Genomic DNA, 115343 nt, shown 5'->3' with positions numbered 1-115343 from the left:
ACCCGAGCGAACTGAGCGCTGAAACCAGATCGATATTGGTATGTTGAGCCGCAGATGTTTGCACTGCCGCAGAAGCAGCAGCGGTTGACTGGGCACTCGAATCCGGCGTTGTGACAGAAGTGGCGGTCTGTTCCTGTTTAGCGGAACAGCCGAACGCAAAAATACTAAAAACGAGACATAAATATAATATTTTCATGCACACAAAATAGTATATTTACGGTAATAAGTCAAATATTAGGAATGATTTTTAATTAAATAATTCAATAGCAGGGCAAATGCATCAGGTAGAGTAGAGCAAAAGCGCAAAATAATTGGGGCTACTAGAAACAGTCTGATGCGTTTGCACGATAGGTTCCTTAAAATTCAACAGTCGAACAAAATATCAATTTTTGAGACCGTTGAATTCGTGCGCGATAGCGCACACGTCAATAAGCGATGTTTGCGTAAGCAAACTCGCAGCGTTTTTCAGCCGCGCTATTTCAGCGGCTGAAAATAAACCTTGACTTTTTTTCACTCCTATTGTATACATATACCATATTTGCAGTGTTCACTGCGAGTTCAGGAGATCGTAGCTCATTTGGATAGAGCAACTGCCTTCTAAGCAGTAGGTGGCGGGTTCGAATCCCGCCGGTCTCATCTTATCCCCCATCAATCTCCAATAGCAAAGATACTTCATAATTATCCCTTTTATCTTTCATCTGTGCAAATCATCAACTTAAAATTTTCTTTTGCGCAAAATTTTCTTTAATGATAGCGATAGCCGTGAAATACCGTGTTGTATATTCACTGTGGCTCTTGTATAATATTAGAAGCATTTATAAACCTTTAGTTTTTAAGTGTCCCAACTACTGATGAGTTGAATGGAGTACAAAGAGCGATGAAAAAATCCGGTATTGTTTTAATGATCATAACTATGACGGTTCTTATCGCCGGCTGCGGCAAAGGTTCAAGTTCGGGCGATGCGAATCAAAAAGCGTATATCGCAAAGCTGCAAGAACAGACGCAGCGCAAGTACAATGATCCGAATATTTCGGATTTTGAAAAGCAGTTTTTACCGCAGTATGCAATAGAAACGCCCGAACCCGTACAGAATGCAAAGATACCGGCGTTTAAAGCGCCCGCTCCGCAATCATCGGCAAAAGATGTCTCGGTCATTCCCGGGATACGGGCGCTTACGGCATACAAAACCTCCTACACGCCTCAATTGACGGCAGAGACCGGAGAGCAAACCAAAGGCGAAGCGGAAACCATCGACCTTCCGCAGAGCGGAGCGCTTACGGTTGCCGATTGGGGACCGAAAGGCAAGATTCCCGCGGCGGTAACCTCGCCGTCCTTTTATGTCGTGTTCTCGCTGCCGGTTAAGGCAATCGGCGCCCTCGGCAAACCGGAAACGGAGTCTCCATACCTATCGATTAGTCCTGCCGTAAAAGGCATATTCCGCTGGTACGGCTCGCGGTACCTTGCTTTTGAACCTGAAGAAAGCCTTAAACCCGGTCAGCAATACACGATAACCGTTAAAGACAGCGTACGGGCGCTCAACGGAAAACAAATAGAAGGAAAAAAGCAGTTCACCGTTACCAGCGAAGTGCTCCGAATCACCTATTCTCAGCCCGGCTATATGCTGCGGAAAAACTCCGACCGGTGGATACCCATCAACACCGCCAACCTGATTCCGGAAGCGGCAAACGATGTACAGCTCCGCTTCAATTATCCGGTACAGCCTGCCGAACTGCAATCGATTCTTTCCGTATCGGTACAGGAAGCAGGGAAACAAGCGGTTCCATACCGTGCTACCGTTAGCCGCCTCGAAGGGGAAAACGACTTTAACGTATTGGTGAATATCAACGGCAAAATCCCCTTTAATGCAACGGTTACCGTAGCGGCAAAACGTCCGGACGGCTCCCTTACCACGGCGCAATACCATACGCTCAAGCCGTTTACCTGTAAGAACGCATCGGTTTATCATAACGACTACGGCTATAAAAACCCGATAGAGCTCCGGTTCTCCCATCCGGTGGATAAAAAGACCATACTCAACAATATTTCCATAAAACCGGCGCTTACATTCGGTGAAAAAAACATCGAAGTGCACAATGCAGAATCATACTATTCAACCGTACTTATTCACGGCTTGCCGGTCGCACCCCAAGAAACATACACCGTTACCGTACAAAACGGCATAAAGGACACCTACGGCAGAGCTCTTGTCTCCGCTGCATCCTATACGGTTACCGTTCCCGATGCACCGAGTTTTGTGCAATATACCGATACGGGACATCTGATGCTGGAAGCGGCGTATCCGCATAAATATCTGCTTGAATATCAAAATATTCTTTCCCCGTCGAGCTATGCAATCGCAAAAACCGGCAATCCGCTTGATCTAAGCTCCTGGGGAGAGGCTTATGACCGTTCAAAGGCAAAGACCTTAGATGCTTCCGTACGGAATAAACGGCTATTTGAACTCGCCGACCTTGACCCCTACCTTGAAAACGGCAAGGGCTTTGTCTGCATCGATTCGGAAGTAACACTCCCGCCCTATTCTCAGCGGGATAAAAATCCCCGCGTCAACCGCCGAACCTCGACCGTGCAGGTAACGGATCTCGGCATTACCGTCCGTTCCGCACTCAATAAAACCGTCGTACTGGTTTCTAAGCTCTCGACAGGAGAACCCGTTGAAGGCGCTTCGGTATACCTGTACGATGCGAAAACCGATAAGAATGAAACGGTAAGCCCCGAAGAAGGTGCGCAAGATCCCTTTGCCTCCGGCACCACCGATAAAGAAGGACTTGCCGTCCTTCCCTACGGAAGCAAAAGTATCCGCTTTTTCCGCAATGCGAAAAATTATGCTGCCGTATTTGTAGAAAAAGACGGGGATAAAGCTGTTTTTTATCCGCATACCCACAGCCCGTGGCGCTTCGATGTTCCTGCAGCGTACTATCCGCCGGAAGTTGCTGAAACACATCAGCGGACGTTCCTCTTTTCGGACAGAGGGCTGTATAAACCCGGAGAAACGGTTTCGTTCAGAGGTATCGACCGCACACAAACATTCAATACTTTCACACCGTACGAGGGGCAGTACATCATCACGTTATCGGGTTATTCATCGGAAGGAGATGAGGTCGAAGTTGCAGAACAAGAAGGCGCCTGTACCGATTCGGGGAGCTTTTGGGGAGCATTCGACTTACCGGAAGATTTAGCACCCGGCTCCTACAGTCTGACCTACCGGCGGACTGACGACGATAACAACCGCCAAGCGCAGGAATGCCCCATCACCGTTGCGTATTTTGAAAAGCTGAAATTTCAGGCGGAAGTAACTATGCCGCAACAGCCGGTCATTATGGGAGATACCATCAAAGCGGCAGTATCCGCCTCGTACCTTTCGGGCGGGGGGCTTGGCAAGGCTGCATATAGCGGAAGCTGGATGCGGCAGGGTGCCTCTTTCAGCCCTAACCATGCGGCATTAAAGGACTATCGGTTCGGAGTATCGGGCTATGGTATCGATCATGTTGCATCGTTTTCCGGAAAACTGTCGAACACGGGTACGGCGGAACTTTCCTGCCAAGCGGCGGCTTCGGAAGGCATTATCGGCCTCCCCTATCGCTACAGCGCCGAGGTTTCGATAACCGACATCAGCAATCAGCAAATTTCCGCACGGAATACCGTTATGGTGCATCCGGCAGCGCTCTACATCGGGCTTGCACGGCCTGAAAACCTTACCGGCTTTGCGCAAAAGGGACAAAAGCTCACCTTCCCGTTCATCCTCGCCTCCCCCGACGGCAATCCGCTTGACGACACCAAACCGGCCGCGGGAGATTTTACCGTTGAGCTGATCAGGGAAAACTGGAAACTCGTGCAGGAGCGCGGTTCGGGCGGCAGCATTTACTCAAACTACGAAAAAGAAAACATCACCGAGCATACGGCAACCGTGAAACCCGCTGCAAAGGGAACGGTGCAGGTAACGCCGAAAAATGCCGGTTCATATATTCTGAGTATGAGCGGAACCGATACCGCAGGGCGCACATTCAAAACCGATTACCGCTTCTATGTTACCGGATCGGGCGCGAGCTTTTGGGATCGCGATTATGAAGATGCCGTGCGCCTAACGCCCGACCAATCGCTGTACAACCCCGGCGACACCGCCCGCATTTTGATGCAAAGCCCGCTCCCTGCGGGAAGATACCTCATCACGGTAGAGCGCGAAGGTATTTTTACGGAAGAAATCCGCGAACTCGACGGAAATACTCAAGTTTTGGAAATTCCCGTCGCAAGCAACTATATTCCCGTAGTGTATGTCGCGGTGTCGTCGTATTCGGTACGGACAAAGGAGCCGCAGCACAAGCACGGTGAACTTGACCTTGATAAGCCGAAAGGCATTTTCGGTATGACGCCGGTCTTTGTAAATACCCGCGTCAAAGCATTCTCCGTCGAACTCGCCGCGGATAAGTCTGTGTACAAGCCCGGAGAGGAAGCAACCGTTACACTGACGGCGACAAGAGGCGGTAAGCCCTTGGCCAATGCGGAACTCACCCTGCTTGCCGTAGACCGCGGTGTCCTCGATTTACTAGATTATCACGTGCCCAATCCGCTCGACTTCTTCTATGATCCCGACAATTTCCAGCTCGGTGTCATCGGCGGAGATTCCCGCGCGTGGCTGATGGATCCCGTTATGGAAGAAGCGAAAACCCTTGCAGGCGGCGATTCGGACGGCGGGAAAGGGGATGATGAAGCGGAACGCAGCGACTTTAACCCGACTGCGGTGTTTATTCCTATCTTAAAGACGGATTCAAACGGTAAGGTAACGGCAACCTTTAAGCTGCCGGATACGCTGACCAGCTACCGGCTTACCGCCGTCGGAGCACATACCGACCTTTTTGCCCTGCACGAAGAAGAGATTACCGTGCAGAACACCGTCAACATCCTGCCGGTTATGCCCCGCCGCCTCCGCGAACGGGATACGGCAGAATGCGGCGTCCTCATTTCCAATGTGGACACCCGCGCCCATAGCATTACGATACGCGCCTCAGTCCGCGAACCCGGCTCGCAGGATGATTCCGCCGCCGATGCACAGGGCGGTCAGCAAGGCAGCGCGGGAAATGCCGCCGGTCAAAAAAATGGACAGGGACAGGATACCTCGACGGTCGGCATACCGCACCGCGGAGCCGCCTTTATCGACGGGGAGACAACGCATACGGTTACCGTTGCAGGCGGACAGCAGGCTGCGGTCTACTTTGACATTGCAGCGGTAAAGGCGGGCACGGTAGAGGCGGTGTTTACCGTTTCTTCCGATGCGCTCAAAGAAAAACTGATTCAGCCGCTCGTTATCGAACGCCCCTTTGTCTTTGAAACCGTAACTTCAACCGGCGCTATCGCAAAAGATGAAAACGAAGCAGCCGAGGGGCTGATCATTCCGTCTATGGCAGATGAAAATACCGGCTCGCTCAGTCTGACGCTGGATTCAAGCGGACTCGGCGCGCTGTCATCGGCTATTGATTACGTATTCGACTATCCGTTCCTCTGCATGGAACAGCAGTCCGCCCGCATTCTACCGCTCGTCCTGTTTGAAAACTACATCGACGTATTCTCGCTTAAAAGTAAGGTACCGAATGTCCGGCATACGGTCAAAAAAACGATGGCGGCATGGGCGCGGGAACAAACGTCCGAAGGCGGCTTCCCCTACTGGCCGGGCGGCTGGTACGCGGACTTTTATGTCAGTTTACGGATTGCGCATATCTGCGCCGCCGCACAGCAGCGCGGATACAGCCAAGATGATATTGCCGTCAATACAAAAAAACTGACCGACTATATTCGCTCGCAGCTGCTTGCAAATAGGAAAACACTATCGCCGTACTTACAAGCCTACGCCTGCTTTGTACTGGCAATGAACAACGCCGGTTTTGATGAGAGCATTTTGACGGCAGTTCAGGCGCGTGTAATTCCTCAGCTGGAAGACTACACCGCGCAGCCGAATGATCTTGCAGCCCTTGCATTGCTAAGCTTAACCTACACACAGCGGAACCGCGCCGGAGATACAGCGAAGGCGGCGAAGTGTACGGAACGGATTATAAACTCCTGCCGCTTTACCACCCGCAGCGTATCGCTCGCGGTACCGCCGTTACAAGGCTACCGCTTCTGGTTCGGAAGCGACCTTTCCCTCGACTTAGCGCTTATTCTGCAGAGCTTGGTAAAAGCGGCGCCCGACCATAGCCGCGAGGATGCGGTACGGGCAGTGCTGTACACACTGCTCCAGCGTCAAAAAGGCGGCTATTGGCAAAATACGGCGACTACCGCTCACGTGCTGGAAGCAGTGTACGAATATATTCAGTATGCACAGCTTGATGCTACCGACCTTACCGCTGCGGCATCGCTGCCCGGCGGAGACCTGCTCACCGCGGCGTTCAAAGGAGCGGCAGCAAAACCGGCTTTCCAAATGTTCTCCTTTAAAGAACAGCCTGTGTCGGGAGCAAAGCGGGATACCCTGCTGCCGCTCCGCTTTACCAAAACCGGTACGGGACAGCTCTACTACACAGCCTCGCTTGCGTATGCACTACCGCAGGAACGCCAGCAGCCGCGCGACGAGGGGCTCGGTGTTTCCTGTACTATCCGCGACATCGCAGCAGATACAATCGTAACGCCGGAGTCGGAGAACAGCTCGATGATCACCCTCGAAAGCGGCAAAACCTACGAAATGGCAATCCGCCTCTCGTCGGGAAAGGACTATACGTTTGTCGCACTGCGGGCGCCCATTCCGTCAGGCGCGGAAATTTTAGACGCAGCCTTCGTTACCACCGCATCAAACGATTACGAGGAAGAAAATACGGAAGAGTCGTGGACTGATTGGCGGGATCTCAGTAAGCAGCAGATATACGACAACGAAGTTCAGTATTTCTGGAACAGTTGGGACAAAGGCGGCACCACGGTACGCTTTAAATTCCGTGCAGCCCGCCGCGGTGTATTCCCCTGCCCGCCCGCAACCGCCGAGTGTATGTACGAAAACGAAATCTTCGGACGAAGCGGCGGAGTGCTGTATGTGATTAAGTGATGGTGATGGGAGGATGGGTAAACGTATCAGACTGAGTAAATTGCAGAACGGCAATCTCCATGCTATAATACCGGTATGAACTTTTCACGAAAACTGCCGGTCGGCATACAGAGTTTTGAAAAACTACGCAGGGATGGCTACCTTTATGTTGATAAAACCGCATTTGTCCGACAGCTTATCCAGTCGTCTAATCCGTATTTCTTAAGCCGTCCGCGCCGGTTCGGAAAAAGCCTGTTTCTTTCAACACTTGAGGCGTATTTTCTCGGGCAAAAAGAACTGTTTAAAGGTCTGTATCTTGAAAAAGCCGAGGAAGAACAAGCGGAGTTCGAACAACGGGCAGCATGGGAAGCATATCCGGTATTGTATCTGGATTTTAATACGGGCAACTATATAGAATCTGATGAGCTCGGTATGAATCTGAATGGTCATCTCTGCAAATGGGAAAAACTATATGGGGTTGAACCATCCGAACAAAATTTTGCACTCCGTTTTGCCGGTGTTATTACACGAGCCTGCCAACAAACCGGTAAGCAAGTAGTCATCCTTGTAGACGAGTACGATAAACCCTTACTGCAAACCATGGGGGTAAATGAAACATTAAATGAGCAATACCGCAATACCCTTAAAGCATTTTACTCCGTAATCAAAACCTGCGATCAATATATCCGCTTTGCCTTCCTCACCGGCGTTACCAAGTTCAGCAAGATCAGTATTTTCAGTGATTTGAATAACCTTCGGGATATATCGATGGAAGAAGATTATGCCGGCATCTGCGGCATCACCCAAGAAGAGCTGGAAGCAAATTTTCAGCCTGAGATACAAATACTTGCGACACGGCAAGACTTAACTTATCAGCAAGCGCTTGCTGAGCTCAAGCAATGGTACGACGGTTATCTGTTCCATCCGGCAGGGGAAGGCATGTATAATCCCTACAGCGTCTTGAGTGCTTTAGCAAAAAGAGAAATCAAAAGCTATTGGTTCAGTACGGGAACACCGACTTTTTTAGTCAATTACTTAAAAGAAGCGCATTATTTTGTTCCGGATTTGGACGGTAATGTCGAACTCAATGAATCGGGGTTGGAAACGTATCGTGCTGTGACAGAAAATGCCTTACCCATTCTGTTTCAATCAGGGTACTTGACGATTATAGGGTATATCAAAGAAGCGCGGCTGTATAAGCTCGGCTTTCCGAATGATGAAGTACGATACGGCTTTTTAGAAAATCTACTGCCTGCATATTCAAGTTTACCGCTCGGTGATACAGGCAAGTCGGTATGGCAGTTTGTACAAGACATCCGTGAGGGGAAAGTTGACTCTTTTATGGAACGGATGAGGTCAATCATAGCAGGTATACCGTATGATAACTTCACCGAAGAAAACATGAAGCTGCGGGAACAAAACTATCAAACGGCAGTGTATTTGGTCTTTGCGCTGATGGGACAGTTTGTGCAGACTGAGGTGCATTGTAGTACCGGACGAGCTGACTGCGTGGTTACTACTGCAGATAGTATCTACCTCTTTGAGTTTAAACTTTCCGGTAACGGTACTGCGGAAGATGCACTCAATCAGATAAAAGAGCAGAATTATTCAGGTCAGTATAAGATGGACGGAAAAAAGATTGTGCTTATTGGTGCGAGATTTGATGAAAAAAAGCGCACAATCAAAGAGTGGGCTGTAGCTAATGGGTAATGATCGGTAGTGGGTTACAAATGAATGATCGAATTAAAAACACGGATGAACTTGAATTTGTGATATTCTGCATAGAGAACCTTGCACTCCGCTTAAAAACGGATGCCGAGCATATCTATACGGCGCTCGCAGAATCAAGCAGCTTTCTCTACGACTATATTGTTGCGCATTATGATGTACTGCATACTCAAGATAAGGAATACATCATCAATGATATACTTGAGGCGATGGATCAATGCGGGATAAAAGTATAATCGTGTATCACGGCTCTGATCGGATTATTGCTCAGCCTGACACCGAGCACTCGCGGCTTAGAGTGGATTTCGGCAAGGGATTTTATACCACACCGTTTTATGAACAAGCAAAAAAGTGGTGCGAAAAATATACAACGCGGCGGAAAAACGGGATCATCTCATACTACGAACTTGATGTGTCTGTTTATAAAGAATGCGTTGTTCTCTCTTTTGAAGCCTATACCGAAGCATGGCTTGATTTTATTTTGAAATGCAGAGCCGGTACTATGCCAAGTGATTATAATCGATATGATATAATTGAAGGCGGAATTGCAAATGATAAGGTATTTAATACGGTGGAACTTTTTTTTGACGGATTGATTGATAAAGCAGAAGCACTGAAACGGCTGCAATACGAAAAACCGAATTGGCAGATATGCTTTAAAACGCAGTCCATTATTGATAAGTACTTACAGTACAAAGGATTTAAGAGTATATGTTAGCGCATCCGGTTTTGCTGCAAAAAAAATATGCACGGGTTATCGCTCTGTATGCCGAAAAAGAGCATATCGGTTTAGATGCAGCCTTACAAAAATTCTATCATTCGGTAACATATAAATTAATGAAAGACGGCATTTCCGATATGCATTGTATGAGCGATGACTATCTTACGGAGGAATTGAAGGCAGAAGATATACACAAGAAGTAGTGAGCCGGTTACCTTGCCGGAATATTCTGTAAAATCGATCTCGGAACCCCGATAAAAAACAGTATTCCAAATATCAGAAATTCAAACCATGAAATAATCCATAGTAAAGAATTCATACAATTATCATAAAAATTTATCTTGAACAGATGTGAATCCCTACAATAAAGCGCTGTCAAGCAAATTTTTATATGCGTCGTAACAAAGAGTATTCAAGCCGGCTGCAACAGCCTCATTAAAGTTGATCAAGGATAGCAATTATCTTAAGTTTGCGTTACACTGATTCAGGTCTGTAATTTCTTTTGTGGTATTGTTTTTTTTTCTTTCTAATCTAACCATACCACGAATTACAGACTTTTAACACTCCTTACTTTATCTTGGATAGATATGATGAAAACTGAAAAAAGTCTTATTGGAACAAAACGGTTTTGGTTTTTAATGTGGGGCTTAGGTCTTGCGGGGCAGTTATGCTGGAATATCGAAAATCAATGGTTTAATACCTTTGTGTATGCAAAGATTGCAAAAGATTCCTCTATCGTAACGCTCATGGTTATTACCAGCGCTTTGGTCACAACATTCTCAACCTTCATATTCGGGACACTGTCGGATAGAATCGGTTCGAGAAGAAGATTTATCTCTATAGGCTACATCGTATGGGGATTGACGACGATTCTGTTCGGTCTTACCGAATTTGTGGGACACGGACAGGTCGGAACCGGAGCAAAGGCTTCAATCTGGGCAGCGGTCCTTGTTATTTTAGCCGATGATGTTATGAGCTTTTTCGGCTCTATGGGAAACGATTCGGGATACAATGCATGGAGCAATGACATGACTACCGATAAAAACCGTGGTCAAGTCGGAGCCGTACTCGCAATTCAACCGATAATCGGCACCATCGTCGGCACCGTATTGGGCGGTTTGCTCATCGGCAGCGAAAATAACTATCAGCGGTTGTTTTGGTCTATGGGTATCTTTGTCATCCTTGCAGGACTTCTCTCGCTTCTTCTATTAGAAGATTCTCCCGACTTAAAACCTTGCAAAACCGGTTCATTTTGGGAGCAATTGAGCTCAATCTTTAAAGCGGAAGGATTTTTTTCTCAAAAAGAATTGATGCTTGCGTGTATTACAACGGCACTGTTCTTTGTTTCGTTCAATGTTTATTTTGTCCACATGGGAAACTGGATGATTTACCGCATGGGCTTTAACGCTGGGAGCATGGGCATTATTCAAGGATTAAGTTTAGTCGCCGCGTCCCTGCCGGTGATCCCTGCAATCGGGATTATCAATAAGAGGCGTACTCCGCAGCTTGCCTGTTTTGCAATTATTCTGAATATCGTCGGCTTATGCATTTTATCGCTCTTTGCAAAGCCCTCAGCTTTTAACACGGAAACGGTATTCTGCATGCAAAACATTCCGCTGTTCCTTTCCGTTTTCCTTGCAGGTGCAGGACAAATTCTCGTTACGCAATCGATGACCATCTGGGTTAAAGAACTCTATCCCGAAACCGCACGAGGGCAGTTTGAAGGTATCCGTATTCTCTTTTTCGTCCTCACCCCGATGATTATCGGAACCGTGATAGGCAACATCATTGTTAAAAACGGAGCAGGCTCCATCGCGAATGAATTCGGAATCATCGAAAATATTCCCGCAGAATCCATCTATCTGTGGGGAGCGATTCTAGCGGTAACGGCGCTTTTCCCGCTCTTTTTCGCATCGAAAATGTATAACCGGCGCAGAAACGATCGCCTTACCATCGAGACAATAACATGAGAAAAAACAAACCGATAAAACCTTTACTCACACCGTGGGGTGAAGCGCTCGACAAACAAAAGCCCTTAAACGATTACCCACGCCCTCAGTTGGCGCGAAAAGAATGGCAGTGCTTAAACGGAGCATGGGACTACGCGATAACCGCCGATAAACAGATGCCTAAAATATGGGACGGAGAAATAATCGTACCGTTCTCTCCGGAAACAATCCTGTCAAATGTACAGCGGCAGTTGCTTCCGGGGGAGACGCTGTGGTACCGCAGAACATTCAACTTTGAACACTGTAAACCGAATGAGCGGCTCCTGTTACATTTCGGAGCGGTAGATCAACACTGTACCGTCTATGTCAACGGTAAAGAAGCAGGTTCCCATTCGGGGGGATACTGGCCGTTCTCTTTTGACATCAGCGATTTTTTAAACGGTGATACAACGGAAATCATCATTGCAGTTACCGACGATACCGATACCGGTGATGAGGCCTACGGTAAGCAAACCTTAAACCGAGGAGAGATTTGGTACACGGGGCAGAGCGGTATTTGGCAAACCGTATGGTGCGAAAAAGTTCCCGACACTCATATCGAAAAGATCAATATAGCTCCTCATTATCAAACAGGTGAAGTTGAAATTTCGGTTTTTATTACCGGAGCCGATACCGGCGGAAACAATGTAAACTCTTCGCATCGACTTGATGATATATATGTTAAACTTGATGATGATATACGCATTAAAATCTTTGACTCCGGTTCTGTAATTGCGGAAGAAATACTCACAACCAATCCGCTGCGGATAAAAATGCCTGCCGATTTTAAGAGTTGGAGTCCCGAACATCCTTTCCTCTATGATGTGGAAATCCGTGCAGGAGAGGATACGGTAACTTCATACTTCGGTATGCGGGAATTCGGAATCATCAACGGCAAACACGGTCCCGTTCTCAGTCTAAACGGAGCGCCGATCTTTCATCACGGGCTCTTGGATCAGGGATATTGGAGCGACGGAATGTATACGCCGCCTTCCGACGAGGCGATGATTTGGGAAATTAAAAAACTGAAAGATATGGGTTTTAATATGCTGAGGAAGCACATTAAAATAGAACCGCTCCGCTGGTACTATCATTGCGATAGGCTCGGAATGCTTGTCTGGCAGGATTTTGTCAGCGGCGGCGGCCCGTATAAACCGTTTGTCGTTCAATATGCACCGTGGCTCGGCTTCAATTTTAACGATACGAAAAACCGCTATGCCCTCCACGGACGCAAAAGCGAAAAGGGGCGAAACATATTTTTACGCGATGCCGAACGTACCATCGATTTACTGTACAATACGGTAAGCCTTTCGGTATGGGTTCCTTTTAATGAAGGATGGGGACAATTCGAAGCAGCCTCAATGGCGGAATACGTCCATAAAAAAGATCCCACGAGGCTCATCGATCATGCAAGCGGCTATTTTGATCAAGGGGCAGGAGATTTCCACAGCTATCACATTTATTTTAAGTCCTTCCGCCCGAAACCCGATCCGTTGAATCGGATTTTAGCCTTAACCGAATTCGGAGGGTTCAGCTTAGCCGTGGACGGTCATACATCCTCCGATATTTTATACGGTTATAAAATCTTCAAAGATAGACAATCTTTAAACGACGGTATCCGGAACCTCTATGAAACCGATGTATATCCGGCGATGGAAAAGGGATTGAGCGCTTCAATTTACACTCAAGTGAGCGATGTTGAAGATGAGGTGAACGGTATTTTTACTTACGACAGGAAAGAAACAAAATTGGATGGAGATTTGAGCTTAAAAATTGCCGAAACGTTACATGAACTTTTCAAAAAAAACTACTCCGATAAGTAAATGATGAGCAATATCTTCGGTAAATATAGCAGTATGGGTATGACATCAATATCGTTCATACAACCGATTGTGCCGATTATAAACGGTTATGAAAATACGGCAGAGTAATACACTCAGATTATCTAAAAAACGGCTGCTGTACGGCGTAGGAGCACTGCTTGCACTCTGTATCGGCGGCTGGCTTTCGCTCTTTTTGCCGTTCCCGGAACTGGACGCTTTTATGCAGCGGGATTGGAGTACCCGCGTCTATGATCGGGGCGGAAACCTCATTCAAATCCTCGCACTGGAGGACGGCATACGGCGTGAGTTTACGGCGTATGAATCGATGCCGCCCGACGCCGTCCGCATCTTTCTCGCTGCGGAGGACAAGGATTTTTTCTCCCACCGCGGCATCGATGTTGCCGCTATTGCACGGGCGGCTTATCAAAATATCAGCAGCGGGAAGCGGGTTAGCGGTGCGTCTACCGTTACGATGCAGCTCGCCCGCCTCGTCGTTCCGGCAAAAAAGCGCACACTTTTTGCAAAGCTCCGCGAAGCTCGAAACGCGCTCCGGATTGAGCGGCGCCTTTCAAAACAGGCTATTCTAGAACTCTATCTTAACAGCCTTCCGTTTGGCTTCCAAACCGAAGGTCTTACCTCGGCAGCAAGGAATTTTTTTGCCCTGCCGCTTTCGGAACTGACTGCGGAACAGCTCTGCTGCCTCGCAGTCATCCCCCGCCGTCCCGCCGGTTACAACCCGCTTGAGCATCCCGAAGCCTGTGCCGAAAAAGCGGCCGCGCTCTACCGCGCCGTCTTTATGCAAGAAAGCGAAGGGCAGGACGGACAGCAAGACACCCTGCTTACAGATCGGCTGCTGCAGGCTGCCCGTACTGCACGCCGCTTTGAATACCCCTTCGGGATGCCTCATTACATCGAATACCTTGTGCGGCGGTACAAAGCAGGTGATTTTCATCGACAACCGGAAGCTCCGCAAGGTGCGCAAGGTGGTACTCAACCGCACCCGGAAGGCAGCCCTGAAATTGCGCAGGGCAGCAGTCCCCCACAGAAAAACAGTCAAACACAGATGAGCCGACAGTCCGTATCGGCATCTCCCAAAGCAGCACCTCAAGCATTGCCTCCCGACTGGTATTTAACCGCAGACAGTGCCTTGTCCGCTCAGGCTGAACTGCTCCTCCGCGCTCAGTTGAAAAACAATCCTCAAGCGCGCGTACACAACGGCGCCATTCTCGTTATCGAAAACGCAACCGGAAATATCCTTGCGTGGATAGGATCGAACTCATATTTTGACGATGAAAACAATGGAAAAATCGATGGCGTTACCGCGTTAAATCAGAGCGGAAGCAGTTCCAAACCGTTTTTATATGCGCTCGCATTGGAACAAGGATGGAAGCCGTCGGATGTCTTACCGGATATTCCGATACGGTTCGGAAAAGAAGAAGCGTATATCCCGCGCAACTTTAATAACCGGTTTAACGGTCCCGTCCGCTTACGGGTTGCGCTTGCCTCCAGCCTCAACATCCCCGCCGTCTATCTCCTCAACGAACTCGGCATCGAAACCTATTTGCACACGTTAGAGGAACTCGGCTTTCAGTCTATTGGAACAGACGGCGCAGAGGCAAAACTGTCGCTTGCACTCGGCAGCGTACCAGTGCCCCTCTACCAACTGGTACGCGCGTTCAGCGTTTTTCCACGCGACGGAGTAATCCTTCCGCTGCGCTCATTTACGGACGGGAGCACTGCCGACGGCTTTTCCGCACCGAGACAGGTTTTCAGCGCAGACACCGCGCGGCTCATCTGTTCAATCCTTTCAGATTCCGCAGCGAGGGCAAAGGGGTTCGGTTTCTCTTCACCCCTGAACACCCCCTTTCCTTCCATCTTTAAAACAGGCACGGCAAATCAATTTCAGAGCCTTATCGCCCTCGCATCATCATCAGCCTTTACCGTCGGCATCTGGATGGGGAATTTTGCAGGCAATACCGTCATCGGAAAAACAGGAAGCTCCGCTCCCGCTTCGATTGCACGGAACTTACTCATCCGGCTGCACAGCCAGCCCTTCGCGGACGGTCTTACGGTACCGGCAAAAAACTTTGCAGAACCGGAGCATTGGCACCGCGAACCCGTTTGCGCCCTTTCGGGAATGCCCGCCGGTCCGGCATGCCACAATACAGTGCAGGAATATCTGCCGTCCGCATTCACCGCTTTGAGCGAGCACAACAGGTACAATGGACAGAGTGGATACAACAGCTTCGGCACATCCAACCGGCTCAACGCACCCAACCGGCACGGCACATATAAACGGGAAACCGGCGAATATGATCAAGCGGGCGGCGAATGCAGCTGGCATCAAATACAAAACGGACGCTCAGTTACCGTATACCCCGAAGAATACCGGCGCTGGTTTGCGAACATCACACGGCACGGTACAATCGGACAGCCGAGCAATGCGTTAACCGTCATCCGGCCGGCAGACGGCAGCCGTTTTGTCAGCAATGCTCGTTACCAAGGCATCGGTGTTCCAATCGAAATTACCGGCGGTACGGAAGATACCGTACACATTAGCTACGACGGCCGCGCTCCGATTACCCTAAACCGCCCGTTTTCAGGCAGCCTTCCGCTGGAAAAAGGAGAACACCGGCTTATCGTCCGCTGCGGCGATGAAGAGGTATCGGTTGTATTTACCGTTGAATGAGTGGGAAGGTATAACTTCGACAACCAAATAAGGTTGCCTCGTTAACCGATGAGTTTGCCTTGTGGCAAACTCACTTATTGACGTGTGTGCTATCGCGCACGAATTGAACAACTTCCAAAGTTGATACTTTGTTCAGTTGTTCAATTTTAAGGAACCTCTAAAAACATAAGTCTTATCGATTTGTTCTGTAAGGAAATGATTTATCATATCCGCTTTGCGAACTGCGAATCAGTTTTTGAGAGGTAAGTTTTGCGCAGCGGTTTTCCCTTAGATTTAATCTACAAAAAAAAGACACTCTGAACGAGTGTCTTTTAAAGGAGTTAGCGGCAATAGGGCTTGAACCTATGACCTAACGGATATGAGCCGTTTGCTCTACCAACTGAGCTATACCGCCATAAAAATACTTAAAGAATATAGCGTAAAATCAAATCTTTGTCAATTACCCTTAAAATTTTTAAAATTTTACTTTACCTAAAAATTGATGCCTTTAACCTCACCGGATGCGGATTGAAACAGTTCCGCTTTTAAATTCACCGGTTTGTGCGGACACCTTTACCGTGCCGACTTTTCCGAGCGTTTTAATCCAAAAGCCGCGGGCGCCGCCGATGAGGGCGAACTCCTTAGGGCCGATAACCTCGGCGGGGCCTTTCAGCTTAATCTGCACAACCTCCGAACTATAAGGGAGTTCGTTCCCCGCCTGATCAAGGAGCCGCACAACAAAGCGGACGGCATCGGGTATGTCCGCCCGAAGTTTTGTCTCATCGGCGGTAAGCACAAGCTGCGTCGCAACGGGATTTGCAGTAAAGCGGCGGGTAATACACTCTTTACCGTTATGGTAGCCGATGAATACGGCATCTTCCCATCCGCCGCCCCACACGCTTGGAAGGTTCTCGATAACAACCGGCGGATGCGCAAGCCCGGGATATCGGTCAAAAGCGGGATAAAACAGACCTAAATCTTTTTCGCCGATGCTCAGCCGGACTGCGGTACAGTTCGTACAGATGATAAGCGGCGCAATTCCGCCGACTGCACGGTCGCCGACGGTATAACGGGTTAACGGTTCCAACACCGGCCGTACTTCCGCAGACAGCTGGCTCGCATAAACGCTTGCAGCAAACTTAGGAAGGCGGAACATATCCATCACACCGTGGTAGCAAATACGGTCGCCCGAACCGAAATTCGCATGAGTATTATAGTCAAACGCACACCATCCGATTGCGCCGCATTTTTGCGGGTCAAGGGCGGCGGCATTCTGTACCGCGAGGTGAAGCTTTGCATGCTCAACCAAACGCTCTTCCTGATCGAACCGTTTTGTCGGATAGATGTGTCCGCCGAACTCGGTTACCAGATACGGCACCACATCGGACTGTCCTGTAACCTCGCGCTGAGAACGAAGCGCTCGCGCAATTCCCGCTCCATTGCCAACAGGCAATCCTTGAGAACCATATATAAAATCGTTCATCGTATAGACGTCTTCAAAAAATTCACTGTTTTCAATACAGCGAACACCACCGGTCTGCCGGTACGGGTCAAGCTCATGGGCGATCGTATTTGTGCGCTGATAAAACGCCGTACAATCAGGCGATTCATTAATGCGTACTCCCCACAATATAATAGAAGGATGATTTCGATCTCTAATGATCATCTTCCGGATACTTTCGCAACTGACATCCTGCCATGCGGAATCGCCGATATGCTGCCAACCGGGCGTTTCTTCAAAAACCAATAAGCCAATCTCATCACATCGATCCAAAAAATACGGCGACTGCGGATAATGCGAAGTACGGACGATATTAACGCCAAGCTCGTATTTCAGAATATCAGCATCTTTCCGCTGTACCCGTTCAGGCATCGCATAACCGACGTAGGGAAAAGACTGGTGCCGGTTTAAACCGCGCAGCTTGAGCAGCTTGCCGTTTAAGAAAAAACCTTCCGGCGTAAACTCAGCCGTGCGGAAGCCGATACGGGCAGATACGGCATCACATACCATACCGTCTTCCAGTAAAGATACTTCGACACGATACAATTCAGGCTTTTCAAGCGTCCATAATTTTAAGCCGGTTAATTCATCCATAAGCATCGATAGAGAAAGAGACGGAACGGATACAACGAGACTTCTGCTCAACTCTGCCCGTTTCCGGTTTCTGGAATCGAAGAGTGCTACGGAAACATCGATCGATTTATTCGTTCGTTCGCTGTGTGCAATCGCAATATCAACCTGCAAACTTTTTTCTGCCGTTAAAATGGAAACAGGGCGGGCATACATCGATTCGATATGACAATGGGGAACCGCACGCAGCGTAACATCGCGGTAAATGCCTCCATAACAAAGGTAATCGACCTCACCGCCGAACGGGGGGATATCGGCTCGTTCCGTCGAATCAACGTATACAACCAATACGTTCCTTTCTTCATCTCCATACTCAACATATTGAGTAATCTCTACGGAAAAAGGAACATATCCGCCTTTATGCTCGCCGGCGAACTGTCCGTTAACAAAAACCTTCGCATAGCACATCACTCCGTCAAAGTCGATAAAAAGGCGCATCCCTTGCAACTGATGGGATACGGCAAATTTTTTTCGATAACACGACTCAAATTGATATATTTTTTCAGCAAAATAATGATACGGCAATTCTTTCACCGTATGAGGAAGCTGCACTTCGGTAAAATATGTTTCGTCGCAATCGGGTTGTATATACTGTTCTGTAAAGTTTTCTGCAAATTGCCAATTTTGCCATAAAGGGAGTAGTGTCCGTGCCATCTTACGCCTCCGTTTGTATATCAATCATCTGATTCAATACGATATTCAGATCTTCGATAAAAATTCCGGAATACCGTTCGATGTTTTTTATAATAGAATCTTTTAATGCCAATATCCGCCCTGTCAAATCAGGCCCTGCCGGCATATCGACCATCATAATAACTCTATAACCGTTATCTTCGGTTTGGACGGTAATTTTCTTAATATTTATCGCGCTATCGTACTGAGCCGCATATTGTATAACCATTTCTTTTAATGCAGTAGCGGAAATTTGTGCCGGATAAACCTTTGAGAACTCAGGGCGCACAACCGATTTTTCAAATAACGTTTCTTCCTCTTTTAAGTGTCCGATATTTGCATTACGGAACAGCAGCCTGATTTTATCATAAAATATTTGCGGATAGTTCCGTTTAACCTCGACAGATGGAACGGGAATAACATGTTTACCTTCGACACGGCGGCTTCTGATAGCGGTTTCAATCTCTTCCCTCGTTGCGATATCTTCAATGCGAATAATTTTTTGCGGCGGTGGAATTTGCAACCGCGTCGCAATTTTATTAACCATCTTATCCGACGTCCCCAAAATCAGCACTTTTTTACGACTGAATTGATGAAGTACTTTAGCTGCTTCATCACGATGCTGTTTATCGTCAAAGACAGCCGTTTTTACTGCTGCCAAAAAAGTCTTTTCCCGTTTTGCAGAATGCCCCGCGAGTATTTTATCACCTTTAATGACCAATCCGTCATCGATAATCAAATCAATTCCATATCTTTGCGCGACCAGCCGTGCCCTAAAACTTTTTCCGGTACCATTACCGCCAACCAGCGCATATATCTGAGGTCTCTTTATCCAGCGAAAAACCCTATCAAAAAACCGCATATTGGCTTAGTATAAGCCGGTTATTATATCTTCGCAAGTACGCGCATTGAAAATTCGTACCAAAACACACAGTAAAACTTGACAAATGGGTAATAGCAGGTTACCCTTTTTAAAGAGCAGTTTGATGTAAACTCAAATAATTTTAAAGATGCTCATCAATTCGGAGGAAATCATGAAACGTATGTTTAAGCTCTGTGCCGCACTGCTGATTGCCGGTACCTTGCTGAGCGGGTGCGATACGAAAAAAACGGACGCATCCGCATCCCAAACCAATTCGGAAAAGCCGATTGAAATCTCATTGTATTATTCAGACAATGCGACGCTTCCCTTCAAAGCCGATTGGCTGACCGTGCAGGAATCGGAAAAGCGCTCAAACACAAAATTGCACTTTGAGCCGATACCGATTGCCGATTACAGCACCAAGGTATCGTTAGCATTAAATACCGGCAATGGTCCCGATGTAATCCTTTACCAAAACACCAACGGAGAAAACGGTTCCTTGGCATTAAACGGCGCGCTTATTCCGATCAGCGACTATGCCGAATGGACTCCGAACTTTAATGCACAGGTAAAAAAATTCGGATTGGAAAAAGACATCGACGCAGTTCGCCTGAAAGACGGAAAATATTATTATCTTCCTTCTTTATTCGACGTTCCTTTTTACGATGGCGGATTGATTTTGCGCGAAGACATACTGAATAAATATGGCTTATCTCAGCCGAAAACATTCGACGACCTCTATGTCTATTTAAAGAAATACAAACAAGATAATCCCGACTCATATCCCCTGACCATTTTGGCCGGCCCGCGGGTTTTATATAGAATGACAATGCCGTCATTCGGAATCAGCCTCAGCAAAAATTCTTCAACCGGTACCGGTGTTTTAAGCTGGGACTATGCGCAGGGTAATTATTTTGCAGGCGCCGTAACGGAAATGTATAAGTCCTATGCACGCTTCCTTGCAAAGCTCTACAAAGAGGGTTTGTTAGATCCTGAAATGGCAGATCCCATCGACGGCGATAAATGGGCGCAAAAGCTCGCTACCGGCAAAGCAGTTGCCACGTATGCGTACTATGACCAAATCGGCGGCGTTACCGGAAAATCGGCTATCGAAGGCTTTAAACTGCAAATGTATCCGCCGCTTGCAGGCCCCGCAGGCGCTCACCACCAACCAAAGAGCAGAACACAATGGGGTATCATGTTCCCGTCAAAGACCGCAAAACGCGCTGACTTTGAACAAATTGTCCGTGCGATTGATGATATTTTCTTCAGCGATGAAGGGGCAAAACTCTGGTGTCTCGGCGTAGAAGGCGTAACCTATACGGTTGAAAACGGTAAAATCCAGTATGCAAAAGAAATTACCGAAGCTCCTGAAGGTATTTACAAGACGATGCAGTTAAAATACGGCTGCGGCGCCGATACGACGCAGCTGGTATGGATCAACAGCAGAGAAATGACCAAGTATGACGACAATTATGCCCGCATCAATGCAGAAGTAGAAAAAATGGATATGGCGATCCAGCCGATTCCCCCTACCCCGCTGTTTGATGATGCCGTTGCCGAAGAAGCAGGTATCCTGCGCACTCCGCTCCTAGACACATTTGAAAAATGGAACAATGATTTTATCACCGGGAAAAAAGATATTGATAAGGATTGGAATGCCTATGTTACCGAAATGAATAATGTCGGCATTGAAAAGTACCTTACGCTCTATAACGAACACGTAAGGAAATAACCTCTTGCTGCGCCTGCATAAGCATCGCTTTGTAGGTGTATTGGGCATCTCTAAAAACTCAGGTATAGCTTTTAGAGATGCCTTATTATTTTTTAACGCTATGAATCAAAGAACAAAACGCTATTTTCATCAATACTGGCAGCTTTATGCGATGCTTCTGCTACCCTTAATTTATTTTATCATATTTAAATATGTTCCGATTTTCGGTAATGTACTTGCATTTAGGCGATATCGTCCGGGGCTCGGCGCATTTGGCACCGAATGGGTAGGTCTGCGCTATTTTACAATGTTTTTTAAAGACCCAGCTTTTTGGCGGGCATTTAGGAATACGCTGACTTTATCGCTGATGAATTTACTCATAAACTTCCCGATACCGATTATCTTTGCGCTCCTTTTAAACGAAATACGTTCCGTTTTTTTAAAGAAATTTGTACAAACGGTTTCATATATGCCGCGCTTTATTTCAACCGTTGTCGTTATTGCAATGGCTGCGGAAATTCTTTCGCCGAGTACCGGTATTTTAAATCTTCTGTTAAAAAATACTTTCGATATGCAGCCGATCTATTTTATGAATGAACCGTCTTATTTTAGAATACTATATATTTTCACCGACACATGGCAGTATATGGGTTGGACTGCCATTATCTATCTTGCGGCAATTACGGGAATTAACGAAGAATTATACGAGGCGGCAAAAATCGATGGTGCGGGAAAATTACAGCAAATACTGTATATCACCATACCGTCTATCTTGCCGACTATTATGGTGATGCTTATTCTGGAAATAGGCAGATTACTGACGCTTGGCTTTGAAAAAATCCTGCTTATGTATACCCCGAACAATGCGGATGTCAGTGATATTATCGCAACACTTGTATACCGTACCGGCTTAGCAAATCAAAACTATTCGTACGCAACCGCAATCGGATTATTTACCGGCGTTATCGGCATTTTCCTCGTTGCCTCTGCAAATGCTGCAAGCAAACGCCTCACCGACGAAAGTATCTATTAACGGAGTGATCTATGCAATCAAGACAAGAATCGTTCACTATTTTTAATCTTATCCTATTCATTGTAATGGCGTTTGTCGTACTCATCTGCATTGTACCATTTATATATATGATTGCCCTGTCTTTCTCCGACCCCGCAGCCATTATGCAGAACAAAGTATCGTTTTTACCGGTAGGATTTACAACTGCGGCATATAAGCAGATATTTACATACCCGAATTTTTTTAAAGCGTACGGTAATACTATTTTCTATACCTTTTTCGGAACCCTTATTGCGCTTTGTTTTACCTCGACCTTTGCATATCCACTTTCAAAAAAGTTTTTACGTGGAACCGGTATCATCATGAAGTTAATAGTCTTTTCGATGTTTTTTTCGGGAGGTTTAATCCCCACCTATCTGCTTATTTCTTCATTGCATTTAACGGGTACGGTATTTGCGATATTGCTTCCCTTTGCCATCAATCAGTTCCACCTGATTATCTTAATCAACTTTTTTAAAGCCTTTCCGCATGAGTTGGAAGAAGCGGCACTGATAGATGGGCTCGGCTACTTCAGGATTTTTACGCAGATTGTCATTCCTCTTTCAACTCCTGCTTTAGCGGCAATCGGTCTATATACGGCAGTATTCTTTTGGAATGATTGGTTTAACGGATTGATCTACTTAAAGTCTTCACAGTTCCCTGTTATGTTGTTTCTGCGCAATATCGTCAACGGTACGGCAACAATGGGAGATGGAGCCGGCAGCGCAGATATGTCGGTTATCGGTATTTCGATTAAAGCCGCCGTCATTATCGTTTCGACGCTGCCGATTATCCTGCTGTACCCCTTCCTGCAAAAATACTTTGTGAAAGGGCTTACCATCGGCTCGGTAAAAGGCTAAAGAGTAAAAGGTTAAATAACGTATATCTCGTAAGCGGTGTTGTAAAACCAGCAGTTCTACAACACCGTTTTTTTTATCGGCGGCTTTCGGAGCTGCTGCCGGCAGCGGTTTCAAAATCAGCTTTAATTTTTTCCAATACTACACCGATATCATTTTGATAGATAAAATCCCAGCCTACCCACGAGAATTTTTTATCGGCTGATAACCGATTGTCGACGGACGGATTGGTAGATGGGAAGAAACCGCTTTGCGCAAAAACTATACCGGTCTTTTCCGAAAGAAAAAACGATACAAAATCTTTTGTAAGTTCCTCAGTATCTTTTTTTACCAGCATAAAAATAGGAGCGACAATCGCACCGTCCTCCGGCCAAATCGTCTTCAGAGGAGTCCGCTCATCTATCATCTTAGAGAAAAAGTATGGACTGATACTGACCACAGGCTGCACAGCCGCGGCTTTACCGCCTTTGACCATTTGAGCAGGATGCATATAAGCACTGCATGCTTTGCCTAATTTCTTAATTCCTTCATCACCAAAACGCGCGTAGATATTAAGGATGACAGAATTGAATAAATCCAAATCACCGAATGGAATAGCGACGGAATGTTCAAATTCGGGAGATAAAATATCCTCCCATGTTTCCGGTACCTTTCTGCCGTTTAATAAAGCAGTATTTACAATCATAATTGCAGGAACGACGCCGATAATGGCGTAATTTTTTTTCTCATCCCGCAAATCGATATAGTCATTGCAAAAATCTTTATTGACCGTATCAAGTGCACAGTGAAATTCCTTGTTTTCAATAAAAGAACCCATCAGCTTTTTGTCAAAGAACAGTTCAAAACCGGCAGACAGGAGCACATCCGGCAGGTTTTCTTTTTTACCGGTTTTTGCCAGATCGATTATCCAATCAATACCGAGATTAGCCGATCTTAGATCATATCTGATTTTATAGTTTTTCTTTTCCAATTCTTCCTTATGCGTTTCGACATAATCGGAATAAAATGCTTCAAAGCTTTCCAGAAGAGGAATCCGTATCGGGCAAGGCAAAACACCTTCAATCCTGATCGTTTGTTTACCATCATCCGGTTCAAGAGGATTATCGCTTTTTACCTTTAAACCGAGATCGATATGTGCAAAACCCGACGAAGCGTTTTGTTCGATAACTTCAACGAGTTCCCGCTCGCATAAATCGATATCCAATTTCTTAGAAAGAAAAGCTTTTTCAAGTGTGATTTTCTTTCCCATCAATTTGCGCATGACCGGATTAGTGAGCGGCGTAAATCCCTTCCCTGCCAAATAGCGAATTGTTTCAGGATACCGTTCCGTAACGTCAAAAACCGTTTCATCCATGCTAAAATAACTATTCATTTACTGCTTCTCCTTATAACAGACTATTTACAACCGATACTAAAAAAAGAACCGCATACTATGCAAAGGAAGGATGCTGTGAATCCGCTCTTTAAAGATATTCCTGTAGAGGATCTGAAAAGCTATCTTACTGCAATCAGAGCGAAAAATACCGTTTATCAAAAAGACAGTTTTATTTTCTTTGAAGGTGACCTCCCCAAGGCATTGTTCGTTCTTAAATCAGGGGTTGTCCAAATCGAAAAAAATGATGCTGATGGTAAACGAATCATTATGAACCGCTTTGAAACACCGGAAACCGTCTTCGGTGAAGTCTATGCTTTCTTGCAATCCATCCCGTATGATTATTCATGCAGGATAATCGCCGATGCGGAAATTCTCAGTATTCCGGCAAATATATTTTCAACATCCGCAACACTGCCTGCCGTACAAACAAAAATTGTACAGAATCTTTTGTCTATTCTCGCGCATAAAGCTTATTTTTTAAACCAGAAGCTGCTGATATTTTCATCATTTACACTGCGCAAAAAAATAGCCGTGTATCTGTTACAGCAAGCGCATGGTCAGCCTAAAATAACGCTTACACTGAACCGAGAAGCTATGGCCGAATATCTTGCCGTTCCCCGCCCTTCCTTATCCCGTGAATTGATGAATATGCAAAAAGATAAACTGCTCACTATCTCCAATGATACCATAACCATTAATATCGATAGGCTCGAAGATCTTGCATAAATCAATTCCTCTGACGCAAAATGCCGGAGTCGTAAACCTACCGCACGCATCAATTGTGCGGTAGCCCTGCTCTAAAAACGCCAATTCTTATAGCTATACGGACTATATCATAACGAAAGCAAGAACTCGGTACCATTTGTTACCGGATTGGTATTTTAGTATCCGGAAAATAGGATATTATGAGAAAAAAATAATATTATCACTTTAGATTTTTGGCATTCAATTTTTTCGATATTCGTTTTTCGATTGCTTGACTAAAGCCGCAAAATAAATTATTATGGTGCTTTCTTGGGCCTATAGCTCAGTTGGTTAGAGCAGCGGACTCATAATCCGCGGGTCGCCGGTTCAAGTCCAGCTGGGCCCATTTTTTCCCTCATAACAATTTCTGCAAGAAACACCGGAACCTACAGCGTTGCGCTGTAGAGACCTCACTATTTTCTATCCATTTTTATGAATGACAAATCAATTATCGTAATTGGCTATTGGGAATCTTTGTTCCGGCAAGACGGATGAGATTCTCCATTTCAGCCTGTGTATATGGACGGATTGTATTCCATGCGGGATTAAGACAGTTACCCGGTAAAAAAGGAGCAAAAAACCATGCGGCATCGGAAGGGAGTAATGCTGAAATAGCGCGTATCTCTTCGGCGGCTACAAGCGGCGGTACAAGAACTGTTCTGTACTCGATTTCTACCGATCGGCAAAATCTTTGCTTTTCCTGCAAAATCATCAGCGTCCGTTTAAGCGCAGCTTCAGGCTGTTCAGCCGACGGCTCAGTCCCTGCCGGACAACAAAATTTAAGTTCATGATAACGGGAGGGAGCGGTCTTTATATCGACGGCTATCATATCCGGACAGAGCGCTTCGTCGTGCAATAGCGAATACATCCTATCCGGCAATAGACCGTTTGTATCAAGTTTAACGGCAAGACCGGCTTTTCGTGCCCGTAGAATAAGCTCCGGTAAAATCGGAGACAACAGCGCTTCTCCACCTGAAATAACGAGTCCGCGCAATACCGACTTCCGCTTTTCGATATGCTCATAGACCGCTTCGATCGGTACGTAGTCATTCGTACCGCCCTGCAATGATTTACCGGCAGGCCCTTCCAAAACGGATGCACATACCAACTCACCGTTATAGCAATACGGGCAGCGCAAGTTACAGCCGGGCAGAAAAACCGCAGCAGCAACCTTGCGCGGATAGTTGACAAGTGTGGTTTTCTGCAGACCGACATTCATAGCTTACGCGATAACCGCTTCAGCCGTATATGGAGTTAAGTGATACGCTTTAAGATCGGCAACCGAATATGCACGAGAAAGCTCTTTTTCCGATTCATTATACATGATAACGGTAGGACAGGAACGAACGCCGTGCTTGGCAGCAGCTTTAATACCCTCTTCGGTGTCGGCATCGATATAATGGATGTCAATACCGAGATTATTGCAGTAATCTTTAACAGGGGGGCAATTAGGACATGTCTTTCGCGTATATACCTCAAAAAAGGCAGGATATTGAATTGATGTCGTTCCCGTATCCACTACGGTACTTTGCCCTGCATAGAGGGGCGTTTTGGGATTTTCGTGTTCAAACATTTTCCGTTCTGAAAACTCTTCACGCTTGCCCTTATTCCAGTTACGGACGGAACGGTAATAACCGACTATGCGTGCATATACTTCCGTTGTGGAACCGTGTACGTTTTGCAGTTCGGACTGTGCAGCTGCAATATCAGCATCGATTGCTTCTCTTGTTCTCATGGTGCTTTACCCGCCTTTTTATAGAGTTATGTTTAACATCACACTATATAAGTTTATCTATATAGTGTTAATTACGCTTATGTTTATTACAATACCCCCATATATAGTGTATGTCAAGTAGTCAAACAAACTCCCTCTTTGCCGTAAAACTCGATGTCCTATGGTTGACCAAGTATCGGTTTTTATGTATTATAGCCTGTATTTTATTCTTGCAGGAACATTCCTAAAAGCTGCTCTTTTAGTAGTTCCTACTATATTGATTAATTTCCGGGAGGATTAACGTGAGCGTAAAAATCAGACTCAAGAAGTTCGGGAGTAAAAAGCGTCCGTATTACCGTATCGTAGTACAGGATGTTCGTGAACCCCGTGACGGTAAAACCATCGACGAGGTAGGCATCTACCATCCTATTGAAGCCGAAGATCAGCAGATTGCTTTTGATGCCGATAAGGTACGCGGTTGGCTTAATAAAGGCGCTCAGCCGACCGATACGGTTCGTCACTTACTCAACAAAAAACAATTCACATTATAGGTCGGCTATCGAGCATGGAACGTGATTTAGTCGAGTACATTGCAAAGTCGCTTGTCGATGATCCCAGCGCCGTTTCCGTATCGGAAAAAGAGACCGACCGCGGTATTGTGCTGGAATTGCGTGTTGCAAGCGGTGATGTAGGAAAGGTAATCGGAAAATTCGGAAGGGTTGCACAGGCAATTCGGACGTTGCTTATGGCATCAGCCGGTCGGAGCGGAACCCGTTATTTACTGGAAATTCTTGATTAATGGACTGGCTCATAACCGGTAGAGTTCGGGGTACATTCGGTCTCGAAGGCTTCATTAAAATTGAAAGCTGTTCGGGCGAGTATGAACATTTTCTAAACTTAAAAGAGATAAAGCTGCAACTTCCATCCAAAGGGACGGAAACACAGCATCCCGAAATCTTCTATCAGGTTGAAGAGTGTGTTATCCGTAATGCGGATGCATTATTAAAACTACGAGGTATCGATTCGCCTGAGGCGGCAAAGAAGCTGCACGGCGCGGATATATTGGTTCCTCGGGATATGGCTTGCCCGCTTGAACGCGGCGAGTTTTATATCAATGATCTTTGTAATTCTGACCTTGTGTACAAAGGAAATTCTGTGGGTACAATTGCAGATGTAGTGGAAGGCGGAGGCGGATTGTTATTGGAAGTCTCCGAGGCTGCAACAGGCAGAACCGTGTATGTTCCGTTTCGCTCTCAATTTATTGGGAAGATAAACATAGCGGCAAAGCAGGTTGAGCTTATGCACCGCTGGATTCTCGAATGAGATTCAATGTGCTGACCTTGTTCCCCGAAATACCCGCCGCCTTTTTCGAATCGTCGATCATGGCGAAGGCGGTCGAACGGGGGCTTATTACCTACAATCTGGTGAATATCCGCGACTTTGCTTACGACAAGCATCGAACCTGTGATGATCTAACCTACGGCGGCGGGGCGGGAATGCTCCTATTGCCGCAGCCGCTTGCGCTCGCGCTCGATTCCGTGCAGGCTGCCGAAAAACGAGTTATCTATGTAACTCCTTCCGGCAAACCCTTTACGCAATCATGTGCAGCAGAGCTTGCACGAGAAAAAGAACTCGTGTTTATCTGCGGCCGCTACGAAGGAATCGATCAGCGGATCATCGACGAATACGCCTGCGACGAAATTTCGCTCGGCGACTACGTTATGTCCTCAGGTGAACTTGCTGCGCTCGTAATAATAGACGCGGTGTACCGCTTGATCGACGGCGTTATTTCCCGCGAATCCCTTGAAGAGGAGAGCTTTTCCGACGGTTTGTTGGAATACCCCCAGTACACACGGCCGCAGATATTCAGGGACAGGGCTGTTCCTGAAGTGCTTCTGTCCGGCCACCACGAGCACATTCGTAAATGGCGGCTTGAACAGCGGATTAGAAAGACGCTTGCCATGCGTCCCGACTTACTGACAGTAATCCGTAGTTCGCCTGAATGGACAAAAGAAGCGGAACTTATTTTACAGGAGATAACAAATGGCAGAGAATTTAATTCGTAAGATTGAGGAAAAACAAAAGATTGTCGAAAAACCTTCTTTTAAAGTAGGCGATACCGTAAAGGTACACTTCAAGATTATTGAAGGAAAAACCGAACGTATTCAGATATATGAAGGCTTGGTGCTGTGCTTTAAAAATGCCGGTATCGGTCGGACATTCACCGTAAGAAAGAACTCTTACGGCGTTGGTGTCGAGCGCGTATTCCCGCTTCACTCGCCGCGTATTGCAAAGGTGGAAGTTGTGCATGCCGGTAAGGTACGCCGTGCTAAGCTGTACTACATCCGCGAGAAGATCGGTAAGGCGGCAAAGATTAAGACACTGCTGCAGAAAAAAAACTAGCGGATATGCAAGCCGTAGCGGAACGGTCGGTGCTTCTGATTCCATTACATCAGAATGAGGCGCTTAACGAGGCCGTTCTTTTACACGGGAATACTGCTGCCGGTTTTTCCGAGAATGAACCGGTAACGGTTCGGGTACTGTCTATCCTTAAAAACAATACGATACGGATTGCTATCAAGGGAACCGTATTGCAAGCACAGACAAAAGCTCTTTCTCAGGACATTCGAGAAGGAGCTTTTTTGTTGATGCGCGTTCATATTGCCGAGAACACGGTGGTACTAACACCGTACCGAAACCATATACTCCCGCAAACTCCTCATAACGATGTATTCACTCAACTCGGCATACCACAGTCAGATCTTACAGCAGCACTCATTGCTTTTTTTCGCGAAAACGAGCAGCCGCTTCAACCCCGTCCGCTCTTAAAAATCCTTTCCTCGCTCCATGTTTTTGCTCCTCACGAGAAAAAAGCCGCTTTTGCCGCTGCCCTCCTCTACTCCCGCGGCATTGAACCGTCACCGCAGCTGATTGCGCAATGCCTTACAGCCTTATTCACCCTTTCCGACACACAACATGAAAAGCCGATCGACGCTCCGGAAGATGACGACCTCTTTCGTTTTCTCAATCATGTAAAAGCCGGTAGAAACCACTGGGTCGTATTCCCGTTTGAAAAACAACTCGACACACTCTGGAAGGGTTCGGCAGCTTTTCTCCTTGACCTGCAAGACACCGTATGTCATGAATGCTGCCTGAGGGTACGGAGCGAAGAAAAGCAGGAATCATGGACGTTTATGCTCAAAAACAATACCTGCCTTTTTTCCTATCAGGGAGCGACAGCTCTTTCGGTACAGAAAAAGGAAAATCTTACAGCATTGCTGCAGGATTGTCTGAAATCCGCAGGAGTTGTGTCATATACCGTACATTATGCCGATAATAATATAGAAGATAATCATACCCTTGCATCAATTGATATATCAGTGTAGAATATACTCGGAGTGGGTATGGCTTTTTTATATTACCGTGAAGATAAAAAGCGATAATATGAGCAGAGTACAAGACTGTTCGGTAGCATTGTCATATACATTTGGGGAGAGTGTTCCGCTGATTACCGCCTCAGGACGCGGTGCAGTTGCGCAAAAGATACGGGAAATTGCCGATAAATGTCATATTCCCCTCATCAATGACCCTCTGTTGGCGGAAGTGTTGGTTGAAGCTGAAATAGGCTCTTGTATTCCTGAAGAAACGTATCAAGCGGTTGCCGCTCTTTTTGCATTTCTTCAAAAAAAGGATGGGATAATCGGTGCTTAGGCGAATTAAAGTAGAAGATTTAAAAGAAGGCATGATATTTTCAGAGTCGCTCTTCTTTGATGACGGTAAGAACAAAGTCCTCGGCAAAGGGTATCCGGTTTCTGAACGTGAACTATCGGTATTAAAGCAATGGAAAGTGCCTTTTGTTATGATCGCCGGTAAAATCATAAAAAAGAGAGCGGAAGTAGCAGAATTGGTTGAAGAATTAGATGCACTACCCGACGAAGGTGGAGCTTCAACTGCTAAAACAGCTAACAAAAACACTCGAAAGAAAACAGCAGAAGAAAATACTATTTTACAGCTGCCGGATATTTTAACCCATAGTGAACTGTATACCGAATATTTGGCAATTATCCTAACACTGGATATCTTTTTAACCGAGGTAAAAAAAAGAAAACCCATATCACCGCGGCCTATAGACGGAATAGCCTTGAGGCTCCGTAATTTGCTTGCAGCTAATAGACCGCTCGCTATTTCATTTATCCTATCAGCCCAAATTCCTGAACGAGATATGGCAAAAGCCCTCATCGATACTGCTATTTTAGCTGAAACCATCGCAAATTTTATGAATCTGCCTGAAGATTATATTGACGATGTAGTACTCGCTTCCCTGCTGCATGATTGTGGTATGCTGAGAATTCCCGATAATATTTTAAGCAAGAAGACAGCGCTTTCAGATACTGAAATGCAGACTGTTGCGGCTCATACCATCTATGGCTATAAAGCTGTATTATCGGAATTTGTATATACCGAACGAGTTGCAATGCTTGTTCTCGAGCACCATGAACGCTGGGACGGCAAAGGATATCCAAACGGGCTTGATAAAGAGTCCATTGAAATAGGGGCTCGTATTATCGCTGTTGTAGATGCCTTTGTCGCAATGACCGCACGAAAGGCTTATCGCAGTGCATTGCTCGGTTATGATGCAATGAAGACGCTGCTCGCAGATAAAGGCCGCCGCTTTGATTATGAAGTCATCAAAGCGATGATTCAGAGTATTGGTGTATATCCCATCGGCTCAATAGTTTTGATGAACGACACCTCCATCGTCCGTGTTGTGGGTATAACTCCCGAAGCTCCCTTACGCCCGCTGATTAGAGTACTCATCGATGAAACCGGACACCTTTATCCCAATAATAAGGGCAAACTCATTGATTTGAAGGAACACAAAAATACTTTTATCGTCAAGGCTATTGACCCACTGCAGTATCAGCAAAAAAAGTGATGGAAGAGCGGCTGGGATCGGCTGGTGAAGCATTCGCAGAAAAATGGCTTGAACGGCAAGGGTATTCCATCATCGCCCGGAACTGGCGAACCAGAACAGGGGAAATCGACATTATAGCGGAAAAAGACGAAACGCTTATCTTCTTTGAAGTAAAAACATTACCCCATACGCCGCTTACAGACTTGGATATTATTGTCGGAAATAGAAAACAAGAAAGGATTTGTAAAACCGCTAAATATTTTCTCTTAACTCATCGAAAATATAACAAGATGCATATACGGTTTGATGTTCTTGTGTTACCGTTTGATCCACGAACGATAGAAGCAGCTGAGCCTTTGCATCTAGAGAATGCTTTTGAGGATTATGTATGAATGTTGGCGTGTTTCCAAAGAAAGAGCGGTATACTCCCCGTAAATACTTTACCGAATCTGATTTTCGCGAAATGGAAACAAAACTCAAGGATGAGACATATATTCAAGCTGCCATATATCGATTAGCATCGATATTGACCGAACAGATGATGTATATGAAGGATGAAGAATAATATGAGCAATAGGCGGGGACATAGGAAAGAAAACCGTTATACAGAAAATACCGCGGTGAATAATAAACCGTATCTCAACTCGCAGCACGAGGAACCGGTCGAAGTTTTTACCTGCGCACGATGCGGCAAGCCTATCAAAGATTTAAGCGCTGCATTAGCGGATAAAACAGACGGCAATCCCGTGCATTTTGATTGTGTATTGAATTTTTTAAAGCAAAACGAAACATTACAGGAAAATGAAGCGATTTCTTACATCGGACAAGGTAGATTTGCCGTTATCAAATACGCTTCAATGGTAACAATGAAAGAATTCACAATCGTTAGAATCATTGAATGGGAAGATAAAAACCAGCGAGCAGAATGGCGAGGCACCATCGCCGACCGTTTCAGCTTAATCGATTAACCTTGTTGAGCAGTTGTACAAGGATGTACAACTGCTCAACGACGCTTCACCGAATTTGTTGCACTTTCCTTGCCCAACGAATTAATGCATTGCCAATTAAATCAGTGTTTCTACATCTTCCTTATTTAGGCCTGTTGCTTTTGCGATATTTTCCACAGATAAGCCGAATTGCAGAAGATTTTTTGCCGTTTCAATCTTTGCTTGATGGGAACCTTTTGCTTCCCCTTCATCAAAGGCATCCATAAGAGCTGCCGGTAAAATATGGTATTCTTTCCGTGCTAATTCGTTCTGTTTTACCGTCTGTATCATCTGTTCTATCCTCCCTGTATATTCAGTCGTTACCTTACCGGTTTTGACGTACTGTAAAAAACCTTGTAAGTCTTTATTATCTGCTGTGTTAAACGCATTTGCATTCAGTATAATCTTTTTTGTTCCATCCTGTAAGAGGATAGTTTTATCTTCTATGCAAACGTTCTCAAACGTGTAGATAGCTCGATTCTTTCCTACAGGATCAAACAAACAAATAAAGATAATAAAACTATCATTTAGCGCCTTATAAGAATATCCCTGATCAAGAAATGCAACGTCAAGAGCGGCTTGATAGTATCTCATCCGTTTCGGAATGTTATATTGGTTAGCAACTTGCATTTCAATATCATAGGAAGTCCCTGCTTCGTCTTTTACCAATACGTCAAGACGGATGCTTTTTGCTCCCGAATTAGTGGTAACGGTATTCTGGGATGCCAAATACGTGATTTTCTCGATCTTGATGCTAAAAAGCATTTCAAGGAATTCTTTACAGATAGGTTCATGTTCCATGACCTTACAGAACATAAAATCGTCAGAAATGGTTAATTCTTCAAATGGTTTTTGAGCCATCTTCTACCTCCGTGAATATATATCTCTATATACATCACGGATGCAAAAATGGCTAAAGAAAATTGAGAAAATTTGAGTTTTTTAATTACAAAATCCTATTGCAATACTTCCTACAGCGGCTGATTGCAACGTGCGCAAGCACAGGTGTAATGTGCAAAGCATATTCCTCTTCTGTCCACACACCGCTTTCATGCTTGTAGCGGTATTGCTTAATACGGTTTTTAAGACGTTTCTTTTTCTTTTGTGAAAGGTATATTCCTTTCGGTTTGAACAAAAAAACCAGAAACGAAACACCGCTTGCGGTTTTGCCGCAAGTTTCTTCCTTTAGGGTTAAAAGTAACTCCTCTCCCAAATCTACCCTAAGAACCCGCCTTTGTTCCAAGACATAGTTCTGAATAAAAACTGTTTTCTCCTGCTGCAACAAATTCTTTGGTAACGGCGATAATTTTATGCCCGCGTAAAAAAGCATTCTTATAAATTCGGCAACACAGAAATTTTCACATTTCGAGGCTGCCGAATTGTTGCGCTTTCGTAAAGCAATGCTTAAACGAAAACGTTCTGAATAAGTAATATTGACCTGTCTGATTTGTGCACAACGCAATTGGTTTTTCAGTAGCAGCATGCGGTATAGAGCTTGCCGCAAGCCTTTTTAACGACGAGATTTGTGCATAGCCCAAATCTCGCTACTGTATAAAACCACCGACGTCCATGTCGCTGTTGGCAAGTGTACATCCGTGTACGCTTGCCAACGATAAGTTTTTCTAACGAAAAACTTACTACTGCGTGGAACCACTGCTATCCGTGGCAGTTCTGAAACATCATTTGCCGTAAGCCTTTTGAAATAAACGGCACAGATACAAGGAGTTAGGCAAAAAAGTACCGCAGGCGTATCTTTGATACGTTGAGGACACTTTTTTGCCGTGCGACGCAGTAGATGCACCGTATATTTCAAAAGGCATTAAAGAACGATATTCACAATCTTATTCGGCACAACGATAACCTTTTTAGGCTGTTTATCGCTAAGGAAGCGCTGGGCTCCTTCCGTCTTTAACGCGAGCGCTTCAAGCTCATCTTTCGGCAAATTGACGGCAGCTTGAAATTTATCGCGTACCTTTCCGTTGATTTGCACCACAATCGTACATTCGGAATCGATGCAAAACTTTTCGACAAACATCGGCCACTGCGTGTATGCAATTGTTTCCGTATGCCCCAACTTCTCCCACAGCTCTTCGGCGAGGTGCGGTGCGTAGGGCGCGAGCAGCTTGACAAATGCCTCCCATGCAAAGCGGGGTACGGTTTGATATTTTCCAAGTGTATTAACAAAAATCATCATCTGACTAATTGCCGTGTTGAAGTTGAGCGATGCGGTATCTTCGGTTATCTTTTTAATGGTCTTATTGAGGAGCTTGGTAATTTCCGCATGTTCCGGCGTACTCATGTCGTTTACCGGGCAGGAAATAAGCTCTTTTTCGGAAATAGCCCAGATTTTCTCCAAGAAGCGGAAAATGCCGATCAACCCTTGCGTGTTCCACGGCTTTGACATATCGAGCGGCCCCATGAACATCTCATACATACGGCACGAATCGGCGCCGTATTGAGCGATCATCTCATCAGGATTGATGACATTTTTTAGGCTCTTCGACATCTTTGCGATAACCCGCTTCAACTTTTCGCCGGTACTCTTTTCTTCAAAAGCATCATCGCCGGTCTGCACAACCTCATCGACCGGCACGAGCGACCCGTTTGAACGCTGATAGGCAAAGGAAGTGATCATCCCCTGATTCACGAGCCGCATGAACGGTTCCTTGGTATGCACCACGCCTAAATCGTACAGTACCTTGTGCCAAAAGCGGGCATAAAGGAGATGGAGTACCGCATGTTCCGCGCCGCCGACGTAGAGATTAACAGGCATCCAATACGCTTCTTTTTCCTTGGCGCAAAAACTGTGTGCATTATGAGGATCGAGGTAGCGGAGATAGTACCAGCAGGAACCCGCCCATTGAGGCATGGTGTTTGTTTCGTGGCGGGAGGGAGCTCCGCAGTGCGGACACACGGTATTCACCCATTCGGGTATCTTAGCAAGAGGGCTTTCTCCCGTGTCGGAAGGGGTGTAACTGTCCGTTTCAGGCAAGGCGAGCGGTAAATCCTTTTCGTCCAGCGGAACGACGCCGCATTTCGGGCAATGCACCAACGGAATAGGCTCTCCCCAGTACCGCTGCCTGCTGAATACCCAGTCGCGGAGCTTATAATTAACGGCCTTTTTTCCAAAGCCGTTGGCGGCAGCATAGTCGGTAACACGCTCTATTGCTTCCCGTGTCGGCAGTCCGGTAAATTCGCCTGAATTTACCGCATAACCGTCGGCTGCGGTACATGCTTGCGGTACTGCGCGGTAATCGCCCGCCGCTCCCTTTTCCTTCCATTCAGCCTCTGAGGCAACCGTTTGAATAACCGGCAGTGAGAAAACTTGAGCAAACTCCCAGTCGCGCTCATCATGCGCCGGAACCGCCATAATGGCGCCGGTTCCGTAAGAAACCAAAATATAATCGGAAATCCAAATCGGAATAGGTTCTTTTGTCAACGGGTTTACCGCGTATGCGCCGGTAAAGACGCCGGTTTTCTTTTTTGCAAGTTCAGTCCGTTCAAGGTCGGTTTTCTTTGCCGTCTCGTCAATATACTGCTGCACGGCGTCTTTTTCCTCCCCGCTGACAATACGCATGACGAGCGGGTGTTCCGGAGCAAGCACGAGGTAGGTCGCCCCGAAAATAGTATCCGGCCGAGTAGTATACACGGTAATCTTTTCGTTTTCATACGGAGCGGCAAGGTGAAAGTCTATTTCTGCTCCGGTGCTTTTGCCGATCCAATTCCGCTGCATCATCTTAACGGATTGCGGCCAATCCAGTTCTTCCAAGTCTTCAAGAAGCCGCTCCGCATACGCAGTGATCTTGAGCATCCACTGCCGGACATTCTTACGGACAACCTGTGTGCCGCATCGTTCGCAGCATCCTTCCTTCACTTCCTCATTCGCAAGGCCGGTTAAGCAGCTCGGGCACCAGTTAATCGGCGCTTCCGTTTCGTAGGCCAAACCTTTTTTATACAGCTGTAAAAATATCCATTGTGTCCAGCGGTAATAGTCCACATCAGAAGTTGCAAGTTCGCGATCCCAGTCGTAGGAAAAACCGAACGCCTGTATTTGCCTCCGGAAGGTATCGATATTTTCTTTTGTCGTAATACGCGGGTGAGTACCGGTCTTAATGGCGTAATTTTCTGCCGGTAAGCCGAAGGAGTCAAAGCCCATCGGGTGCAGCACCGCGTATCCGTTCATACGGAGGTACCGGCAATAAATATCGGTTGCCGTATATCCTTCCGGGTGCCCGACATGCAAACCTGCTCCCGACGGATACGGAAACATATCCAATACATACGCCCGTTTTTCCGGCGGATAATTTTCATCCTCGGTTACTTTAAACGTCTTATAATCTTTCCAATATTTTTGCCATTTTTTTTCAATATCGCTAAAAGGATACGACATTATACAACTCCTTTGTGTAAAACATTTTAGAGGCGCATTCAAAACAAAACATCGCAAATTAAATCTAAGGGAAAACCGGTGAGCAAAGCTCACCTCTAAAAACTGAAGTTTTTAAGGTTCCCAAGAGTATTTATTTATAGAAGAATTATTTTTTTACTATTGGTTTTAGTGATACCGAATACCCGCAAGATATTTTCTGCGGTATAATCGGAATGGGCTAATTTATTGTAATAATCTGTAACAGTCTGCAGCTCCTCTTGAGAATCATCATAGACAGCAAAAGCCGCTGCACTGCGAAAAGCGCCTGCCTCAAGTAATTCCGACAAAGTCTTACCGCCGTTTTTAGCTCGACGTTCTTTATCGACTACCGCAGCGGCACCGTCATATCCGATTGTGCTGATAAAATCATTTTTTGTCATATACTGCTCCCATAAAAAGTCAAGAAGAAAGTATCAACTTTCGATTGACTTTTTATGCACGTTCGCAACGAAGTGAGAACGTGCTTATGATATACAAGTTTGCGTTTGAGCAAACTTGAGTAAATAAAAGCCATGCTATTTGTACGGCTTTTATTCGTGCGGAGGGTTTAATACCTGCCGTTTCTCGGCAACGCTCTGCGTCGGGGTTGTTGATTTTACACTCCTCGCTTAAACCTTTTTAAATCCTTCCTTCGAAACGCCGCAGAGCGGACATACCCACGTATTGGGCAAATCTTCAAATTGAGTACCCGGTTTAATGTTGCCTTCAGGATCGCCGGTATTAGGATCATACTCATAACCGCATAAATCGCATACATATTTATCCATACCCCCACTCCCTTTTCCATAATGCTTTAAGTATGGCCAATACTAGACCTGTTCGATAACATCGTTGTCGAACAGGTTTACTATACGAGTTTTACAACGGTTTTACAAGTAGGAACACTGACCACGGAAATCAATTTTTGTTAAATGCGGAAACATACTATTTGCGCGACCTATAAATAAAAAGGCTTCCTGCTTATGCACATACGGCATATATTAGGAAGCCTTTTGTCAATGTTAAATTTTAGATCTCGTATGTACTACCGAGAATAGAATTCAACGACGTATTGAATATTACCGACCGGTTGAATATCGGCAGGAGTGGGAAGCGCCGTTACCGTTGCAGATAAATTTTCATCATTAACGGAAAGCCAAACGCCTTTTGCCCCCTGTACAGTGCTTAAATTGTGCCGGATAAGATTTTGGAAGCCTTTCTTATCTTTTGTCGTGATAACATCACCGACTTTAACACGCATAGACGGGATATTTGCCGGTTTACCATTCAGTAAGAAATAAGCATGAGAAACCATCTGACGTGCCTGTGCACGGCTTACCGCAAATCCCATTCGATAAATGGTATTATCCAACCGCTGCTCCATTAATGAGAGCATATTGTCGCCGGTAACACCGGACATCTTAAATGCTTTTTGGAATAGATTGCTGAACTGACGCTCGGACATTCCATACGCAAAGCGGAATTTCTGCTTTTCTTTTAATTGTTCACCGTAAACAGAAATCTTTCCACGTTGTTTAGCGCCGCGTTCCTTCCCGGGAGCATTTGGTTTTCTATCCAATAACTTACTGTACTTAGGATTTCCAAAAATATTTGATCCGAATCGGCGGACCAATTTACCTTTCGGCTGTCTTGTTGCCATTTTTCACCTCGTAAATCTAATAAGAACACCGCAGCGGTGTTACAGTAGTCTCTTTTATTAGGGAACGATAAAAAAGAGCATAGCAAACACCCAAAAATACACTGATTTTATCGGTGTTTACCGTATTATGCTTGCCGTACTTCATCAAGATGAAAGCCGCGTACGACAAAACACAATGATATAGCCTATCTCAAAATACCGGCTTTTGTCAAGCTATAAACCACTTAGATTCAGGATAGAAATACCCGACGAGTTGTTACCCCATAGCTCCTGTTATATACGGAATTGTCTGCATATCTGCTTCAACACTTTCAAAGCTCATATAATAGTGATACGAACGTCCGTCTTTGAGCTGAATAAAAATGATATGGTTCGCAAAACCGTTATCGGGATCATACTTATATGTTGCTTTCTTTATATCCTTTAAACTCGAGGGCGTAATGAACTCGCCTGTGTCTTCAATTCCACCGCCGATAAGTTCGCAGATAAACTGCTCTGTTCTGCCTTCAAGTATATCCATACATTGTTCTGAAATATACTGCGGTAGAATATATTGCAGGCAAGTGTCGGTGTCTTGGGTATTTAAGGCAGCGGCAAAGCTTCGTGCCAAAGTTTGATGATTGTTCTTTTTTTTCGGGTAATCGGTAAGGCAAACAAATGCTTCATTTTGCCACTTAAAAATCATACAATCCTGATTGTTGAGTATTACCGTAATTGCAGTTCCGCTGCGCGGTGGGAAGAATTGCATATACTGATCAAAATTCTCCCAAGAAGATCCTCCGATTTTTTTCCATATATCCCGAATACCGAATTTTTCGGTTTTTAAAGCCTTACCGTTGGTATAAAGATAAAAAGACGGAAATAATTCAGAATTCACTAAAATCAGTTTTTCCTTGCCGCCTTTCAGATTCCAGTAACACATTTCCCAATAGTCGACATCGCCTACCGCTTTAAAGCTCAAGTAGCGGTTTTCTTCATCGCATATTTCAATGAGAGAGTCGATACCGTCACTGTTCTTTATTTCGTTCAAGGTATCCGGAAAAGCCTTATCAGGCAAGCTCATAAGAAGCTTTTTTAATGTTCCGGCATTTTCTGCATAAACAGCGGAAGTACCTACTGCTAAAACGACAAGAGTCATAATAATCGATACAATGTTTCTTTTCATAGCTTCCTCATTATCAATTACTGTTATTGAAAAATATACATCCGTGTATTCTCACGGATGTATGCGTGCCGCTTACTGTACCGTGCCGGATTTAATATGCTTCATTACGAGCGGTTTGCCGTTTACCAACAGCTGTTTTCCGGCGGCGCATACGCGGAAATCTTCTACCGTGAAAGGCACTGCAAAGAATAGCTCCGCATCGATGGCTTGCGGTTTCTGTACCGGCGGCGTAGCTGCTTCGGCGCCTTCCAGTGTTACCGGCGTACCGGCAGCCGCACCGGACATACCGACCAGTTCAACCCGCTCGGTTCCGTCCGCATCGGTATAATGGGACGCTAAGAGCATCCCATTCGATTCAATACCGCGCATTTTCCGCGGCTTTAAGTTTTCTGCAAGAATAATATCCGCACCAACCAACTCTTCCGGAGCAAAATACGGCGCTAAGCCGGACAGGATAACCCGCCCGCCTTCCGAGCCGTCGTCAATGGTTTCCACAAAGAGCTTATCCGCATCGGGGTGTTTTTCCACAGAAATGATTTTCGCGGTTTTTAACGAAATATAATCGGTAAACAGCTGTTCGGGAGGAATATCCGCCCATTCCGGCTTGGCTTTCTGCTTTTCCGGCGATTTTTGAGCGGCATTTCCGGAGGTAGTTTTGCCTCCTGCATTCTGCTGTTTTTTTCCGCCCTGTTCTCCGCCTGCTTGCTTTCCCGCAGCCTGTTTTCCGGCTTGCGCGGCACGTTCTTTCTGACTTCCTGCATAGCGTTCACGGTATGCGGCAATCGCATCGTTTTCCAGCGTTTTAAAGATGATTGCAGGTTTTTGTACCCGCTCCAAACCGCTCCGCTCCAAGAGGTTTTCCCACGCAAGGGTATTTTCGGGACGGGGCTGCACGGAATGTTCCCAGTCAAAGACATTACCCGACCATATCTTAATACCTAAGAACGAAGCAACCGCATCGGCGTATTCCGGCATATACGGGTGCATCAATATCAGTAAATCCTTGATTAAATAGCACAGTTCAAAGAGAAGCGCCTCCGCTTTTTCGGGATCAGCCTCGCGGTTTTTCCACGGCTCTCCGTCTTGGAACGCCTTGTTGGCAACGGAGGAAAGTGTAAACAGCTCGTGGAAGGCATCGCGCAGTTCCGCTTCTTCAAGCAGTGCGGTGATTTTTTCAATACTGTACTTTGCTGCAGCGCGCAAGCCTTCCGTTACCGCGCGGACATCCTCACGGGCGGAAGCCATCCCATCCCGCTGCGGGATAACGCCGTCATAATAGCGCGACACAAAGGTGAGCGTCCGGTTTATCAGATTACACAGGTTCCCGACCAGCTCGCTGTTTACGCGCTCCTGAAAATCCTTCCATGTAAACAGGGCATCGTTCTTTTCGGGGCGGTTATAGAAGATATAGAAGCGCCACATATCCGCCGGAATCCCCGAATCCTTTGCATCGGAACCGAACACGCCGATTCCTTTCGATTTTGAAAATTTGCCGGACTCGTAATTGAGGTACTCACTGCTTGAAATATGATGGAGCTTTACCCAATCCTTCCCCGATGCGATGAGCGAACAGGGGAAAATCACCGTATGGAAGGGGATGTTGTCTTTTCCGATAAACTGAAACAGCTCGATATCATTTTGCTCAAGCCACCAGTTCTTCCAATCGGCTCCGGTTAAATCGGTAAAGCATTTTGTAATAGAGATATAGCCGATCGGAGCATCGAACCAGACATAGAACACCTTATCTTCAAAGCCCGCTTTCGGAACGGGGATGCCCCATTTAAGGTCGCGGGTGATGGCGCGTTCCTGTAAACCGTCGCGCAGCCAGCCTTTGGTCATCTGCACGGCGTTGTTGCTCCACTGACCTTCTACGCTCGCTTTCTGCATCCACGGTTCATACTGCGGCACGATGCCCGGCAAATCGATGTAGAGGTGCTTGGTGCTGCGCGGCTCCGGAGCAGCTCCGCAGGTTGAACAACGGGGAGCTTTCAGCTCGGTCGGCTCCAGTAGCTTGCCGCAATTTTCGCACTGATCGCCGCGCGCGTCTTCGTACCCGCAGTGGGGACAGGTACCGCGTACATAGCGGTCTGCCAAAAAGCGGTTACAGTGTGCACAATGGAGCTGTTCCATCGAATGTTCTTTTATAAAGCCGTTTTTTTCAATATCTTTAAAAATCCCCTGTACAATCTCCGTTTGCTGAGGTGTGGAGGTGCGCCCGAAGTAGTCAAACGCAATATTGAACCAATGATAAATATCGCGGTGGATCGCATGGTAGTAGTCGCACAATTCGCGCGGCGTTTTCCCTTCTTCGAGGGCTTTTGTTTCAGTTGCCGTACCGTATTCGTCGGTACCGCATACATATAAACTCGTATATCCGCGGAGCCTGCAAAAACGTGCAAAGACATCGGCGGACAAGACTTGGATTAAATTCCCAAGGTGCGGGATATTATTCACATAAGGAAGAGCTGAAGTTATCAATTTACGTTTCATATCGGGGTATTATAGTATCTGGAGTAAAATCAGTCAATCTTTTGCAAATATACGGCACATCTACTACGTTGCCTTGCCAAAAGTGTACATCCTTGTACACTTTTGGCTGCGAGTTTCGACGTTGTCGAAACATCGCTTCTGATATAACCAGCGGCATCCATGCCGCTTCTGCAATAAATGCTCAACGTAGCAGAACCGCCACGGATGACGGTGCTTCCATGCAGTAGCGTGTTTGCTCTGCAAACACGTAGGTACAAAATGTACACGGATGTACATTTTGTACCGTGCCTGCGGTTAATTTGTGCTCGCGCCTTGTAGTTTCAGAACGGACAGGGAGGTCCGTGGTTTCATCCAACGGCGACGTTTTTGCTCCGCAAAAACTCGCGTCCAGAAGTGTACACGGATGTACACTTCTGGACAGGCTATTTTCAAAAGCGCTGGAAAGTTTATGCTCAACTGGCACGACCTCTTATTTTATTTTGCGAGTAAAGACCGTTGAACATCGGCATAGCAGCAGATGCCGGTTTGCTTCCATTCACAGCCGCAGCAAATGCACTCGTATACGGATTCGGTTAATCGAGCCGTAAGTACCTCTTCTATTTCGGTATAAGTATATGTTTTTCTTTCCAATCCAAACTGCAATAGGACAGCCTCATCAAAACCCGTTACTTTTGCTTCCAAGCGGCAGTGATTTCCGATTCTTTCGGGACAAGGGTCGCAAATGGCATCGGCGCCGGTAATTAAGGTAATATCGCAGCCGGTTTTTAACCGATTGATAATATGCTGCATATTTTCGACAAATACAGGAGAATAGCCTTTACCTTTAAATGCACGAGTACATAAAAGATGATGTGGACGCAGATTGAGTGTTTCCATTGATAGGATTCCTTGCAGTGTGTATTTTAGAAATTCGTTCTAAATTGTTCCGAATTATATCAAAGGAAAAATCGTAATGCAAGAAAATCTCATTTCCAATTATTCTGCGGGGCTGATAAAAAACCGCTTGATGCATTTACCCCGATCACCTAATCAGCGCAACCGCACCAGAAATATTGTAAACGGTTGCTTCCCTTCTGTACGAAATTTTGAATAAAATTTCGTACATTTTTTCTAGTAGAGGGGTAAATGCATCAGACAGAGTAGACCGGAATCGTAGAATAATTGGGGCAGTGAGACCATTTGAACCATCTTCAACTGTTGTACATCCATGTATATCAGTTGAAGGCGAGTTTCGCGTATGCGCAAAACATCGCTGCTGTATAAAACCACTGCCATCCTTGGCAGTTCTGGTTGAACAGCCCCAATTATTCTGCGGGGCTGATAAAAAACCGCTTGATGCGTTTACCCCGATCACCTAATATAGTCAGATTTTTTTAAGCGTGATATGATAGAAAAATGCTGAGGATTCATCTTGATGTAAAGGGGAGCCCTCAGATTGCAAGGAGGTCAAAAATGGCTGTATCAAAATCGTACATTATCAGTGCAAAGCGCACTGCTATCGGGAAATTCCTCGGCGGATTATCTGCCGTACCGCCTAAGGACATGGGTTCAGCGGTGGTTAAAGCGGTACTGGAAGAGGCAAAGGTAAAGCCCGACCAAGTTTCGGAGCTTATTTGCGGTAACGTGCTCGGCGCCGGACTCGGACAAAATATCGGACGAACCATCGCATTGGAAGCGGGAATCCCCGAAACCGTCTGCTCTCATTCGACCAACATGGTCTGCGGATCCGGTCTACGGACGGTTATGGAAGCGGTTATGTCCATTCAAGTAGGCTTTAACGATATTGTTGTCGCAGGCGGTGTAGAATCAATGTCTCTCGCTCCGTATCTCGTCCCGGCAAATACCCGCAGCGGCAATAAGATGGGAAACTGGCAGGCAGTCGATCATATGATTTATGATGCATTGACCGATGCCCGTGCAAATATCCACATGGGAATTACGGCCGAAAACATTGCGGCAAAATTCAATATTACCAGAGAACAGCAGGATGAGTTTGCCTTTGCTTCCCAGCAAAAAGCGATTGCTGCTATCGATGCAGGTAAATTTAAAAACGAAATCGTCCCGATTACTATTCATAATAAAAAAGGCGATATCGTTTTCGACACCGACGAATTTCCCAATCGTACCACCAGCCTCGAAAAACTTGCAAAGTTGAAGCCCGCTTTTAAAAGCGACGGCACCGTTACGGCAGGCAATGCATCGGGAATAAACGACGGAGCATCTTTTGTGCTGATTGCAAGCGAAGCGGCGGTAAAAAAATATAACCTTAACCCTATTGCAGAAATTATCGGCATCGGGCAAGGTGGCGTCGACCCACTCGTAATGGGATTAGGTCCCGTTCCGGCAATCCGTAATGCGTTAAACTATGCATCACTGAAACTCTCCGATATGGAGTTGATCGAGTTGAACGAAGCGTTCGCAGCTCAGTCTTTGGGTGTTATCCATGAATTGGTACAGGAACACGGAATCGATAGAGAGTCGCTGTTAAAACGAACGAACGTCAACGGCGGTGCAATCGCGCTCGGCCATCCGGTAGGCGCTTCAGGCAATCGTATTTTGGTAACCCTTCTCCACGAAATGATCAGGACGGATAAAAAAATCGGTCTTGCTTCTCTATGTATCGGTGGAGGTCAAGGAACTGCTGTTATTGTAAAACGGTAATCAACAACCCCGGCGCAGCGCGTTCGTCAAAACTATACATCCGTGTATAGTTTTGACTGCAAGTTGTGGCTCTGCCACAACATTGCTATTGCGTGGAACAACCGCCATCCGTGGCGGTAGAGGAACGGCGGGTATTAAACCCTCCGCACGAATCAAAAAACATCCGTTGCCCAAATAGTCACTGCTAAAACGCGGTACTCTGCGAGATAGAGTGTTATAAAAAAGCTCTGTCTCGCAGCTATGCACGGTATATATCTCAAAAGTTTATTCAAATATAAGCGGTGAATTTCCAATTGGTGTAATACCGCTTAATGTAACTGAAACCTCGATAAGACTTAGCCGTTTACCGGCATTATCAAGTATCAGATTAAAAAAACGTTCATTATTTTCAGTATCTTTAAGCTGTAAAACAGTATTGTCTTTTATCTGCAAAATCGTATACCATCCTGACTGCTGCACCGTATCTTGAAATAATCGATATGAATTATCCGAAAAAGATAAAGAATATCCTTCTGCGCTTGCCCATGTTTTTTTATCCGCGGTCAATACTTTTTTTATATTGTCAAGCGTTGTATTACTTTGCACTTCACGAACAGTATTGCTTATTTTTCGGTATGATCCATCCCAGTTTGATGCAACACCGATTTTTAAACGTGCAATATCATCGATAACCCGTATATGCACCTCATCAATTCCAAGCAACTCAATATTGATGCGCCGATGAATACTCGAAATAGAGGCATTTTTTGTAGAAAAATAAATACCGAATCTGCGCGGTGTTATCGAATCGATAGTAAAAACTTCTTGAATATTATCGACGGAAAAAATAATCTCATTTTCGGAACGGTTAAAAAAGATACTTCGATTTTGATCTCTTTTTGCACTTGGCTGATACCATAATCCATCAAGAAATTCTTGAAAAGAATGAGCATCGCCGGTTTGAAATTTTTTAAGAAATTGACTTTCAATTCTTTTCCCGGGAATCTTCATTTCTTTTGTTTGTACAAAAAATTCTTTTTTTGCATTCCATGTATATTGTTTTTCTATTTGGTTGAGCGTATTTGGAGCATCCCTATCAGAATAATATGCAGATATTGTATAATCGGAGATTGAATTATCCTGTTCATTTTTCAATATAATTTGCCCTTCCGCTTGTATACCGGCTAAAGAACGGACACTGATTATTTTATCTTCATCGATTTCTAATGCATACATACCGAAAACCTGCATAGTATCGGCATTCATTCCATTATATGCTATAATAGGATACGGATATTCTTGCACCATTAATGTATAAACGGAAAGCGTTTTTGCATGTGTCGCCTCCGTCTTTATTTCTGCGGCTCTGGTAAAAGTTTGCGCTTCATTATCTTGTAAAAATATGAAAAGATAGATAAATTGATCGGATAATTTTTTTGCTGCAATAATTTTATCTTCCTTATTATCACCATTCAGATCCGCTTGTATATCCTCAACAAGTACCTCATCGCTGAGCAGCGTAATAACCGATTGCGTGTTCTCAGGTATTACTTCCGAAACAGACGCCTCTTGTTGATGCGATTGCGGTGCAACAGGAATAATTGTTTGAGCATTCTGTGGTATTACCTGCGTTCGTTGGCGGACAATACGCTGATATGCCAATATGCCGATAATAACGATGACCGCCACAATGCAAAGTATATAAAACAATTTCTTCATATTTAAAATGCCCTACTTTAAAAGTCCACAGTTTATTTTTTTTCTTCGGTGATAAGCACTTTATTTTGATCATCATTACTACGAGGAATTCCCCTATTATTAATGATATTTGTATAGAGTTCTTTAGTTGTTTTAACAACTTTATCCTGAATATCCATATCCAATGTTATTTCGTACCAATTATCATGTTTGATAATGCGTGCTTCTGCGAGATACGGACTTTTAAACGATTCCTGTTTTCCGCGATATTTTGATGTCCATGGAGCATCTTGTTCAAGATCCGTTACTAATAATAAAATTTTATATCGGTTGTTTTTTCCTCGTTTATTTAATGAAGCTTGGATTGCATCCAGTGCGCTGCCAATATCGGTAAATGCGCCGTTGGGAGTAATATTGTCGATTGTTTTTATCAATGTATTACGATCATTTTCATTCTTAATAACTAATGTTTGTAATTCATGCGGTTTTTCGTAAAATTCCCAGACAGTAATCCAATCCTCCGGTATCAGCATTTCGGTAACAAGCGTATCGCGTACCCATTTATGCAAACTATCGAATTTACCGGGTTCATTCATTGATTGTGATTTATCAATCATCAAAAAAACATCGACGGGAATAGTCCTTTCACCGGCAAATACCGCATAAGAAAGAATACAAAAAACAAGGATACAAAAAATAGATTTAACTTTCAGCATAGTATCTCCTAATTAAAATGTAGCAAAAATGTAGATAACCACGGTTCTATTATATAGTATTACAAAAAAAAGAAAGTAAAAAGGGGGTGGGTGGCTTTACATTTTATCAAATAGCTTTATAATAAAATCGTGTTAGTATATCCGTTGCGGATATAAATCTACTGCAATAAGGAGACAGTAAGATGGGAAGTTTAGATTTACCTCAAAGTCCAAATGTATTTCATCCCGAAAAGCCTAGTGCCGTCGGTTCAAGAAATTCGTTGGCGCAAGATTACCGCGATCAGCAAAAAGAAGTGAATCAGCTGATTGAAGAAGAGACCAATAAAGTATTGCATCACTTATCAACAAAATTACCCAAAGACGTTCTAGAAAGATTGGATGTAATGGGTGGTTTAAAAGAGAAGTTATACAATTACTTTAACCAGAACTATCAGAACATGTTCAACCGCTATATGGTAACCGCAGAAGATGAAATGCTCAAAAAAGTCCGCGGATTTATCGATAGGGAAGAAATGAAGGTTCTGAACCGCTATACTCCGAAAGAGATCGCAACTCTGTTGGATGAAGTCGGCGGCGCCGATAAGTTCAATACCGGTGAAATCGAAAAATCGATCGTCAATATGTACGGACACCTGCAGGGACACGTACAGCGCGGAATCAACGATTTGGAAACCCTAACCAATTCGCTTCTGCGTCAGAAAACCGACGTCGGTGCTTTCGTTCGCGGTGAAAACGCTTACTCAATTGTAAAGTGTGCATTTAAAGACAACATCACTAAACCTAAAACGGTAACGGATGTAAAACTTTCAGTCAATATTCTCGACACCGAACTTATCAGCCCGATTTTCCAGTATCAGGCAACGGTTGAATACTTGATCAAAGATTTGCTTGCCGGACACCTGATGAACCTTATCGATAAAGAAATCGAAGTCTTAAAAGATGAACTTATCGATGAAGGCAAAGAAGAGATGACCGACAGCGAAATCATCTTCAAGAAGATGGGAAAGGTTCTCGATGTTACCGACGATGATGTTGAAAACCCCGAAAGCAAACGCTATTCGGTAGTTTCCAAGGAATTGATGGAACGCATCGCAAACTTAAGAGCGGAAATCGATCCGGAAACCTTCGATCAGCTCAATATTCGTGAGAATATCAAGCACATCATCGACATCGAAAACATCCGTAACCGCGGCTTTAACACGGCAATTAACTCGTTAACATCAATTCTTGACACCTCTAAAATGGGGTATCAGTACATTGAAAACCTGAAAAATGCCCGTGAGCTGTTGCTGCGCGAATATGACGACACCAATGTTGCAAACCTTCCTGACGAACGCTACCAGATTCGTCTACGCTACTACGATAATGCTCAACTGCTTGAAGAGCGTAAAGCGTATGAGGTTATGATCCGTTCATTTGAAACTGAAGTTGAACATCTTTGGGACGTATTGCAGACCCAGTATGACAAATCGAAGTTCATGGTACGCATCACCGATTTCGGAGATTTGGCAAAAATCTACGAAAAACACATCCAGAAGAAATACAAGATTCCGAAGGGTGAACCTGCCTACAAGGATATCGCAAAAGTCTGGGACGAAATTTCGTTTGTCAATGCAGCTGAAACTGATGTTGAAAAAATGAACCGTACGTTTGTTTACGAAAAAGACAAGATGCGCAAGAAGCTTGTAATTATGCGTGAACGGCTCAAGAAAATGTACGACTATCAGTACCCTGTCGAACGGCGTGTTATGGAAGAACGTCTCGCTTTCCTCGAGGCTGAATTCAACAAATTCGACTACCTCATCAATCCCTTCCACATGCAGCCGGGACTCTTGCTTGACGTGGACATCACCTCCATCAAACGCAAGAAGGCAACGCTTGACGGTATGGCAAACGTCTTGAACGAATTCCTCCATGGAGTTTCCAAAGGCTTTATGGATCAGGCATTTGCTTCGTTCAGCCGCCGCCGCTCAACGGTTCGTGCAGATATTGCCCAGACCTTCGGCTCAGGAGAGGAAGATGAATCCGCTGCGATAACACCGAGTGGACGTGCCCAGTTTCTAGATGCGCTAAACGATACTCCGAGTTTGGAGGCTCCTGCCGCAGAGACTGTTAACGCAAAGCCTAGTGCCGCTCGCGGACGTAAAACAAAGAAAGCAGGTGCTGTTGATAGTACGGCAAGCAAAGGACGCCGGGGACGCAAATCCGGTGTAAGAACCCTGTAAAGCTTATCGTATGGCAATAAGTTAAAGTTATGTATAAAAGCCCCCTGAAACACCCGTTTCGGAGGGCTTTTATCTATAGGGAACTTACATTCCGTGTTATTCAAAGATCTCTCAAGGAATTGTTTTTCCCATAATTCTGAAAGTAAATGCAAGGAGTTTTATCAATACTTCTAAAACCATCCTTGCTAAGTAAAGGAGAAGCGAATGCTCGATTCATTAGGATTTTATGTACCGCTTGCTACAAAACAGGGGTTTAATACTTCTGTAACGCATATTCAGAACACTTTATCGATTCTGGATGCTTGCAACGTAAAGAAAAATATTGCCGATGAAATCGGAATATTACTTGAGAATAAAGAACTGACAAACGAAGAAATTCCGGCATTTTTATCGGTCATACTGCTCGACATGTGGGGATACAAAGTAGTGTCTAAGAATCTCCGTGAAATAAATGGACTATCTACAGATATCATCACGGAAACGGCAAAATGGAAGGGGGTTGATATTGTTGTCGGTTATCATCACCCTGATTTGGGTTTCTTGGCAATAAACCCTAAAAATCCTGCAAATGCCTCTCTTTTGGGAACATTGAAAAAAAATGAACTCTTAAATATTTATGTCGGAAAACAAGATAAGGGTGCGGTGGAAGCTCCTGTTGCAGAGGCGGTATTCAAAGCATTTTTTAACCTTTTGGAGGGAGCAAGACCGTCAATTCCTGCAAAACTCTTGAACGGTCCGTTTGTATTTACCGCTCCTAAGGCAAAAAAACCGTCAGCCGGAGGACAGAAACGGAAAGCGACAAAAGCTCCTGCGGCTGCAAAAACCAAGACTGCTGCAAGCGCTGCACAGACAAAACGAACAGCTGCTCCCGCTCAAATGCAGGTACCGGCAGGAAAAAACCGTATCTCTCAACAAATTTCGGTTATTGTTACCAACGAGTTATTTCACAATGGAAACGTTGAAGCATGGAAGCGAATTATCCGAAGCTACAATGCACGCTATCCGCATAATAAGGTTATCGTATTTTATGACGGTGAACAGATCGTCGATATCAATACGTTGTTTAAATGGGGAAAGGTAAAACACGGCAGCAGTATCCAATTTGCCGTTGCAGGCGAGGAAATTAAAGACTTGTCAAAACTGTCCAAATATTTTGCCGAAGGTGCAAGCCCGCGTTTTGAAGCCTTTTTACGCGGTTCTCCCAGCACCGTTCTTAACCTTTTCTAGGAGTTTATTATGAATATGTCTAAATCTATCCATTTTTTCAGTAATAAAGAATCACTTAAAAGTAATGTCGATAAAACACTCCTCGGTATCCGCGGACGCCAGCTGAACGAGTTTGCGGAACTCGGACTGCCGATCGTACCGGGACTTGTTATGGATGCGACTATTACGCAAGACTTACAACAGGCAAATGTGTTATCAACGCTACGGCCGTTCTTAAAAAAGATGGGCGAAGCGGTAAAAAAAGAATTCGGCGATGCAGAAAATCCGCTTTTATTAAAACTGGTTATTTCGCCAAACCTTGTGATTGCCAATTATCCGACGCTTCATAACTTCGGCTTGGCAAAAACAACAATCGACGGTTTTGAAAAAAAGGTGGGAAAAGATTTCGCAAGCCACGAAGTCTTATTTCTGTTGCGCGGTATCTTTTCAATTTTACATAAGATTGCCGAATTACAGGAAGACGGCGCAAAACAACAGCTCTATAAAGAGCAGCTGGAAAAAATCGGAAACGAACTGAAGAAAGAAAAATATACTGAATCAGGCGCTGCCGTTATGGATATGTACCAACCGTATCTGCCGCAGGAATTTTTCAGTACTGCAGAAGTACAGCTCAACAAAACCATTCAGCTCATCAGTACGCTGCTCAGTCTTGAACCCGACAATGAAAACGATGTAGCCTTATTGATTCAGCCATTGGTATACGGGAACTATGATAAAGAATCATTCTCCGGTAGATTCTTTAGCCGTAATATCGTTACCGGCGAAAAGAAATTACAGGGTATGTTCTTCCAAGAAAAATTCGATGAAGTCGATGCTGTCGGAAAGGATATTAACGATATAAAGCCGGTATACCTTGAGCAATTGGAAGCCATTGCATGGCGATTGGAAGACCATAGTAAAGATGTCCGCGAAATTCGTTTTACGATCGAAGCGGGAAAGCTGTGGCTTATCGAACAAAAATCCGTTGAAGCAAAAAGCACGATTGCATTGGTACACTTCTTGCTCGATTTATACAATCGAAAGATTATCGATGCGGAGTATGTTGTAAAGAATGTCAAACCCGGTCAGCTCAACGAAATACTGCACCCGGTCATCAACATGGCGAGTGTTAAAAATCTCCAATCTTCAAAGGGAGGTATTGCAGGCGCTCCGGGAGCGGCAGTCGGTCGCGTATACTTTAGCGCAGATGCACTGATTGAAGCGCAGCATATTGCGCGTTTGCAAAGCGCCGATACCCGTTGTATTCTCTGCGTACCGGCCAGCTATGCAGGCGACGTAAAGGCGATTGAAGTTTCTACCGGCGTTTTATCGAATGAGGGCGGTTATTCGGCACACGCCTCCGTTGTTTCACGTCAATACGGAAAAATTTCGTTGGTACGTCCCGATATGAAAATTATGGCGAACAAAGCCGTTATCAATGGGGTTACCATTAAAGAAGGGGATTACATCACCCTACAAGTACCCTATTACGGCGAATCGACGGTATACTTCGGCGCAGCAGAGCTGATTGAACCCGATCCCAAAACCTCCGGTTTGCTTGACTTTATCGATCTGACCCGTTCGTTTATCCAAGACTTCCATGTCCGTGCCAATGCCGACAGTCCTCGCGATGCTGCGTTGGCGGTTAGTTTCGGCGCCGAAGGTATCGGATTGTGCCGAACCGAACACATGTTCTTTGAGACAAAACGTATCAACACCTTTAGAGAGATGATTCTTGCCGAAACGACCGAAGAGCGCATCAAAGTTTTAAACAAACTCCAAAAGGTTCAAATGGAAGACTTTTACGGTATCTTTAAGACTATGGCAGGGCGCGAAGTTACCATCCGCCTTTTGGATGCTCCATTACACGAATTCTTACCGCATAATGACGCAGAACTGGATGGATTTATCGAGTATCTCAAAACAGAGAAGAAGAAAACCGCCAGCAAAAAAGCTTTATCCGAAGCAATAGCGCTCCGTGCAGAAGTAAACCCCATGCTGGGACACCGAGGATGCCGCATCGCAATCTCGTATCCTGAAATTTATGCAATGCAAGTCCGCGCTATCTTTGAAGCGGCGTATAAACTGCAAAAAGAGGGCGTTGAGACGCACGTTGAAATCATGGTTCCGATTGTGATGAATTTCCGTGAACTCAAACAAATTGCTTATGGAAAGAAGATTGAAGGTCATGCTTATCTCGGTATCCGGTCGATTGAACAGGAAATACGTGCGCAGTTTAAAGCACAACCGATAGACTTCAAAATCGGCACGATGATTGAATTGCCGGTTGCAGCGTTGTCAGCAGGAGAAATTGCCCGTTATGCCGAATTCTTCTCATTCGGTACCAATGACCTTACGCAAACGACGCTCGGTCTTTCCCGCGATGACTTTAACAGCTTTATGCCGGATTACACGTTGTATGACTTAATCGACGGTAATCCGTTTGCGATTTTGGATCCGTGTGTACGGGAACTTATCAGTACCGCGATTGAACGCGGCAAGCTTACCCGTCCCGATATTAAACTCGGCCTCTGCGGAGAACAAGGCGCTCGCCCTGAAAACATCCCCTTCTGTATGAAAGCTGGTTTGAATTATGTCTCCTGTTCGTCTTATTCGGTGCCTATCGCACTCTTGTCGATAGCACAGGCAGAATTGGAAAAGGCGGAAAATGAAGGGCACAAGCTCACACCTAAAAAGGCTGCAAAGTAAAAAAAAAGGTGTAACAAGGCAGCCGTACCTATTTTTACGGTTGCCTTTTCCTAACTTGCAATATGAGTGAATTACATCAAAAAGAATTGGCGGTGTGCGGTTTTGAAGCAGTAAAAGCGCTCGCCGCCGAACATCCCGAAAAAATTTCACGACTTTTTTTTGCCGGAAGCAGGGCAAAGACATTCGGCGCCCTTTGTAAATACCTTGCACAGCGAAAACGGCTCTACCGGCTCGTGCAATCGGATGCGGAATTGGAAAAGCTGTGCGGATCCGTTCACCATCAGGGCGTTGTCGCTATGATTGAAGAACCCCGCATTGCTGCCGTAACACCGGAACAAATTAAACGGTGGGAAACCGAAAAAGCTGCGGTGTTACTATGCGACCGTATCGGTAATGCAAATAATCTTGGAGCAGTTATCCGTAGCGCCGCCTTTTTCGGCATAGAACATATCGTGATAAGCGGAGAAGACGCACAGGCACAACTGACGCCGAGCGCCTACCGGATTGCGCAAGGGGGTATGGAGTTTATCACCTTGTATACCACTCCTTCCGCCGAGCATTTTTTAAAGATGTGCAGCGGGTATTTGGTGCGGATAGGGGCGGATCATCGGGCATATCGCAGCCTAAAAGATATTCCGTCAGTGGTGCAACCGGACGAGGCGGTTGTAGTGGTACTTGGGAACGAAGAACACGGAATTTCCGCTGAAGCAAAAAAACTCTGCGATGTGCTGGTTAAAATCAGCGGCAGCGGAGCAATCGAAAGCCTGAATGTAGCACAAGCCGGTACCCTCTTCTGCTCTGCACTTGCCGAACTCCGGCGGGAATAGGACACTCCCCTACCCGTTCTGCTGCCGGCGTACCTCGTACATCAGGATACCGGCGGCGACCGAAACATTTAAACTGTCGAGCTTGCCGGAGGTGGGAATCGCTGTAAAGGAATCGCAGGAGGCTTTTAGCAAGCGGCTGATGCCCGACCCTTCGCTGCCCATAATCAGTATCGTTTTGTCGGGGAACTTGGTGTGCGGGAGCGGCTCTCCTTGGGCGTCAGCGCCGAATACCCAAAAGCCGTTGCGCTTGAGTTCTTCCACCGTCCGAACCAAATTCGCCGTGTATAAAAGCGGAACCCACGCCGCTGCCCCTGCGCTGATCTTACTGACAGTCTGAAAGTCTCCGGCGGATCTCCGTTCGGGCAGCACAACGGCGTCAACGGCGAATTGATCGGCGCTGCGGATAATGGCGCCGGTATTGTGAGGGTCGGTAATTGAATCAAGAACAACGACAAAGGCTTTTTCGCGGGAAGCAAGCGCGGCGAGCAGCGCATCGGCGGAAAGCTTCGGCGCCTGTTCCTGCGGACGTTCATCGATCAAGATAATCCCGCGGTGATTTTGCAGATATTCCGGCAGGGGCGCCGTCAACTTATCAAGTTCGGCATCAGTTCGCTGCTCTATCGTAATTGAAAGTTTTTCCGCCTGCGCAAGGATCTTTTTTACGCGCGGCCCCTGCTTGGCGTAAAGAATCTTGAGCCGCAGTCCGGGCGCCTTTCCGCCGCCAACAGCCTTACCACTGACAGCAGCTTTTCCGTTAACAACAGCCTTTCCGCCGCCAATTTTTTTCCCCATATCGGAATTCTTTGTTGCAGTTGCGGAGCTTTTTGTTTCCGAATTTTTTTTCTCCAACTGAGCTTCAACCGAACGCAGTAATTCTTCTATCGCATGAAAACCGGTAATAATCTGCATCGCTATAACTCGATCACATCGCCGTACCGCATAATATGCGATTCATAGCGGTGTTCCTGTAAATACGCCTGCAAAAAGCTCTGTGCATCCGGTTCGCCGTGCACCATCAACAGCTTTTTCAAGCTTCCGGTGTCGAGACTGTCAAGCCACTCAAGAATTTCGACATAATCGGCATGGGCGCTAAACGCATTAATCTGAAGAATTTCGGCGCGAACCGGATGCCATTCTCCGAATATCTTTACCTCCGGCTCACGGTTCATCAAACGCCTACCGAGTGTATTTTCCGCCATATAGCCGACCAGCATAATTTTTGTCGAAGGCTTTGAAATATTATTTGCAAGATGGTGCGTAATGCGGCCGAATTCACACATACCGTCCGCACTGATAATAACCATCGGCTCTTCCATTACGTTCAGCGCCTTCGATTCATCGACACTCGTAATAAACTTGAGCGCATTAAAGCCGAAGGGGTTTTTGTGGTGTTTGACAAAGGCTTCCTGTGTTTCTTGGTCAAAGCATTCGGGATGCACCTGAAAGATGGTCGTTGCGTTCACCGCCATCGGCGAATCGACATAGATGGGAATCTGCGGAATCCGTTTTTGATCCGTCAGCAGATGGAAATAATAGATGAGTTCCTGCGTCCGCTCAACGGCAAAAGCGGGAATGATAATCTTACCGCGCATCTTTACCGCATCGTTAACCGTATGTTCCAGCATCTCCATCGCATTGTGAATATCCTCATGCCGGCGGTTTCCATACGTACTTTCTATCATAATATAATCGGCAGCAGGGATAATATCGGGGTCGCGGATAATCGATTTATTCTTTCTGCCGAGGTCTCCGGTAAAGGCAATTTTTACAGTCTTACCGGCGGAATCTTTTGCCGTAATAAACGCGATTGCGGAACCGAGAATATGCCCCGCATCATAAAATTCAAGCTGCACATTCGGGCCGATCCACACGGGACGATGATACGAAACCGTTACAAATTGATTGATGGTTTGCACGGCATCTTCTTCGGTAAAAAGCGGCTTCCAGTCGAATTTTTCGTGTTTTTTGATTGCTTGTTTTTGTAAATATTCGGCATCCCGCGCCTGTATACGGGCGGAATCCATCAGCACGAGATTGGCAATATCCCGTGAAGCGGGTGTCGCGTAGATATTGCCGGTAAACCCGTGTATGCCCAACAGCGGCAACAGCCCGCAGTGATCATAGTGCCCGTGGGTAAGAACAACGGCGGTTAATTTATCGGCGGGAACATTAAAATCGCGGTTTTTTTTATCGGCTTCCGCCCGCTTCCCTTGAAAAGCTCCGCAGTCAAAAAGATACAAATACCCATCGACATCGAGAATATGCTTTGAACCGGTTACTTCCTCTGCGGCTCCCAGAGAATACACGTTGATGCTCATAAAAAAATGATACAGGGATTTTTTGAAAATGTCAATTTTTAAAAAATATCAGAGATCGAATCAGTTTGTAATTGATAATGTGTAATCAATTTGTAATTGGTAATGTGTAATTTGTAATTAAATTACCAATTACCAATTATCCATTATCAATACCTCCTGTGTTTCGTTATAGCGACGAGGATTTTGATGATCGCTGTGCATATCAAGCGTAGTTTATTCCAATGACCTTACACTATCAGGCTTTGTGTGCTATACTACTGTCATGTTAGAAACCGTACCGGATAACCGTAACTATAAGGACTCTGTTTTCGTCGATCTGTTTAGCACCGATGAAAAAGCAAAAGAGAGGTTTTTATCCCTCTACAATGCTTTACACGGTACCCAGTTGCATGATGCTGCGCTACTAGAAAATATTAAGCTTGAACAAGTGATGTATATGAGCTTTGCCAATGATGTCTCGTATCTTGTTGAAAACAAAATTATTGTTCTTGCGGAGCATCAGTCTACGATTAACCCCAATATGCCATTGCGCTGCCTTGAGTATGTCAGCCGTCTGTATGAAAAACTCTTTGAATCAAAGGAAAAATATAGCCGTAAGCTACTCAATATCCCTACACCGGAATTTTATGTATTTTACAATGGTAAAGAGCCATATTCCCGAGAACTAACACTTAGACTATCCGATGCCTTTATGGAAATAGTCGAAGAACCAAATTTAGAGCTGATTGTACACGTAGTAAATATCAACAGGGATATAGGATGCCAACTATTAGTAAGATGTGAGCCAATAAGAGAATACAGCATTTTTGTGCAAACGGTGAGAAAGTGGAAAGAGCTTGATCCGGTACAAGGGTTTCAAAAAGCAGTTGAAGAATGTATAGCAAATAATATTTTGCGAGAATATCTCGAACGGAAGACAAAGGAGGTAATAAACATGTTGCTTGCCGAATATAATTATGAAGAGGACATTGCCGTACAACGTGCAGAAGAACGTGAAATAGCCTTTGCTGAAGGTATAGAACAGGGTATAGAACAGGGTATAGAACAAGGTATAGAACAAGGTGCTCATAACAAAGCGGTTGAAAGCGCGAGAATTTTAAAGCAGCTCCATTCTGATACTGCGATGATTATGCAAGTGACCGGTCTCTCCCAAGCCGAGGTGGAAGCGCTGAAATAATTAGTAATTGATAATGTGTAATCAATTAGTAATTCATAATTACAAATTATCCATTACCCATTATCTCTCCCCATTAGCTTGCTGTGTAACCGTGAGGGTTATTCACCGTACCGCTGCTCTCCGTGTAAATTATCTCACTGCTGCATGAGTTTCCGGTTATAGAGCCGCCTTCCCTGTTAAAAGTTCCACTAACTGACACCGCTCCGCCATGATTTACAGCATCATTGTCGGTTATGGTTCCGCCTTTCATTGTGAAAGTTCCGCCGCCATATACGTATACGCCGCCGTAACGGGTTTTGTTTCCGTCAATTTTTCCGCCTGACATAATAAGCGTTCCCGCTGTACACACAGTACCATGGTAGTTATTCTTAAATCCGGTAATTCTCACATTGTTTTTGATTTCTGCTGTACCGCCCTCCTCGATATAGAGCGCGTATTGCGCATTATTGCCATAGTGAGCACCTTGCAGCGTTATATTCCCCTCCAGCGTTAATGACGCATTTTTTTGTACATGGAAGTGTTTATATCCCCCCGTATTTTTATTAGGACAGGTAAGCGTTACAGCCGAATCCGCCTTGAGCGTAATCTTTTTTCCTTCCGGTATTTCAACCGTTTGAAGGTCTGCAATATTGCCCGTCAGTTTTATCGTAGAGGGCGTATTGAGGGGCACGCCCGCGATTGCATCTTGCAAGTCCGAAAAGCTTCCGGCTTACCTTTTTTTCAAGGCACCGGTTGCGGTAATATACCACACCTCTAAGCCCTTCGGCGTTACGGTAAACTTGGTGTAGTTTTGCGGTGTACCTAATGCTATATCACCGTCAAGCACCTGCGTGGCCGACTGGTATTTGCCGTCCGGTACCGTAATACGCGCAGCTTTACCGTTTGCTGGGGTGAGCGTTCCTTCAAGTTTTATCTTGGCGAGACTGCCGCTGCCGCTTACCGTCCGGATCACCGCAACGAACCGCGATACGGAAGAAAAGGAAACGAAAACCGTCGAAGTGATTTATATCGGCAGCGCTTTAAGCGTACCGGCTCAATTTCCCTCCCACACCTATCAGCAATTGGAAGCGGTTGTGCAGACAGACGGCGAAGCGCTTTCGTTGCGGAGTTCCGTAAAAAAGTAAACCTATTCGGAAACTTTCGTTTCTGAACAGGTTTACTTGAACTGCGATATTCTCAATCGTACCTTAGATTTAGAGGCGATGTTTAAAATTAAGTCATTATTGTATAAAAACTTAATTCTAAACTCGCTATCAGCTATACTGATGGCGATGTCAAAAAAGCAACAAACTTTTGAGACACCCCCTATTCATACGACATTGTATTCTTTATGGGTCAGTTTTCAGCTTACCTACACCACCTTCCAACACGATTTTCCAGTTTTTTTGAGGAGTTCCTCCCGGCGTTACTTTGAACTTGGAGATGTCCGATGCCTGAAGCATATAACTACCGCCGGGTTTGACAACCACCCTATTTGACGAGTAGCCGGAAGCCGGGTTCATTGTCAGACTTGGATAGTAATTCGGATCATTAACAGACAGGTGTTCGGTAACGGTAATAAAAGCATGGTCGCTACTATTATCACCGCCCAAAGCAACATTGTTGTCTTTATGGATTTTTGTATCGCCGGACATCTTAAAATATCTACTTGTATTGTAAAAATAACTTATATACACTCCATGCCCATATTGCAGCTCTTTTGCTGTGTTGCCTTTAACGGTACAGCCTTTAAGCTCAACCTGAGCATCCTGTGAGCAGGCAATACCACCGCCGAATCCTTGGGGTGCCTTATTATTCATTATCTTTACAGCACCTTCTATGGTCAGTTTATAACACGCAGCTATTCCGCCGCCTGCAAGTGCCCCCTGATACATCGCTGTATTATTGGATATGGAACTTGAGCCTTTGATGATAATGCTTCCTGTATTACTGTAAAAATTCATTCCATATACGCCGCCTCCGGCACCACCGCTGTCCGTGGTGGCTTGGTTGTAGCTGACCGTACCATTTTGCATCTCAAAGGTACCATGTAAAACGGCAACCCCGCCGCCGCGCTGCTTTGATGTGTTTTTATCAGCCTCCGATCCGCCGATTGTGCCGTTGGTCATAGTAAACTGAGCCCTGCTCATAACGGCGACCCCGCCGCCACTGCTTGAGGCTTCGTTTTTACTGATAGTGCCGCCGCTCATCTTAAACTCGGCGGTATCGTTGGTGTAACCTGCTCCACTGGCATTCCCTTTTCCTCCAACGCAAACACCGCCTCCTGCACCCGTAAAATAGCGGATGCCGGAACCTGTAAGCGCTTTATTGCCGCTTATTGTACCTTGTTGCATTTCGAACTTTGCGTTATCCCACACGCAGATACCGCCGCCTATTGTCGTAATTTTCATGGAGGAGTTGCTGCCATCAGCTTTGGTTACTTCGTTATTGATAATTTCGGGATTGCCGTCTTTCATAATAAATGTACTGCCGCTTCCGCTGACACAGACACCGCCGCCCCTTGCCTTTGCATTATCAGCTGCTGCAGCAATTACCGTGTTGCTTTTAATTGAGCCGCCTTTCATCTCAAACTTTGCACCGTCTATAACACAGACACCGCCGCCTTGTATTTCTGCTGATTCGGTTATTGTTACAGTATTAGATGAGATTTCTCCGCTTTCCATTGTGAAATTTGCATCAGTACCACCGACATATATACCACCGCCTCTAACGGATGCTGTATTGCCGATAACTTTGGCGTTATTTTGAAGCTTCAAAGTACTGTTATTGATATAAATGCCGCCGCCGCTGCCGCCATCTGTTCCGCTTTTGGACGCTTTGTTTGCGTCAAGTGCAGCTGTGCCGCCGATGGTGCCGCCTAAGATTGTTACGTTGGGCGAGGCGGCTGACGGAGTGGTGTCCTTTTGTGCGGCGATTGCGCCGCCGTTTTTTTCCGCTGTATTGCCCGTAAGAGTGCAGTTCGTCATAATGACGGTACCGCCCTCTGCATAGATTGCACCGCCCTTGCCGCCGGTAGTTGGGCTGAAGAAGAATTTTGCACTGCAGTTTTTTATATCCGTGTTTGTGAGCGTTGCCTTTCCATTGCTCCATATTGCTATTGCTCCGCCGTTCAGCGCTTCGCAGTCTTCGATAATACAGTCAAAAAGCTTTGCATCGCCGCTGCGTCCCACTATAATTGCAGCGCCATCATTTCCGTTAACAGAACCGCCTTTAAGCGTAAGTTTTTCAAGGTTGAGTTTATTGTTCGAGCCGTCGGGTATGCTGAATATGCGTCCGCCTTTTTTGCCTGCATCCAGTATATCGGTATCCCTACCGTTTTTCCCCTTTATCGTGATATTGTCATTGATGTTGATTGGTCCCTGGTTATCGGCATCGTCTGTCGCCTGTATGCTACCGTTTATGGTGATAGGGTCGGTTCCGGCAACACTAACAACATCTTTCAGCGCCTTCCATGCCTTATACGGATACTTGACGCCATCTACAATGCGCATCAGTTTGCCTTGGTTATCTACTTCCCAATAGTATGTATTACCGCTATCTTCTTTCGGCGTTACGGTAAACTTGGTGTAGTTTTGCGGTGTACCATCCGTTATACTGCCTGCAAGCACTTGCGTAGTCGTATTGTAGTTTTCAGGCGTTATGCAGGCTGCGACTCCTCCCAGCGGGTTCAACTGACCGTCAACGGTAATCTTTCTGCCGTCCTTCAAATACACGTCGTTGTTTGCATCAATTCTTGCAGTGCCGGACATCTTTACTGTAACAGCGTCAGTACCATCCCAAACCTGTATCCCTGCACCTTTTCCCGGTCTGCCAATAGTATTTCTGCTAATTGTACCGCCGGACATATCAAGCAGCGCGGGACCATTATTTATTCCGAGCGCCACTCCGCCGCCGCCTTTTTCGTTGTCATTGACTTTGTTAGCAGTATTGCTTTCTATGTTGCCGCCGGTCATGTTCATGGTGCCGCTTAATACCTGAACGCCGCCTCCATGGTTATGCGCCGTATTATTCTCAATAGTGCCGCCTTCCATGGTAAATATACCTCCGCCAAACGCCTCAACGCCGCCGCCGGAGTCGGTTGCCGTATTAGCGATGATGGTTCCGCCTTTCAAAGTGAACGAGGCGTGCTCGGTAACACCGGTACCGCCTGCAATATATACGCCGCCGCCGTTCCCTGCTTTGTTGTTTCGTATTTCACCGCTGCTCATCTCGCCGTGTGCGTCGATTTTGTTCAGGTAAATACCGCCGCCATTTTGGGTTGCTTCGTTTCCGATAACCTGTGCGCCGCTCTGCACCTTTAAGGAGCAGCCTTCACCGATATAGATACCGCCGCCCAAGCCGTTGTCTGGTCCGATTCCGGTTGCTTTGTTTGCCTCTCCTGCGTCTGTGCCGCCTATTATGGCGCCGTCTTTGATTGTTATGGTGGAAGCCTTGCTATCGGTCTTTTTCGTATAGATGCCGCCGCCGTTTCCGTTTGGTGCGGTGTTACCGGTAATGGTGCAGCCTGTTATGTTGACGGTTGCGCCGCTTACGCAGATTGCCCCGCCGCTACCCGCCGAGCAGCCGGTGATAGCGTTTGAGCCTCGCATAGTAAGCCAGCCGTTTTCGTTTACATAAATTCCGCCGCCGTATGCGCTCGCAACATTTGCAGAAAGCGTTGAGTTTTCCATAATAATAGCACCGGATTTAACGTATATTCCGGCTCCATGCCAGGAACTGTTAGTGCTTGCCTTGCAGCCGGAAACGATTACATTGCTGAGCGATACACTTCCGTTTTCAAGGAGTATACCGCCGCCTTTTGTACCAAGTTTGCCAGCGGAACCGTTGCCCGCATAGCCGTTTTTAAGTGTAAGTTCTTTGAGCGTGAGCATTTCGTGACTTGATACCTTAAAGATGCGATGCGGAGTGCCTATATGGTTGCTGTTCGCATCCAGAATATCCGAAGCCGCGCCGGTCTTCCCCTGTATCGTGAGGTTTTTGTCGATGACGATTTCGCCCGAGTTGCCGCTGTCGTTCGTCGCTTTAATTTCGCCGTCTATGGTGATGACGGTTCTGGCAGGGGCAATTCGTACAAGCTTTCGCAGTTTTCGCCATGCATCGGAACTTGCATTTGCATTTATGGTTTTAGATATTTTTTCTAAGTTTCCATCATTTTTTATTGCCCATACATACTCCGGATCAGAGTTCTGCGTTACGGTAAACTTGTCGTGTTCACCGTTTGAAAACGGAGTAGTTCCGGTAAGCACTTGCGTGGATTCGGAGTAGGATTCGGGCGTGATGCGGGCAACAATAGGTTCGGTACTCGTCAAAGCGCTGTCTATTTTAATCGAAGCGCCGGCCGCAAGATACACATCATTTTCGCCCGGCGTGTTTACGTCTTGTGCGGTTGACGGGGTAATCACGGTTTTTCCTTTCAACGCGAGTACCCCTCCATTTTCAACGTAAGCAGCCCCGCCATTTCCGCCATTAACCCTGCCATAAAGTAGCTGTATGTCTTCCAGAATAAGCTCCGTGCCTCCACGTATGTTGAATATCCGACCATTTTCGGCGGCGTCTATCGTATGGCTCGAATGGCCGGAGTTTGGCCGCAAGGTCAACTTCTTACCGTCCGACACCGTTATTTCCGGATTATCAAGAGCGGTAAGGTCGCTGCCGATGTTAATCCCAATTTCATCACCGGCAGGGGCGTTTTGTACGACATTTTTCAGCTCACGGTAGGTGGTAACAGCCTTTATCACCTTAATATACAGTGTGGTTTTATACCCTTCTACGCCGTCTTTTACAGCCCATACGTTGAGGATATGTACTCCTGATGTGGTTACGGTTATGGCTCCGCCGCTCGGTGTCTGTTCAGTCCCGCCGTCAAGCGTATATTTTACCGTTGCAGTGCTGCCTGTCCGCGGGGTAAGCAAGAACTGTGCGTTGCCGTTTAAGTTGTAAATAGCCAGCGGCGACGCGGCAGTATAGCTTGACACATCGGGTATAATGTCTTCGGTAACATAACCTTTCGTTGCTGCAGAAATATTTTTAGCGGTAGTGCCGAAATCCTGTTTTAGTTTAAGAACGGGAAGCTCCTGCCGCAGCAGTTTTACAAAGAATTCTTTTTCATCGCTGTCGGCATAGCCGGTTAATGAGGCTTTGAGGGTAATTTTGTAGAACGCTTCGTTTTCGCTGCTGTCAAGCGCCGGTAGGTTTACGGTAACAGGCGTCGTACCGCTTACAGAGCGTATCTCATTCCAGCTCGAGCCATCGTGCTTATAAATAGCTCCCGTTATTCCGGCTCCGCTGTGTGCAGTTGCCGTCAATGCTTTTCCATCCATACCCGGGAAGGAGAACGGAGCGCTTTCCGTTGTTCCCGTTATTGGAGTTACGCCGTCAAGTAATTTTACATCGGGCAGCTTGGTCTTATCGGTGCTGATCTTTATCACCTCGGAACTAAACCCCAGCTCGTCTTTTACGCTGACGGCGTACGATGTTGCGGGGCCGTCTACTTTGACATCGGTCTTTAAGCGGAGTACCCAAGCATCTGACGAAAGGTCTTCATCGGCAGGGTTAATCTTTTGTACCGCGCTTGCCGCTAAAAGGTTTCCGCCCGTTGCAAAATCAGTGTTGCTTGAGTTAAAGGTAAGCGGAATATCACCGGGTGTTCCGCCATTTACCGTAACGTTGAGCGTCTTGATATCCTTGTGTAATCGCTGCCCGCCTATCATTGTATCCATGTCTTTTACGCGGAATAAAAGCACATAGTACCACTCGCTGCCTACCTGTGTTTTCCCTTTTCCTTTATATTCCAAAGCAGGCGGCGTATTCACTTTGAGTTTCACACTGAATCGCTTATCGAACACTCTACTGTCATTGGCAATGAAAGTAATATCAGCTCCGATATCTCCGGTACCCCATTCGTGCTTTTCTAAAAAATCTTTATGATACGTGAGGGTGAGTGTATCGGGCGCCGTTTGCTCTAAAGTATAGTCTTTTGCCGTACCGTGGGAGAGGGGCGGCATCTTAAGAATCAATCTTTTTGGATTACGCAATTTTATCGTAACCTTGGCGTCATTCGCCGACGATATATATGGTGTCCCTTCCATATTTATATACGGCGTCTCAATTGTAAAATTCGTAGAAGCGACTTCCGTTGACCAATAACTCAAATAGTCTTCCATATTATCTTTAAACTGTTGACAGGTTGTAAATAAAAGAGTTAAAAATATTCCGGTTATAATAGTACAAAATTTACGCATACGTCCTTCCTTTTGGGGATAAAGTCAGTATTCTTTAAAATCGGGAAAAATGATACTGATAAACCAGCGTATCATGGTTTTAATATGTACTATTTTTACATAAATAACAAGGGGAAAAAGAGATAAGATTTCGGCGTTTCCGCCGTAGATATGAAGCGGAGCTATCCGAAAAGCCGGTTACCTTTCGGACAGCTCCATCCGTAATTTTTTAATCGATTAGGCGACCCCATGCGCTTCGGCAGGAACTTCACTAATATATCCGGTACGCAGGCACAGCGCAAACATATCATTGTCAAGAAATTCCTCGCTAATCTTCTCGTATCCTTCTTTATCGTGGCAGATACGGATAAAATATCCCGTATCCGTTTCGTTCAGGATTGAAAAATAAGATACATCCCCCGGATTACTCTTGATTGAATACAATTTCATACATTACCCTCCACATACTAAAAAATACCATACACCGATAAACATAATCATTTGCTTGATGCATACGGCATCTTTCTACTATTTATAGTTTCGGCAGTCGGCAGCGGAGCTTTAGACCACAGCTCTCAGGGCAAACGCATCTGAAATCTTCCAAGCGCTTGTATTCCTTACTGTGCGAAATTTTATCCAAAATTTCGCACACTTTATCCTGTAGATGGGCAAATGTATCAGGTAGAGTAGATAAAAGGCGCATAATCATTGAGGTTGTGAGACCATTTGAACCGCGAAGAGGGGGCTGTCCAAAAACTTCAGTTTTTGGACAGTTTCCTTAGATTTAGATGCGACGTTTAAAATTAAGTCATTGCTGTATAAAGACTTAATTTTAAACTCGACGGGGATGTCCCGAAAGTAACCAACTTTTGGGACATCCCCAGCTTCAATGATTATGCTGGGCTGCTAAAACCTGTCCTGATGCGCTTGCCCTTCTTGAACTTGACATATCTTGTATCTGTGCTATGATTAGCTGATAAATATTTTGATTCTAACAAAATTTTTTTGCATAAGAATCGTACGTAACATTAAGAACCCTGTCCAAAAATGAAAGTTTTTGGAACAACCTCATACTCGATTAAAAGGAGTTATCTTATGGAAAAGATTCTTTGGTCGGAAAATAAACTTCCGAAAACAGACAACAAACAACTCGCGGTGATGGCTTTAGACGAAATCAATAAGGCACATGCATTTCATAAAAGCTTCCCGCAGTATGCGCCGACACCGCTCGTTCCATTAAAAAATATGGCGGATATGCTCGGCGTCGGGTCGGTATTTATCAAAGACGAATCATGGCGTTTCGGCTTAAATGCTTTTAAAGTACTCGGAGGTTCCTTTGCGATGGCAAAGTATATTGCAAAGCAGCTTAAAAAAGACGTTTCGGAACTCCCCTACGATGTACTAACCGGCGAAAAACTGCGGAAGGAATTCGGACAGGCTACGTTTTTTACCGCAACCGACGGCAATCACGGACGAGGCGTAGCGTGGGCTGCAAATAAACTCGGGCAAAAATCGGTCGTACTGATGCCCAAAGGCTCTACCAAAACCCGTTTCGATAATATCGCAAAAGAAGGCGCAAAGGTTACCATAGAAAATGTCAACTACGACGAATGTGTACGTATGGCTGCCGCACTTGCCGCAAAAACGGAACACGGCGTTATGGTGCAAGACACCGCATGGGACGGGTACGAAGAAATCCCTGCGTGGATTATGCAGGGCTACGGTACGATGGCACTTGAAGCTGCCGAACAGCTCAAGGCGGCCGGCGTAGACCGCCCCACCCATATCTTTGTACAGGCGGGGGTCGGTTCGCTCGCGGGTGCCGTACAAGGATATTTTAAAAACCTATTCCCCGACAACTGCCCCATTACCGTCGTAGTGGAAGCCCGTGCTGCGGACTGCTTATACCGGTCGGCGACGGCAGCCGACGGCAAACCGCATTTTGTAACAGGAGACTTGCAAACCATTATGGCAGGGCTTGCATGCGGCGAACCGAACACCATTTCTTGGGATATCCTGAAGAATAACACCAGCTGCTTTGTTTCCGCACCTGATTGGGTTTCCGCCCGCGGTATGCGTATGCTTGCAGCTCCTATTAAGGGAGATACACCGGTTACCTCAGGAGAATCAGGCGCAGTCCCCTTCGGTCTCTTATCCGCGATTATGCAGCATGATGATATGAAGGATTTACGCGCAGCATTAAAGCTCGATAAAAACTCAAAGATACTGTGCTTTTCAACGGAAGGAGATACCGATCCCGATATGTACAAAAAAATCGTCTGGGAAGGTTCTTACCCGTCAGTATAACAAAACACTCGACCTGTTCCGAAACGGAAGTTTCAGAACAGGTTTGCCTCAAGCCGACTGAGCTTTTCCTGACCCTTGTATGTTCCTGCTTAATCGGCTATCATAGCGGTTACAGAGTTTTGCGTATCCAATGATTTGCAGCTTCTCTGAACACAGGTAAAAAAGTTAATAATGTTCCTGTTGAGGTTTTAATGCAACTGACAAATATGCAGTTTATCCTTTTCACAATGCTAATTCCCTGCACCATATCAGCTTTTTTTGTATATCTTGTGATTCTTTTTGCAAAACGGCACAATTTATACGATGACGTCGGCGGCAGGAAAATACACACAGGGAAAATCCCGCGGCTAGGCGGTGTCGGTTTCTTTTCTGCTTTTGTATTGAGCGTCTTTATCATCTACTTCACATTTCCGGGCAGTATCGTTGTAACCCGCCAATTCACGGCCATTATCATCGGAGGCTGCTTAATTTTCTTCATGGGACTTTGGGATGACTTAAAAAATTGGAAAGCTATCTATAAACTGATCATTCAATTAATTGCGGCAAGTATTGTTGTTTATGCAGGCTTCCGCTTTACCCGCATTAGTTTTGGCCCCATCGGTCTTTTCATCCCCCTTGGTATTTTTGCTTATCCGATAACGGTACTCTGGATTGCAGGAGTTACCAATGCCGTAAACTTAATGGACGGCATCGACGGACAAGTAGGCTGTTTGAGCGTTTCATTGCTAATCAGCTATATTATCTTGTTTTTTAAAGATTCGTCGCCTCATTTTTCTATGATCTATACCTGTATTATATTGGGTGCTGCGATTATAGGCTTTTTATTTTTTAATCTTTCCCGCCCTAAAGCAAAGATATTTATGGGTGATGCAGGCTCTCAGTTTCTCGGCTTTGTGCTTGCAATACTCCCACTCGTACCGAGAAATGACGGATATGAAACAGCTGCTGCCCCTTTCGCAATTATTTTTCTGATGCTACCGATTTTCGATATGATTGCTGCAATTTGGCGGCGGATACGGGATAAAAAACCGATACGGGAAGGTGATAGAATGCACCTTCATCATAAGCTAATGCTCATCGGCTACTCACCGCGAGGGGCATTGGTTACTGTGATGATTTTACAGATCATTATAGATATATTCGTAACCCTTGCGGTCATTTCGCAAGGACTTATGGCGCTGGCAACGCTTATCGGACTTTTACTGGTAGGGATATTATTCTTCACACTCATTCATTTTGAAAAAGAAAAGCACCTTGCCCATGATGATACAACAATACCGAAGAATGTACAGTAATGACCTTCCCCGTAGACGTTTTATTGTATAAGAGCATCTCTAAAAACTGTGATTTTTAGGGTTTTCCATCTGTAAAAAACAGCTAAATAAGGAGAGGATTATGTGGAAAAATTTAGATGAATGCTCCCTGTTTCGAGATTTACAGGAAGCAAAAATACCGGATATCACACAGCGACTAAAAGGAGCGGGAGGAGCAGACCGAATCGAACGATATTCCATACCGATGGCTGCCGGTATGCACTACAATTATGCTGCAAAACAAGTGAACGAAAGTATCCTCACCATGCTCGGTGCGCTTGCGAATGAACAGCAAGTAACATTAAAGTATCAAAGGCTCCTTTCAGGCGAAGAAGTCAATACGGGAGAACACCGGAAAGTTCTGCACCATCTTACGCGCGGACAGCTTGGCGACAATGTTATCTACAACGGCAAAAATATGCGAACCTTTTATCTTGAGCAGCAGGAAAAAGTCCGTGAGTTTTCCGAAGCAGTCCGAAACGGTTCCATCACCGCTTCCTCCGGTAAACCCTTTACCGATGTTGTACAGATCGGTATCGGCGGTTCAGACCTCGGCCCGCGTGCGTTGTACCTTGCGTTAAAGGCGTGGGGAGAGCGGCATAACAAGCTCAAGCTCCGCGCTCACTTTATATCGAATGTAGACCCTGACGATGCGGCGGCGGTACTTTCCGCACTAGATTTATCAACGACGCTGTTTATCTTGGTTTCAAAGAGTGGCACCACGCTCGAAACGCTCACCAACGAACGCTTTGTCGGGCAATTTTTGCAGGAGGCGGGACTAAACCCTGCAAAGCAAATGGTTGCCGTAACGAGCGAAAGCAGTCCGCTTGCCAACAATCCTTCATACCTTGCATCCTTCTATATGGATGACTTTATCGGCGGACGGTATTCTTCCACCTCTGCATGCGGAGGTGCGGTGCTTTCGCTGGCATTCGGAGCGGATACCTTTGACGCCCTCCTTGCCGGAGCTGCCGCAGCGGATAAGCAAGCCCTCGAACCGAACCATACCAAAAATGCCGCGCTCATGGATGCACTGATCGGTGTCTATGAACGGAATATCCTCGGCTACGGCAGCACCGCCATTCTGCCCTACAGCCAAGCGCTTTCCCGCTTTCCGGCTCATCTGCAGCAGCTCGATATGGAATCCAACGGAAAGTCGGTGAACCGCTTCGGCGAACCGATTCACTATAAAACAGGACCGGTTATCTTTGGAGAACCGGGAACCAACGGGCAGCACTCGTTCTATCAGCTGCTGCATCAAGGCACCGATATTGTGCCGCTCCAGTTTATCGGCTTTGAAGAAAGTCAATACGGCAAAGACATTACCGTGGAAGGCTCTACCAGTCAGCAAAAGCTACTTGCCAATGTGGTTGCGCAGATAGCAGCCTTTGCACTCGGTAAACAGGATGAAAATGCGAATAAGAGCTTTGCCGGAGAGCGGCCTTCGAGCCTTATCTACGGAAAGGCGCTTACGCCGGAAGCGCTCGGTGCGCTGCTTGCACACTACGAAAACAAGGTAATGTTTCAAGGCTTTATCTGGAATGTCAACAGCTTCGATCAAGAAGGGGTTCAGCTCGGTAAGGTGCTTGCTAAAAAAGTTTTATCGCACGATATGCCGCCCGAACTCGCCGCCTACGCCCGCCTCTTCGGACTATAGGCTGAGGGAATTATCACAACCGGTATGCTCAAGATCGTATCCGCCGAGTTCATCAAAGGGGCAATTAACAGTAAGCAATTCCCGCAGATAGGCGTTCCCGAGTTTGCTTTTTTCGGACGCTCCAATGCGGGAAAGTCCTCGCTGATAAACATGCTCCTTAATAGAAAGAACCTCGTAAAAACAGGCTCAAAGCCGGGCATGACACGCGAGATCAATTTTTTTGCGGTGAATGCCCTGACAGGCAAGCCGCCTAATGCGGAATCGTTTTGTGTTGCCGACTTACCCGGCTATGGCTTTGCACAAGTATCCCAAGCGGAACGGAAGCGGATTGACGCTATGCTGTATGATTACTGCACAACCCGCTCCACACTTAAAACCGTATTTTTATTGATGGATATCCGGCGGGATCCTGCTGAAATAGAGCTGCAAACCTTGCAGTTTTTCCGGGAGCACAACATACCCGCTGTCTTGACGGCAACTAAAGCCGATAAGCTCAGTAAAAATGAACAGGCAAAACAGCTCCTTGCCCTTGCGTCCTTTTTTGAATGCAGCACGGATGAAATAATCGTAACCTCTGCTACAAAAAAAACAGGTAGAGAAAAGCTGTTACAGCATCTCTCCGCCTGTCTTTCTGTGTAATTACAGCTTTGAAACAGACGTTAGGTTTTCTATCTTTTACCAAATAGTTTTTACATTATATAACGGAATATTTCCATCCGTAGTTACGATTGTTAAATCGTTTTCAAGTGCTTGTGAGATTAAAATTCTATCAAATGGGTCATTATGTTTTACATTATCTTGAAACGGCAAATTTCGAATTCTGTTGAAATCATCAAGTGTAATCGGAAGTTTTCTAAATCCGGCGCGTCTACACATCTCATCTATTTCATATACGGTATGAGTAAATTCCAATTTTTTCTTACTTTGTTTTATTGAAATCTCCCAAAATGAGGCATAACTGTAAAAACAAACATTAGATTCAATGATATCTTTAGCGCTTTTCGACAATCGCTCATTCCCGAATAAATACCAAAGAATTGTATGAGTGTCGAGCAAATACTGCATTACATATACTCCGCAAAATCTTCGAGAGGGTCATCAAAATCCGGAGACATATAAAAAGGTTCATTTTTCCAAACGCCAAAAAGAGACTTCTTTTCAGAAATAGCATCTTCTTCAGGAAATTTCAATTTTATCAGGCGGATAAAATCAAGAACCTCACTTATTGCAGCATGAGGGAGCGTTGCAAGTTCTTTTTCTAAAACTGTATAAGGCATATATGGTCTCCTATACAATTCTCTAAAAATCTACCCAAGTTCTTAGAGATGCTCTATTATATGATAAATTCATCAAATTTTCTACATCTCGCATCTTATTGATTGTAAGAAAAATATGGGGAAAGTTTTTGGCTATAAGCTTTTGGGGCTGTCCAAAAACTGAAGTTTTTGGACAGTTTCCTTAGATTTAGATTCCGCTTCCTTCGGAATAAAAATCATCGTAAAATCCGAGTTGATAACCCTCTTTCCTATATCCGTGCCAGCGCGCCCATCGGATCCCACGGCTCAAGCTGTACGAGCGGCTGTTTTAAAGCATCGAGCCATTTTTGCTCAACAAAGGTCTTTTCTACCATAATCTGATAGGTATACTCATCGAACCACGCATCGGACATCGAGAACATTCCCTTTTTGCCTGATTCGTCGCCCCACGAATTTTCTACCTGCCATTTAATCGGCTTCCCTGATTTATCCAGATCGACACCGGTCAACACCATTGCGTGAGTAAGCAGGCTATCGCCGTAATCGAGCCGTTCCGCTTTGGTGAACTCAGGCAGTTCGCCGAGCGTTTTATCGTAGAGGTATACTTCGGTATCCATAATGCCTTCGGGGCGGCAGATATACGGCCCCATATCGCAGCCGAACCAGACCGGCTTACCCGCCTTAATCGATTCAATAGCCGCCATTTTAAGTACTTCGATCGGCACATTGATGTAGTGAATAGGCTCAGCTTCTTTCACGGTACCGAGGAATTTTACCGTGTAAGCTCTGCCGTAAGGCTTATCCGCCGTCGGCGCATTGATTAAGCTGATTTTATTGTTTAAATCCCAGCCGACATACTCTTTAAAGAACTGCTGCGGGGTAATCTGCTCTGCTTTGTGAAATTTCTTATCCTTATCGCGGCATTCAAAGTCGAATACGCGGGGAGGTTCACCGAGCGCCTTAACCAGAAAGCTGTATACATACGAAAGATAGGTTTCTTTGTCTGTGCGAAGCTCTGTGATAGACTTTCCTGCCTTGTGCCCGTCCCGCAACAGCTGCGCATATTTGCGGAGGCGATGGGTTAATTCGGCAACAAAGAAGCGCGTATCGGAAGAGTGGAAGGTTTCGGGCATCACATCCTTAGGCACAGCGCCGTATTTTTGCAGAATACCGGAAAACATATCCCACTGCCCGCCGTCCTGAATAGGATTAGCCAGCAAATGCGCGAGCAGCCGTCCTTCAAGCGGTTCGTCAAGGGTTTCCAAAATGCTTTCAAAAAAGTAATTGGATTTTTCGAGTTTATCCCAAAACAGCGTGTAGTTCTGGGAAAGCTCAAAGGTTTCCAAGTTAAGCTTTTTCATTATTTCTACACGGGCGGCATTCAACGAAGCAAACATCCAGCAGCGGCCGCTCTTCTTTTGATTGGTAATTTCTCCGCGCTCCGTTTCGTGAGAAAAGCAAAAATTGTGGCGGCGGCGGACATCATAGTTAAATGATGCGTCCTCGATACCGCTCTTGGCGACAGCCCCTGCAATAATCGCATTCGACGGGTCTGCACGATAGTCACTTTCAAACTTTTTTAAAAGTTCAGGTGAAATATTCATATATAACTCCTATAAAAAGTCAAGAAGAAAGTATCAACTTTCGATTGACTTTTTAAGCACGTTCGTAACGAAGTGAGAACGTGCTTATGATATACAAGTTTGCGCTTGAGCAAACTCTGGTTAAAATCAACAACCCCGACTCGAGCGTCGGGGTATTAAACCCTCCGCACGAATAAAAGCCGTGCTATTTGTACGGCTTTTATTTAATAAAAGCTTTATGAGTACAACATATCGTACCTATAAGAAAAAAATCAAGGTGTATTGATATTATAGGGAACCTCTAAAAAACAATCCGTTTTTAGAAATGCCTTATCACCTTATATGCGGTTAGCATCCCGCTTCCCGATGATTAAAAAAATAGGATATGTTTTTACAGTGCCATCGATAATCTTTTGCGCAGTATATACCGTTTTGTTACAAATAATATACATACCACTCTTACGGGCAGCATTCAGAACTGCATTCCGGTCTATGCCGTTATGGGGTGCAGCATCAGGGTAATGGAAACTCCCGTCTTCAAGATCAAGATCCGAAAGACAGAGGTATCCGCCTTCGGCAACACGAGAAGCCAAATGGCAAACCGTTTTTTCTACATCTTCAACATGATGAAGCGCCAACAGGGAAACGATAATATCGTACATTTCCGTAACAGTATGCTCCGTTAAATCGATGGTCTTTATATTGCCACTCCGAAGCATTGCAGCTTTTTTGCGTACCTGTTCCAGCATACCGGCAGAGATATCGGCAAACGATACTTCAGCTACGCGATCGATAAAATGAAATCCGAGCAAGCCCGTCCCACAGCCGAAATCAAGCACCTTGTTGCAAGACTGAACGCCTATCTCAGCGATGATTTTTTTATATATCTCTTCCGCTCTCAATACGCGCGTGCGGTGTGCATCCCATTGTTCCGCTTTTGAATCGAAAAATACCGTATCCATACGCTGCTATATGGCGGGTGTCCCTGCAGGGGGCAGATTTTTTTCCGAAAATGCTTTTCCGAGTAAAATAGGCACAATCATAGAAGAAACAATGATCAGTAAAATAACCGGTGCAAAATATTCAGCCTTCACCATACCGACGGCAAGTCCTTTTTGCGCTACGATGAGGGCAACTTCTCCGCGCACCATCATTCCCAGCCCTATCTGGAGCGATTCCTGTCGCTTAAAGCCCAAAGCCAGTGCCGAACCACCGCAGCCGATGATTTTTGCGATACAGCCGACAAGCACAAAAGCTATCGAAAACCATATTAAGCTCATATTCAGTCCGCTTAAGTCCGTTTTAAGTCCGATAGCGGTAAAAAAGAGAGGACTAAAAAACATATACGAATTGATGTCTATTTTTTGTTCCATATAGGAGGCATCATGCAAGTTGCAAAATACAACCCCTGCGACATACGCACCGGTAATATCGGCGATACCGAAGAAGCGTTCTGTACAATAGGCAAAAATCAACGCAACTCCCAACCCGTAAATCGGGATACGGTGGGTATGCGGATGCCTATTATCATACCATTTAAAAATTCGGTAAATAAGGTATCCCACGACCAACGAAGCGGCAAAGAATGCTGCCGTTTTTATCATCAGTCCGAGGTAATCGCCCGTACCGGAACTTGCGCCGAGTACAACTGTTAATACAATAATACCGAAGACATCATCAATGATTGCAGCGCTGATAATTGTTTGCCCGACTTCCGAATTTATCTTGCCCAGTTCTTTCAATGCAACAACGGTAATACTGACCGAAGTTGCCGTTAAAATAGTACCGATGAACAGCGCTTGATAAAATACAGGCGTCCCGAAACCGTCAAAACCCCAAAAGCCCAATGCCATAGCCGTGCCTAAAACCAATGGTACTATAACACCACAGGCAGCAATCACGGTGGATTTTACACCGGATTTAACCAGCGATTTTAAATTAGTACCTAATCCGGCTGAGAACATAATTAGAATAACACCGATTTCAGACATATACTCGATAAATTGGTTGGTTCCAGCGTAAATAATATTCGGTTCGACTCCACCAAAATTACGGAAAAAAGGCAGATACCGCAATAAAAGCCCCGCAACAATTTCTCCGGCAACCTGCGGAATATTGATTTTTTTAGCCAAAAGACCGAGATATTTTGCAGCGATAACGATAATTCCGACGGAAAGGATAATTTGCAGAGCGATTTCTTCAATCGGTATTTCCTTAGCAGACATAAACAACTCCTCGGATTAACCAGTATTTCCCTATTTTGAGACCTCATTATAGTAAAAAAGAAAAGGAATCGCAATATTTTGCGGAAAAAGTTAAGCAAAAACTACACGATTTCATTATGCTGCAGGGCTGCTAAAAAAAACTCATTTGTTCGCAGCAACAAAGAAGATGCCCACATATTTTCAAAAGGAGTCTGACGAGATTGCCCACGCCGTAATATTGACAATCAAACAAAGATATATAAGAATACTTCATCAACTGATGGACACTTTGTTCAGTCGTTCAATTTTAAGGAGCTATTACATTAAGCCACACTGATGGTGTGCCTTAATGTAATTTCGAGTTTGCCGTCCGGCAAACATCGTAGATTATATGCGCGCGTTCCGCGCACTAATTGAACAACTTCCAAAGTTTACACTTTGTTCAGTTGTTCAATTTTAAGGAAGGTTTACATGAAATCAAAAAAAGTTCCGTATATTGGGCTATTGTGTTCCGTTCTTTTCCTCTGTGTTGCCTGTAAGGATAATGCCTTTATTCGACGGATGCAGGATATGGAGATGGGCGTTAAAAATCCGTCTTCCATAGAAGAGTTGGAATCGGCCATAAAAAAATATCAAGGAAAGGTTAATGATATCTTGACTATGGAGCAGCGGGTTGGCATCTGGTATAAAATCCTCGGTCGCCGGTATATGGACAAAAAGATGTATAAAAAAGCAATCGATTCCTTCCGCAACGCATTGGAATACTTTCCGGAAAATCAGCATGTGTTTTATCAAATTGGCGTATGCGCTGCTATTATCGCAAAAAGCACCCTCGATTACCCCAATATGAGCCTCGGCGAACGGCAAGCATATTTCGACCTGTCGGTTTCCGCCTATAAGCGCGCGGTAGAACTTGACCCCACCTATACGCGGGCAGTGTATGCACTGTCCGTTCTCTATGTATTTGAATTGAACCGACCGGAGGATGCCATTACGATTATGGAACCGGTTGCCGCCCGCGAAAAAAAACCGCTTGACTCCTTATTCATACTCGGGCGCGCTTATTACATGACCGGTCAATACGAAAAAGCAATTGCCGCCTACGACCGTATTATCAAAACAAGCGGAAGCGCCGAACAGCGCGCCGATGCCGAACGCAACAAAGCTTTCGTAGAAAATGCACGGCGCTAACGGTCAGCAACTGATCGGCAATAGAATTCTACAAAAACTATAATAATGAATACAAAAACCGATTCCGAACGGCGGAAACTCTACATTGCGCTCTCTTATTGCTCTTTTCTAAAGGGCAGCGAGCGCCTTTTACTTGCCCGCACGCTTGACACTTTGCAAGCACTTACAGTAAGTTCAATAGATACGCTGAGCAGGCTGATACAGCGGACACTCCGCACACGCAGTTATAAGCCCGAACAACTGCCGCAAGCAGTGGAAAAAGCTGAATCGCTGATGAAGTATTGCCGAATCAACATAACGTTCTACGATGATTCCGACTTTCCTCCCCTGCTGCGGGAAATTCCCGATGCGCCTTTTTTACTGTACTACCGCGGCGTTTTACCGAAGACAGATACGCCCGCAGCAGCGATTGTCGGCACACGCCGACCGACAGGGAACGGTATTAAGGCTGCGCTGCAGCTAGGTACCGAATGCGGACACGCCGGTATCCCCGTTATTTCGGGACTGGCACGCGGCATCGACACCTTCGCGCACCGAGGAGCTTTGGAGGGCGGAGGTCTGACAACTGCTGTGCTCGCCTGCGGGCTTGACCGGTTATACCCGCAGAGCAACGCACGGCTCGCAGGTCGGATACTAGAAACCGGTGGCTGCATCCTCAGCGAATATGCACCCGGAGAACCGCCGCTCGCCTATCGCTTTCCCCAGCGAAACCGGATCATTTCGGGATTAGCCCGCGCAACCGTTGTCGTCGAAGCGCCGGTAAAATCGGGAGCGCTCATTACTGCGGATTTTGCCCTTGAGCAAGGACGCGATGTATGCGTATACGGCGGACTGCAGGATTCCGTGCAAAATGCCGGCTGCAAAAAGCTGGCTGAAGACGGTGCAATTCCGGTGGAACACGCCAGCGACCTTTTACGTGAATGGGCGCATCCGACTTTGCAGTATTTACAGAGAGAACAACAGATACAACTACCTTTGTTTGAGAAAGGAGCACCATAAATGGCGAAAAAAAACGCAACAAAAACAAAAAAAACAAACTTAATTATCGTAGAGTCTCCGGCAAAAGCAAAAACGATCGAAAAGTATTTAGGCAGCGGCTATACGGTTAAAGCTTCGATGGGACATCTGATCGATCTACCGAAGTCGCGTATCGCAATTGATATCGAACATGGATTTCAACCCGAATATATAACCGTACGCGGCAGAGCTAAACTTTTAAAAGAGCTGCAGCAAGACGCAAAAAATGCTAAGAATGTCTTCCTCGCAAGTGATAATGACCGCGAAGGGGAAGCTATCGCCTATCATCTATGCAATGCAATACGGGAAAAATGCGAAGATGTACCGATAAACCGTATCGTCTTTAACGAGATCACGCCGCAGGCAATTAAAACAGCCGTGCAGAATCCTATGAATATCGATGAGGCAAAGGTCAATGCGCAAAAAGCCCGCCGTGTACTCGATCGACTTGTCGGCTATAACCTTTCTCCGCTACTCTGGCAAAAAGTAAAGAACGGACTTTCCGCGGGGCGCGTACAATCGGTTGCGCTGCGCCTTATCTGCGAACGGGAAGCGGAGGTAGAAAGTTTTATCCCCGAAGAATTTTGGACACTTGAAGGCGCCTTTAAAAAAGGAAAAACCGCCTTTAACGCCCAACTCGCTTTATATAAAGGAGAAAAACCGACGCTTAAAAACGAACGGGAGGTTCAGGCGATTATCGATGTGTTGCACGGAAAAGAAGCAACGATTACCGATGTCAAAAGCACGCAAAAGACCATCCATCCGAAGCCTCCGTTTACAACCTCCACGATGCAGCAAACGGCAGCAAACAGGCTCGGCTTTACTTCCCGTAAAACGATGCAGATTGCTCAACAGTTGTACGAAGGTATCGCCGTCGGCTCAAGCCGCGTCGGTTTAATCACCTATATGCGTACCGACTCTGTGCGAATCTCCGATGTTGCCCTTGCGGAAGTGCGTAAGTGGATCGGCGAGCAATATCCTGCTTTCTTACCGGAAAAACCCAATTTCTACAGCGTCGGAGCAAAAGCTCAAGATGCCCACGAAGGTATCCGCCCCACGTACTGTAACTATACACCCGATTATCTGAAAGACTACCTCAACCGCGACCAGCTGCGCCTCTATACCCTTATCTGGGAACGCTTTACCGCGAGCCAGATGACCGGCGCAAAGACTGAAACGCTCAGCTATGAGATTTCCGCAGGAGATGCAGTCTTTAGAACGGCTTCTACCAAGGTAACGGACAAAGGATTCTATGCAGTGCTCAATCTGCTCCTTTCAAAAGAAGAAAAAGGTAAAACGTTACCGGCGTTAAAAACCGGCGATATTCTGACGGTAGACAGTTTGACACCCGAACAGCACTTTACGCAGGGACCTGCCCGCTATACCGATGCAAGTATCGTTAAGATGTTGGAACAAAAAGGCATCGGACGCCCATCCACGTATGCGCCGATTATTTCGGTACTGCTCGACCGCTACTACGTCAACCGCTCCAATAAGCAACTCGTTCCTACCCAGCTCGGCAGAATAATCAATGATCTGCTAGTCGCAAACTTCAACGATGTGATCGACGTCAATTTTACCGCCGGTATGGAACAAAAACTGGACGAAATAGAAGAACACAATGCCGACTGGTCAAAAATTATCGGCTCCTTTTACACCCCATTCATCACACAGGTGGATTCGGTGATGGCGCATTTAGGCAGTTTGAAAGGAAGCCTCGATGAGCCGACAAACTTCACGTGCGAAAAATGCGGCAAAAGAATGATGAAAAAGCTCGGCCGTTTCGGTTTTTTCTTGGCGTGCGAGGGTTTCCCGGAATGTCGTAATACCAAATCTATCCCATTGGCAAAATGTCCGCGTCCCGGATGCGGTGGGGACATTGTATCCCGGCGGGCGAAAGGGCGAGGCAAAGAATTCTTCGGCTGCACCAACTTTCCAAAGTGCAATTTTATCTCTCATTTTAAGCCTATCAACGCAGCGTGCCCCAAATGCGGCTGGTTTATGGTTGAAAAATACGATAAAAAGAACGGAAGCTACAAAGCCTGTGTAAACCCCGATTGCGATTACCTGCATAGCGTCGTCGAAGGCGTAGAAGATCAGGATATCGACTAGCCGATGGATACGGTCTTTGAAGACTACCTCGCCTACAGCGCAGGCGTGCGGCATTTTTCCGAAAAAACCATTGAAGCGTACCGAAACGACCTCAAGCTTTTTTCCGATTGGCTTGCGGACAATGAGCTGTCCTTTACCGAGGTTACGAAAACGCAGGTACGAACCTTCGTCGCAGACCTCGGCAACCGGCATTTTGCACCGGCAAGCATCAACCGTACCCTCTCCTGTGTACGAGGATTGTACCGCTATGCCCTGCAGAAAGGGCTCTGCACAATAAACCCCGCCGCAGTTGTCCGCAACCTCAAACAGCCGGATAAGCTGCCCCGCTTCCTCTTTCCTGATGAAGCGGAACGCTTCTGTGAATTTCCCAAAGAAGCGGGCATTTTATGGTACGCCCGCGATGCAGCGATCTTTTCGTCGCTCTACTCTACCGGTTGCCGCGCGGCGGAGCTGCAAGGGCTCAAAATAACGGATTTAAAAGGAGATTGCAGCTGGGCAATCGTACAAGGAAAAGGAAGCAAAGAACGCAAGGTGTTCTTTGCGGACTTTGCACGGGAAGCGGTGCAGCAGTATTTGACCGAGCGTGCGGAATTGATTGCTTACCTAAAAGAACAAGACGGCTTAAAAACTGCGGTTGCGGAAGACGCGCTTTTTTTAAACTGCCGCGGCGGCGCGCTTACAACGCAGGGCATCCGATATATCATCAACCGGTACACCGCCCTCCTCCCGAACTATAAAAAACTGACGCCGCACGCCTTCCGGCACAGCTTTGCCTCGATGTTCATCACGCGCGGAGCGGATATACGGGTCGTACAGGAACTGTTGGGGCACAGCAATATCGCAACCACTCAACGGTACACGCACATCACGGCAGTCCAACTCCAAGAGCTGTACCACAAAGCCCATCCGCACGGCTAGGTATAGCCTATTTATTCTGCGGGAAATACAGCAAAACAGTTTGACGCGATTATCCTTATTAATCAATAACAACAGCGCCTTGGCGAAGTATGCGGGGAGTGCCGGAACTTAAATCCACGAGAGTAGAAGGCAGCCCCTCAAGATTACCGTCATCGACAATTAACGAAACGGAATGTTCAAATTCGCGACAAATGACTTCTATATCGGTGAGGGGCGGGGTTCCCGAACGGTTAACGCTCGTCGAATACACTGCATCCCCCGCTGCAGCAACGACATTTCGCAGCCACTCATCTGCGGGACAGCGAAATGCCTGCGTCCCCTGCCCTTTCAACGGCACGATCAGCGTTAACGGCGCAGGCCACAAGTTCAAAATATGCTCCGGAATTTTTAAATCGGTGTAGCGATAAATATCCGAAGGCTCGGCGATAAGGGCGATAAACGGCTTATCTTCTTCCCTTCCTTTAATGCGAGCAATTACTTCGGCAGTCTTGCCGATTAAGCCGGAAAAACCATAAATCGTATCCGTCGGAATAACAATAACATTACCCTGTTTAAGCTCTGCAGCTGCAACAGAAACTGAATTAGGAGCTTTTTTTTGAATACGCATTTTTTCTGCTCACAATCATCTCACACATAATAACGATAATACTTATAGAAACGGCAATCGTTTTGCAGACAGCGTCCGGCAAATAGCGGGGCGCTTCAATCAGGTATACGACACCGGCATCTTCAGTGCGTTCCACTGTACCGGAAAAATTCATCAGCTTGATAAGCCGTTCATTTTTTTGGACATAGCCTAATTCATGGGCATACACAGCAATGGTCTGAGGATCTGAGGACAAATTCGCAATACGAATACTCAAATCTTCCCCGATATCAGACAAAAGCTGCACATGCTGTACAAGAGCCTCACGCTGCCGTCTTAACTGCTGACACGCAAAAAAACCGCGCGACCCAAAGCACATACTCAAAAAACTATAAACAAACGCAAATACGAAGATTGGCGTAATAATTTTCAAATAAAATTTCATAATCGATTCTAATAACGGCAAAATAAATATTTTCTTGAATTTTATTTAGAATACGTTATAATAGAAAAGTGAAGATTAATATTGTAGCCGACAGGTCGGTATCTCTAAAAGTTTAGTCGCTTTTCGAGGCTCCCTGTAAGACTTCCGCTTATGCTATATACATGGTATGCCGATACATGATATAATAACACCGCCCTTCGTGGAGAAATTTTTATGGATAATTTTAACAAAACCGACGATTTATATGATCCTAATTTTTCTATAGACAGTAAAAGCACAGAAAAATTAGATATGTATGGTGTATGGCTTAAAAAAAAGAAAGATATTAATGAACCGTTCGATTCGGACGCTTCTCAACTTACAAGCGATTCAAGCATAGAAGCGGATCAAGATAGTATAAATTTTGATGATGATTTCTCTTTTTCGGACTTGGATGCCGATACTGAAATACCCGAACTTGATGAATTAAACGATACAAATACTTCGACTGAAATATCTCTGGAAACGCCTGCTCCTTCATATACCGACAGTGATACTGCCGATGTTGCGCTTGACGAAAGTAGTTTTGAGTCGTTGGATTTGGATGACTTTTTGTCGGATGACTCTTCTACAGAAACAGAATCCCAAGAAACCACCGAATCATTTGTTGAAGAAGAACCGATAGACCTTGACTTTACTGAAATTACAGACAACACGGAAAAACATTCGAACAACAATGAACCTCCTGCTGGGCTCGAAAACTTCAGTGAAATTTCTCTTGAAGATTTTGAAGACGCGGCTCCGGCTGCAAGCTCCGAATCAGACGATGGTTTTGAAACAGTTGAAGATTTTGATGATATTCTTACAGATGGTACGACCGAAGAGCAAAAATCCGAACACAGCCAACAAAAAGAAGATGCCGTATTCGATATTGACGTTACTGCCGATGATGAAGCGACCAAAGAGCAGCCGCTTTCGGAACTGTCCTCACAGGTTGTAGAAGATAATGCCGATATTTCGATTTTTGGCACAGAGACAGACGAAAAATCTCCCGATACGGAAGAACCGGCTTTCTTTGACGATATTGAAGCTGTTAAACAAGATTTACTTTCAACACAACACGTTGCCGAACACGAAAACACAACAGCAGAACTCAATCCGGAAAAGGATTCAAAAGAAACCATGGACACAACAGCCGTAACTTCTCAACGCACTGCCGCTGAACAAGATAAAGCAACTGAATTGCTGATGCAAATTGCTCACGAAATCAGCGATCTTAAAGCAGAGCTGAATAGCTTAAAAGCAGGTATGACGGCTCAATCAAAAATGATTTCCGAAGTGCCCGTAAAAGACGCTGCCGCACATACGGAAAACAAAGCTGCCGATACGGAAAGTTCGGGCTTTTTCAGCGATGATGATACGGACGAAACGATTGCCCTCACCGGTGATGAGTTAAATAATATCCTTATTACGGCGGATTTCACTGAAGAGCGAAACACCGATGACGAGGAACGAGCGTCTGCCGATGAGGAATCTTCCACGGAAACAACCGAAACCTATGAAGTACCGTCTGTACTTACAAAAGATATTGATCCTGAAATACAAGAAACGCCCCCTGTCGACCACTCCTTTGAGGACAGTATTGCGGAAATTTCATCGACTGATACGGATAACGGTCTCGAATCTGAAACGGAAGGAGAAAAACTTCTTGCATCCGATCCCGTCTTTAATGTAGAAGCGGCGCCTATTACCTCTCTACCCGAAGATCTCAGTTATCTTGATGATCAATCGGAAGTTACGGATGAAGATATGGGGCTTATTGACGGAGATACGAAAGATCAGCAAGAAGTAGCCGAACTTGAAGATATTGAAGAAGCTGAATCTGTGGATGACGAGACCGACTTTGAAGATATAAATATAGAATCTTTCGATATTCCCTCGGAACAAGAGATTGAAGTTCCCTCTTCGGACATGGAATCGGTTGACGCCGAAATGACTGCTGGAGAAACGACAGAAGATCGTACGATTCACGAACTTCAAAATGATGAAGATTTCCAGAACCCGTTTGCAGACGAATCAACTGCTACCAAAGCGGAAATAAAAGAAGAAATTATCGAAGAACCTTTTATCGCCGAAGTGCCTGCAAGTGAATCGGAAGTCGAAGAAGTAAAATCTGAAGATACAGAAGATTCAATTGAAGAATTGGATGCAATCGATGAAGATGCAATTCCCGAATTTGACTCGGAAAAAGAAAACGAAGAGGCTCTTGAAGAAGAAGAACCGAAGCAAGAAACATTGCTGCAAGCTGCGAGTAAAAAACGGGAAACCATTTCTATTCCATTGGAACTGAAAAATGAGATTAAATCAGTTCTTTCCTATATGGATCAACTGTTGGAAGCCCTACCCGAAAAGAAGATTGAAGAGTTTGCGAAGTCTGAATATTTTGAAACTTATAAACATCTTTTTGAAGAATTAGGCATTTCCTGATAGTACAATCTTCTTATTGCCGCTATGCAATCTCCGCATAGCGGCAGATTACATCAATGCTTTCCTTCCGTCTCCATTCAAAATACAACCCTCACAAAGAAGCTGAACAGTTTGCTTCCACTATTGAAGGCATCCCTTCTATTATTATCATAACGGAGCCGGGAGAATCCTACCTTGCATCGGTACTGAAAGCAAAATTTCCATATACAAAGTGTATCGCAGTAAGGTATAACGAAACAGCTTTTTCCGATTCCGATAACCTTTGGGATGCCGTCTGGAGACCGGGAAACGGCAGCTTGCCATTTTTTCTGCTGTCTCATATACCTGATGAAAAACTGGGAGCAACCCGTTTTTTAAGCTGGAAAGCTGCCGACAAAGCTTTTCCCGATGCGGCGGATACAGTCTGGAAAAATATCCGGTATGCAATCGAAATGCTAACAAGCATTATGCATACCCGCTCATTCTTTGGGAATAAATGGCTTAAAAACACAGTCGATAATTTTATCGGTCTTAAACACCCTGCAACACTGCACTTCGGAACACGGGATTTTATCTTAGCCGGCGCAGGGCCGAGCTTAGAACAGCTCACCGCAACGCAGGCAGCACCCTACTCTATCCTTGCAGTATCATCGGGTTGCGCTGCCCTGACAGCACGGCATATTCCGATAGACCTGTGCGTCAGTACCGACGCCGGTTACTGGGCATTGCCTCATTTTGACCGGCTGCCTGCCGATGTTCCTGTTGCCTTTCCGCTCGAAGCAGCCATTCCCGCATCAATACTAAAAACGCATCCTTGCGTCCCGCTTTCCTACAATTCTCCGCTGGAAACAATGCTCTTTAGAGCGGCAAACCTGCAACCGCTTGCCGCCCGAGAAAACGGCACGGTAACGGGAACAGCCTGCGAACTACTGTTACGACATACCAACCAAAGGATCATACTTGCCGGCGTCGATTTGGCAGCTGCAAAAGGTTTTACCCATGCACGCCCCCATGCAAGTACCGCACGCCTGTTTGCTGCCACGAACAGGCTCCATCCGATCGCAGAAGCACTCACCGTCCAAAACTTTGCGGCACAATCACTTGAAACCTACCGGCAATGGTTTTTACAGCTGCCGCCTGAATCCGCACGGAGACTTTTCCGCGCCGGTACGGGGGGCGCGCCGCTTCCAAATATCAAGACTATAGACCTAACAGCCGGTATTGCCAAAAGCGCTCAGCCCGCCGATCGGCAGGCAAATACCGCTGTCCGTATGCACAATGCACAGTCCGGCAGCGAGAATATCCTTTCCGGACAGCAAAACAGCACACAGGATATGGCACAGCTTTCGGCAGCTCCCTACCCTGCGCTTTCCTGCCAGGAGCGCACAGAGATAGCTCATTCCCTGTTAAACACGCTGCATATCAAAATACCTGCGTTAATCGCAACGGAACCGGCGCGGCTCGCGGAAGATGCGGCAACACTCGAAAAACAGATATGCGCCTTATGCAGCTACACCGCTTACTGTAATGTGATAAAAAATCCTACGGATAAAAAAGCACAAACAAACTTGACGGAACAGGTAAACCGCGTACTTGGTGTACTCATTAAAAGGATAGAAGCATGACGGTCTTAAATAGGAATCTCGCTGCGATACGCCTTAAACAGCCGGAACTTGCAGAAAAACTCCAACACTCTCAAACAGGGGCTGCCTATAGAGGTATTGCATCAGCAAAGACAGGGGAGCCGGTACCGCTCTTTGCATCGGGACAGGCGCTGCATTCTCTCTATAATCCCGCACGGGAAGCAGAACGCGCCGTTACCGCAGCAGCCGGTTTTATGCTCTTTTGCGGACTGGGGAACGGTATTCATATCAAAACTTTTTTAGATAAATATCCTCAATCCTTTTGTGCAATTACGGAATCCGATTATGAATCATTCAAGCAGTTGCTCTCACTCATCGATTATACGGAATTGCTATCGGACAACAGAATATTTCTCTTGCCGCCATATACCGACAACACTTTTGAAACCGCATTCACAGCAGCCTATTTACCTGCCCTACACGGCACCTTCGGTTATTATGTCCTGAGAACATGGAGTGAATACTATAAAGCGCAAATAAAAGATTTACCGGAGAAGATCGAACACGCACTCGAAAAAATCAAAGCGGATTTTTCAGTGCAAGTTCATTTCGGGAAAATCTGGCTGCGCAATATCTTTTTCAATTTGCGCCTCGCAAGTTTCGTCAAACCAGCATACCCGCAAAGCGATACCACCCGAACAGCGCTCATACTGGGAGCAGGGCCAAGCTTGGAAGCCGGCTTATCGTTGCTGAAAAAAAAGCGGCAACAGTACACGGTTTTTTGTACCGATACAGCCTTTCCCGCCGTATGCGCAAACGGTATTACACCGGAATTCTTCATCGCGATTGACCCGCAGCATATCTCATATCAGCATACCATCGGCGTTATCCCCAAAGAGACGATCGGTATTTTCGACCTTTCGGCACAAACTGCAGGAGCGCGCCGCTTTTATGAAAACGGCAACACTTTCTTTTTTACAGCAGGCGGACACCCACTTGTCCAAACAGCCGCGCTTTTTTCTCCATTTCCACCACTAACCACGGGTTCCGGTACCGTTGCAGTCGCCGCCTACCATGCAGCACAAGCGCTCGGTTACCGGCATATTGAATGCAGCGGAATGGACTTTGCCTACACCGGCGGCAAGGCATATAGCCGCGGCACCTATCTTTCGATGCAATTTGCCGGCAGCGCGGCGTACACTTGCCCACAAGAACACTCGTTTGTCCGCCTTATGTTCCGTACCGAAAGCTACAGCGAGCGCACAACACAAGGCATCACCTATCGAACGCCGCTCTTGGATTCCTACAGGGCAGCTTTTGAAGCGGAAAAACACAGCATCATCCGCTGGAAACAGGCCGACTTTCAAAAATTTCCGTATACGGAATTTCTTATTTCCTTTACCGAAAGTTTAAAACAAAACGACCGGAATACCGTAATATCTCTTCTTCCCGCACTTGCATGGTGTAAAGCTCATAGAAAAGGAAATTTGACTGATATGGAACTTGTATCGGAATTCATTTCGGAGTATACTGATTCATGATGAAAAAAATATTGATGTCGGTCTATAGCGCATGCGCATTGCTTATTATTATTGGAAGTTTGTTATGGTTTGTTTTTACCCTTCACAGCGATTCTGCTGCGGGAAAAATAGAATCGTTGAAGAACTTTAAAATATTTGCTCAGCATACCGGTGAGATTTTATCGGAAGCAGCTCAAGAGGGTAATTCTGTCCGATTGCAAGGTCAGCTTGAACAGCTATGCCGTAACTACAGTAAATATGTTCAAGCAATTTTAATTAGGGATAGTGCCGGCATTGTATTTATCTGGCCGAAAAACACCGATATTTTTTCATATAATGAACAGTATATAGTCGAAGTAAAAAACTTACCGCTCTTTTTTACTGCCGCTCAAACACATATCCCTGTTAAAGAAACAGGTAATACCGTTACCGTCCATGCGGCGCTCCAAATGCTTCCGCTTGAAACGGTATTTAACCGCGGTCAAATAGTATTCTTTTTATTACTACTGATTGTACTAATGACCGTCTTGGTATTGATATTTTCATATATAGATCTAAAATCCGCCGCCGAAAAGAAACCGGAGCTTAGAAGCGCCGTACGTACTTCCGAACCGGATATAATCGATTCGAATACCGCTCAGTCCAGTGAGTATTTTACTGCTGCTGCAAGCAATGATGCAGTAAGTATGCCTCGTATGGAAACATGCGTCGAAGCGGACATTTCAACTCACGTACAAAAGGAAGATTTGAATCTCCACGAAAGGATGCAGCATAACGATGAACAGCCGTCCGTGGAAAAAAACAATGAACACCCAGCCGAAACGGCATCTTCCCTCCCGTTAAACGTACAGCTTGAATCGCTCAACCGTCTCCATATCTACGATGATGAGCAGTCCCAACAAACCGTACCCGAATACCAAGAAAGCTCGCAAAATATACAACTTGAACACAGTGCAATGGAAGAACAAGATGGTACCGATGCAGAGCAGCCGATATCCTCAAAAACAGATGAACCGGACATTTCGCAAACAGCAGAGAACTCGAAAACAGATATAAAACAAAGCTTTGATGCGGGAACTTATGGATTCTTTGAAAATCACACACAAACTCTAAAACCCTCAACCGAACCCCATGAAACCGTAAAACAGCCAGCTGTTACCACCTTTGAAAACACGCCTCTTTCAGATGCATCACGTAGCGGTAGTCATTCGCTTGAACAGGCCACACTCATCGAAGAATTGACAACTGCAATTACCGAAACGGCTGTTGCCGAGGAGGATTTAACACTTCTGCTCGTTCATGCGACCGATATACCTCATAATCAACAAATTATTCACCTCTTGCGGTCGACACTTGACCGTATCCATAAGGTGTTTGTCTTTAATAAAGATATTATTGGTGTCATCATCTTTTATGCCCCGTTGGATCAGGCAATGCAAATTGCAAGCACCCTCTATGACGAAATTCATACGGTCTTGGATGCTTCCGCTAAAAAATCGCTCGGTATCGGACTTACGACAAGAGCAGGACGGCTTATTCCGGCTCCCCGGATGATCGAAGAAGCGATGGCTGCAATCGGCAAGGCAACCCAAGGAGGCGATCCTATTGTAGCGTTTAGGGTTAATCCGGATAAATACCGGCGATGTCTCGCCCGGTTAAACTAACATAAATTACGCCGACAACCGGTTGACAGATTAGTATACTCTTATTATTATGCATTTGCCGTTTATCGAACGGTAACGTCTTTCCTCTAAGACGATTTTATAAGATATTCCAAAACATAATGGATGGTTCACTATGAGTAACAAAGTTTCTTTCTTTTTCGGAAATCATTTCTTATCGACTGCACCTTTCGATGATGACGATGATTTCGATGACGATTTTGACGACGACTTTGATGATGATTTTGACGACGGCGATTTTGATGACGCCTATGACGATGATGACAGTTTTGAGGACGACTTCGACGAATAAGTTACGGAAATCAACATACCCCGACGCAAGCATCGGGGTATTAAACCCTCCGCACGAATAAAAAAAGGAGCTGCTGAAAAACGGCAGCTCGGGGATGTCTCAAAAGTTGGTTACTTCTTGGACATCGCCATCAGCATAGCTGATAGCGAGTTTAAAATTAAGTCTTTATACAGTAATGACTTAATTTTAAACATCGCATCTAAAGCTTAAGGAAACTGTCCCAAAACTGTTTCGCAATCCGCTTTAGCGGATATAATGAATAATTTCCTTACAGAAAAAGTCGATAGATTTTCCGTTTTTGGACAGCTCGCTATCTATTTTAAACAGAAGCAGTATCTCTGCGGTGGTTATGCAGAAATTCAAAATCAGCCAGATATTGTAAACGGGACTGCACCAGATACAACAGCTCATTGTACATATCAAAATTTACTTCCAACGCAATCGGAAATACATATATCTCCGTTTCATTACAATACCGTTTAATAAACTCAGGGTCATTTACAAACCCCAAACTGATCATATTGCTGATACGGTCGGCGCACTTTAAGACTTTTGCCCGCTGTGAACCATGTCTGATAATATGCTGCAAATATTCAGGTTTTGTCTGTCCCGGCCGACGGGTAACTTCCATAACCAATTCATAGACCGCCGGAGATTCCGAGTCGATAGAGAGTAGTTCATTTACATTAAAATCCGGCACATCTTCCAATACATCATGGATAATCGACGCCTTCAGCAAAATACTGTCGATATAGCCGTAGTCGATAAGCGTACCCATTGTATCGATTTGATGGCGAAACATATTACCACCTGCATGGCGAGCCTTTCCCCGTAAGCTGGTTGCCAAATGAATATAAGGGGCAAGATACATTCCTTTTAAAAGGGCTACTTCATGTTGTTCCATCTTTTCCTCCTTTTTCCGTGCTCTATACGAGATCGTGCAAATACAGCGTGAACTTCTCAATCAGCCGTTCCGCTTGGCGCAGTTTTTCTCTTTCCCCTTCAACAACCTCAGCCGGAGCATGATCTGTAAAATTTGCATTAGAAAGTTTTGCCGTTAAACGGGATACCGCCTGTTTTTCTTTTTCGAGTTCTTTTGTAAAGCGTGCAGCCAATTGACTGCGATCTACCTCGGTTCCGGTAATGATAAAGGCTTCAAAACCGGCTCCTACCGTCCCGATAGAATTTGCAGGTTTATCAGCAGGCGTTTCGATAAAGGCAATATCCGCGAGTCCCGCCAATAACTTAATTAAATCGATATTCTCAAACGCCGCTGCTGCGGGAGAACCTGCTTCTATATAGAGCGCAATATGCAGTTTAAGCTGAGGATCGATACCGCATTCTGCTCTGAGCGCACGGATAAGCCGCACGATATTCTGCAGCGCAGTAAAACGTGCCGCAGCGGCCGTATCGATACGCTCTTCACAATAGACGGGATAATCGGCGGTTATCAGCGCCTTTGCACGGTGTGAAGCTCCGGCAGCGCAGTGTTCGGGAAGTTTGCGGTAGATTTCTTCAGTAACGAAGGGAAGCACAGGATGCAGCAGCCGGAGCGATTCTTCCAAAACGGCAAGCAGAACCGAGGTTATCCGGTCTTTTTCCGCATCATCTCCGCTCTTATAGGAAAGCTTCGTCCCTTCGACATACCAGTCGCAAAAGTTATTCCAGAAGAACTCATAAATGCCGTGCCCTACCTCGTTATAGCGGTACCCTTCAAAGGCTGCCCGCACATTTTTAACCGTTTCGTTGAGGGTGTGGTAAATCCATCGGTCAAGCTCGGTTAATTCAGAGGCGGAAACGGGAACAATGCGCCGCCCTTCGAGATTTCCTAAGATATAGCGCGAAGCATTCCAGATTTTATTGGCAAAGCGGGAGCCGAGTTTAAAGGATTCGTTGTCGATAAGAATATCCTGCCCCTGCGTGCACATAAAGGTAAGCGTAAATTTAAGGGCATCGGCGCCGTACTCATCGATAATATTCAGCGGATCAATACCGTTGCCGAGCGATTTGGACATCTTGCGTCCTTGTTTATCGCGCACTAAGTCATGCAGATAAACATCTCGGAATGGAACGGTACCGGTAAATTCAAGCCCCGCCATAATCATACGGGCAACCCAGAAGAAGATAATATCATGGGCGGTGATGACGGCGGAGGTCGGGTAATAGCGCTGCAAATCTTCGGTTTTTTCAGGCCAACCGAGCGTAGAGAACGGCCACAACCAGCTTGAAAACCACGTGTCGAGTACATCGCTATCCTGCTTGAGGGCGGCGCTCTTACAGTGGGGACATTCGGTTACATCTTTTACCGAAACGGTCATCTTACCGCAGTCTTGGCAATACCACACCGGAATCCGGTGCCCCCACCACAGCTGCCGCGAAATACACCAATCGCGGATGTTTTCCATCCAATGGCTGTAGGTATTTTCCCATTTTTGCGGATAGAACACGAGTTCGCCTTTTTTCCACGCGGCAAGCGCCTTGTCTGCAAGCGGCTTCATTTTGACAAACCATTGCTCAGAAAGATACGGCTCTACGACACTGTGACAGCGGTAGCAATGCCCTACGGCATGTTTAATGTTTTCCTTCTCTTTAAACAAGCCTGCCGTTTCCAAATCGGCGATAACCGCTTCACGGGCGGCTTTCACTGTCATGCCGCGGTATTTTTCGGGTACGGCTGCATTGAGCGTACCGTCGGGGTTTAATATATTGATAACTTCGAGATTATGCCGCTTGCCGACTTCCCAGTCATTGGGGTCGTGGGCAGGGGTTATTTTTACAGCGCCCGTCCCGAATTCCTTATCGACATAGCTGTCTGCAACAATCGGAATACAGCGGCCGGTCAGCGGCAGTACGAGCTTCTTTCCTATTAAATGAGTATAGCGGGGATCCTCGGGGTGTACGGCAACGGCGGTATCGCCCAAAAGCGTTTCGGGACGGGTTGTCGCTATTTCGATATATTCCGACGCAGAAGGCACACCGTTTTCATCGGCGAGGGGGTATAAAATATGGTACATTCCCCCTTTGGTCTCCTCATGGTCGACCTCATCGTCCGCAAGCGCAGTGCCGCAGGAAGGACACCAGTTAACCAGATAGTTGCCGCGGTAGATAAGTCCGCGTTCATAGAGGGTAACGAATACGGTGCGGACGGCATAGGAAAGCCCTTCGTCCATCGTAAACCGTTCCCGAGACCAATCGACGGAAGCGCCGATTTTACGCAGCTGGTTGGTGATAATCGAGTGGTGCTTTTCTTTGACCTCCCACGTGCGTTTAAGAAAGGCTTCCCGCCCGAGGTCGTGCCGTGTTTTGCCTTCCGCCTTTAGCTGACGTTCAACCACATTTTGCGTTGCGATACCGGCATGGTCGGTACCGGGTATCCAAAGCGTTTCATCACCCTTCATGCGGTGGTAGCGGACAACAACATCCTGCAACACGTTGTTTAAACCGTGTCCCATGTGGAGAACACCGGTTACATTGGGCGGAGGAATGGCTACGACATATCTATCGGTACTGTCAGTCTTTTTAACCGGCTTAAAACAGCCCTGTTTTTCCCAATCCGCATAGATTCTATCTTCAAAATCTTTAGGATTATATGCTTTTTCCAATTCAATCGTGTGCAATATGTCTTCCATGACGCCAATCTCCTGCTTCGTTTTTCTACAATAAGTAGATATTTTAGTTATTTTTCGGTTATCGTTCAAGGGTGCGCGTGTAAGCGGATAAGTAATTAATTGGTCATGGGAAATAGAGAGGGGATAACTGAATCCTTTTATCTCCGCATATCACATGTATTCATAATGCTTGCGATACGGTTGCATCCGGCAAAATATCCTCCAAAAAGCCTATCCGTGGCGGGAATCGGCATAGCCACTGCGTAATAGTGCAGGGTTTCCGTGATGCCGAACGGCGATAAGCTCGGCGGCGATGGAAACTGCAATTTCTTCAGGTGTTTCCGCTCTGATGGGCAGTCCGATCGGTTTATAGATGGAATCGAGGTACTCTTTGCTGATACCTTCATCAGCAAGCAGCTTTACAACCGCGGCATTTTTTTCAAATGAGCCGATCATGCCGATATAGGCAAGTTTTTTACCGTACAGATACCGCAAGACATCTGCATCGCAGCGATGCCCACGGGTTACCGCAACGCAATATACGTTCTCGTGAAACTGTAGAACGGTATGAGATACCGGTACAGCTTCTCGCGGCACAGCACTATCGCAGGACGGCGAATTATCGTGCGTCGCCTTATTATTTTGAATAGATGCAGCCGTTTCTTTGAGAAACAGCTGTTGCAACGGACAACAAAGCCGCCGCGCCGTCGGGAATAGTTCTTTTGTAATGCAATCGGCACGGTCATCCCAAACGGTAACGCGAAATCCGATAAAGGCAGCAACTTTTGCAAGCGCACGACCAACGTGTCCGCCGCCGAAGATAAACAGTTCAGGATCATTCCCTATCTTTTCAAGATACACTTGGATAGAACCTCCGCACGCGAGACCTTCTTCTGCAGTGAGATTTTTCTTTATGATACAGGTAGCATCGCCTGTTTTCAGCATTTCACGTGCCTTTTTGATAACTTCATGTTCGGAAACACCGCCGCCTACCGTACCGCGGACAAGCTCCGGAGTTACCCACATCGACGTTCCGGCTTCCCGTGGCGAAGAGCCATGCGCTTCGATAATTGTGCATAATACGCCCGTAATACCGTTTGCCGTATCGGCTGTAACATACTTTAAAATCTCGGTATCCATAGACTATTTATCCTCTTTTTGTTCCAGCGCTCTCTCGTTTTCGAGTATCATCGGTATATCGGTGTAAATCTCCGATTGATACGAACTCTTTGTATTCAGCATATTTTGGGTATTCAAATAGGCCAAACCGACCGATTTTGCACGGATCATCGTCTGAGGATTTCTGGTTAAAGCATCCCACGCACGGGTAGATTCAGCATACAGTGCAAGCGCACGTCCGTTCTTCTGAGAGTCGCCCGTTCGCTCGGACAATCTGCTCAGCGTTGCGCCCAAATTATTAGCCGTATGCATATAACGTTCAATAAACGCAACATCGTCAGGGCGAGTATTGGACAATGCTTGTTCTTTCCGCGCACGCTGTGCATTCAGCAAGCCTAAAAGCTCTTCATACGCAGCCAAAGCAGCAAAATAATCGCCACGCTTAAAGAACGCATTTCCAAATCCGTACAGCAAATTCTTATCGTGTGCTTTTTCTGCATACGCATGACTCATTGCTTCTATTGCCTGCCGGTAATTTTCCTGTTGATAGTGTATATAGCCGATTCGGTAATTCACCGATGGCGTGTTATACAGTTCTTTGACCGCATTTTGATAACTGTCAAGCGCCGAATCAAAATTATATGAGATAAAGTAGTCGATGTCGCCGTAATCCGCATAGAGTTTTCCGATAGCTTTGTTCGGCGGCAGCGGTTTAAAGGCTGTATATTCGCGGTATATATTCAGCGCATCAGCATAAATAGTTTGGGCTTCAAGGTATTTTTTCTGATCTACCAACTGCTCTCCCAATAGGCGCATTGCATCGACATAATTACCGGTACGCCGTGCGGTCATCGGGGCGGCGGTTTTAAACAGCTTAATCGATTCGGTCAAATTTTCTATTGCACCGTCCTGCTTATTATTGTAGATAAAGAAGCGGCCTAAATTATAATACGCTTCCGGCATCGTTTTATCCGTCTGCACGGCTTTTTCCAACAGCATACGCACATCGTCGATTTTTGAGCGGAGTTTTTCCGAATCGAGCGGTTTAGGATTATATCGCTTTTCGAGCAAGTAGCCGCTCAACTCAGTGAGATTTGCTGCCCCGATTTTCGTTATGCGGGAAGAGAAATGATCTTTAAGGTTCAACACTTCTGCCAGATTATCCGTGCGGATAAAATAGCGCATCATCCGTGCAAGGAAGATATCGTTTTCACCATATAGCTCGATCAACCTGCTGTAAATCTTTACCGCATCGCCGTACTTTTCAGGATCTTCATCAGCCCAATTCATAAATACATCGCCGAGAGCGAGCATTCCATCCTTATCATTGACATAATGATCGAGTACGCGACGACGCAAAACCGCTTCAGCTTTTTCGTAATTACGCAGATCGGTACTCAACATATCGGCGTATTCCAAGCCGCCCTGCTTATCGTTGTCAAAGTCGTAAATAAGGCGGAGATACATTTTTTCTGCAGCGGTAAATTGTTTTTTTGCTCTAAAGGCACGAGCATACGAAAAATACCATTTTTTCTTCCGTTTATACTCGCCTGCCCGATTGAATTTTTCTATCGCAGTTTCGTACTGACCGTTTTCCAGATAGGAATAGCCGGTTTTATAGAAAGATTCTGACCGTACCGGTTTATAGATAAACTGCCATGATAGGATAGAAATACAGAATACCAGAATAAGCGCAATAGCGGACATAACGGCCACGGGCAAGAACCGATGCATAAACCAATATTTAAAGGTCTGCTTTTCTTTTTCGTAATCTTCAACGCTCTGCCGCTGAAACCCGCGTGGGATAGGAATCGATCTATTGATTATCTTTTCGAGTTTATTGACAACTTTTTTAAGAGAATCTTTTTCCAATACAAAGCGGATAAAGTTCATCTTATTTTCGGGACGGTCGTCACCGTTGGCGATATAGTCCTGAATAGCAAGCTGCACATTAAACGGGAAAGTTTCAAGCTTGTTTAAGAAATTAAAATAATCATCATCCGATATTGTTAAGGCTTCGCTGTCATCCGAAGAACCGGTACTCTTGGCAATAACGGAATCGAACATCTGCGAGTGTGCATCAGCCGAAAAATCTTTAAAGTTATCCGGAAGGTTGAATTGATCGTCGGCTACTTCCGTTATATCGCTTTCGAGCGGATTTTCTTCCAAAGAAAAACCGCTTTGGTCGCTGGCATCGTTTTCTTGCTGAGTAAAAAAGGTGTCGGTTATATGCTCCGGCATACCGATACCGTCAAAACCGACATCAGTACCGGAAATCGGTGGAATACTGATAGGTTCAGTACTCGGAGTGTCCATACTAAACTCAAATGACGACGCATCCGCTCCGTCATCCGCCGATTCGGCTGGAGGCTCATCCCTATTTTCGGAAAAGAGTGAAAGTTCATCCATATTGTCCAAACTATCGGATTCTTCCGTAGTACTGCCGCTTTCATCCGCATTGCCATTGGAAGCAGCTGAGGTATTGGACTGGGTGGTTTCATCAGATACCGGAAATTGAGCGCTTTCTTCATCTTCATCCATACCAGAGACATCAAAATGAGAAAGATCCTCAATGTCACCCAAATCGTCGGAAACATCAGGATCGTTTGAAGCATCATCAGAAGAGGAATCTAAAGCCGATAAATCGATGTCAGGAATAGTAATATCGGGGATGGTACGATCTTCTTGAAATGCATCATCATCCGCCGGAACTTCATCATGTTCATCCAACGTTTCCACATCTTCCGGAATCGTATCATCATCAGCTGGCGTAGATTCATTTATCTTTATCGGTTCAGGAGCAAAATCGAAAGAAGAGAGCATATCGTCAAAATTCAACGGATCGTCACCAGTCGAAGCGGTACCGTCAGATGCTTCAGGCAACTCGCCTACTTCAGAAGGCTCCGGTGCATCATTCGAAATAGCGCCGTCGGGTTTGTCCAATTCACCCAAATCGCCGGAAGACTCCGTATCGGTATTAAAATCGACATCGTCCAAACCGGTATCAAAGTCGAAAGGATCGTCAAGCCCTGCGGATGGTTTATCCGCAGTCTCCGATTCGGCGGTATCGGAAGCGTCTGTGTCTCCTCCGGGAAGATCGTCAAAATTAAATGAGGAAAGGAACGCATCCATGTCTGAGGTATCCGGCATTCCTTCTTCGTCAACGGGATACGCATCTCCGGTTACCACTTCGGGTTCATCGGACTTAGCGTTCGGTTCGTCAGATTTTTGCGGCGCTGCAGCAACATCGTCGGAAGAAACGCTGTTACTTTGAGAAGAAGCGTCACCGGTATCGATATTACCGAAATCGATGGGAAAGGGGGTGTCCATCGATATGTCGGGAGCATCTGTAACCGGTACGGTATCAAACATACCGGAAACCGGTTCGGTAGCCTGTTGTGATGCAGACATAGCCTCGGAAGATTTGTCAACGGTATCTGCTGCTTCAGCCGTTTGCTCAGGCTCCGTTGCAGGCAGTAAGGCGTCGAGATCAATATCAGGAACCTCTCCCTGATCCGGTAAGGGGAGTTCATCATAAACTCGTTCGCCCCACCGAGCGGTTATTTCATCTTCATGAGCAATATTTTTCAGATCTTCTCTAAACTTCGTAATTTCATTTAAATTCGGCATAAACGCGCACAAAAGCCCCTTTCTCTTGTAATTTCGGCATTTTTAGCATATATCTTGAGGAAGCGCCGTATAAGGGGTGCCTCAAAAGCGGTTACTTTTTCTGACATCCCCCTTAGACGTTCCCGCCGGATGCAAGGAGCCGGATTATTCTTTATAATATTGATTAAATACTTGCGTGATATACGCTTGATCTGCAACGCCACCCAGCTCGCGAATGGAATGCATCGACAAGATGGGATTTCCGATATCGACCGTCTTAATCCGCAAGTTTGTCGTAGTAATAGGCCCGATGGTTGAACCGCCTTTTATATCGGAACGGTTGACAAAGTTTTGGCACGGAACGCCGGCTCTTGCACAGAGGTCTTTAAATATCCCTGCCGAAATACCGTCGCTCGCATAGCTCATCGAAGCGGCAAGTTTTACCACCGGTCCGCCGTTTACAAGCGGGAAATTGGTAATATCGTTTTTTTCGGGATAATTAGGATGGTAAGCATGCGCTTGATCGGCGGAAATAAGGAAAGACCTGCTCAACTGCTGCTGGAACAGCTCAAACCATTGCTCACCTGCCTCGCACTGGGCAATCGTAATCCGCTTGAGTGTATCCGCAAGAAACGGGCTTCCGGCGCCCTGCATTGTTTCCGAGCCGACTTCCTCGTTATCAAAGATACAGGCAGCTTTAACATAGTCTAACGGAGCATCTTGCGCAATCAGCGCATCGAGGGAAGCATAAGCCATACCGAGGTTATCGATTTTTCCCGTCGAAAAAAATTCATCGGAAAGACCGCAAAAACTTCCCGGCTGCGTATCGTATAAATAGAGGTCAAAGTCGAGGATTGCGCTTACCGGTACATGCAGCTGCTTGGATATGAGCGAAACAAGATACCCGTCTTTTTCAAATTTCTTATTGATGATGCCAAGCAGCGGCAGCACATCTTTTTGGCGTTCAATTTTATACCCGTCGTTTACCTCACGGTTCATGTGAATAGCGAGGTTCGGTATGATGAGCGGAGAGCCTTTAAACGAGAACAGCATTTCTTGAGGCGCAAGCGGATCATCAGTCCGTATAACCACACGTCCCGCTGCGGAAAGCGGCCGGTCAAACCATGTTGAAAGAATTGCCCCGCCGTATACCTCGGTATTCAGCTTGAGATAATGATCCTGCACCGTTACTTCGGGATGAGGCTTTATCCGCAAGCAGGGAGAGTCGCTATGACTGCCGACAAGCTTAAACCCGCGCGCTTTCTTCCCGCGGCTCATCTGCCATGCAATAAGAGCGCTCCCGTTTGCAGTAACAAAGTACTTTCCTGCCGGTTTTAACTGAAAGGCATCCGAAAGATTGAGACGGGTAAAACCGGCAGCTTCGAGCTTTTTACCGGCATTTTCAATCACATGATACACCGATGGGCTTTGATCGATAAACCGCATCAGTTCACGGGCATACTGTTTTTGCATCGCCATATCTATACTCCTTGAGTGGTTCAGGGTAAACGCATCAGACGTTTTTTGAATATCCCCGCAGAATAATGGAGGCTGTTCAACCAGAGTTGAACCTCTTCGCGGTTCAAATGGTCTCACAACCTCAATTATTCTGCGATTTTGATCTGCTCTGTCTGATGCGTTTACCCTTTCTCTAAAAAAATGGTGCAAAATTTTATTCAAAATTTTGCACAAATGGAAGGCAACCGCTTGAAACATTTTTAGTGCGGTTACCCTGATTATCTTCTTTAGTATACCTGTCTTTTATGATTTTGGGAAGATTACGGAATGGAATTATCACGTATCCTAAAGGAGCAGTTTCAGAGAAATCTGAAAAAGTATTGTTGAACGTGTAATCAACGCTCAAAAGTCAAGGGTGAAGTGAAAGGTTTTACAACAAAACGCTCGAACAGCTCTGAAAGGAAATTATAAAATCTTATATTTTACTTTAAACCATTAAAGTAAAATATAACTTGTTTTTTATACCGAATACAACTATGATGAGCTGTATAGGAAGCTTTATGGATATAAAAGATTTTAAATCAGGATGCTTTAAACAGGGGTATAAATATCAGTATTTTCTACCTGAAAAGATCAATCATAACTTTTCATGGCAAGACCCTTCAATCAATGCGCTTTTGGAAGAAGCCTCTCTACATTTGGGTGAACTGAATTCCTTTTCTTCTTTGGTGCCGGACTCAAATCAATTTATCATTATGCATATTTTTAAAGAAGCGGTCATCTCCAACCGTATAGAAGGTACCAGAACTAATATCGAAGAAGCGCTCAATGACCAAAATAATATTGATCCGGAAAAACGCGATGACTGGCAAGAAGTTCATAACTATGTACAAGCAATGAATAGCGCTATCAGTGAATTGAATACCCTACCACTCTCCAATCGGCTGATCAAAAATATTCATAAAATACTGCTTTCTAAAGGAAGAGGAGAACATAAAAGCCCCGGTGAATTCCGCGTTTCTCAAAATTGGCTCGGCGGAGCAACGTTAGCTGATGCCGTTTTTGTACCACCTTCACATGAGCATCTACCGGAATTATTATCCGACCTCGAAATCTTCTTAAATAATGAGACCATCAAAATTCCGCACCTTATTCGTATAGCTATCGCACACTATCAGTTTGAAACTATCCATCCTTTTTTAGATGGAAATGGAAGAATCGGCCGACTCTTAATAACGCTCTATTTGGTGTACAATAAAGTTTTACAGCAACCGCTCTTATACCTCTCAGATTTTTTCGAAAAGAATAAAACGCTCTATTATGATAATTTAACATTAGTGCGAACAAAAAACGACCTTACGCAATGGATTAAGTTTTTTCTAACAGGTGTCAGTATAACAGCACAAAATTCAGCTTATACGCTAAAAAATATTATTGACTTACGCACCAGTTGTGAAAAAATGATTCTTAATGATTTTGGGAAAAGAGCGGCGACCGGCATTGATTTATTACATTTTCTTTTTAGTAAACCGATTATTAGCAGTAGGGCTATTCAAGATAAGTTACATCTTTCTGCAAGAGCGGCAAACAACTTGCTCCAAGCCTTTATGGAAGCAGCGATTCTCAAAGAAACTACCGGCTACCGGCGCAACCGTACGTTTGTATTTGATGAATATATCAAGCTATTCTAACAGACTCAAAGCAGCACTTGCAGAAAAAGTCCACCCTTCAATACAATGTATATCTTCAAGAGCCGCCGCTCAGCCTATAAAGCTCATACCTGTTCAAACGAAGCTTGCAGATAGGCAAGACGGATACGGCGTACCTTTACGGTCAGTTCCTGATTGAGTTCCGGTTCTATATCGAGCGTTATGTCGCCTTCGTATCCAAGGGACGGGATAAAAACATGAGCTTTTTTGCCCATTGCTTCAAGCACCACTGCCGTACCGCGCCAATCGGGATTTTGCAGCAGGTACACGAGTGTCCAATGCTGACGGGATGCCCGTTCCGCAAAAACGCAGGCGCGCCCCGCCACGTCCCCCGCCGCTATTTTAAGGATGAGGTCAGCCGCAGGCGTTAGCGGTTTACCGTCAATATAGTTCAACAGCTGGCGATGACTGACTAAATCCCCGTAGCGGCGGAGCGGGCTTGTTACCTGTCCGTACATCGCAAGCCCGAGCGCAGCGTGCATCGACGGAATGGTACCCACGCTGCGCGGACGCATGGCGCGCCGCTTCCTGTATTCCCCGGCAAGACCGGACGGCAACTTATTCGGCAGTTCGGGCGCCTCCTGACTGATATACTGAAACGGAATACTGTGCTGAAAGGCAAAACGGGCGGCTGCCTCCCCTGCAAGCAGCATCATTTCTTTAATCATTGCAGCGGCTTCAGTCTGGACAACAGGCTGAACCTGCGCCCGTTTTATGCCGTCCTGCTCTGCCAATGTAATAGACACTTCGGGAAAATCGATGGATACGGCGCCCGCATTCTCCCGTCTGATGCGGTTTTTCTCCGCTATGGCAAAAAGCGGCGCTAATGCGGACGAGTCTTTTTGAGCATCCGCTTCTTCATACGTCATCCTGATAACCGAAAGCTGAGTGCGGTGAATACCTACTTCTTTGATTTCACCGTCGGCACCGAGGAGCAGCTTAAAGGAAAGCGCCCAAGATATCGGCTTTAACCCGAGGGCAAAATAGTCAACCGCTTTTTCGCCGAGCATTCGGGCAGCTCCTTCCGGCGTGTACAGCGTTGCGCCGCGGGCGCAGGCATCGGTATCGCTTTGCGTATCGGCCTGAATGGTGTCGGCAGGGTTTGCGATGTGAATCCACAAGTATGTCCCGTCAAAAGAAACCGCATCGTCGGGATCGGTACTGTTGGGATTATCGATTGCATACGCAGGAATTGCCGTTAAATCGAGCGGCGCTGCGGGAAATACCGGTTCCGGAATATCCGCTTTTGACGAATGGAGCGAATGACCAAAGCGTGCCGGATAGGGATTTTTTTCAATAGGCCAAAAACCCGTTTTTAACAGAATATCATGAGCCTGTTCGGGGGTTTGCTCCAACTTTGCATCTTTTAATATTTTAGAAGCGGAAGAACTCCCCAAGGCGAGCGCCTCAAGCTCTTGAAAAAACGGCGTATATAATTCTTTACTTTCTGTAAACGGCTTTCCCTGCATACAGGCGCGAAGGGCTGCGATAAAATCCTGCCGCAATTTTTCAGCTTGCGCTTTTTCCGTTTGCTTTTGATTGAGCCGTTCTATTTCCGCCTGAGTACGGATACCGATCGATTGTGCCGGCGAAGTACAGATAAAATAAGGCGAGGCACAAAGAGTTTCCCAGAGTTTCCAGCTTTGCTCCGCTGTGTACGTTCCCCACAGCAACTCCGCAAGTTCAGCAAAAGACGGCGTTTCCCCTTCAAAGAAATCCGCCGCTTCACCGAAATCCGCAGCAGGTACTTCGGCATCGAGTGCTACTTTAATACTCCGGCATTCTCCGTTATGAAGCAGCACAATATCTTTTTCGCGTACTTTCTTTGTGCCGGCTTCCAGTGTAATTTCAAACTTATCACCCTGCACATCGGTAATGAGTGCGGGCTGATTCTTATAGAGAACGAGATTACCTTTTTTCATTTATGTTCCGGATTGTAATGTTTCGTATTTTATTATTGCCGTACATCACCTGTAAGAGATTTCCCTGTTTGTGGTACATCAGTGCGTCGCAGCTGCGGTACACCGCTTTTCCGCATACTTTTTCAAAAGCCTCACGGGAATCTCCGGTGCGTATTTCGTTAAAAAGAGTTAGAGATGACGGAAAGCCGATACTCATTTGTAGTACCGCACCATCCCCGTCTTTGGAACGGATGATCAGTTCAACATTCAGCAGACGATACAGCCAACGTTCACTGTAATAATTGTAGATAATACTGGACGGTCTATCCCAAGCGCTCAATAATTTATCGACCGTATCTCCGACAGAAACATTGCGGATAACAATCGGCACAACCGTTTCAGGTTCTTTTAAAATATCGGCAAGCCATTGCCTTTCTTTTGCAGCGCCTGTTTTGTTGTTTAATTTTTTTAGGATACGGAAATAATTACAGCGGATCAGCCGCTCATCGGCAGGAAATCCCGTCGTTACAAACAACACTTTACCAGTTGTTTTTCGAGCAGATGAATCGAGACAATCGGCAAGCAGCTGCTGCGCCTTTGTATAGTCTTTTCTTAGTAGAGACAACAGCGCAGCATAGTTTGCCCGTGCAGTTTTATCATCGGCTCCCGTATGAAAGAGATCTGCCTGTTCCGCAATGCTGAGTACGGCATCGCGCTCATGAGTCAATGGAGACGAAGCGAGCAGATACGCATAACTCGATGCGCTTCCTGCCTCGTATATCATAGTAAGATAATCGCTATATGCTTTTTTTGCCTGCTCATATAGAGCGCTGTTGCTCCGTGTCGGCATTGTCTTTGAAACGTAATCGGACTGTTCATCATCATCATCATTTTCAAACATAAAATCAGCCGATTGGAAGAACGCAAAAACCGATGCATTATCATACACTGCAGCAGGAAGAATAGTTGCCATCTCCGTATCTCGTTTATCAAGACTGTTTAGCCAAGCCTGATGAGCAACCAAAGCATTCAAGCGATTGATATAAAGGCTCTGCGGGAACAGCTGCAGTAAATTACTCAACACGGTACGCGCATCAACCGTTCCTCTGCGGTTCTGCAATGCAAACAGCACCCCGGAAATTTCCTCGTACAGATGCGTAATATCATCTCCGTTGCCGTTCAACTGCTCAAGCCGTACAGCAGGTTTTACAGAACCGGTTGAGAATGATGCAAAGACCTTCGCCGTTTCCGTATCAGCGTAAAGCAAAGCCAGCCGATTGAGCCATGTTTCTAATAACCCTTGAGGATAACCGGCAATAGTGAGCAATACACTTGCCATTATATCGACGGTGTAGAGCTTTTCAGGAGAAAGCGCTGTGTTTTTAGCGGTATTGTAATAGTTGAGCGCAAACTGTGCCGCACACACCGCAGCGATAGGAGCAAAAAAATTCTCCCGTTCGTTGTTCAAATTCCGTATCTTGCGCGCAGAACCGAATGTATCCATAAAAAGGAGTGAATCGATATAATCCAAAAGACCGGTACTTACAAGAAACGTCCCGTCGGGATACATCATACAATGGGCATTTTTCCGGTCAGTTATGATTAAGCGCATCGAGCCGCGAAAGAGTTCGGTTCTTCGTATCAGCATAAAAAGAGACGTTTCGATAATATCATACCATTCGCCGACTTCACTCGCCGCTATTTCATGTGAAGATGCTTCCGCTATTTCATTGCGGTATACCTGCATCAGCCGCTCACGAGTATACATTCCCTCCGACAGCGGATCCGTAAAACCGGAAATTACAATGAAAAAAAAGGAAAGTAAAACAAGAACCGTTCGGCGCATATCTTTCATACGCTAAAGCATATCATAGCAGGGCAAATATGACAATCCACAATAAACGCATCAGATTCCTTTTGAAATATACGGCGCATCTACTGCGTTGCATCATTAAAAGTGTACATCCGTGTACACTTTTAATGGCGAATTTCGGCAAAGCCGAAATATCGCTTCTGTTTAAACCAGCGGCATCCGTACCGCTTCTGCAATAAATGCTCAACGTATCATTTCCGCCACGGATGGCGGTGGTTCCACGCAGCAGCGTATTTGCCTTGCAAACACGTAGGTACGAAATGTACATGGATGTACATTTCGTACCGTGCCTGCGGGTGTTTTTTGTACGCTCCTAGCATCTTCAGAACTGCCAAGGATGGCAGTGGTTTTATACAGGAGCGATGTTTTTGTGGAACAAAAACTCGCGTCCAGAAGTGTACACGGAGGTACACTTCTGGACAGGCTATTTTCAAAAGGCTAACGGAAAGTATATTTTTAACAACATCCTGATTTTGCGATCTATATTTACTCGTCTGATGCGTTTGCCTTCCCTTTGTGCAAAATTTTATCTAAAATTTTGCACAAATTTTTTCAGGAAAAGGACAAACACATCAGACAGATAAATCAAAAGCGCAGAATAATAGGCTGGGCGACCATTTGAACAGCGAAGAGGTTCAACTCTGGTTGAACAGCCTATTATTCTGCGGGGTCCATCCGCAAAACGTTTGATATGTTTGCCCTAGAGGTTAGTCGGTAACTGAATGGAGCCATTTACCGGATCTAATCCGCCACAGCCCTAGCAGCAGTTTGAGCGGCTCTTCGCTAAAGAGGCACATATAAACGACCCACGGCGGAAGCGCGGTATGAATCGATACGAAAGATGCAAGCGGAATCGCAATCAGCCACATAATAAAGGTGTCGCAAATCATGCCGAAACGGGTATCGCCGCCCGCGCGCACCAGTCCTATCAATATACACATATTGCAGGCTTTAAGGGGATAACAGCATGCCAACACAACAAACAGTGTTTTAACCGTTGACAATACAATCGGCTCCACATTAAAAATAAAAGGAACAAGATACGAAATAGGAATCAGCGCGGCACCGATAAAGATCGCAACTATTGGAATAAACAACAACACTTTAGCGGCATATTGCCGTGCGTCGCTGTCATGCTTTTCACCTATTTTCTTTCCGATTAAAACACTCACTCCATTACCGAAGCCGATAAAGATAACCCACGTCAACTGCGAGATAGTGTTGGTAATATTAAACGCTGCATAAGAAAACGTGTTAATACTTGCAAAAATTTTGTGATGGAATGTGATACCGAAAGACCACAAAGTTTCGTTTAACAGTACCGGTAGTACAATTAAGAGGTACACTTTTAAGAATTTAGCATCAAAGGTAAAGTGGTTTTTTAACGTTCCTAAAACAGGATATTTCCGATACTTTGTTACGGCAAACGTAATAAAGAGTTCAACAAAACGGGCAATAACGGTTGCAATAGCCGCCCCGCAGACGCCCAATGCAGGAGCGCCGAATAACCCGAAAATTAAAATAGCATTCAGCGTCGTATTGACAATCAAAGACACCAGCGTAGCACCGACTGCAACTTTCACTTTTTCGATGGAACGCAGCGTAATCATCAGCATAAAATTTATCGCAAACGGGATAAAGCACAACGCCGACAACCTCAGATATTGCACACCGGTTTCGATTACCGCAGTATCTTTTGTATACAACGACAGTATTTCTTTCGGCATACTTACACAGCAGACCGTAAACAGAACAGCAAAGAATACAGACACCAGCATAGAAATGCCGAGTGTTTTATGTAAGCCCTTAAAATCTTTTTTGCCCCAGAACTGCGCCGTAAATACCATGCTGCCGGAACCAATACCGTATAGAATCAGGTTGAGCAAAAAGAAAAGTTGATTCCCCAAGCCGACAGCCGCAAGCTCGATGGTACCGAGCTTACCGATCATCACCGTATCGAGGATATTAACAAAGGCGCTCAGAAAATTCTGCAGCATAATCGGAAGAGCGATTGTAAACAATGTTCTTAAAAAATTTTTATCAAAAAATACCGCCCTAAACCGCGCTGCCATCGTCATATACGTATTCTCCCTCCATCAACAAACCAATAGACTTGATGTTTTAGAGGTTTTTCTATTCCGTTTCCCAGCTGCGTCCAAATAATTTTTTTACGAAGTGCGCAAAACCGCCGGTTTCAGGAATTTCGGTTTTTTCCATACGGGACACAATATGCTTTAGACAGCTTGCCGCTTTACCGTTGGGTTCTGCGATAATAAAAGGTTTTTGTTTAAGAACAGCTTTTGTTACCAAAGGATCATTATAGATAAACCCGAGATATTCAATTTTAAGATTTAGAAACTGTGCAGCTATTTTTATCATACGGTCTGCAATCCGCTTACCTTCCGCTGCAGAATCAACTCTATTGATAATCATTTTTAGGTTGAGATTCATGTTATCGACTTCCGTTGCAATCACCTTGATAATACCGTAGGCATCGGTGATTGCGGTCGGCTCGGAGGTTGTGATGATAACCACTTCATCGGCAGCGGCGACAAAACTCAATACATTTTTTGACACACCGGCGCTCGTATCGATGATAATAATATCGACATCGGAAAGGGTATACATTTCGTTAATGAATTCATTGCGCTCCGCTTCTGCCATATTCGCAATCTTTGCAAAGCCGGAAGCGCCGACAATCAATTTAATACCATATTCGGTGTCGATAATAATTTCCGACAATCTCTTTTGCTTTTTAATAACGTGATATAAATTATACTGCGGAATGACATTTAAAATAACGTTGACATTGGCAAGTCCGAGATCGGCATCGAGAACAATAACTTTCTTCCCCATCTGAGCATAAGCAATTCCCATATTGGTAGCAACATTGGTTTTGCCTACGCCCCCCTTGCCGCTGGTAACGGCAATAATCCGAGTTTTTTGCGTCGTATCCTGACCGCCTCCGGTATTGTCGGCGCCTTTATTTATTTCTTTCATTAAGAGACGTAATCCGTCAGCCTGATCACCCATTTTTTTCTCCACACTTTGAACTTTTATCAAATCGATTGCGTTTCGAGCTTCTTTAAAGCAGCAACTTTGAGAAGTTACTCTCTATCTTTATTACACAGTTGATTGATATATTCTTCATCAACTGAAAAGCCTTTTAGTTTTTTTAAAAAGACTTCGACATCGGCAAGCATAAAATCCTGCGGTACTTCTTGCCCCGCCGTTATATACGTTATCGGTATATTCGTTTCCGAAATAATACTCAATAAATTGCCGATATATGAGGTTTCATCAAACTTTGTAATGATCAGCGATTTGTATTTAAAAACCGCATACTCTTTCATAATTTCCCGAATATCGTTTATTCGCGTTCCGGCGCATACCGTCAAATATACCTCGGCATCATCACCCAGTTCGGTAAAATAATTTTGCATGGTCGAAATCTTTTCGCGGTCTTTCGGACTCCGCCCGATGGTATCGATACAAATAACATCGGCTTCTTCGCGATACAATGCCATATATTTGCGTACTTCGGCAGGACTTGACGCTACCATCAAAGGAATCCCCATCAATTCACAGTAGCGCTTCATCTGATACGCTGCCCCAATACGCCAGTTATCAATCGTAATTACTTTAACCCGTAAGGGATGCTCGGAATTTTTACGGATATACTGTACGGCAATTTTTGCAAGCGTTGTTGTTTTCCCAACCCCTGTAGGACCGACCAATAAGACTACCCGTGTTTTAGGTTGACTGTCGGCAGGTTTAATTTTGATTGATTCGGCAAGCAGTTCAAAGATTTTTTTCTGTACTGTCAAAAAATCTTCGATTTCCGTATAACTCAGTTCATCCTTCAGACGGGCAGAAAGCTTTTTGATATATGAAGGAGAAAAATCATTTTCTTCGAGTATCTTTTGGACTTTGACAATATGCTCATGTTCGGCATCTACCCGCGGTGCATTCTGTTTTTTCATTTCCGCAACAAGACGTTCCACTGTTTCGGTAAGCTTATCTACAGACTTCTCCTGCTCCGGTGTAGAAATGGAAACAGACTTTTTTTCAGGATTTTTTTTTGCTGTCATATCAACATATTGGCGCAGCTCATCGGCAGCAGCAGGATTTTTATTTGCATATCGTGTTACGATTTTAAGCCGCTCTTCTTCATCGTTTAAATTACTCACACCGGTCAATCTGGTTGCCGGTCTCACCGGCGGCTGCTGTTCCGAAAGTAAAGACGGCCGCGGAGGTATTTTATCGTTTACCGTAAATGTTACCTCCACCATATCTTTTTCGAAAAGTCCAAAAAGCCGGCTAATTTTGGCATCTTTCCTTCTCCAGATGGTAACGGCATCGCCATGCTTTTTTGTAATTTTTTTCAGACATTTATCATACGTCGAATCTTGCTCAACAAAAAGTTCCATTAGTTCTTATCCTGTTCCAATTTTATCTCGCCGATCACTTCAACCTGTATATCTTTTGCAATTTCGGGGATGGAGAGCACAACAAGATCAGGAATCTCCCTATCGGTTGAATTTTTAATCAAAACACGGGCAGAAGCTTCGGGCGCCAGTACAATAGGCAGAAAGCCGTTTTTCTGCATCGTTGTAACTGCTTGAATAAGCGAGCGTATCCACATCCGCTGCTCGGACGGTTCAAGCGCCGCCATCGGCCCATTTACCGTATCTATTCTGCTTTCGATAATTTTTTGAGCAAGCGCAGGTTCAACTGTCAGCACATGGAGCGTTTTATTTTCGTCGGCATACTGTAAACATATCTGCCGTCCGAGCGCCTGCCGAACCTTTTCAACAAGCAGGGAAATATCGGATGTAATCGGGCGGAAATCTGCAAGCGTTTCCAAAATAACGATTGTATTGCGGATGGACACTTGTTCCCGTAACAAACCTTGCAGCACTTTTTGTACCTCGCCGAGGCTGCATACCTTTGCCGCTTCGTCGATAACCGCCGGATAGTCTTTGCGCAGGGCATCCATAATCCCCTGCACCTCCTGCCGCCCGAGAATTTCGGCTGCGTGCTTTTTAATCACCTCGGTAAGGTGCGTCGCGATAATTGCAGGCGGATCTACCACTGTATAACCGGCTCGCTCGGCTCGGTCGCGGTTTTCCTCTGATATCCACACGGCCGGTAAACCGAAGGTAGGATCGACGGTGCGCTCACCGGGAATTTCTTCGGAAACGCCGCCGGGGTTTATACCGAGGTACCAACCCATGCGGATTTTGCCCCGCGCCACTTCTACGCCCCTAATCTTAAAACAATATTCGCTCGGTTCAAGCCGCATATTGTCGATAATACGAATACGCGGGGCAACCAAGCCGAGGTCAAGTGCAGCTTCCCGCCGGATGCGTGTAATACGTTCGAGCAATTCCGCCCCCTTGTCCTTATCGACAAGCGGAATCAACGCATAGCCGAGCTCCAGCGATAAAGGATCAAGCGGTACAATGGGAGCAATTTCTCCCGGTGCCCCAGGCTCTCCTCCGCCTCCGGTACGCTGTTGTTGCCCCGCCTGTTTTTGCGCTGCTTGCTTTTCTTTACCTGCCTTAAATGTCCGTTCTTCCTTGACAATTCTCCAGCCGACAAAGGCCAAAACAAATGCAATAATAAATAAAACAACATGGGGAAAGCCGGGAAGCACACCCATAATAGCAAGCGTACCGGCGGCAACAAAGTAAATCCACCCGATTTGGGAAAACTGCTTTTTAATATCCTGCCCGAACGATCCTTCATCGATCATACGGGTAACCAGCAAGCCGGTCGCTACCGACAAAAAGAGCGAAGGCAGCTGCGCAAGCAACCCGTCCCCAATACTCAATGTTGTGTAGGTACGTAACGCATTAGAGAAAGATTCAGTTCGGAACACCATCCCGATAATCAAACCGGCGATAACGTTGATAACCGTAATAAAAATACCGACTTTTACGTTACCGGACACAAACTGATTTGCACCGTCCATTGCGCCGTAAAAGTCATCTTCCCGCTGCAGCTGCTCTTTTTTCTGCCGAGCTTCTTCGTCGGTAATAATGCCCGCGTTGTATTCGGCATCGATGGACATACTCTTTGTCGGATGAGAATCAAGTTTAAAACGGGCGGAAACCTCGGCAACCCGCTTGGCGCCTTTCGTAATAACAAAGGCTTGCACTGCAATAAGGATGATAAAGATGACAAACCCGATCACAAGACCTTGACTGCCCGATGCGCCGATAACGAATGAACTGAATGCCCGTATCATTGCTCCGTCAAACGCCTCTCCCTTTGAAAGGATAAGACGAGTGGAGGACACGTTCAACACCAGTCCGAAGATGGTGCTCAGCAACAGCAATGAAGGAAAAACCGAAAAGTCGGTAGCGCGCGCGGTAAACAGTACAATCAACAATACGACAAGGCTGAACGTGAGGTTCAGCGCCATAAAAAAATCAAGGAGCACGGTGGGGAGCGGGATGATAAACATCAGCACCATGAGAATGACGGTAAATGCAACTGCGATATCGATATTGTACTTTTTTGCGGCCATAATTATCTTCTATAGAATTCCTGTTTTTTGTTGTTGAGGGTATATACTTCTGCAAATACTAACGAAAGCGCCCGATAATATTCCTCAGGAATTATATCACCGATTTGAACTTTCGCATAGAGTGCACGAGCAAGCGGTTTGTTTTCTATTAATGGAATATTATGCTCACGAGCGATCGCCTTTATCCGCTGCGCCATTGCATCGGCACCCTTTGCCAGTACCATCGGCGCTGCCATCGTTTTTGAATCCCACTGCATTGCAATAGCAAAGTGCGTCGGGTTCGTAATAACCACATCGGCCTTAGGCACATTGCGGATTGCATTTTGAGAAAGGATAGCCTGCATTTGCTGCCTGATTCGTCCCTTAACCAGCGGATCGCCCTCCAATTCCTTGTATTCCTCTTTTATTTCCTGCTTTGTCATCTTCAGCGAATCGATAAATTGCTTACGTTGAAAAAAGTAATCGGGAATTGCAAGAATCAAAAGCAGCAAAGCAGCGGTTGCAAGTAATTTTGCCGCAAGTCCTGCAATAAAAAAAATCGCCTGCGGAAAACTCACCGTCAGCAGCTCAATAAAATGAGGAAGATTTGCCCGTATCACCAAAAAGGCAACAAATACCAGCACAACAACCTTTGTCAACGACTTTGCAAAATTGAATAAACCTTCAGTAGAAAAAAGCGCACGTTTAAAAAAACGTATGAAGTCAGGGACAATCTTATTGAATTGAGGCTGAATAGGCTTGGTAGAAAATAAAAATCCGTTATTTTGAATGATATTGGCGATAACGCCTGCAAGCATTGCAATAAGCGCAAGCGGAAGTGCAAGCTTCAAAAAATATTGTACGAAAATACCGAACCAAATACCGCTTCGGATATCAGCCTGCGTGCTCCGTAAAAAAAAGAAGCGCAGGATTTCCATACACTCTTCCAAAAAAAAGGAAGAAAGGAAAATCAGGGCGCCGGCGGGGAACAGCAGTACCAATGCAGCGTTGATATCCTGACTTTTTGCGACACGACCTTCTTCGCGAGCTTTGCGTATTTTATAGTCGGTTGGGTCTTCGGTACGTCCTTCATCCTCTGCAGCAAACCACTGCAAGTCGATGAAAAAATGCCGCTCATTATATTCGCTTGAAGTTTCTATCGCGAGTTGCCGCATCCTAGATACCTCCGCCGGCGCGAATCAGAAGCGACTCAAATGCCGCAAATCCATTTTCCAGAATCCGCACAAATAAATTTGCCATAAACGGCAGCGAAACGGTCAAAAGGAAGAAGGTGAGCAAAATAGTTATCGGGAAGCCTTCCGATAAAAGGTTCATCTGAGGCGCCGCTTTTGACAGCAGCCCCATCGAAATATGCACTAAAAAGAGTGTACCCATAACCGGCATCGCAATCATCATTGCGTTTAAGAAAAGGCTGCTGAGGTTTGTTATAAGGAATGAGACTAACAGTTCCCGTTTCTCTAAAAACATAAAACAGTTAATCGACTGAAAGCTGCGAAGTACGCCGCCTAAAAACAGCGTTTGGAACCCCTTAATCTGCAAAAAGATCAACACTGCAATAAAATTTAAGAATTGTCCCATCAGCGGGTTCTCAATTTGAGCAAGCGCATCATACACTTCCGATGCACCGAACCCCATCTGATACGAAAAAAATTGACCGGCTGTACTGAACGACGCAAAGATGATGCTGATAAAAAAGCCGGTCAGCACACCGAGCAGTGCTTCGCCGATAACCAGCAACGCATAGTCAAGATTAAATCCCTGCACATCCAATGGGGAACCGTAGGCGGCAGGCATCACCAAAAAACCGATTAACCCTGCCAGTGAAATCTTTACAATACGCGACACCGCCTTTGTCGAAAGAAGCGGCGTCGTAGAAATCATCGCAAATATCCGCACACAAACCAAAAAAAAGAGAGGAGCTTTTACAAGTAAAAAGGAGAAAGGATTAGGATCCATTATGTATGCCGCCTACAGGTTAGTTAACCTTGCACCAGCTGAGGAATAATGTCAAAAAGGCGAACAGTATAGTCCCGCAATATACTGAACATCCAGCCACCCAAAAGCGCAAGCATACCCAAGATCGTCAAAATTTTCGGTACAAAGGTGAGCGTCTGTTCCTGAATGGAGGTTGTCGCCTGAAAAATCGCTACGATTAAACCGACAACTAATGCAGCCAGCAGAATGGGGGCGGCTAATATAAATACCTGAAAAATGCCCTCACGCAAGAGATTGACAATCATCCCGATACTCATCGTTTTCCTCCCATAAAAAGTCAAGAAGAAAGTATCAACTTTCGATTGACTTTTTACGCACGTTCGCAAGGAAGTGAGAACGTGCTTATGATATACAAGTTTGCACTTGAACAAACTTGGGTAAATAAAAGCCGTGCTATTTGTACGGCTTTTATTTACACTCCTCCTTTGTTTTATAAATGGACGCCTCTAAAAACATGGATCATATTTTTAGAGGTGCCGGCTCTTCTACAAGAACGACTGAAAGAGCTGTCCGACCAATAAATTCCAGCCATCAACCAGTACGAATAAGATCAGCTTAAACGGCATCGAAATCTGTACCGGCGGCAACATAATCATACCCATCGACATCAGGATACTCGCGACAACCATGTCGATAATGATAAACGGCAGATAGAGGAATATACCTATCTGGAAAGCAACAGTCAGCTCGTGCAGGATAAATGCAGGGATTAACACATGCGTGGGAACGTCGGCGAGCGTATTGGGCTTATCCATACGGGCAAGCGACATACAGAGCCTGATATGAGAGGGATCATGCGCCATCTGCTTATACATAAAAAGGCGCAACGGTTTTTCCGCCTCGGTATAGGCGGTTTCGATATTGATTTGTCCGTCCGCCATCGGTTTAAACGATTTATTGTATATTTCCGTAAACGTCGGCCACATGATAAAAATCGTCAAAAAAAGCGCAATACCGTTGAGCACCTGCGTCGGCGGCACCTGCTGCAACGAAAGCGCGCGCTTAATAAAATCGAGTGCAATACTGAGCCGCAAGAACGAGGTCATCAAAAGGAGAATACTCGGTGCAAGGGTAATCAGCGTTATTAGCAGAAGCAGCTGAATGGAAAACGCCACTTCCCGATTATTTTGAGGTTCGCGGATATTTAGATTAACAAAAGGCACGCGGGTCGTCTCACGCGTTGCATCTATTTCGGTACGTCCGGTTTGCGATGTCGCGGTATTGCTCTGTGCGGACAGCACTGCAGGGATACAAAACAGGCAAAGGCACACAATACACAGTGCAAGCTTTTTCATCGGCCTCCCCTCCCCGCGCCATTATCAGGCCTTTCACGGATATACTCTGCATTACCGCTATTCGTTTCCTGCCAACGCTGTTCTGCGCCGCCGGTTTCTGTCTCTTGCGAAGTTCCGTTTTCTTGCGCCGTGCCTGAGTTTTGCAGACGTCCCCGCTGCTTGGCTAAAAACGAGTCGAAGGGATTTGCATCGGCTTCTTTGGGTTTTGCCGCAGGGAAAAAGGTGTGCAGCAATGAGCTGAAGTTCTGCTTCGGACCGGGCGCTTGCGCCGCATTGAGGTTCATTGCATCGATGAGTTCTTTATCGGTGATTTCCGCAATCAGCGACAAAGAAGCATCCGATGCGCCGATTAAGTATGCTTTATCGATAAGAGTTACAATATAGAGGGTTTTATTAGGCGCAAGCGGTAAATTGGCAACATTCTTTAAGAAAGGATCGTCCCCGGCGGTAAATTGCTTTGAGCGCCGGATAAAATATAGCACCCCATAAATGAGCGCACACACAGCCGCCAACGATATAATCAGCTGCAATAACATAGAAAAGGTTGAACTTCCGGCAGCCCGCGGCGCAGGCACATCCTGCACTGGCAATGCCGATTCATCCGTCTGTAAAATGATCCCTGTTTCTGCCGGTGATACCTCAGAGGCAACTGGATTACCGGCTTCTGCTGCTGTTCCGTTATCCGCAAACGCACACAGAGTGCC

The 115343-nt window shown here is 45.6% G+C and carries 90 protein-coding genes and 3 tRNA genes (2 of these 93 running past the window's edge); 46 read left to right on the top strand and 47 right to left on the bottom strand.

What is annotated here, in order from left to right; genetic code table 11:
- Positions 1 to 196, bottom strand: partial view of a TlpA family protein disulfide reductase gene (locus DWB79_RS08335; protein WP_016523595.1) — the 5' portion only. 440 nt of this gene lie to the left of the window's left edge; only the first 196 of its 636 coding nucleotides appear in the window; it begins with the start codon at positions 194 to 196; the stop codon falls past the left edge of the window.
- 186 nt (positions 197 to 382) lie between these two features.
- Positions 383 to 514, bottom strand: coding sequence for a hypothetical protein (locus DWB79_RS12195; RefSeq protein ID WP_255347312.1), 132 nt, complete (start codon positions 512 to 514; stop codon positions 383 to 385).
- 48 nt (positions 515 to 562) lie between these two features.
- On the opposite strand from DWB79_RS12195, the gene DWB79_RS08330 reads away from it, so the two are divergent.
- From DWB79_RS08330 to DWB79_RS08290, 9 genes are all read left to right on the top strand, one after another.
- Positions 563 to 636: transfer RNA gene (locus DWB79_RS08330), tRNA-Arg, on the top strand.
- A gap of 241 nt (positions 637 to 877) precedes the next feature.
- The gene (locus tag DWB79_RS08325; RefSeq protein ID WP_016523594.1) at positions 878 to 7039 is read left to right on the top strand and encodes an Ig-like domain-containing alpha-2-macroglobulin family protein; all 6162 of its coding nucleotides are present in this window, start codon (positions 878 to 880) and stop codon (positions 7037 to 7039) included.
- A gap of 75 nt (positions 7040 to 7114) precedes the next feature.
- Entirely contained in the window at positions 7115 to 8728 is a 1614-nt protein-coding gene (locus DWB79_RS08320; protein ID WP_016523593.1) for an ATP-binding protein, read from the top strand.
- 20 nt (positions 8729 to 8748) lie between these two features.
- A complete protein-coding gene (locus DWB79_RS08315; RefSeq protein WP_169558578.1) occupies positions 8749 to 8982 on the top strand; it encodes a DUF3791 domain-containing protein in 234 nt (77 codons plus the stop codon).
- On the top strand, positions 8964 to 9464 hold the full coding sequence (locus tag DWB79_RS08310; protein WP_016523591.1) for a DUF3990 domain-containing protein: 501 nt from the start codon (positions 8964 to 8966) through the stop codon (positions 9462 to 9464). The genes DWB79_RS08315 and DWB79_RS08310 overlap by 19 nt, the downstream gene beginning before the upstream one ends.
- Entirely contained in the window at positions 9458 to 9670 is a 213-nt protein-coding gene (locus DWB79_RS08305) for a DUF3791 domain-containing protein (protein ID WP_016523590.1), read from the top strand. Before DWB79_RS08310 ends, DWB79_RS08305 begins: the two co-directional genes overlap by 7 nt.
- 384 nt (positions 9671 to 10054) lie before the next feature.
- Complete coding sequence (locus tag DWB79_RS08300; RefSeq protein ID WP_016523589.1) at positions 10055 to 11437, top strand: MFS transporter; 1383 nt, start codon at positions 10055 to 10057, stop codon at positions 11435 to 11437.
- The gene (locus DWB79_RS08295; RefSeq protein WP_016523588.1) at positions 11434 to 13278 is read left to right on the top strand and encodes a glycoside hydrolase family 2 protein; all 1845 of its coding nucleotides are present in this window, start codon (positions 11434 to 11436) and stop codon (positions 13276 to 13278) included. Before DWB79_RS08300 ends, DWB79_RS08295 begins: the two co-directional genes overlap by 4 nt.
- 88 nt (positions 13279 to 13366) lie before the next feature.
- Complete coding sequence (locus DWB79_RS08290) at positions 13367 to 15967, top strand: transglycosylase domain-containing protein (RefSeq protein WP_016523587.1); 2601 nt, start codon at positions 13367 to 13369, stop codon at positions 15965 to 15967.
- A gap of 321 nt (positions 15968 to 16288) precedes the next feature.
- Here the strand turns inward: DWB79_RS08290 and DWB79_RS08285 are convergent.
- The 3 genes from DWB79_RS08285 to DWB79_RS08275 form a co-directional block, all read right to left on the bottom strand.
- Positions 16289 to 16361: transfer RNA gene (locus tag DWB79_RS08285), tRNA-Met, on the bottom strand.
- Between the two features lie 99 nt (positions 16362 to 16460).
- The gene (locus DWB79_RS08280; protein WP_016523586.1) at positions 16461 to 18731 is read right to left on the bottom strand and encodes a glycoside hydrolase family 2 protein; all 2271 of its coding nucleotides are present in this window, start codon (positions 18729 to 18731) and stop codon (positions 16461 to 16463) included.
- 1 nt (position 18732) lies between these two features.
- The gene (locus DWB79_RS08275; protein WP_016523585.1) at positions 18733 to 19611 is read right to left on the bottom strand and encodes a hypothetical protein; all 879 of its coding nucleotides are present in this window, start codon (positions 19609 to 19611) and stop codon (positions 18733 to 18735) included.
- Between the two features lie 172 nt (positions 19612 to 19783).
- Here DWB79_RS08275 and DWB79_RS08270 point away from each other — a divergent pair, with 172 nt between their 5' ends.
- The 3 genes from DWB79_RS08270 (at position 19784) to DWB79_RS08260 (ending at position 23236) form a co-directional block, all read left to right on the top strand.
- Complete coding sequence (locus DWB79_RS08270) at positions 19784 to 21346, top strand: extracellular solute-binding protein (RefSeq protein ID WP_016523584.1); 1563 nt, start codon at positions 19784 to 19786, stop codon at positions 21344 to 21346.
- 100 nt (positions 21347 to 21446) lie between these two features.
- Positions 21447 to 22358: an ABC transporter permease gene (locus DWB79_RS08265; RefSeq protein WP_051125848.1), complete on the top strand. Its 912-nt coding sequence runs from the start codon at positions 21447 to 21449 to the stop codon at positions 22356 to 22358.
- Positions 22359 to 22369: 11 nt separating this feature from the next.
- A complete protein-coding gene (locus DWB79_RS08260) occupies positions 22370 to 23236 on the top strand; it encodes a carbohydrate ABC transporter permease (protein WP_016523582.1) in 867 nt (288 codons plus the stop codon).
- Between the two features lie 73 nt (positions 23237 to 23309).
- Here the strand turns inward: DWB79_RS08260 and DWB79_RS08255 are convergent, their stop codons facing one another.
- Positions 23310 to 24605, bottom strand: a complete 1296-nt coding sequence (locus DWB79_RS08255; RefSeq protein WP_016523581.1) for an ABC transporter substrate-binding protein — start codon at positions 24603 to 24605, stop codon at positions 23310 to 23312.
- 78 nt (positions 24606 to 24683) lie between these two features.
- Here DWB79_RS08255 and DWB79_RS08250 point away from each other — a divergent pair, with 78 nt between their 5' ends.
- Both DWB79_RS08250 and DWB79_RS08245 read left to right on the top strand, forming a co-directional pair.
- The gene (locus DWB79_RS08250; RefSeq protein ID WP_016523580.1) at positions 24684 to 25334 is read left to right on the top strand and encodes a Crp/Fnr family transcriptional regulator; all 651 of its coding nucleotides are present in this window, start codon (positions 24684 to 24686) and stop codon (positions 25332 to 25334) included.
- A 290-nt stretch (positions 25335 to 25624) separates the two neighbouring features.
- Positions 25625 to 25698 (top strand) — tRNA-Ile (locus DWB79_RS08245).
- Between the two features lie 102 nt (positions 25699 to 25800).
- Here DWB79_RS08245 and DWB79_RS08240 read toward each other — a convergent pair.
- Positions 25801 to 26571, bottom strand: coding sequence for a radical SAM protein (locus tag DWB79_RS08240; RefSeq protein ID WP_016523579.1), 771 nt, complete (start codon positions 26569 to 26571; stop codon positions 25801 to 25803).
- A gap of 3 nt (positions 26572 to 26574) precedes the next feature.
- Positions 26575 to 27087: a glutaredoxin family protein gene (locus tag DWB79_RS08235; RefSeq protein ID WP_016523578.1), complete on the bottom strand. Its 513-nt coding sequence runs from the start codon at positions 27085 to 27087 to the stop codon at positions 26575 to 26577.
- Between the two features lie 281 nt (positions 27088 to 27368).
- On the opposite strand from DWB79_RS08235, the gene rpsP reads away from it, so the two are divergent.
- From rpsP to DWB79_RS08180, 11 genes are read left to right on the top strand one after another with little or no spacing between them, the layout of a single operon-like run.
- Complete coding sequence (gene rpsP, locus DWB79_RS08230) at positions 27369 to 27617, top strand: 30S ribosomal protein S16 (protein ID WP_016523577.1); 249 nt, start codon at positions 27369 to 27371, stop codon at positions 27615 to 27617.
- Positions 27618 to 27631: 14 nt separating this feature from the next.
- On the top strand, positions 27632 to 27865 hold the full coding sequence (locus DWB79_RS08225; RefSeq protein ID WP_006188554.1) for a KH domain-containing protein: 234 nt from the start codon (positions 27632 to 27634) through the stop codon (positions 27863 to 27865).
- Entirely contained in the window at positions 27865 to 28389 is a 525-nt protein-coding gene (rimM, locus tag DWB79_RS08220; protein ID WP_016523576.1) for a ribosome maturation factor RimM, read from the top strand. The genes DWB79_RS08225 and rimM overlap by 1 nt, the downstream gene beginning before the upstream one ends.
- Positions 28386 to 29132: a tRNA (guanosine(37)-N1)-methyltransferase TrmD gene (gene trmD, locus DWB79_RS08215; protein WP_016523575.1), complete on the top strand. Its 747-nt coding sequence runs from the start codon at positions 28386 to 28388 to the stop codon at positions 29130 to 29132. The genes rimM and trmD overlap by 4 nt, the downstream gene beginning before the upstream one ends.
- Complete coding sequence (gene rplS / locus DWB79_RS08210; RefSeq protein ID WP_016523574.1) at positions 29110 to 29469, top strand: 50S ribosomal protein L19; 360 nt, start codon at positions 29110 to 29112, stop codon at positions 29467 to 29469. Before trmD ends, rplS begins: the two co-directional genes overlap by 23 nt.
- A gap of 5 nt (positions 29470 to 29474) precedes the next feature.
- Complete coding sequence (locus tag DWB79_RS08205; RefSeq protein WP_016523573.1) at positions 29475 to 30452, top strand: hypothetical protein; 978 nt, start codon at positions 29475 to 29477, stop codon at positions 30450 to 30452.
- A 58-nt stretch (positions 30453 to 30510) separates the two neighbouring features.
- Entirely contained in the window at positions 30511 to 30777 is a 267-nt protein-coding gene (locus DWB79_RS08200) for an EscU/YscU/HrcU family type III secretion system export apparatus switch protein (protein WP_016523572.1), read from the top strand.
- The gene (locus DWB79_RS08195) at positions 30770 to 32002 is read left to right on the top strand and encodes an HD-GYP domain-containing protein (RefSeq protein WP_016523571.1); all 1233 of its coding nucleotides are present in this window, start codon (positions 30770 to 30772) and stop codon (positions 32000 to 32002) included. Before DWB79_RS08200 ends, DWB79_RS08195 begins: the two co-directional genes overlap by 8 nt.
- Positions 32002 to 32373 (top strand): YraN family protein, encoded by a 372-nt coding sequence (locus DWB79_RS08190; RefSeq protein ID WP_016523570.1) that lies wholly within the window; start codon positions 32002 to 32004, stop codon positions 32371 to 32373. Before DWB79_RS08195 ends, DWB79_RS08190 begins: the two co-directional genes overlap by 1 nt.
- Entirely contained in the window at positions 32370 to 32546 is a 177-nt protein-coding gene (locus DWB79_RS08185; RefSeq protein ID WP_016523569.1) for a hypothetical protein, read from the top strand. Before DWB79_RS08190 ends, DWB79_RS08185 begins: the two co-directional genes overlap by 4 nt.
- Positions 32547 to 32601: 55 nt before the next feature.
- Positions 32602 to 32949: an LIM domain-containing protein gene (locus DWB79_RS08180; RefSeq protein WP_252722475.1), complete on the top strand. Its 348-nt coding sequence runs from the start codon at positions 32602 to 32604 to the stop codon at positions 32947 to 32949.
- A gap of 96 nt (positions 32950 to 33045) precedes the next feature.
- On the opposite strand, the gene DWB79_RS08175 is transcribed toward DWB79_RS08180, so the two are convergent.
- The 8 genes from DWB79_RS08175 to DWB79_RS08140 all read right to left on the bottom strand — a co-directional run bounded on the left by DWB79_RS08175 (position 33046) and on the right by DWB79_RS08140 (position 43566).
- Positions 33046 to 33828 (bottom strand): Rpn family recombination-promoting nuclease/putative transposase, encoded by a 783-nt coding sequence (locus tag DWB79_RS08175; protein WP_016523567.1) that lies wholly within the window; start codon positions 33826 to 33828, stop codon positions 33046 to 33048.
- A gap of 958 nt (positions 33829 to 34786) precedes the next feature.
- Positions 34787 to 37357, bottom strand: coding sequence for a leucine--tRNA ligase (gene leuS, locus DWB79_RS08170; protein ID WP_016523565.1), 2571 nt, complete (start codon positions 37355 to 37357; stop codon positions 34787 to 34789).
- A gap of 134 nt (positions 37358 to 37491) precedes the next feature.
- The gene (locus DWB79_RS08165) at positions 37492 to 37776 is read right to left on the bottom strand and encodes a hypothetical protein (protein ID WP_016523564.1); all 285 of its coding nucleotides are present in this window, start codon (positions 37774 to 37776) and stop codon (positions 37492 to 37494) included.
- Positions 37777 to 38004: 228 nt separating this feature from the next.
- Positions 38005 to 38163: a rubredoxin gene (gene rd / locus DWB79_RS08160; RefSeq protein WP_016523563.1), complete on the bottom strand. Its 159-nt coding sequence runs from the start codon at positions 38161 to 38163 to the stop codon at positions 38005 to 38007.
- A 257-nt stretch (positions 38164 to 38420) separates the two neighbouring features.
- Positions 38421 to 39035, bottom strand: coding sequence for a 30S ribosomal protein S4 (gene rpsD / locus DWB79_RS08155; RefSeq protein ID WP_016523562.1), 615 nt, complete (start codon positions 39033 to 39035; stop codon positions 38421 to 38423).
- A gap of 256 nt (positions 39036 to 39291) precedes the next feature.
- Positions 39292 to 40200: a hypothetical protein gene (locus DWB79_RS08150; protein WP_016523561.1), complete on the bottom strand. Its 909-nt coding sequence runs from the start codon at positions 40198 to 40200 to the stop codon at positions 39292 to 39294.
- A 72-nt stretch (positions 40201 to 40272) separates the two neighbouring features.
- Positions 40273 to 42690, bottom strand: coding sequence for a methionine--tRNA ligase (metG, locus tag DWB79_RS08145; protein ID WP_016523560.1), 2418 nt, complete (start codon positions 42688 to 42690; stop codon positions 40273 to 40275).
- A gap of 474 nt (positions 42691 to 43164) precedes the next feature.
- The gene (locus DWB79_RS08140) at positions 43165 to 43566 is read right to left on the bottom strand and encodes a DUF1284 domain-containing protein (protein WP_016523559.1); all 402 of its coding nucleotides are present in this window, start codon (positions 43564 to 43566) and stop codon (positions 43165 to 43167) included.
- Between the two features lie 576 nt (positions 43567 to 44142).
- On the opposite strand from DWB79_RS08140, the gene DWB79_RS08135 reads away from it, so the two are divergent.
- Positions 44143 to 45351 (top strand): acetyl-CoA C-acetyltransferase, encoded by a 1209-nt coding sequence (locus DWB79_RS08135; RefSeq protein ID WP_016523558.1) that lies wholly within the window; start codon positions 44143 to 44145, stop codon positions 45349 to 45351.
- Positions 45352 to 45615: 264 nt separating this feature from the next.
- On the opposite strand, the gene DWB79_RS08130 is transcribed toward DWB79_RS08135, so the two are convergent.
- Both DWB79_RS08130 and DWB79_RS08125 read right to left on the bottom strand, forming a co-directional pair.
- Positions 45616 to 47019 (bottom strand): pallilysin-related adhesin, encoded by a 1404-nt coding sequence (locus DWB79_RS08130; RefSeq protein WP_252722474.1) that lies wholly within the window; start codon positions 47017 to 47019, stop codon positions 45616 to 45618.
- A gap of 62 nt (positions 47020 to 47081) precedes the next feature.
- Positions 47082 to 47741: a vWA domain-containing protein gene (locus DWB79_RS08125; protein ID WP_040859588.1), complete on the bottom strand. Its 660-nt coding sequence runs from the start codon at positions 47739 to 47741 to the stop codon at positions 47082 to 47084.
- Positions 47742 to 47926: 185 nt separating this feature from the next.
- On the opposite strand from DWB79_RS08125, the gene cfpA reads away from it, so the two are divergent.
- From cfpA to DWB79_RS08105, 4 genes are all read left to right on the top strand, one after another.
- The gene (gene cfpA / locus DWB79_RS08120) at positions 47927 to 49969 is read left to right on the top strand and encodes a cytoplasmic filament protein CfpA (protein ID WP_016523555.1); all 2043 of its coding nucleotides are present in this window, start codon (positions 47927 to 47929) and stop codon (positions 49967 to 49969) included.
- A 204-nt stretch (positions 49970 to 50173) separates the two neighbouring features.
- A complete protein-coding gene (locus DWB79_RS08115; protein WP_016523554.1) occupies positions 50174 to 51196 on the top strand; it encodes a hypothetical protein in 1023 nt (340 codons plus the stop codon).
- Positions 51197 to 51205: 9 nt separating this feature from the next.
- Positions 51206 to 53884 carry a putative PEP-binding protein gene (locus tag DWB79_RS08110; protein WP_016523553.1) on the top strand — a complete coding sequence of 893 codons (2679 nt, stop codon included), beginning with the start codon at positions 51206 to 51208 and terminating at the stop codon, positions 53882 to 53884.
- A 62-nt stretch (positions 53885 to 53946) separates the two neighbouring features.
- Positions 53947 to 54711: a TrmH family RNA methyltransferase gene (locus DWB79_RS08105; RefSeq protein WP_016523552.1), complete on the top strand. Its 765-nt coding sequence runs from the start codon at positions 53947 to 53949 to the stop codon at positions 54709 to 54711.
- Between the two features lie 9 nt (positions 54712 to 54720).
- Here the strand turns inward: DWB79_RS08105 and rlmB are convergent, their stop codons facing one another.
- Both rlmB and DWB79_RS08095 read right to left on the bottom strand, forming a co-directional pair.
- A complete protein-coding gene (gene rlmB / locus DWB79_RS08100) occupies positions 54721 to 55620 on the bottom strand; it encodes a 23S rRNA (guanosine(2251)-2'-O)-methyltransferase RlmB (RefSeq protein ID WP_016523551.1) in 900 nt (299 codons plus the stop codon).
- A 2-nt stretch (positions 55621 to 55622) separates the two neighbouring features.
- A complete protein-coding gene (locus tag DWB79_RS08095; RefSeq protein WP_016523550.1) occupies positions 55623 to 57029 on the bottom strand; it encodes an MBL fold metallo-hydrolase RNA specificity domain-containing protein in 1407 nt (468 codons plus the stop codon).
- A gap of 262 nt (positions 57030 to 57291) precedes the next feature.
- Between DWB79_RS08095 and DWB79_RS08090 the strand changes: the two genes are divergently transcribed.
- Positions 57292 to 58206 carry an Rpn family recombination-promoting nuclease/putative transposase gene (locus DWB79_RS08090; protein WP_040859150.1) on the top strand — a complete coding sequence of 305 codons (915 nt, stop codon included), beginning with the start codon at positions 57292 to 57294 and terminating at the stop codon, positions 58204 to 58206.
- Positions 58207 to 58279: 73 nt separating this feature from the next.
- On the opposite strand, the gene DWB79_RS08085 is transcribed toward DWB79_RS08090, so the two are convergent.
- Both DWB79_RS08085 and DWB79_RS08080 read right to left on the bottom strand, forming a co-directional pair.
- Positions 58280 to 58897, bottom strand: a complete 618-nt coding sequence (locus DWB79_RS08085; RefSeq protein ID WP_016523548.1) for a hypothetical protein — start codon at positions 58895 to 58897, stop codon at positions 58280 to 58282.
- Between the two features lie 18 nt (positions 58898 to 58915).
- A complete protein-coding gene (locus tag DWB79_RS08080; RefSeq protein ID WP_016523547.1) occupies positions 58916 to 59158 on the bottom strand; it encodes a hypothetical protein in 243 nt (80 codons plus the stop codon).
- Between the two features lie 46 nt (positions 59159 to 59204).
- Here DWB79_RS08080 and DWB79_RS12190 point away from each other — a divergent pair, with 46 nt between their 5' ends.
- The gene (locus DWB79_RS12190; RefSeq protein WP_276324583.1) at positions 59205 to 59330 is read left to right on the top strand and encodes a hypothetical protein; all 126 of its coding nucleotides are present in this window, start codon (positions 59205 to 59207) and stop codon (positions 59328 to 59330) included.
- A 204-nt stretch (positions 59331 to 59534) separates the two neighbouring features.
- On the opposite strand, the gene DWB79_RS08070 is transcribed toward DWB79_RS12190, so the two are convergent.
- Complete coding sequence (locus tag DWB79_RS08070) at positions 59535 to 65447, bottom strand: hypothetical protein (protein WP_206180993.1); 5913 nt, start codon at positions 65445 to 65447, stop codon at positions 59535 to 59537.
- A gap of 216 nt (positions 65448 to 65663) precedes the next feature.
- Complete coding sequence (locus tag DWB79_RS08065; protein ID WP_016523545.1) at positions 65664 to 65876, bottom strand: hypothetical protein; 213 nt, start codon at positions 65874 to 65876, stop codon at positions 65664 to 65666.
- Positions 65877 to 66521: 645 nt separating this feature from the next.
- Between DWB79_RS08065 and dpaL the strand changes: the two genes are divergently transcribed.
- The 4 genes from dpaL (at position 66522) to yihA (ending at position 71342) form a co-directional block, all read left to right on the top strand.
- Positions 66522 to 67733, top strand: coding sequence for a diaminopropionate ammonia-lyase (gene dpaL, locus DWB79_RS08060; RefSeq protein ID WP_016523544.1), 1212 nt, complete (start codon positions 66522 to 66524; stop codon positions 67731 to 67733).
- A 191-nt stretch (positions 67734 to 67924) separates the two neighbouring features.
- Positions 67925 to 69028: an MraY family glycosyltransferase gene (locus DWB79_RS08055; protein WP_016523543.1), complete on the top strand. Its 1104-nt coding sequence runs from the start codon at positions 67925 to 67927 to the stop codon at positions 69026 to 69028.
- A 100-nt stretch (positions 69029 to 69128) separates the two neighbouring features.
- A complete protein-coding gene (locus DWB79_RS08050; RefSeq protein WP_016523542.1) occupies positions 69129 to 70703 on the top strand; it encodes a glucose-6-phosphate isomerase in 1575 nt (524 codons plus the stop codon).
- 24 nt (positions 70704 to 70727) lie between these two features.
- Positions 70728 to 71342 carry a ribosome biogenesis GTP-binding protein YihA/YsxC gene (gene yihA / locus DWB79_RS08045; protein ID WP_016523541.1) on the top strand — a complete coding sequence of 205 codons (615 nt, stop codon included), beginning with the start codon at positions 70728 to 70730 and terminating at the stop codon, positions 71340 to 71342.
- Positions 71343 to 71378: 36 nt separating this feature from the next.
- On the opposite strand, the gene DWB79_RS08040 is transcribed toward yihA, so the two are convergent.
- The 5 genes from DWB79_RS08040 to DWB79_RS08020 form a co-directional block, all read right to left on the bottom strand.
- The gene (locus DWB79_RS08040) at positions 71379 to 71768 is read right to left on the bottom strand and encodes a type II toxin-antitoxin system VapC family toxin (RefSeq protein ID WP_016523540.1); all 390 of its coding nucleotides are present in this window, start codon (positions 71766 to 71768) and stop codon (positions 71379 to 71381) included.
- Positions 71768 to 71980, bottom strand: a complete 213-nt coding sequence (locus DWB79_RS08035; protein ID WP_016523539.1) for a DUF2281 domain-containing protein — start codon at positions 71978 to 71980, stop codon at positions 71768 to 71770. The genes DWB79_RS08040 and DWB79_RS08035 overlap by 1 nt, the downstream gene beginning before the upstream one ends.
- 248 nt (positions 71981 to 72228) lie before the next feature.
- Entirely contained in the window at positions 72229 to 73563 is a 1335-nt protein-coding gene (locus DWB79_RS08030; protein ID WP_016523538.1) for a C1 family peptidase, read from the bottom strand.
- 317 nt (positions 73564 to 73880) lie between these two features.
- Positions 73881 to 74504 carry a class I SAM-dependent DNA methyltransferase gene (locus DWB79_RS08025; RefSeq protein WP_016523537.1) on the bottom strand — a complete coding sequence of 208 codons (624 nt, stop codon included), beginning with the start codon at positions 74502 to 74504 and terminating at the stop codon, positions 73881 to 73883.
- Between the two features lie 6 nt (positions 74505 to 74510).
- Positions 74511 to 75767 carry a cation:proton antiporter gene (locus tag DWB79_RS08020; RefSeq protein WP_016523536.1) on the bottom strand — a complete coding sequence of 419 codons (1257 nt, stop codon included), beginning with the start codon at positions 75765 to 75767 and terminating at the stop codon, positions 74511 to 74513.
- A gap of 450 nt (positions 75768 to 76217) precedes the next feature.
- Here DWB79_RS08020 and DWB79_RS08015 point away from each other — a divergent pair, with 450 nt between their 5' ends.
- The 4 genes from DWB79_RS08015 to DWB79_RS08000 are packed head-to-tail and all read left to right on the top strand — an operon-like array spanning position 76218 to position 80984.
- Entirely contained in the window at positions 76218 to 76937 is a 720-nt protein-coding gene (locus DWB79_RS08015; protein ID WP_016523535.1) for a tetratricopeptide repeat protein, read from the top strand.
- Positions 76938 to 76982: 45 nt separating this feature from the next.
- Positions 76983 to 77936 (top strand): DNA-processing protein DprA, encoded by a 954-nt coding sequence (gene dprA, locus DWB79_RS08010; RefSeq protein ID WP_016523534.1) that lies wholly within the window; start codon positions 76983 to 76985, stop codon positions 77934 to 77936.
- On the top strand, positions 77937 to 80066 hold the full coding sequence (gene topA / locus DWB79_RS08005; protein ID WP_016523533.1) for a type I DNA topoisomerase: 2130 nt from the start codon (positions 77937 to 77939) through the stop codon (positions 80064 to 80066). It begins immediately after the preceding gene.
- Positions 80067 to 80069: 3 nt separating this feature from the next.
- The gene (locus DWB79_RS08000; protein WP_016523532.1) at positions 80070 to 80984 is read left to right on the top strand and encodes a tyrosine-type recombinase/integrase; all 915 of its coding nucleotides are present in this window, start codon (positions 80070 to 80072) and stop codon (positions 80982 to 80984) included.
- A gap of 58 nt (positions 80985 to 81042) precedes the next feature.
- Here DWB79_RS08000 and DWB79_RS07995 read toward each other — a convergent pair whose 3' ends face one another.
- Both DWB79_RS07995 and DWB79_RS07990 read right to left on the bottom strand, forming a co-directional pair.
- Complete coding sequence (locus DWB79_RS07995) at positions 81043 to 81591, bottom strand: L-threonylcarbamoyladenylate synthase (RefSeq protein ID WP_016523531.1); 549 nt, start codon at positions 81589 to 81591, stop codon at positions 81043 to 81045.
- Entirely contained in the window at positions 81566 to 81949 is a 384-nt protein-coding gene (locus tag DWB79_RS07990; protein WP_252722258.1) for a septum formation initiator family protein, read from the bottom strand. Before DWB79_RS07990 ends, DWB79_RS07995 begins: the two co-directional genes overlap by 26 nt.
- Positions 81950 to 82228: 279 nt before the next feature.
- On the opposite strand from DWB79_RS07990, the gene DWB79_RS07985 reads away from it, so the two are divergent.
- From DWB79_RS07985 to DWB79_RS07965, 5 genes are all read left to right on the top strand, one after another.
- Positions 82229 to 84481 carry a hypothetical protein gene (locus DWB79_RS07985; protein WP_016523529.1) on the top strand — a complete coding sequence of 751 codons (2253 nt, stop codon included), beginning with the start codon at positions 82229 to 82231 and terminating at the stop codon, positions 84479 to 84481.
- Between the two features lie 56 nt (positions 84482 to 84537).
- Entirely contained in the window at positions 84538 to 86085 is a 1548-nt protein-coding gene (locus DWB79_RS07980; protein WP_016523528.1) for a 6-hydroxymethylpterin diphosphokinase MptE-like protein, read from the top strand.
- On the top strand, positions 86082 to 87584 hold the full coding sequence (locus DWB79_RS07975) for a motility associated factor glycosyltransferase family protein (RefSeq protein WP_016523527.1): 1503 nt from the start codon (positions 86082 to 86084) through the stop codon (positions 87582 to 87584). The genes DWB79_RS07980 and DWB79_RS07975 overlap by 4 nt, the downstream gene beginning before the upstream one ends.
- Positions 87581 to 89227, top strand: a complete 1647-nt coding sequence (locus DWB79_RS07970) for a hypothetical protein (protein ID WP_016523526.1) — start codon at positions 87581 to 87583, stop codon at positions 89225 to 89227. The genes DWB79_RS07975 and DWB79_RS07970 overlap by 4 nt, the downstream gene beginning before the upstream one ends.
- A gap of 133 nt (positions 89228 to 89360) precedes the next feature.
- Complete coding sequence (locus tag DWB79_RS07965; RefSeq protein ID WP_016523525.1) at positions 89361 to 89537, top strand: hypothetical protein; 177 nt, start codon at positions 89361 to 89363, stop codon at positions 89535 to 89537.
- A gap of 319 nt (positions 89538 to 89856) precedes the next feature.
- Here the strand turns inward: DWB79_RS07965 and DWB79_RS07960 are convergent, their stop codons facing one another.
- From DWB79_RS07960 to DWB79_RS07940, 5 genes are all read right to left on the bottom strand, one after another.
- Positions 89857 to 90441 (bottom strand): hypothetical protein, encoded by a 585-nt coding sequence (locus DWB79_RS07960; protein ID WP_016523524.1) that lies wholly within the window; start codon positions 90439 to 90441, stop codon positions 89857 to 89859.
- 22 nt (positions 90442 to 90463) lie between these two features.
- Positions 90464 to 93166, bottom strand: a complete 2703-nt coding sequence (locus DWB79_RS07955) for a valine--tRNA ligase (protein WP_016523523.1) — start codon at positions 93164 to 93166, stop codon at positions 90464 to 90466.
- A gap of 210 nt (positions 93167 to 93376) precedes the next feature.
- Positions 93377 to 94285 (bottom strand): XdhC family protein, encoded by a 909-nt coding sequence (locus DWB79_RS07950; RefSeq protein ID WP_016523522.1) that lies wholly within the window; start codon positions 94283 to 94285, stop codon positions 93377 to 93379.
- A gap of 3 nt (positions 94286 to 94288) precedes the next feature.
- Entirely contained in the window at positions 94289 to 97894 is a 3606-nt protein-coding gene (flcA, locus tag DWB79_RS07945) for a periplasmic flagellar collar protein FlcA (protein ID WP_016523521.1), read from the bottom strand.
- Positions 97895 to 98038: 144 nt separating this feature from the next.
- Entirely contained in the window at positions 98039 to 99352 is a 1314-nt protein-coding gene (locus DWB79_RS07940) for a M18 family aminopeptidase (protein ID WP_016523520.1), read from the bottom strand.
- Between the two features lie 539 nt (positions 99353 to 99891).
- Here DWB79_RS07940 and DWB79_RS07935 point away from each other — a divergent pair.
- Positions 99892 to 101022 carry a Fic family protein gene (locus DWB79_RS07935; protein ID WP_016523519.1) on the top strand — a complete coding sequence of 377 codons (1131 nt, stop codon included), beginning with the start codon at positions 99892 to 99894 and terminating at the stop codon, positions 101020 to 101022.
- 83 nt (positions 101023 to 101105) lie between these two features.
- Here the strand turns inward: DWB79_RS07935 and DWB79_RS07930 are convergent, their stop codons facing one another.
- The 11 genes from DWB79_RS07930 to DWB79_RS07880 form a co-directional block, all read right to left on the bottom strand.
- Positions 101106 to 102962, bottom strand: coding sequence for an RNB domain-containing ribonuclease (locus DWB79_RS07930; RefSeq protein ID WP_016523518.1), 1857 nt, complete (start codon positions 102960 to 102962; stop codon positions 101106 to 101108).
- Positions 102949 to 104796, bottom strand: a complete 1848-nt coding sequence (locus DWB79_RS07925; RefSeq protein WP_016523517.1) for a hypothetical protein — start codon at positions 104794 to 104796, stop codon at positions 102949 to 102951. The genes DWB79_RS07930 and DWB79_RS07925 overlap by 14 nt, the downstream gene beginning before the upstream one ends.
- A 725-nt stretch (positions 104797 to 105521) precedes the next feature.
- Complete coding sequence (locus DWB79_RS07920; RefSeq protein WP_016523515.1) at positions 105522 to 106892, bottom strand: MATE family efflux transporter; 1371 nt, start codon at positions 106890 to 106892, stop codon at positions 105522 to 105524.
- A gap of 55 nt (positions 106893 to 106947) precedes the next feature.
- Positions 106948 to 107847, bottom strand: a complete 900-nt coding sequence (locus tag DWB79_RS07915) for a MinD/ParA family protein (RefSeq protein ID WP_016523514.1) — start codon at positions 107845 to 107847, stop codon at positions 106948 to 106950.
- A gap of 74 nt (positions 107848 to 107921) precedes the next feature.
- Positions 107922 to 109244 carry a flagellar biosynthesis GTPase FlhF gene (flhF, locus tag DWB79_RS07910; protein WP_016523513.1) on the bottom strand — a complete coding sequence of 441 codons (1323 nt, stop codon included), beginning with the start codon at positions 109242 to 109244 and terminating at the stop codon, positions 107922 to 107924.
- Complete coding sequence (gene flhA / locus DWB79_RS07905; RefSeq protein ID WP_016523512.1) at positions 109244 to 111349, bottom strand: flagellar biosynthesis protein FlhA; 2106 nt, start codon at positions 111347 to 111349, stop codon at positions 109244 to 109246. The genes flhF and flhA overlap by 1 nt, the downstream gene beginning before the upstream one ends.
- 2 nt (positions 111350 to 111351) lie before the next feature.
- The gene (flhB, locus tag DWB79_RS07900) at positions 111352 to 112503 is read right to left on the bottom strand and encodes a flagellar biosynthesis protein FlhB (protein ID WP_016523511.1); all 1152 of its coding nucleotides are present in this window, start codon (positions 112501 to 112503) and stop codon (positions 111352 to 111354) included.
- Between the two features lies 1 nt (position 112504).
- Entirely contained in the window at positions 112505 to 113305 is an 801-nt protein-coding gene (fliR, locus tag DWB79_RS07895; protein WP_016523510.1) for a flagellar biosynthetic protein FliR, read from the bottom strand.
- Between the two features lie 23 nt (positions 113306 to 113328).
- On the bottom strand, positions 113329 to 113601 hold the full coding sequence (fliQ, locus tag DWB79_RS07890; RefSeq protein ID WP_016523509.1) for a flagellar biosynthesis protein FliQ: 273 nt from the start codon (positions 113599 to 113601) through the stop codon (positions 113329 to 113331).
- Positions 113602 to 113829: 228 nt separating this feature from the next.
- Positions 113830 to 114639, bottom strand: a complete 810-nt coding sequence (fliP, locus tag DWB79_RS07885; RefSeq protein ID WP_016523508.1) for a flagellar type III secretion system pore protein FliP — start codon at positions 114637 to 114639, stop codon at positions 113830 to 113832.
- Positions 114636 to 115343 carry the 3' portion of a FliO/MopB family protein gene (locus DWB79_RS07880; RefSeq protein ID WP_252722473.1) on the bottom strand. Its footprint extends 9 nt past the window's final position, so 708 of the gene's 717 nt are visible here — the last part of the coding sequence; the start codon falls outside the window, past its right edge — the gene reads right to left on this strand; its stop codon occupies positions 114636 to 114638. Before DWB79_RS07880 ends, fliP begins: the two co-directional genes overlap by 4 nt.

It is taken from the genome of Treponema medium (genome assembly GCF_017161265.1).
GTDB lineage: Bacteria > Spirochaetota > Spirochaetia > Treponematales > Treponemataceae > Treponema > Treponema medium.
The sequence above is the reverse complement of the archived record's forward strand: the minus strand, read 5'-3'. Positions and strand labels throughout refer to the sequence as shown.

Excerpts from the sequence above, each read along its gene's own strand:
- DWB79_RS08165 (WP_016523564.1), bottom strand. The coding sequence starts at position 37,776 with ATGACAAAAAATGATTTTATCAGCACAATCGGATATGACGGTGCCGCT.
- DWB79_RS08270 (WP_016523584.1), top strand. The coding sequence starts at position 19,784 with ATGAAACGTATGTTTAAGCTCTGTGCCGCACTGCTGATTGCCGGTACC.
- DWB79_RS08090 (WP_040859150.1), top strand. The coding sequence starts at position 57,292 with ATGTTAGAAACCGTACCGGATAACCGTAACTATAAGGACTCTGTTTTC.
- DWB79_RS08070 (WP_206180993.1), bottom strand. The coding sequence starts at position 65,447 with ATGCGTAAATTTTGTACTATTATAACCGGAATATTTTTAACTCTTTTA.
- DWB79_RS08020 (WP_016523536.1), bottom strand. The coding sequence starts at position 75,767 with ATGTCTGCTAAGGAAATACCGATTGAAGAAATCGCTCTGCAAATTATC.
- DWB79_RS08035 (WP_016523539.1), bottom strand. The coding sequence starts at position 71,980 with ATGCCTTATACAGTTTTAGAAAAAGAACTTGCAACGCTCCCTCATGCT.
- DWB79_RS08240 (WP_016523579.1), bottom strand. The coding sequence starts at position 26,571 with ATGAATGTCGGTCTGCAGAAAACCACACTTGTCAACTATCCGCGCAAG.
- DWB79_RS07975 (WP_016523527.1), top strand. The coding sequence starts at position 86,082 with ATGACGGTCTTAAATAGGAATCTCGCTGCGATACGCCTTAAACAGCCG.
- DWB79_RS07955 (WP_016523523.1), bottom strand. The coding sequence starts at position 93,166 with ATGGAAGACATATTGCACACGATTGAATTGGAAAAAGCATATAATCCT.
- DWB79_RS07965 (WP_016523525.1), top strand. The coding sequence starts at position 89,361 with ATGAGTAACAAAGTTTCTTTCTTTTTCGGAAATCATTTCTTATCGACT.
- DWB79_RS07995 (WP_016523531.1), bottom strand. The coding sequence starts at position 81,591 with ATGCGTATTCAAAAAAAAGCTCCTAATTCAGTTTCTGTTGCAGCTGCA.
- topA (WP_016523533.1), top strand. The coding sequence starts at position 77,937 with ATGGCGAAAAAAAACGCAACAAAAACAAAAAAAACAAACTTAATTATC.
- DWB79_RS07950 (WP_016523522.1), bottom strand. The coding sequence starts at position 94,285 with ATGGATACCGAGATTTTAAAGTATGTTACAGCCGATACGGCAAACGGT.
- DWB79_RS08315 (WP_169558578.1), top strand. The coding sequence starts at position 8,749 with ATGAATGATCGAATTAAAAACACGGATGAACTTGAATTTGTGATATTC.
- DWB79_RS08140 (WP_016523559.1), bottom strand. The coding sequence starts at position 43,566 with ATGGAAACACTCAATCTGCGTCCACATCATCTTTTATGTACTCGTGCA.
- rlmB (WP_016523551.1), bottom strand. The coding sequence starts at position 55,620 with ATGCAGATTATTACCGGTTTTCATGCGATAGAAGAATTACTGCGTTCG.
- fliR (WP_016523510.1), bottom strand. The coding sequence starts at position 113,305 with ATGGATCCTAATCCTTTCTCCTTTTTACTTGTAAAAGCTCCTCTCTTT.
- DWB79_RS08320 (WP_016523593.1), top strand. The coding sequence starts at position 7,115 with ATGAACTTTTCACGAAAACTGCCGGTCGGCATACAGAGTTTTGAAAAA.
- DWB79_RS08105 (WP_016523552.1), top strand. The coding sequence starts at position 53,947 with ATGAGTGAATTACATCAAAAAGAATTGGCGGTGTGCGGTTTTGAAGCA.
- DWB79_RS08290 (WP_016523587.1), top strand. The coding sequence starts at position 13,367 with ATGAAAATACGGCAGAGTAATACACTCAGATTATCTAAAAAACGGCTG.
- DWB79_RS07925 (WP_016523517.1), bottom strand. The coding sequence starts at position 104,796 with ATGAAAGATATGCGCCGAACGGTTCTTGTTTTACTTTCCTTTTTTTTC.
- DWB79_RS07990 (WP_252722258.1), bottom strand. The coding sequence starts at position 81,949 with ATGTGCTTTGGGTCGCGCGGTTTTTTTGCGTGTCAGCAGTTAAGACGG.
- DWB79_RS08050 (WP_016523542.1), top strand. The coding sequence starts at position 69,129 with ATGTGGAAAAATTTAGATGAATGCTCCCTGTTTCGAGATTTACAGGAA.
- DWB79_RS08265 (WP_051125848.1), top strand. The coding sequence starts at position 21,447 with ATGAATCAAAGAACAAAACGCTATTTTCATCAATACTGGCAGCTTTAT.
- DWB79_RS08025 (WP_016523537.1), bottom strand. The coding sequence starts at position 74,504 with ATGGATACGGTATTTTTCGATTCAAAAGCGGAACAATGGGATGCACAC.
- dpaL (WP_016523544.1), top strand. The coding sequence starts at position 66,522 with ATGGAAAAGATTCTTTGGTCGGAAAATAAACTTCCGAAAACAGACAAC.
- DWB79_RS07960 (WP_016523524.1), bottom strand. The coding sequence starts at position 90,441 with ATGGAACAACATGAAGTAGCCCTTTTAAAAGGAATGTATCTTGCCCCT.
- DWB79_RS08200 (WP_016523572.1), top strand. The coding sequence starts at position 30,511 with ATGAGCAGAGTACAAGACTGTTCGGTAGCATTGTCATATACATTTGGG.
- rpsD (WP_016523562.1), bottom strand. The coding sequence starts at position 39,035 with ATGGCAACAAGACAGCCGAAAGGTAAATTGGTCCGCCGATTCGGATCA.
- dprA (WP_016523534.1), top strand. The coding sequence starts at position 76,983 with ATGAATACAAAAACCGATTCCGAACGGCGGAAACTCTACATTGCGCTC.
- trmD (WP_016523575.1), top strand. The coding sequence starts at position 28,386 with ATGAGATTCAATGTGCTGACCTTGTTCCCCGAAATACCCGCCGCCTTT.
- cfpA (WP_016523555.1), top strand. The coding sequence starts at position 47,927 with ATGGGAAGTTTAGATTTACCTCAAAGTCCAAATGTATTTCATCCCGAA.
- DWB79_RS08260 (WP_016523582.1), top strand. The coding sequence starts at position 22,370 with ATGCAATCAAGACAAGAATCGTTCACTATTTTTAATCTTATCCTATTC.
- DWB79_RS08295 (WP_016523588.1), top strand. The coding sequence starts at position 11,434 with ATGAGAAAAAACAAACCGATAAAACCTTTACTCACACCGTGGGGTGAA.
- rd (WP_016523563.1), bottom strand. The coding sequence starts at position 38,163 with ATGGATAAATATGTATGCGATTTATGCGGTTATGAGTATGATCCTAAT.
- DWB79_RS08300 (WP_016523589.1), top strand. The coding sequence starts at position 10,055 with ATGATGAAAACTGAAAAAAGTCTTATTGGAACAAAACGGTTTTGGTTT.
- DWB79_RS08280 (WP_016523586.1), bottom strand. The coding sequence starts at position 18,731 with ATGGCACGGACACTACTCCCTTTATGGCAAAATTGGCAATTTGCAGAA.
- DWB79_RS08190 (WP_016523570.1), top strand. The coding sequence starts at position 32,002 with ATGGAAGAGCGGCTGGGATCGGCTGGTGAAGCATTCGCAGAAAAATGG.
- metG (WP_016523560.1), bottom strand. The coding sequence starts at position 42,690 with ATGAAACGTAAATTGATAACTTCAGCTCTTCCTTATGTGAATAATATC.
- DWB79_RS08225 (WP_006188554.1), top strand. The coding sequence starts at position 27,632 with ATGGAACGTGATTTAGTCGAGTACATTGCAAAGTCGCTTGTCGATGAT.
- DWB79_RS08000 (WP_016523532.1), top strand. The coding sequence starts at position 80,070 with ATGGATACGGTCTTTGAAGACTACCTCGCCTACAGCGCAGGCGTGCGG.
- fliP (WP_016523508.1), bottom strand. The coding sequence starts at position 114,639 with ATGAAAAAGCTTGCACTGTGTATTGTGTGCCTTTGCCTGTTTTGTATC.
- DWB79_RS08040 (WP_016523540.1), bottom strand. The coding sequence starts at position 71,768 with ATGCAGTATTTGCTCGACACTCATACAATTCTTTGGTATTTATTCGGG.
- DWB79_RS08310 (WP_016523591.1), top strand. The coding sequence starts at position 8,964 with ATGCGGGATAAAAGTATAATCGTGTATCACGGCTCTGATCGGATTATT.
- DWB79_RS07940 (WP_016523520.1), bottom strand. The coding sequence starts at position 99,352 with ATGGCGATGCAAAAACAGTATGCCCGTGAACTGATGCGGTTTATCGAT.
- DWB79_RS08150 (WP_016523561.1), bottom strand. The coding sequence starts at position 40,200 with ATGAAAAGAAACATTGTATCGATTATTATGACTCTTGTCGTTTTAGCA.
- flhA (WP_016523512.1), bottom strand. The coding sequence starts at position 111,349 with ATGGCCGCAAAAAAGTACAATATCGATATCGCAGTTGCATTTACCGTC.
- fliQ (WP_016523509.1), bottom strand. The coding sequence starts at position 113,601 with ATGAGTATCGGGATGATTGTCAATCTCTTGCGTGAGGGCATTTTTCAG.
- DWB79_RS08055 (WP_016523543.1), top strand. The coding sequence starts at position 67,925 with ATGCAACTGACAAATATGCAGTTTATCCTTTTCACAATGCTAATTCCC.
- flhF (WP_016523513.1), bottom strand. The coding sequence starts at position 109,244 with ATGGAACTTTTTGTTGAGCAAGATTCGACGTATGATAAATGTCTGAAA.
- leuS (WP_016523565.1), bottom strand. The coding sequence starts at position 37,357 with ATGTCGTATCCTTTTAGCGATATTGAAAAAAAATGGCAAAAATATTGG.
- yihA (WP_016523541.1), top strand. The coding sequence starts at position 70,728 with ATGCTCAAGATCGTATCCGCCGAGTTCATCAAAGGGGCAATTAACAGT.
- DWB79_RS08325 (WP_016523594.1), top strand. The coding sequence starts at position 878 with ATGAAAAAATCCGGTATTGTTTTAATGATCATAACTATGACGGTTCTT.
- rimM (WP_016523576.1), top strand. The coding sequence starts at position 27,865 with ATGGACTGGCTCATAACCGGTAGAGTTCGGGGTACATTCGGTCTCGAA.
- DWB79_RS07930 (WP_016523518.1), bottom strand. The coding sequence starts at position 102,962 with ATGAAAAAAGGTAATCTCGTTCTCTATAAGAATCAGCCCGCACTCATT.
- DWB79_RS08065 (WP_016523545.1), bottom strand. The coding sequence starts at position 65,876 with ATGAAATTGTATTCAATCAAGAGTAATCCGGGGGATGTATCTTATTTT.
- flhB (WP_016523511.1), bottom strand. The coding sequence starts at position 112,503 with ATGCGGCAACTCGCGATAGAAACTTCAAGCGAATATAATGAGCGGCAT.
- DWB79_RS08110 (WP_016523553.1), top strand. The coding sequence starts at position 51,206 with ATGAATATGTCTAAATCTATCCATTTTTTCAGTAATAAAGAATCACTT.
- DWB79_RS07920 (WP_016523515.1), bottom strand. The coding sequence starts at position 106,892 with ATGACGATGGCAGCGCGGTTTAGGGCGGTATTTTTTGATAAAAATTTT.
- DWB79_RS08255 (WP_016523581.1), bottom strand. The coding sequence starts at position 24,605 with ATGAATAGTTATTTTAGCATGGATGAAACGGTTTTTGACGTTACGGAA.
- DWB79_RS07915 (WP_016523514.1), bottom strand. The coding sequence starts at position 107,847 with ATGGGTGATCAGGCTGACGGATTACGTCTCTTAATGAAAGAAATAAAT.
- DWB79_RS08235 (WP_016523578.1), bottom strand. The coding sequence starts at position 27,087 with ATGAGAACAAGAGAAGCAATCGATGCTGATATTGCAGCTGCACAGTCC.
- DWB79_RS08095 (WP_016523550.1), bottom strand. The coding sequence starts at position 57,029 with ATGAGCATCAACGTGTATTCTCTGGGAGCCGCAGAGGAAGTAACCGGT.
- flcA (WP_016523521.1), bottom strand. The coding sequence starts at position 97,894 with ATGCCGAATTTAAATGAAATTACGAAGTTTAGAGAAGATCTGAAAAAT.
- DWB79_RS07980 (WP_016523528.1), top strand. The coding sequence starts at position 84,538 with ATGCTTTCCTTCCGTCTCCATTCAAAATACAACCCTCACAAAGAAGCT.
- DWB79_RS08185 (WP_016523569.1), top strand. The coding sequence starts at position 32,370 with ATGAATGTTGGCGTGTTTCCAAAGAAAGAGCGGTATACTCCCCGTAAA.
- DWB79_RS08030 (WP_016523538.1), bottom strand. The coding sequence starts at position 73,563 with ATGAATATTTCACCTGAACTTTTAAAAAAGTTTGAAAGTGACTATCGT.
- DWB79_RS08305 (WP_016523590.1), top strand. The coding sequence starts at position 9,458 with ATGTTAGCGCATCCGGTTTTGCTGCAAAAAAAATATGCACGGGTTATC.
- DWB79_RS08135 (WP_016523558.1), top strand. The coding sequence starts at position 44,143 with ATGGCTGTATCAAAATCGTACATTATCAGTGCAAAGCGCACTGCTATC.
- DWB79_RS08205 (WP_016523573.1), top strand. The coding sequence starts at position 29,475 with ATGCAAGCCGTAGCGGAACGGTCGGTGCTTCTGATTCCATTACATCAG.
- DWB79_RS07985 (WP_016523529.1), top strand. The coding sequence starts at position 82,229 with ATGGATAATTTTAACAAAACCGACGATTTATATGATCCTAATTTTTCT.
- DWB79_RS08115 (WP_016523554.1), top strand. The coding sequence starts at position 50,174 with ATGCTCGATTCATTAGGATTTTATGTACCGCTTGCTACAAAACAGGGG.
- DWB79_RS08275 (WP_016523585.1), bottom strand. The coding sequence starts at position 19,611 with ATGCGGTTTTTTGATAGGGTTTTTCGCTGGATAAAGAGACCTCAGATA.
- DWB79_RS07970 (WP_016523526.1), top strand. The coding sequence starts at position 87,581 with ATGATGAAAAAAATATTGATGTCGGTCTATAGCGCATGCGCATTGCTT.
- DWB79_RS08175 (WP_016523567.1), bottom strand. The coding sequence starts at position 33,828 with ATGGCTCAAAAACCATTTGAAGAATTAACCATTTCTGACGATTTTATG.
- rplS (WP_016523574.1), top strand. The coding sequence starts at position 29,110 with ATGGCAGAGAATTTAATTCGTAAGATTGAGGAAAAACAAAAGATTGTC.
- DWB79_RS07935 (WP_016523519.1), top strand. The coding sequence starts at position 99,892 with ATGGATATAAAAGATTTTAAATCAGGATGCTTTAAACAGGGGTATAAA.
- DWB79_RS08015 (WP_016523535.1), top strand. The coding sequence starts at position 76,218 with ATGAAATCAAAAAAAGTTCCGTATATTGGGCTATTGTGTTCCGTTCTT.